The organism is Flagellimonas zhangzhouensis (genome assembly GCF_900102925.1).
Lineage (GTDB): Bacteria > Bacteroidota > Bacteroidia > Flavobacteriales > Flavobacteriaceae > Flagellimonas > Flagellimonas zhangzhouensis.
The window spans coordinates 288,357-403,699 of record NZ_FNKI01000002.1 but is presented as its reverse complement, the minus strand read 5'-3'; the positions used below and the strand labels follow the sequence as shown (position 1 = coordinate 403,699).

Genomic DNA, 115,343 nt, shown 5'->3' with positions numbered 1-115,343 from the left:
TGAATCTCCCATGTTCTTATAGGCATCTACAACACCTTGTGCAACACGATCACAACGTACAATACCTCCAAAGATATTGATCAAAATTGCTTTTACGTTTGGATCCTTTAGGATAATACGGAAAGCTTCCTCTACCCTTTTGGCATCTGCAGTACCTCCAACATCCAAGAAGTTTGCTGGCTCACCACCTGCCATCTTGATCAAGTCCATGGTAGCCATCGCCAAACCAGCTCCGTTTACCATACAACCGACGTTTCCATCCAAATCCACATAGTTCAAGCCTACCTCACGAGCTTCAACCTCAATTGGGTTCTCCTCACGCAAGTCACGCATTTCTGCATAAGCTTTTCTTCTATAAAGGGCATTATCGTCAATGGTCACCTTGGCATCAACAGCCATAATTTTATCATCGGACGTTTTCAACACTGGGTTGATTTCAAAAAGACTTGAATCACTTTCCACATATGCTTTGTACAAAGAGCTAACAAATTTTGTCATTTCCTTGAATGCGGTTCCGGACAAACCTAAATTAAAGGCAATTCGTCTCGCTTGGAATGGCAAAAGTCCCATTGCTGGGTCAATTTCCTCGGTAAAAATCAAATGAGGAGTCTTTTCAGCCACTTCCTCGATATCCATACCACCTTCGGTAGAATACATGATCATGTTTTTACCACTACCCCTGTTCAACAAAACCGACATGTAGAACTCGCTGGATTCGCTGTCACCTGGATAGTATACATCTTCAGCAACCAAAACCTGGTGTACTTTTTTACCTTCGGCAGATGTTTGCGGAGTCACAAGGTTCATCCCAATGATGCTTCCAGCCAACTCTTCCACTTCTTTCAAGTTTTTAGCAAGTTTTACACCGCCGCCCTTACCACGACCACCTGCGTGTACCTGAGCTTTTATTACGTGCCATCCGGTACCGGTTTCTTGTGTAAGTTGTTTTGCGGCATCAACCGCTTCCTTGGCATTGTGTGCAACAATTCCTCGCTGGATTCTAACACCAAAACTGGCAAGAATCTCTTTTCCTTGATATTCGTGAAGATTCATCTGTGAATTTACTTTTGTTTGATGACAAAAATAAAAAACCCCAAGGAGATATTGAAGTTGATAATTGATTAATTACCTATAAATATGTATTATTTGAAACGCTACAACTTAAAATCCTGAAAGTTCAGTGGGTCGAAGTTTTTAAAATGACCGTTCAATTCAATTACCGACTTGGTTCGGTTCACTTCGGTGAGCACTTGGGCAGTTGCCTCCAAATGTGTTTTAATAAAATTTAAGCGGTCGATTTCCTTCGTCATCAGTAACAATTCATACTCCTGCTGAAAAGACAATCCCATTTTATGGGCCAAGGTATAACTGTTGAATTGTTTTGGTGATATAGTGGTAAAAGGCACATCCATAATACCGTAAAGTTCCTCCACCTTTTGCATTACTTCCAATCGAAGATCTTCATCCGCCTTGTTTTCCATTTCCAAAAACTCCACTTCGCCCCCAGCATACAGTTTTCCATCCATAAATTCTTCAAAGCTCAATATCTTAAAAACTTGACGGGCCACACAGACTACATCCATTTCACCCGAATCATAGGTATTGACCACCTCCACGAGTTGCACTTCAGTACCGTATGAAATTTTGTTGTTGATGAAAACGGGAATACCAAAAGTCATGGCTTCCTTTCTGCAATCTTTAATAAGTTGTTTGTAGCGTTCCTCAAAAATGTGAAGTGGAACGGTTTCTCCTGGATAGAAAACAGATTGTAATGGAAATAAAGGAAGTTTCATGGTTGATGTTTGCCTAAAAATACAACCAAACCGCTAAAGCCACAACCATAGGGCCAAACCATATGAGTTATAAAACAAACAATGTGTTATATTTTTATAAAAATATTCAATTTTCTTGTGGGTAAGACCAACAAAGTCTAGTTTTGCTCAAATACCTATTTCACATGAATTCTAAGGACTTACTTCAACTGACAGAACAATTTGGCGCACCTCTTTATGTGTATGATGCCGACAAGATCACTTCGCAATACCAAAAGCTTACCAAAGCCTTTAAGAGTGTTCCAAGTCTTCGGTTGAACTACGCAGCCAAAGCATTGTCCAATGTTAGCATTCTTAGGCTGTTAAATAGTCTTGGAAGCGGATTGGATACCGTATCCATTCAAGAAGTAAAATTAGGACTTTTGGCTGGTTTTAAACCAGAGTCCATCATTTTTACCCCTAATGGCGTTTCCTTGGAAGAAATCGAGGAAGCTGCTGCACTTGGAGTTCAGGTGAACATTGACAACCTATCCATTTTGGAGCAATTTGGAAGCAAGCACCCAGATATTCCTGTGTGTATTCGAATTAATCCGCACGTAATGGCGGGTGGAAACTCCAAAATTTCAGTGGGCCATATCGATTCTAAATTTGGAATCAGCATCCATCAAATTCCGCATTTGTTGCGTATTGTGGAGTTGACCAACATGAATATCAACGGAATCCACATGCATACAGGAAGTGATATTTTGGATATCGATGTATTCCTTTATGCTTCTGAAATATTGTTCGATACCGCCAAAAACTTCAAAGATTTGGAGTTTATCGATTTTGGTAGTGGATTTAAAGTACCTTATAAAGAGGGCGACATCCAAACCAATATTGATGAATTGGGTAAAAAATTATCCTCTAGGTTCAACGAATTCTGTAAAGAATATGGCAGGGAGTTGACTTTGGCTTTTGAGCCAGGTAAATTCTTGGTGAGTGAAGCTGGCTATTTTTTGGCCAAAGTTAATGTGGTAAAACAAACTACTTCCACTGTTTTTGCAAGTGTTGATTCTGGTTTCAACCATTTGATTCGACCTATGTTGTATGGTTCCAGTCACGAAATCATCAATATTTCCAACCCAGAAGGTAGAGAGAGATACTATTCTGTGGTAGGTTATATCTGCGAAACGGATACATTTGGCAGTAACCGAAGAATCAATGAAATTTCTGAAGGCGATATTTTATGTTTTAGAAATGCTGGCGCTTATTGCTTTACCATGGCAAGTAACTACAACTCCAGATACCGTCCTGCGGAAGTACTATGGTACAATGGAAAAGCCCATTTGATCAGAAAAAGAGAAACCTTCGATGATATCTTAGCCAATCAAGTCGATGTAAAGGAACTGTTTGAAACCTCCAAAAAAGAAACTGTAAAGTAGTATGGATGTAATTTCCTTATTGCTTTCCATCATATTTATCTTTTTATCAGGGCTCCATTTTTATTGGGCCCTTTTTGGTGTAAAGGACCCCACGGCCGTATTGCCTTCTGGAACAGATGGCACCTTAAAGATGAAACCTGGAAAAGTGGGAACATCCATAATCGCATTGTTATTGGCGTTCTTCGCTGCAATTTACCTGAATCCTTTTTTGGAAATTATCAGCTTTTCAGAACTCCATTATATTTCTGTGGCAATTGGAATCCTATTTTTATTGAGAGCTGTTGGTGACTTTAAATATTTGGGATTTTTTAAAAGCATAAAGCAAACCAATTTCGCTGAAATGGATCGGAAATATTATGCCCCTTTAGCTTTGACGGTTTCCATTATGATATTCATTTTAGAACTCTGGCGCTGAATACTTTTTTGGCACAATTTTCGTTAGTTTTGTAGTGAAGCAACGACAATTACATCAAAAATTACAGACTATGCAAACTATATATACCCAAATCAGTATACTTTTTCTTCTTTTTATTGGGTTTCAAGCCCAAGCACAGGATATTAAATGGCTTTCATGGGAAGAAGCTGTTGAGCTAGCTCAAACCGATGCCCAACCTAAAAAAATGTTCATTGATGTTTATACGGATTGGTGTGGATGGTGTAAGAAAATGGACAAGGAAACTTTCCAAAATCCTGAAGTAGCGAAATATATGCAGGAGAATTTTTATATGGTAAAAATGGATGCCGAAGGGAAAGACCCTATTACCTATCAAGGAAAAACCTTCAAGTTTGTACCCTCTGGCAGAAAAGGGTATCACGAATTGGCCGCTGCTCTATTGCAAGGACAATTGAGTTATCCTACAGTTGTTTTCTTGGATGAAAAAATCAATATGTTGTCTCCAGTGCCAGGGTATCAAAAAGTGGAACCCTTTTTACAGATTGCCAAATATTTTGGTGACAACATCTACAAAGACAAAGATTGGGCTACTTACACTAGTAAATAACCCAATTTTACTTCTGTATTTTTTATCGACTATAGTTAGGACTTTCCTTTGTGATGGTCACATCGTGTGGATGGCTTTCGTGAATACCACTTGCTGTAATCTTAACAAAACGACCTGTTTCTTTTAGGGTAGCAATGTCTTTGGCACCACAATAGCCCATTCCAGCTCTAAGACCACCAATAAATTGGTGCATACTTTCGTACAGCTCTCCTTTGTAAGGCACACGACCCACAATACCTTCAGGAACCAATTTTTTAATGTCGTCTTCAACATCTTGAAAGTAACGGTCCTTACTACCTTGTTTCATGGCCTCCACGGAGCCCATTCCTCGGTACGATTTGAATTTTCTACCTTCATAAATGATGGTTTCCCCAGGAGATTCCTTGGTACCAGCCAACAATGAACCCAACATAACAGTATCTGCTCCAGCGGCAATTGCTTTAGGGATATCACCCGTATAACGGATTCCTCCATCTGCAATCACAGGCACACCAGTGCCCTTTAGGGCTGCAGATACCTCCAATACGGCAGAGAATTGCGGAAATCCAACACCAGCAACAACACGTGTGGTACAAATGGAACCTGGTCCAATACCCACTTTAACAGCATCAGCACCAGCTTCTACCAAATATTTAGCAGCCTCAGCTGTGGCAATGTTACCAACTACAACTTCCAATTCTGGAAATGATTTTTTCACTTCTTTCAAAATACCAACCACACCTTTGGTGTGTCCGTGGGCTGTATCAATAATAATGGCATCGACCCCTGCATGGACCAAAGCACCTGCACGATCCACGGCATCAGCTGTAACACCAATCGCAGCAGCTACACGCAAACGACCGTATTGATCTTTGTTCGCAATGGGTTTTTGGGTCAATTTGGTAATATCTCGGAAAGTGATCAAACCAACAAGCTCTTCCTTATCGTTTACGACAGGCAGTTTTTCGATTTTGTTTTCTTGAAGAATCACTTCGGCTTGTTGCAAAGAGGTACCCTCACCTACGGTCACCAAGTTTTCAGAGGTCATAACTTCTGAAATAGGTCTGTTTTCGTTTTTCTCGAAGCGAAGGTCACGATTGGTCACAATACCAATCAATTTTTTATCAGCATCAACAATGGGAATACCCCCAATGCTGTGTTCTTTCATACTGGCTTTGGCATCGCGCACCAAAGAATTCAATGGAAGTGTAACAGGATCTAGGATCATACCACTTTCGGCACGTTTTACTTTACGAACCTTGATGGCCTGTTCCTCCATCGTCATGTTTTTGTGCAATACCCCAATACCACCTTCTCTAGCCATGGCAATCGCCATTCTAGATTCGGTAACGGTATCCATCGCAGCCGAAACTATAGGCACATTGATGGTGATATTACGTGTAAACTTGGATTGAATGTTAACTTCTCGGGGGAGAACTTCGGAATATGCTGGCACAAGTAGAACGTCGTCGTATGTGAGTCCTTCACCAACAATTTTATTTAGATGAGCTTCCATTGCAATTACGGATTAATTGCGGGCAAATATACCACTATTTTAATTGATTACCTATCGTTGTCCTATTGCTTTTAAAATTAGAAAAGCCATTGTTTTTGAATTTATTTAGAATCATTTTAAATAATTAGTATCTTTAGGGTTCAAATCTTTACTATGTGCAAATCATTGAACATTATAAGCCGATCCAAAAACGGAACGGTAACCTTCTGCAACCACAGTAAATTGTTCCAGCTCATCTTCAACAACCTGTGTTTTGAATTGTATGAATGGGAGTTGGAAGCCCTTAAATCTTATATTGAAGAATTGGATCTTGCCTATTGGGAAAATCAATTGAAACATTGGAGCCAGCAACGAAAAATTCCAATTTCAGTGGGCAAAAAGCACTTTATTATCTTGGTAAACCGTGAAGAAATAAGCGAATTGCTTTCGCTACTTCAATTGCATCAACCTAAAATAGAATTCTTGAAGTATAAGGATATCGATTACCAGTTTATAGAGAACTAGGGACTTTGGGGCTTCAAACATTGCCAAAGTACCAAAGTTGCCGAAGCAATAAACGTTAGCGTCATTAAAATCCCTGAAAATATGACAACATATTTGAACCAACTTATTCCCGACCACATCAGGTAAATTCCACCAAAAGTGAATACAACGGATAGAAAAGGTTCAATAGTCAAAAAAAGCTTCCATTTTTTAGGTGCTTTTGTTATCCAAACCAAACCACCCAATAAAAAGAAAATAAAGGACATGGAAAGTACATGGGTGTGAACAATAGTAAGCATTTCCCTAGCTCCTTTTTTAAATTTCATTACCGTTGCATCTTCATCAGCCTCATTGCCCAGATAGTTTTCCTCAATTCCAGCAGGCGATGTGGAATCGGTCTGGTTGATAAAAAGTAAGCCCGTAAAATATCCTACGGAAAGAATCACCACAAAAACAGCAATAAAAATTTTTATCTCCTTGGGAAATTTTGTCAGTAAACCATCATAGGCCATCATAACAAGTTTTTATCTTGAAGCATACCGATTGTAACCAACAAATTGTCCATGGCTTTCGTCATAGAATTCACAGAAATTGTGGCCCCTGAAATAACGTCTATGTTGGAATTAACGCTAACCCGATCTCCTCCTGTTTTTCCTAAAAACTGCTTGAGCCATCTTTTGCTGCCAATTTCACCACCATATTCTTCTCGATAAACAAGCACTTTGGTATTTATCACTTTCAATTGAGCGTTAAAAACTACCAAATAATCAAATTTGGCAGTTTTGCTCGGTGCTTGGTCAAAAAAAGCATAGCCCAAAAGGTTATCTCCGCTTATTATTCGAAAGAAATTTTGACCAGTTAACTGTATAGACAGATTTACATTTTCTGAATCAGAGACAGAAATGGATTCAACAGTGAAACTTTCGGTTTCAAAAGTTTTGGCAACTTCTTTTAATGCTCTTTTATTGAGCTCATTCGGATTTTCAAACCCAAATAGCACTAATAGCGCTAAAAGAAACCCACATACCTGCATCCATTTCATGTTTCAAATATATTAATTTAGACTGAATAGTGATAATACTATTTGTTTAGAACCACACCCCGATTCCAAAATTCAATCGGTCTGTTACATCACTATCATCTGCTGTGTTGCTTCTAAATTGATAGTCTCCCTTAACAACCACTCCTGGAGCAATATGATAAGTAAGACCAGTGGTTATATCGGTTCTATTGTATGCTTCGTTTTCTAACAGATTACCTGCAGTGCTTGCATGGGTGTCGAAGTTTTCATAACGAACAAAGGCAAACAGCTTTTGTCTGTTGCCAAATGGAAGCACATTATAAGCCCCTTCCACGTACCAACCTTGAAGGGAGCTGCCTAAATTATTTCCAGTTAAATTGTTGTATGCCTCTGTATCAGATAAAGAAGCATGAACAAACTGTCCTCTTGCTGTAAACTTTTGAAAAGCATAACGAGCATCCAATCCAAACATGGCCAATCCCACATCCGCGCCTTCAAATTCTTGAACATCGTCTTCAGCTTGGGTACGGCCTAAATAAGTAGAAAAGCCCAGTCGAAGTCCTGGAATACCGTAATAATCCAGTTTGGTGGAAAGGTTAGGTTTATTAATAGTGGATTGGATTCCTTTTTGCCTACCACCTCTAAGACCGTTAGAACCTCGCAACATACCAGTAACTCCACCTTCACCATTGGCTTCTGTGGATTTAAATCCATTAAAAATGTAGGCTTGGTACCCTAAAGAAATGGAATTGAACCTACCAGTTACACCAACCCCCAATTCTCTCCAAGTAGTTGGCACAATGGCATTGTCCATTGCTGGACGTTCTGTTCCGTTGAATGTAGTTGGCTCGTGAAACTCATTGATGATTCCCATGGGTACCAACATTAAACCTCCCCTAATATTAAAGTTTGGGGCGGCCATATAGTTCACAAAAGCCTGCTCTACAAAAACTTCTTCTACATGCTCAAACTCAATTTCTGTTACAAATTGGGTACGATCATCAAATCTATAACCAAACAAAACCACCAAACGTTGTACATCCAACTCCCCGTTTTGTCCATTGGGTTGATTGTACAGCATTTCGCCATAAGCGCCAACGGTTACCGCCGAACCGTAATTTCCAGATAATAAGCGTTGCGCTGCATTGATTTGTTTTTGGGGATCTAACTGAATAGAGTCAGTGCTTGTTTGTGCGAATGCAAAAGTTGATACCAGTAATGCTAGAAAGATGATTGATTTTTTCATGTGTCATTTTTAAAATGCGCGGCAAATATATTTTTACCTCTTCCATCAACCAAATTTATTTAGACTTAATTTAAATAAATTTTAACAATTAACATTTAAGCTGGTTTTTGTTCAATAAAATCTAATGATAGACTGAAAAAAGCTCAGTGGCCTTGTTGAAAGCGGCTTCAAACACCATCCAATTCACCCCAGTATCAGCTTTTTGGGTTGTAAAATAGGACAACATTTTTTCGGTGGGCATATTCCCTGTGAGTTCATCCTTGGCCATGGGACAACCGCCAAATCCTTGCACAGCGCCATCAAAACGACGACACCCTGCCTTATAGGCGGCCTCCACTTTTTCGTGCCATTTGGTCGGTGTGGTATGCAAATGGGCACCAAATTCAATTTCGGGATATTTCGGTATCAAATTGGAAAACAAATAATCAATCACTTCTGGAGTTGAACTACCAATAGTATCGGACAGCGATAAAATATTCGTGCCCATGTCGGCCAATTTCTCGGTCCACTCCCCTACTATATCCACATCCCAAGGATCACCGTACGGATTTCCAAATCCCATGGAAATATAGGTGACCACTTTTTTATCGTGGGCATGTGCCAATTCCAAAATACCCTTCAAGGTTTCCACCGATTGATCAATAGTCTTGTGGGTGTTCCGCATTTGAAAGTTTTCGGAAATGGAGAAAGGAAAACCCAAATATTGAATGGCTTCGTGTTTACAAGCATCTTCCGCTCCGCGAATGTTTGCTACAATGGCCAAAAGTTTGCTTCGGGTTCGTGAAAGATCCAATTGCGCCAATACCTCTGCAGTATCCTGCATTTGTGGAATGGCCTTTGGCGACACAAAACTTCCAAAATCAATGGTATCGAAACCACAGCCCAACAACGACTGGATATACTTTACCTTTTCCTTGGTGGGAATAAAGGTTTTGATCCCCTGCATGGCATCTCTAGGACATTCTATGATTTTAACTTTTGGCATAGACATGGGTAAAAATAGCACTATTTATCCGATAGCAATAGATACAATGCAATACCCACAAAAACGATGATCTGCAGCCATTTTAGGTACAGCCCAGTGTTTTTATGTTGCTTCAAATAGGTGGAAATGCTCCCTGCCAAAACAGCAATAGAACCAAAAACCAGTGAAGCACTCAGGATAAAAATAAATCCCAATACGTAAAACTGAATCACAGTATTCAGCTCATCACTGAACAAAAAGCCTGGAAAAAAGGCCAAAAAGAAAATAGTCACCTTCGGATTCAGCACATTCATGGTGAATCCAATTCTAAAAAGCTTCATGGGTGAGCTTGCTTTTTCCTTTTTTGCATCCAACAAAATGGAAGCATCGCTTCGATAAACCATGTAGGCCAAATACAATAAATAAAGGGCACCAAAAAGTTTGATGGCAAAGAATAGCGTATCGCTTCTTTTAATGATTTCGGAAACCCCAAAGGCCAACAAAGTCGTGTGTACCAAACAACCAGACATAAGTCCCGCCACAGTGGCCAATCCTGATTTTGTACCGTTGCTAATACTTTGGGTGAGTACAAAAATGTTATCAGGCCCTGGAGAAATGGCCAAAGCCAAGGCGGAAATCACAAAACCAATTAAGATGGAATAATTAATGGGTTCCAGAGATAAAACAAGCAAAGAGTTCATAGCTAAGACATCATAGCTAAGATAGCTTTATTTATTTTTTTGATGAGCGCAGGGCCTTCGTAAATAAAGCCTGTGTACAATTGCACCAAGTCTGCTCCTGCATCCAATTTTTCAAGGGCATCTTCCGCAGAATGGATTCCTCCCACCCCAATGATGGGGAATGCTTTATTGCTTTTTTCGGACAAAAATCGGATTACTTCTGTGCTTCTTTTCGTCAACGGTTTTCCACTCAATCCTCCTTGTTCTTCGGTCAGCAATAAATGTGATTTAAGGTTTTTACGCTCAATGGTGGTGTTGGTCGCAATTACGCCGTCGATTTGAGTCGCTTTTACGATGTCGATGATGTCCAACAACTGATCATCTGTTAGATCTGGCGCAATTTTTAAAAGAATTGGTTTTTCCTTTTGCTCCAATTTCTTGCTCAACTTACTGTTCTCCTTTTTCAATTTATTGAGCAGGTCGGTCAGTGGTTTTTTATCCTGCAATTCGCGTAATCCAGGTGTGTTAGGTGAACTTACATTTACTACAAAATAATCTACATGCTCAAAAAGGGCATCGAATGAAATCAAGTAATCCTTTACGGCTTCGCTGTTCGGGGTTACTTTATTCTTCCCAATATTTCCGCCCACCAATACGCGGTGTTTTTTCTTTAATTGCTCCACGGCTTCAAACACACCATGATTGTTGAATCCCATTCGGTTGATGATGGCCTTATCATCCAACAATCGGAACAAACGCTTTTTAGGATTGCCAGGTTGTGCCTTGGGCGTTAAGGTTCCGATTTCAACAAATCCGAAACCAAAATCTGAAAACTCGTTGTAAAGTTTGGCATCCTTATCAAAACCTGCTGCCAGACCTACGGGATTTGGAAATTTAATTCCGAAAACCTCACGCTCCAATCGAGGGTCGTTTACTTTAAAAATACTTTTGAAAAGATGGTTCAAACCTAACTTGGAACAAACTCTTATCGCCCAAAATGAAAAGTGGTGTGCGGTTTCTGGATCAAACAAAAAGAGGATGGGGCGAATAAGGATTTTATACATTCAGCATGAAATTTGGACAAAAATAAAAACTCCTAAAACAGTATGCAGCAATTATTTCAATTTTCGTTGAGCAACCTATTTATATAGATGGGGCGCAAAGTCATCTGTTCGCACAATTTTAAATAGCGTTGATATTGTACCTCATTGAACAAATTCAGCAAACGTTTATCCATCATCCGAACATTTTGTTTCATGCTGTCCATAAGCGTACTGTACTGTATAGAAACGGTTACGAGAACCTCTGGAGAGCTTTCCTCATGCTTTTTCATCAAAAACCTGGCTTTGTCTTTCAGGATATCGTTGCGGACTTTAAGTTCTGCACTCCAGTTTCTCAAACTTTTTTGCTGCTCTTCGGTCAATTCAAAAACCTTGGCAATGGTTTCATCATCCTTTCCCCCAACACCAAGCATACATTCCATTTGGGAATAACCTAATTGAGCAGTTAAAAAAAGAAGAAAGAGAAATAGAGGTTTCAAAAGCAGTTCCTGTTTTGTTCTCGAAAGATACTTTTTTTAATGTGTTTCTTCTACAAATTTTGATTTGAATAAGCCTTATTTTTGGTAAAAAGCCAAACATGGAAAAACTACTGCCCCGATTTCTGGAATATGTGCAAATCGACACCCAAAGCGACCCATACTCCAAAACAACACCAAGTACTGAAAAGCAATGGGACTTGGCCAAAAAATTGGTCATGGAGTTACATCAAATAGGAATGGAAGAGGTTTCGATTGATGAAAACGCTTATATCATGGCTACGCTTCCGAGCAATGTGGACAAAAAAGTACCTACCATAGGTTTTGTTTCTCATTTTGACACGTCTCCTGATTTTTCTGGGCGGAATGTAAAGCCTCAGATTATAAAAGAGTATGATGGGAGTGATATTGTGCTGAACAAAAGCATGGACATTGTGCTCTCCCCCGATTATTTTGAAGATTTATTACTGTACAAAGGGCAAACTTTGATCACTACGGATGGCACTACCCTTTTGGGTGCTGATGATAAGGCTGGTATTGTGGAAATTATTACGGCCATGGAATACCTCATCAACCATCCAGAGATCAAACATGGTGAAATCCGAATTGGTTTTACCCCTGATGAAGAGATTGGTCGTGGCGCCCATAAATTTGATGTGGAAAAATTCGGTGCCGAATGGGCCTACACTATGGATGGTAGCCAGATTGGGGAGTTGGAATACGAAAATTTTAATGCGGCCAAGGCCAAAGTGACCATAAAGGGAAAAAGTGTGCACCCTGGTTATGCGAAGAACAAAATGGTGAATGCGATTGGCATTGCCAACGAATTTTTAAGCTTGATGCCACCACATGAAGTGCCAGAACACACTACAGGAATTGAAGGTTTTTTCCATGTTCACAAAATAAAGGGCGAAATTGAGCATGCAGAAATCGATATGATCATTCGGGATCATGATGCCACCCATTTTGCGGCCCGAAAAGAAATGCTGGATGACATCACGGCCAAACTCAATAAAAAATATGGGAATTACCTCAGCTTGAGCATTGAGGATCAATACAAAAACATGCGCGAAAAGGTGGAACCTGTTTTTCAAATTGTCGAAATTGCCAAAGAGGCCATGGAATCTTTAGGCATCACTCCCATCATCAAACCCATTAGAGGTGGAACAGATGGTTCCCAATTGAGTTTTATGGGATTGCCATGTCCCAATATTTTTGCTGGCGGACATAATTTTCATGGCAAATACGAGTACGTTCCTTTGGAAAGTATGGAAAAGGCGACCCTAACTATCGTGAAAATTTGCGAACTTACTGCATCGCAAATCAAGTGAGATGGACAAAACTGAAAAGCTGGAAGCCTATTATGAGCAGGAGCATCCCTTTAGGGATGGCATTTCGCATTTGCGCCAGTTGGCCTTAAAAACGGAAGCCGATGAAACCTTTAAATGGAGCTTTCCCGTGTACACCCTCAATGGCAAAAATGTTTTTGGTATTTGTAAGTTCAAATCTCATTTTGGGGTCTGGTTTTTTAACGGGGTGTTTTTAAAAGACCCTAAAAAGGTGTTGGAAAATGCCCAAGAAGGCAAAACCAAAGGGATGCGGCATTGGAAGTTCTCTTCAATGGATGAAGTGGATGATATGTCCGTTCTGGCCTACATGACCGAGTCTTTGGAAAACCAGAAAAAGGGTATGGAGATTCAACCCGAAAAAACGAAAAAAGTTGAGATTCCCGAGTTGCTGCACGCAGAGCTAATAAAGCACCCAACTTTACAAAAAGCTTTTGAAAAGTTCACCCCCTACAAACAAAAAGAGTTCTGCGAATACATTGCAGAGGCAAAACAAGAAAAAACCAAACTGCGCAGGTTGGAAAAAATACTTCCCATGATCAAGGATGAAGTTGGGTTGAATGATGGGTATCGATAACTATCTCCGATTAGCAAAATTTAATTAGCTATATGATTAATAACCAAATAAATATCTTTAAATTTGGTTAACCACTTAACTACAATAATAGATTCCAAAACAAATATCCCCCCATTGTTTTGCAAAGTTTTTTTGATAAACACTAATCCATTATATCATGAAAAATTTATTTATCGTAGTTGTAATTCTTGCCCTATTTTCATGTCAACCTAAAAGTAAAAATGACAAGGAGCAATCTATTAAAGAAGTAACAGCTGACACCTTCATTAGAGCTGAAACAGACAATATGTATACCCAAATGATCAAAAATGCGGGAGGTACAAACCAGTTTTTTCATTTTAGAACACCTACCCCTTTAGATAATCAAACCGTGATTCGCATGAATCGTGATGTGTTATATTCTGGTGGTGTATTTGATTCCAAAGATGGCCTTGAAATAACCTTCCCTGAAATGCCAGACTCCCGTTACGCATCCATTTACATATTGGATAATGATCATTATGTTCAGGATATTTTTTATAAATCGGGCAATTATATCGTTAAAGGCAATACAAGGTTTCTTTATATTATCGTGCGCATTCAGGTTTTCAACGCCAAAGATGCATCGGAGATTGAGATGGTGAACGACTTGCAAAACCAATTTATGGTTACTTCGATTTCAAACCAACCATTTCCCGATTTTGAATGGGATACTAATTCTTTAGATTCATTAAGAAATGTCTACAATAAAGAAAGTGCCAATTATGCCAGTTGGAAAGGAATGATGGGAAAACGTGGCACTGTGGATGAAGAAACAAGGCATATAGCCGCAGCTGCAGCGTGGGGCTTATTACCCGAAGAAGCTGCCACTTATTTAAATTACAAACCTCAAAAAAGCAGTAAGGACAAATGCTATACTGCAACATATTTGGTACCTGATAATGATGGCTTTTGGTCCATAACAGTTTATGGTGATGATGGTTATATTAAAACAGAAAATTGCTTATTAAATGGGTCCAATGTTGTTTTAAACAATGATAATACTTTCACTGTGCATTATGGTTCAGAAGAAGTATGTGGTGATGCACCTAACCGTTTGGACGCCCCTAATGGATGGAATATTCTCTTCCGCATTTATAGACCAGGAGAATCTGTACTTAATGGTTCATTCACTTTACCCGAAGTGGAATAGCTTAAATTAGGCTTTCCTATTGAGAACTGCAGGATTATTTAAATCACTGTGGGCTGTGCGTAACCAAAAATTAAAACAAATCATATCTTAAACGTTGCCTTTAATTTGAATGAACAGAGAACAAATAAAAAAAGAGTATCAAGAAAATTTCAGAGAATTAAGAAAAACACTTAACTCTTGGGAATTAATTCCTGGGGCACCAAAAGACGAATTTGATGGACTAAATCATCAAATTTTGAGCAATTTATACAATGGTGCTGACTTGGAAAAGATAACTCGTGTTCTGGAAAGTGAGTTATCTGTAACCTACGGACTTTATAACGATGAGTTTGGAGCTGATGAAATGACTTCTGAAATAATCGAATGGTGGAACTTAAAACTTGCTGAAAGAATTCAATGATTTCGGACACAATCGACATAAAGGCTAACCTAACTCTGTATCCGACTGAACAAGGTGGACGGAAAACAGGAATTAAAACTAATTACAGACCTAATCACGTTTTTGAATACAAAGAAAACTCGTCTGATTCTGTGACAACTTATATTGGACAAGTTGAGTTTGAAAAGGAATTGATTTTACCAAGTGAAACAGAGATTGTAAAAGTCCGATTTCTAAAACACCAAAACATTGCAGATTTGATTGAAAAAGGAAGAATTTGGTGTATTCACGAAGGACCGAATAAAATCGGAGAAGCGGAAATAACTGAAATATTAACCAAAAAAACTAATGGCAACAATGGCTATAAGTAATTGCCCGTTCTCGTCTACTTCTGAAAATCCTCGCGCATTTTCAGTTCGGTGTGTACTTGCAAAATCAATTGATAAACCACGCAACTACTCATAGCCAAGCCGATAAGTGCATTTCCAAAAATTCCCTAACCCATCTTTGGAAACGCCCAACCGTTGTGATATTCGTTCATCAATAAGGCATCTGCTTTGGCATCGTTAAACTTTTTGTTTTCGGCATCCCAGAACAAGCGCTCGCCTGTTTTGTAAGCAATATTGCCTAAATGGCTTACCATGGCAGCATCATACCCCACTTTTATTGGTGCTTTTAAGATAGAGGCGTCTCGAGTTTTAACCGCTTCCAAGAAGTTTTTGGTGTGAAATCCCAATCCTTGTCCCACACCTTTTTGCAAGGGCACAGCTTCTATTTTTGGGCCTAAATCTTGACTCCAATGTGGGCGGTCGTGCTCAGGAATCACTTCCCAACCCCCACGGTCGAGCACCAAAGTTCCGTTGTTGCCTATAAAGGCCACGCCATGGTTTCGGCCGTAGTTACCACCATCAATACCTGTTGCGTGTTCCCAAAGCAGGGAAAAATCGCCAAAATCGTAAATGGTCTGCAAGGTATCTGGGGTTTCGGCCGCATCGTTTGGATAAGCAAACTTACCACCCATCGCCATCACAGATTTCGGATTGGAGGCTTTCATACCATACAAAGCATAGTCGATCATGTGAACCCCCCAATCGGTCATTAAACCACCTGCGTAGTCCCAATACCATCTAAAGTTAAAATGAAATCGATTTTTATTGAAAGGTCGGCTTTGTGCAGGTCCTAACCACATTTCGTAATCCACTCCTGAGGGCACAGGACTATCGGGCAACACGGGAATGGATTGCATCCAACCTTGGTAGGCCCATGCCTTTACCAAACGGATTTGCCCCAATTTACCCGAATGCACATAATTAATGGCATCCACAAAATGGGGTTCACTGCGTTGCCACTGCCCTATTTGCACCATTCGGTCGCTTGAATTCACCTTGGTCAGCATAGCTTCACTTTCTGCAACGGAATTGGCAATGGGCTTTTCGCAATACACATCCTTTCCTGCATCAATGGCATCGGTGAGTTGTAGGCAGTGCCAATGGTCTGGCGTACCAATAATGGCTATGTCAATATCTTTATCTTCCAGTAGTTTTCTGTAATCGGTATACCATTTTGGTTTTTTAATGCCTCCTTTTTCCAGTTCGGCTGTTTTTTCACGCAGTACATTTTCATCCACATCGCAAAGGGCCACCACTTCCACTTCACTGTTTTGCAACATGGAGCTCAAATCGGAAAATCCCATGCCGTTACAGCCGATCAGCCCCACCTGAATTTTGTCGTTGGGACTAATGGTTCGCCGAACGGACGCCAAAACATCCATTGGCAGGGCAAAGGATGCCCCTAAACCAGCCATGCACAATGAACTCTTTTTTACGAATTGTCTACGTGTTGCCATAATTTCAAATTTGGAATAAGATACAAAAAAAACGTCCCCCCAATTGCTTGGGAGGACGTCTTAAAATTATGATTTTCGGAACCTTAGCTTTTCTCAGCTGGGGCAGTGTTCAGTTTTTTGCTCATTTCCATGGAGATGGCAGAGCGATCAAACTTTAATCTTCCAGCCATGGTCTCGATTACACAAGAAAAATCCTTGTCGTTCAATTCCACGATTTTTCCGTGAAGACCACTTTTGGTGATGATCTTATCACCTTTTTTCAATTCCGATGTAAATTTCTTCTCATCCTTCTGACGTTTGATTTGTGGGCGAATCATAAAGAAATACGCCACAGCGAAAATCAAGATCAGAGGTAAAAATTGTCCTAGGTTTTCCATTCAGGTCTTTAAAATTATTTTACAGGACCAGCTGGCATAGCCTCTGGAGCTTGCACAAATGCTTTAATTCTCAAAAGTTCGGAACCTTTAGCGGTATTTGCAGTTACAGTGATGGTTTTAGTAACCTGGTTTTGTCCAGAACCGTTGAATTTAACCAATAGCTCACCTGTTTCACCTGGAGCGATAGGCTCTTTTGGAGGATTTGGAACAGTACATCCACAGCTACTTTTAGCATCGGTAATAATCAATGGAGCGTTACCTGTGTTTGTAAAAGCGAATGAATACTCTTGAGGAGTTCCTCTTTGGATGGTTCCAAAATCGTGCTCTGCTTTTTCAAATGTCATTACGGGAAGCAACTTCTGTGCATCATCCCTTGTTTCAGCTGTCTGTAAGTTATCAGCAACTATTTTTTCAGAAGCTTTGTCCTTGCAAGAAAAACTTACCAAGGCCACAGCCATAAGCAAACTAAAAATTGTTGTTATTCTTTTCATGATAAAAATTTGTTTCTCCAAAATTAAACAATTATTGTTTTATTGTAAACCCCTTCCAATTTTTTGCAATTTTCCTGAGGTTTTATACTCCTTCGCCAACTTGTCCAACACCCCGTTGATAAAAATGCTGCTCTTGGGTGTTGAGTATTCCTTCGCAATTTCCAAATACTCGTTCAAAGTTACCTTTTCGGGTATCGAAGGGAAATTTAATAACTCACAAATAGCCATTTTTAGTATAATGGAATCTATTTCTGCAATTCGGTCATTGTCCCAATTTGGGGTTTTACCTTCAATTTCCTTTTCCCATTTGGCATCGTTGAGCAATGTTTTGGTCAGGAGGTCATTGGCAAACTCCATATCTTCTTGATCCTTCAACAAAGCTGGCAAAAAGAAACGTTCGGACACATCGGGCTTGGCCTTTTTCAATCGTTTTACCAAGAAGGTATTCACAATCGGGAAGTCGTCCACCCATGTAAGCTTGTCATCCTCAAAGTACTCGTAGATCTTTTCGTTGGGTGCGATAATTTCGCGGAACAGGTTCAATACCAATTCGCGGTCGTCCACATAAGAACTTTCGCTAGTGGACATATATTCCTTGTAAATAGCACTTGCCACAATTTCTTTGTAAATGATCTTTACGTACTCTTCATTCAAGTACCAGTTGTCCAACTTGCGATTGGAAAGCTCGTTTTTGAGCGCATCATTATTCACCAATTGCAACAACAATCGGTTTTTAATAAATTTTTCTGGGTCTGGGTAGTTGTCATCCTCCGTGGCCACATACTTTCTGGAAGCATGGCTCACATGCTTTTCCGCCAAGCGGTGCAATTCTGCCAATAAACTTAACATTAGGAGATAGAGCACATACATGTTCTCTATACTGACTCTTAGGAATTTTTCCTGCTTTTGCAGGGATTCATCCTTGGATTGGACCAAGGCGTAGATGCACTGCATCACTTTTACTCTAATGTGCCTTCGGGTAAGCATGTCTAAAGAACTTTTAAAGTCATTAATTGGCTTTCGCTCGGCAAAAGTAAGCTTATATTTCAATCTTACCTACCAAAGTTGTTTTCTTATCACTTTTATAACATTTACTTTATTCCCAAAGGTATATATTTGCTGGATTGTCTTACAACTGACTAAAACTGTCCTCCCCTTTTATGAAGGAACTGAAACACCTTAATAAATACTTCAAAAAATACTGGTTTAAGCTGCTACTGGGTATTTTGATTACCATTATAGCTCGGATTTTTTCTTTAATCATGCCTTCGTACGTGAACAAATCCATCCAAGCTGTTGAGGAATATATGGCGGATGTAATTACCCTTTCGGATGCCAAAGGATTGTTGTTGCAATACATTTTGATTATCATCGGGGCGGCTATTTTATCTGGACTTTTTACTTTTTTAATGCGTCAGACCATTATTAATGTGTCTCGCTACATTGAATATGACCTAAAAAATGAGGTTTTTGATCATTATCAATTGTTGAGCCTCAACTTTTATAAAAGCAATCGTATTGGTGACTTGATGAACCGCATTAGTGAAGATGTGAGTCAGGTTCGAATGTATGGAGGGCCTGCGATCATGTACGGTATTCAAACGTTGACACTTTTTGTGTGTTTGGTGCCACTCATGTTCATCAAGGCACCCACTTTAGCGACCTACACCCTGTTGCCACTGCCTATTTTATCGATTTTGATTTATAAAATCAGTAAAATTATTCATAAAAGAAGCACCAAAGTACAGGAGTATTTATCTACCCTTTCTACGTTTACACAAGAATCATTTTCAGGAATTTCGGTGATCAAAGCTTATAGCATTGAACCAAGGGTTAATGAAGAAATGAGAAATTTGGCCATTGAAGGCAAGGACACCAGCATGTCTTTGGCCAAAGTGAACGCCTGGTTCTTTCCTTTAATGATCCTGCTGATCGGAATCAGTAATATTTTCGTGATCTACATTGGCGGCCGCCAATACATTAACGGAGAAATTGAAACTGTTGGAATTATTGCTGAGTTTATTCTGTATGTGAATATGCTTACGTGGCCCGTAGCAGTTGTGGGTTGGCTGACTTCGATTGTGCAACGTGCGGAAGCTTCACAAAAACGTATCAATGAGTTCTTGCAAGAGGAACCTGCCATTAAAAATATAGTAGCTGAGCACAAAAGTATTCATGGCGATATCGAGTTCAAGAATGTTACGTTCACGTATGAGGACACCGAAATTACAGCCTTGAACAATGTTTCTTTCAAAGTAAAAGCAGGAGAAACGGTTGCTATTTTGGGTAAAACAGGTTCAGGAAAATCAACCATTTTGGATTTGGTGGCCCGACTTTACGATGTTTCATCTGGTGAAGTTTTGGTGGATGGTGTTCCTGTTCAACAACTTAATTTGGACAGCCTTAGAAAAGCTATTGGGGCAGTACCGCAGGATGCCTTTTTATTTTCGGATACAATTGAAAACAATATCCGATTTGGGAATGAGAATGCCACCCATGAAGACATTGTAGAAGTTGCCAAAAAGGCCGTGGTACATAAAAACATTCAAGGCTTCGCTAAAAAATACGACACCATTCTTGGGGAACGTGGCATCACTTTAAGTGGTGGACAAAAGCAACGTGTATCCATTGCACGGGCACTTTTAAAAGATCCAAAAATCTATTTGTTCGATGATTGCCTGTCCGCTGTGGATACGGAAACCGAAGAAGAAATATTAAATAATCTAAAGAAAGTTTCAGAAAGCAAAACCACCTTGATTGTAAGCCACAGGGTATCGTCTGCGAAAAATGCGGACAAGATCATTGTGTTGGATCAGGGTAAAATCATTCAAGAGGGCACCCATGAAGAATTGAACAATCAGGAGGGGTACTATAAGGATCTCTACATCAATCAACTCTCGGGCAAAGAATCTTAAAAAAGTTGCTGAATTAGCTTTTTTTTTACATTTTTGGTAACTAAATACAACTTAGATAAATAACACTAAACCACATGGGCGAGAAAGATTTAATGGATCAGGAAGAGATTTATTCAAAAGTCTTAAGAGCAGGTAGAAGAACATATTTCTTTGATGTTAGAAGCACAAAAGCTGGAGACTACTACCTCACCATTACCGAGAGCAAAAAGTTTACCCACGATGATGGTTCCTTCCATTACAAAAAGCACAAAATCTATCTCTACAAAGAAGATTTTACCGCTTTTAAAGAGATCATGGAGGAAATGATGGACTATATTATCGACGAAAAAGGGCAAGAAGTAATATCTGAACGTCACCAAAAAGATTTTAAAAAGGAAGAAGACACCTTTAGTCAAAACGGCTCTACCACGGAAAGTTTTACCGACGTGGATTTCGACGACATTTAAAAGAATTTACATTTTAAATAGATGCAACGACCTGTTTTTAGCAGGTCGTTTTTTATTTTTGTACTTCCTGTAAAAACATTGAACCATGGCCAGAACGCCAAGTAATATGCTTCCTTTAGGAACAAAAGCTCCTGATTTTACTTTGTTGGATACTGTTTCTGACAGCACTCTTTCTTTGGATGCTGTAAAAGGAGAAAAAGGAACTGTGATCATGTTTATTTGCAACCACTGCCCCTTTGTGATTCATGTGAACCCCGAAATCTCCAAATTGGCCAAGGAATATCAATCCAAAGGCGTTGGTTTTGTTGCCATTTCCAGCAACGATGTGGAAAATTATCCGCAAGACTCTCCAGATTTGATGAAAGAAAAGGCCACGGAAGCCGATTACACCTTCCCTTATTTGTATGATGAAAGTCAAGCAGTGGCCAAAGCCTACGATGCAGCTTGCACCCCTGATTTTTATCTGTTTGATGCTGATTTAAATTTGGTTTACCGAGGTCAATTGGATGATTCAAGACCTCAAAATGGAATTCCTTTGACGGGTTCCGATCTCAGAAATGCCTTGGATTCCCTTTTAGAAGGAAAATCCATTGCGGCAGACCAAAAGCCCAGCTTAGGTTGCAACATCAAATGGAAATAAGTAAAGTTTTTTCTTTTTCAACCTATGGATCTCAACTTTATTCCCGTAACGCTTGCTAACCTTGACACCTATTTAGAGGTTGGTGTAAAATCGTACCGAGAGCATTATTTACACTTGTGGACCAATGCCGACCCAACGCCCTATATTTCTTATGGGTTGACAAAATCGGTAGTGGAAAAGGAATTAAAGGACCCCAATGCCAGCCATTATCTCATCAATTGCAAAGGAGAAACAGTGGGAATTCTAAAGTTGGTCCTGCATTGCGGTATTGATGAAATCACCCCAGAAGAAGCTCTAAAGGCAGAGAAAATTTACTTTCTTAAAGAGCATTCAGGCAAAGGATTGGGCAAACAAACCCTACAATGGATAGAGACCAAAGCCAAATCCTTGAACAAAAAACTAGTCTGGCTGGATACCATGCAAAAGGGCAATCCCATTCATTTTTATCAGAAAAATGGGTATGTCATCAAAAGGGAAAGCGAAGTGATACTCCCAGGTGTTTTGGACACCGAAAAACCCATGTGGATTTTGACCAAAAAACTGTAATTACCAGCCTTCTCGTTCAATTAAATTGGCAATGTGGGCTAAATGGTGGTTACTGTGCCATGCATATCTGCCCACATTAACTTCCAAAGTCGATTCTTGGTTCCCATCGGGGTGAATGAATTTTCGTTGCAATTGATCCGCTGTCAATCCCTTGATCAAATACACCAATTTGGCGTGGATCACTTTTAAATGGTCCAATGACATTTGGATGGGCGCCGTTCGAGAATCAAAAAGCTCCGCCCAAGCTTTCTCATTGTAGGGCTTTATTACGGGATTTTCCTCGGTCAAGGCCCATTTAAATCGAAGGTAACTGTTGTGGTGACTATCGGAAATATGGTGTACCAATTGTCTTACGGTCCAGCCGCCAGGTCGGTATGGGGTTTCCAATTGCTTTTCAGACAATGGGCTTACCAAGGCCTCCAATTTTTCTGGCAATTGTTCCAAGACCAAGATCCAATCTTTCACATCTTGTTCAGTAATAGTAGTTGGTAATTGAATTTTCCCAATGGGATAACGTAGCTGTTCGAGTTCTTGATTTTCCATATTTAAAAATATTAAACTTTTAGTCGTAGCCTAACACCAAACCTTCAAATTCTGGTAAAAAAGTTTAATAGAGTTTTAACGCATTAAAACGGACAGGTCGAAATAATCCCCTAAATTTATAGGATTAACCAAATTATCAATTTAAATCAAAATATATGGCAACGCTAAGATTAGGTGATACCGCTCCAGACTTTACGGCGGTAACTTCTGAAGGAACCCTTAACTTTTACGAATACCTGGGTGATGGATGGGGCATTTTGTTCTCTCACCCTGCTGATTTCACACCTGTTTGTACTACTGAATTGGGTACTGCTGCCAAGTTTAAGGATGAGTTCGCCAAAAGAAATGTAAAAATGATGGCCTTGAGTGTGGATGGCGCCGAATCGCACAAAGAATGGATCAAGGACATCAACGAAACCCAACACACGGAAGTCAACTTCCCGATCATTGCGGATGTGGAAAGAAAGGTTTCTGACCTTTACGATATGATTCACCCCAATGCAGACGATACCCTTACCGTTCGTTCGGTATTTATTGTTGGACCAGACAAAAAAATCAAGCTTATTCTTACCTATCCAGCTTCCACAGGTCGTAATTTTTATGAATTGCTTCGTGTTATCGATTCACTGCAGTTGACTGCACACCATAAAGTAGCAACTCCAGCAAATTGGGAAAATGGGCAAAAGGTTGTAGTAAGTCCTTCGATTCCAACAGCAGAAGCGAAAATCATTTTCACCAAGGGTGTTGAAGAGATTAAACCCTATTTACGTTTAACTCCAGATCCTACTGCATAAATCTTTTTGAAAAAAAACGGTTTAAAAACTGATTCTCATTAAATTAAACGTACCTTCGCGGCAGATTTAATTTTTTCAATTTTTATTATGAGTAAAGGAACAGTAAAATTCTTCAACGATTCCAAAGGATACGGATTCATCACTGAAGAAGGTTCAAACACAGATCACTTTGTACACATTTCAGGTTTAATCGACGAAGTAAGAGAAGGTGATGTTGTAGAATTCGAACTACAACAAGGTAAAAAAGGATTGAACGCCGTTAACGTACAAGTTATAGACTAAGGTTACAGTACACTTTTTTATAGAGCAAGCCCGGGTTTTCCCCGGGCTTTTATTTTTTCTTCATTTTTCACGCAACCAATCAGACTTTTCCTATCTAATTAGCAAACACTGTTCCCCACAACCATTAATCAAAATAACCCATGAACACTTTTTTTGCTATTCTCAGCTTTCTTTTAATCGTAAATGCATTGCTATTGGTTTGGAGCGTAAATGGTTCCAAAAAATAAAATTGAATTTTTTTAATACAATAGGTAGGGTTTTTTATCGTTCAATTGTTACGTAATAAATAACTCTGACCATGAATCCATTTTTAAGTATTTTATTTTTATTACTAGCGATTAACTTTTGTCTTCTTTTGGTAAGTGTAAATCGTTCTACAAAATAAAAAAGCTCCCATTTCTGGAAGCTTTTCTTATTTATATTATGGGTTAAATTTTATTTGACACCCATTAATTCCACATCAAAAATCAAAGTTGCATTCGGAGGTATAACCCCACCAGCTCCTGCGCTTCCGTAAGCCAAATGCGAAGGAATTACAAAACGAGCCTTATCGCCCACTTTCAATAAGCCAATACCTTCATCCCATCCTGGAATTACTTGTCCTACACCCAAAGTAAAATCGATCGGCTGTTTTCTTTTGTATGAAGAATCAAAGATTTGACCATTAGTCAATGCACCTTCATAATGTACAGAAACAGTATTTCCCTTTTCTGCTTTTGCACCACTTCCTTTCTGAATGATCTTATAACGAAGTCCGCTATCCGTTTTATCAAAACCAGCGGCCAATTTTTCCATCTCGGCTTCGGCTTGGGCCTTAGCTTCTGCAATGCGTCTTTCACGAGCACCTTCAAAAACCCTAAAAGCTTCGATGGCATTCCAGTTTTCAGCTTCATCCCCTATTCTTACAATCTCTAAGCTCTCTATTTGATCTCCTTGAGCTATGGCATCCACTATATCCTGACCTTCCACAACATGCCCAAACACAGTGTGTTTGTTGTCTAACCAAGGGGTTGCTACGTGGGTAATAAAAAACTGGCTTCCATTGGTTCCAGGACCTGCATTGGCCATAGAAAGCACTCCAGGTTTGTCGTGTACCAACTCTGGGTGGAATTCATCATCAAATTTATATCCTGGATCACCTGTTCCAGTTCCTGAAGGACATCCTCCTTGGATCATAAAATCGGCAATTACCCTGTGGAATTTAAGCCCATCGTAATAAGGTGTACCTTGCGGTTTAGCACTGTTTTCCATATTACCCTCGGCCAATGCCACAAAGTTACCTACCGTTCCAGGTGTTTTATCGTGGGTTAGTTTTACCAAAATCTCCCCTTTGGAGGTATTAAATTTTGCGTAGATTCCGTCTTGCATTATATGTGATTAATAGATTATTAGCTTCAAATTTCCTTGGATTTTCCAAGGTTGCAAAGATACGGGTTTAATGTAAATAAGTATAGAGGAGGCAATAACTTAATCCTAGACATTCACTATTTCTTTAAAACTGTTATTTTAGATATACAACCAACGCATGTCATACGTAAATATGCATTATGCGCTAGAGAATTGGTAGTACTAAATGAAAAGCTCGATATCAATTTTATTTCTTCTTTTAATCCTAACGGGCTGTAGACATGAACCCGATTCAATTTTAATGGAACCCATTTTAGGAATGGAATTTATTAAAATAAAAAAGGGAAGTTTTCATATGGGAGATTATGAAAAATTAAAAGATTCAGAATTATTACATGAGGTAAACATTACAAATGATTATTGGCTCGGAAGAACGGAAGTAACCCAAGCTCAATGGCAAAAAATAATGGGAGACAAAACATTACATCCTGAAAAGCCTTCCCCTTTTCACAATGTGAATCCTGACTTTCCGATAATAAGTGTTTCGTTTTATGATATTGAATTATTTCTTACCCGATTAAATGATCTATCAACAGAATTCCAATTCCGTCTTCCTACGGAGGCCGAGTGGGAATATGCTTGTAGAGCTGGAACTAAAACACCATTTTCCTATGGAGCAGTACTTGATGATAGTTTAGCAAACTACAATGCTAATATAAATTCAAAATATACTAAGAAAGGCACTTTTCTTGGTAGTCCAACTCCTGTGGGTAGTTACCCTCCAAATCAATGGGGTCTTTTTGATATGCACGGCAATGTTTGGGAATGGGTCAGTGACTGGTATGCCCCATACACCACTAATAAAGTCACAAATCCAACTGGTCCCCTTGAAGGGCAAGAAAAAGTAATACGTGGCGGCAGCTGGTACTTTGGTGCAGCAAATGCGAAATCTTCAAATAGACGAACTCATGAACCTAATTTATGGGGGTTTTCAATTGGATTTAGATTAATTTGTGAAAGGAAAATTTAAGTACGCTTACAACATTTTTTAAAAGTTGATTGGATAAAAAATAAAGTCCTTATCTTTATTTTATGACACTTTCAAGAACACATATTATTCTTTTTTCAATAGCGACCTTGTTGTTGGTGCCTTTTATTGCAATGCAATTCAGTTCCGAAGTACAATGGTCTGCATTTGACTTTTTGGTAGCTGGAATTCTATTATCCTCTCTTGGTTTTTCCATCAACTTCATTCTAAAAAAATCCAAAGAAGCCCAAAAAAGGCTTTTATGGGTATCGGTTATTGTTGGTCTATTCTTATTGCTTTGGGCCGAAATTGCAGTGGGAGTTTTTGGTTCCCCGATTGCTGGATCCTAACTTTTAGGATTTCCTGCCATTATCAATTCTAAAAGTTACGTTAAATCGTACTTAAAGGAAGGTATTCCGACCTTTCCCTTCTTTCGCCTTTCATATATTTTAATGATCTTTAGCGTTTTCAACTTTCATGAATGGGCAAAAGGAAGAAGCAAGCCAAAGTATTACGCATTTTTAGAAAAGTACACCGAACCACAGGAGCTTTATTATTTATATTTTTCTTTATTATTTCCATTTCAGGACTCTTTTTAGGTTGGAAAAAGAACTCTAACGGTTACATTATTCCCAAAACCCAAAAGGGCACCACATCCGACCTTACTAAATGGTTGCCAGTAGACAGCCTACACACTATTGCCTGCACTACTTTGCGCGAAGAGGTCTCCCCTGATATGTCAATAGAAATAGATCGTATTGATATGCGAAAGGACAAAGGTTCCGTAAAATTTGTGTTTGTGGAGCAATATATGGAAGTACAATTGGACGGTGCTACTGGTGAGGTGCTATCGGTTGGAAAACGGCGTTCCGATTTCTTGGAAAATGTGCATGACGGCTCGATTCTAGATGATTATTTGGGTACAGGTAGTTTTGTAAAATTAACCTACACCTCTGTCATGGGAATTTCCCTATTAATTTTCACCATAACTGGTTTCTGGTTGTGGTACGGCCCCAAACAAATGAAAAAGGACAGTAGAAAGAAACTTCATTCAGCTACATAAAAAAACCGTCCTAAAATAGGACGGTCTTTTTAAGAGTAAGTTTCTAGAATTACCCCTTTATCTTTTTTACTGGCATGGTTCCATATTTATCAATGAGGTATACCAAACTGGCCATAGTGGCAGCTCCTAATTCCAATTCACGCTTGTTCACATGCTCAAAGGTATCGTTCTCAGCGTGGTGATGATCAAAATAACGCTGACTATCAGGACGAAGTCCAGCGAGCACCATTCCTTCTTCTTTTAGTGGTCCTATGTCGGCTCCACTCCCGCCTTTTACGAACATATGCACCAAATAAGGTTCAAATAGATCTCGCCATCCTTGGATTTGTTTGATGTTATCCTCCGAAGCATCAATGGAAAATCCACGTGGCGTAAATCCGCCTGAATCACTTTCCAAGGCGAACACGTGGTTTTCATTTTTGTTTCGAGCCACTTCAGCATATTTGTTTCCGCCGCGCATCCCATTTTCCTCATTCATAAAAAGTACCACACGTAAAGTTCTTTTAGGACGATATCCAGTTTCTTTCAACAATCGTAAAACATCCATGCTCTGTACACAACCCGCGCCATCATCATGCGAACCATCTCCCAAATCCCATGAATCCAAATGTCCACCAACAACCATAACTTCATTGGGGAACTCACTTCCAGTAATCTCACCAATCACATTATAAGATTGCACATCTTCGTATTGCTTACAATTTTGTTTGAAATAAAATTTAACATCAGGATTCAATTTTAGCGTAGTGCTCAATAACTCTGCTCCATTGGTGCTGATGGCCGCTGCTGGAATCCTTTCACTGACTGGTGTGTCGCCATATCGCATATTTCCAGTGTGTGGATAATCGTCCAATCTTAAATTCATGGAACGTACAATAACTCCAACCGCACCAAATTTGGCAGCTTCAACTGCACCTGTGCTTCTTTGGTCTACGCAACCTGAATATGCAGTGAACGTATTGATCAAAGTGGGCTCCATGGGACGGTTGTAGAAAACGATTTTGCCTTCAATTTTATCCCTGCCCAATTTTTCCAACTCTTCAATGCCTTGCACTTCCACAATATTGGCTTTTAAACCACCACTTGGAGTTGACACCGAACCTCCTAAAGCACAAATAGGCACATTGGTGGTCAGTCCTGGTTTGGTTTCAAAATAAGCGAACTCAGGAACCCCACGCACCCATTTGGGCACCATTACGGGTTGTAACCACACACGGTCCAATCCCAAAGAATCCAATTGGGCTTTGGTATAATCAACTGCCTCCTGCGCTTGCACGGATCCTGACAGCCTCCCTCCAATTTGGTTGGATAAATAGTTGAGCCAATCGTAAGCTTTACCATTGGTCAATGCTTTATCATAAATCGATTTGATTTGTTTTTCGTCTTCGGTTTGAGAAAAAAATGGGGTGCTGACCAATAGAAAGGCCATTAGTAGGGTTACTCTCATGTTGTTTCTTTATCCAATTCTTGTTTAAAGATTTCTAAATTAGCCTTTATTTCATCGTCCAACTCAGGCTCCTCTATATCTTTGTATTTTTTTAACGCTTCCAACATAATTGAAGCCACAATTACTCGTGCCGCTTCTTTATTGTCAGCGGGAATCACGAACCACGGAGCATATTCTTCGGATGTTTTGTTCAAGGCTTCTTGGTAGCAGGCTTGATATTTGCCCCACAGTTTTCGCTCCTCCAAATCCCCTGGAGAAAATTTCCAATTCTTTTGCTTTAATTCAATTCTTCGCAATAGACGTTGCCGTTGTTCTTCTTTGGAAAGGTTGAGAAAGAATTTGAATATGATTGTTCCGTTTTGTGCAACATGCTGTTCAAATTCACGAATCTGCTGATACCTTTTTTCCCAGAATGCCTCATCAATATCTCCAACTTCGTCAACCTTGGGCAGGTTTTCACCCAAAATATATTCTGGATGCACTTTAGTGACCAACACATTTTCATAATGTGTTCGGTTAAAAACAGAGAATTTACCACGCTCTGGCAAAGCAATATAATGCCGCCATAAGTAATCGTGTTTTTTCTCCAAAGTGGATGGCACTTTAAAACTATGCACTACAACGCCCCTTACATTAAAGTCTTTAAACACTTCTCTTATAAGGCTGTCCTTTCCAGCGGTATCCATGCCTTGTAGACACACTAAAACCCCATACTTTCCATGGGCGTATAAGGTATCTTGAAATTCTCCTAAATCTTTGCGAATCTTCTTCAATGCCTTTTTCAGTTCCTTTTCGGAGGCACCGAAATCCTCATAGGTGTTTTCCTTGGTCAAATCGAGCGTTCCCTGTACTCGATATGTGGTTGCTTCTATATTTTTCATTGCAATGAAGATAACCCTTTTTGTGCATTTGAACATACGTACAAGTTAGGGTGCATTTCATCGGACTTTTTACCTTTTATAGTCTAAGTTGGTGTTTTAAACGATTTATTTTCCTACAAAAATACACTACAACATAACTTTATGAATATCAATACGCAAAGTCCCAAATCTAAAGCGTTATGAAAAAGAAGAATATTATCCTACTTATAGTCTTCATCGTAGGCCTTGTTAGTCTATTGATCATGACTTCGGCATTTAAAACTCCACAAGCTTGCACCTACGCGAGTTCAAATCTTGATTTCATTAAAACTGAAATTGAAAAAGCTGTTTCCTCTAAGGACATCAACATTGCTAAATACCATGCGTATAAAGCTTTGAACAGCATCGAAAAAACAAGGAACAATTTTCTGGATTGTGGTTGTGATGGTACTATTGAAAGTTTGGAAAAAACACTTTCCCATTTAAAAATTGCTACCAAATCAGACAATTTAAGAAGTTCCAAAACAGATTTACACATAGCTTTGGAGAATGTTTTGATTGGGGAAAAAGTATTGCGCATTTTTGAAGAAGAGACCACTAGTAGTTATGGAACCAATATTTTGGTAATGAATACCAAACAAGCTTTGGAAACTGAAAACTCCATTCTATTAACCCAAGGAAATGCTATTGAGAAACAGGTTCACAATTGTTTATTGAGTTTTGAAACTTCTTTGGACAAAGTGGTTACCGATGTCGACTGCCCCGATGCACAGCGATTTATTACAAATATTTATGAGGAATCTCGTTTGATTTTGTTGAACACCGAACTTTCTCCCCATAAAAAAGAGTATCACCAACGTGTGAAAGAGTTATCGGAAAATGCTTTGAATCGACTTAAAAAATGTAATTGACTATTTGCTGGCAAATAGTTTCACATCTTCTTCTGAAACTTCCTTACCTCCCAAAATAATCAAGCGTTCCACAACATTGCGTAGTTCACGCACATTACCTGTCCAATCGTAACCTTTTAATAATTCCAACGCTTTTTTAGAAAAGCTTTTTTGTGCCGTTCCCTGCTCCGATGCAATTTTTTGGGAAAAGTGTTCAATCAAAAGCGGAATATCATCGCGTCTATCGTTCAAAGCTGGCACCTTGATCAAAATCACGGCCAATCGGTGGTAAAGGTCTTCACGGAATTTACCGTCTTCTATTTCTTTCTTTAAATCTTTGTTTGTCGCGGCCAGCACCCTAACATCCACCTTAATGTCCTTATCGGAACCGACACGGGAAATTTTATTTTCTTGCAAGGCACGCAACACTTTTGCTTGGGCAGAAAGGCTCATATCCCCAATTTCATCCAAAAATATAGTACCCTTGTTGGCAGCTTCAAACTTACCTGCACGATCTTTTACTGCAGATGTAAACGCCCCCTTTACATGCCCAAACAATTCACTTTCAATCAATTCGGAAGGTATTGCCGCACAGTTCACCTCGATAAAAGGTGCAGATGATCGCGGGCTTTTTTGATGCACCCAGTGGGCCACCAATTCCTTACCTGTACCATTGGATCCCGTAATGAGCACTCGGGCATCGGTTGGGGCCACTTTTTCGATCATATCCTTTATGGTGCCGATCTCATCACTCTCCCCGATCATTTCGTAGTTTTTGGAGACCTTCTTTTTAAGAATCTTGTTTTCGACTACCAATTCCTTTCGGTCCAAAGCATTTCGAACAGTGGTCAACAAACGATTTAAATCTGGTGGTTTGGAAATGTAATCGAATGCCCCAAGGCGCATGGTGTTTACCGCAGTATCCAAATCACCGTGACCAGAAATCATGATAAAAGGAATTTCAGGTTTAATCTTTTTGGCAGCTTCCAAGACCTCAACACCATCCATTTTGGGCATTTTAATATCGCAAAGCACGAGATCGAAATCCTCCTTTTTTACGGCTTCAATACCCTCAAGGCCATTTTCGGCCTCATGGACGCTATAGTTATCGTTCTCTTCTGCAAGAATCTTAACCAGCACTCTTCGAATGGCCGATTCATCTTCTATTACCAAAATTTTTGACATACCTAAAGTTTAAAAAATTCCTATTTTGAAACCAGTCCTTATATAAAAACTCGACTCATTATTCAATAAATATACTGATCCTTGATCATCATTCCGAAGTATCCCTTCTTGAATCACTGACCTTCCCAACGTAGCAAAAAGCGCCATTCTATTGGATATATTGTATTGATATCCTAAACTCCCTACCAATGCGGTCAACGATATTTTGGAGGCCACTTGACCATCATCCATGATCACATCATTCTGGAGATTGATATAATAACCATCCAAGAACAATGCCAACTCTACCAAATGCTTTTTATTTATGTGGTGCCTAAAGTTACTTCTAGGAATTCCCAAGGTATAGGACCAATTGGGGTGAAACCTTCTGTAATAATTGATCAAAGGTAATGGAACAGGCAAACCAGTGGTACTATTATAGGTTAAACCCAGCACCAATCGGTAAGGTTTATCGGCATTGGGACGCTCCTTCCAGATGGTTGCCGTGGCATTCATGAAAAAATCATCCGCCTCGGTGCCATCCAATAAGTTGGAGGCCAATCTGGGCGTTAAAATCGCAATGAAATTCCAATTTTCATTCAATTTGGTAATGATCCCAGCATTAAAATCAATCACATGAAAACGGATCAGTTCACTCTTATCAAATGGTAATTCCTTGGAATAATCCATATCAAACCGATTGTACTCAAACCCAGTAATCAAATAATCATTCTTCTCGTTTAGTTTTATGGGAAAATTGAAAAGTGCCTTATAACGTTGAGTTTTCATTCCCGCATCGTTTTCGGGAATGTTCAAATAATCGAACCGAAGAATATCTGTACTTTGTGCCCATCCAATCTGACTACAAAGCAATACAACAAAAGCCAACAGCTTCCAATTTGTACTATGGGGGTTTAAGGTTTTTATTTTATTCTATTGTTTAGGCTGAATAATGTGTATATCTCTCTGTGGAAACGGAATGGATACGTTGTTTTCCCTGAACTTGGCATCTATCTTGTAACGCATTTCACTTTTTATCCTGGGATCTCTAAACGTATCGTTTGTAAAAAAGAAAATGGAAAATATCAATGCAGAATCCCCAAAGTCTTCGAACAAAACGAAAGGCTTGGGATTTTTTAATACTTGTTTCTGTGTATGTGCTATTTCTTCCAAAATCTTGGTCACCAATTGTACATCGCTTCCATAGGCTACCCCCACACTCACCTTTTCACGAGTGGTCTTGTGGTTTTGGGTATAGTTATAAACGATGTCGCTGATGAATTTATGATTAGGCAAGATCAAAACTTTATCATCTCTGGTAATGGCCCTTGTGGTACGTAGTTTAATTTCGAAAACCTTTCCTACTTTTCCATCAACTTCGACCACATCACCCACTTGCAACGATTTGTCGATTATAATGAAAATACCTCCAAGAATATCCTTGAACAATTCTTGCAAAGCAAGACCCAAACCAACAAATAGAGCCGCCGATGCAGTAATCACCAATGTGATATCTACCCCTGCTGCACTTAGGGTAAAAACTACCGCAATTAAATAAATAACATAATTGAGAAATTTGAAAACACTGGAGAACTTTTGCTTGTCCTCCTGTTCCATTTTTCGAGTCAGCAAATGGCGCAACCACTTCAACACAAACTTAGTTGCTATAAGTGCAACCGTCAAGAGGAGCAATAAACCAATGGTTAAGTGAATGGATTTTTCACCTTCGCCCAGATGCACACCAAGATTTAAAAAATCCTTGATGGTGCCCCAAACATCTTCTTTGATGATTTCTTTTATGTCTTCTGCACCTTCTTGCATAATTTTTTAGTATTTCAACCATTTTACCAACTCTTTATAAGTTGGCTTTTTACCATACATTAAAATTCCTGTTCTGTATATTTTGGCTGCCAAGGTCACTATTCCCAAAAAGGTGACAATCAGCACGCCAACAGATGTTAAAAACTGCCATAGTGGTACACCTCCTTCTCCAATTCCACCAGGCAAACGCATGAGCATTACAATCGGCGATGTCAACGGGAACAATGAAAATGCCACGGCAATGGGTCCATGTGGGTTGCTGAATACTGAAAAGAAGCCCACATAGATGGCCAACATCAAAGGTAAAATAATAGGAAATATAAATTGTTGTGTATCGGTCTCATTATCCACGGCAGCACCGATAGCGGCATAAATAGAACTGTAGATCAAATAGCCCAGCACAAAATAAATAAAGAAGGAAACAATCAACAATCCCCACGGAATATCCAAAATCTCTTGGGCATACAGCAACATTTCACTGTCCATACCTTCAATCTGCGACATTCCAGCTCCCATTGGTCCAGCGGGCATGGGAGAATCTCCTGATAGTTGCGCCAAATCAATTCCAAAAAGCATTACCGCCAATGCTAAAAGTATGGAAGCCGATATGATCCAAATGGTAAATTGGGTCAACCCCGCCAGGGATGTTCCAATAATTTTCCCCAACATCAATTGAAAGGGTTTTACGGAAGAAATGATCACTTCGATAATGCGACTGGTTTTTTCCTCGATCACACTGCGCATTACAAATCCACCGTAAATAATAATGAACATCATAATGGCATAACCGAATCCACCACCGATCACGGCTTTTATTTCATTGATGCCCTTCATGCTCTTTTCGCCCTCAAAAGTGGCCAAGTTGATTTCAAATGGGGCCTCTACGGTTGAAAATTGCTCGGAACTCACCCCCAACTTTTGCAAACGGTCTTGTCGCAATTGTCTTTGAAAAATGTTTTCCAATTTTTGGGTGATGTTGGTATTGGGGTTGTCCTTTGTAAAAAGATACGAGGACTTTGCTGTCTTTTCAACATTTTGTTCATTCGGCAGATACAACAATCCATAATATTCCAAAGCGTTGGTAGAATCTTTGGCTTCCTCTAAACCAATCCCCTCAAATTGTACGAAGGACAGATTTTTAGTCGGCTGAAATTCTTCCATAAAAAAGCTGCTCTCGTTCAAAACCGCCACCACTCGGGTTTCATCATCGTTTACTTTTGCCAAATAAGCAATCAACACGATCATTCCCACAATCAAAAGTGGACTCAAAATGGTCATCACTACAAACGAACGGTTGCGTACCTTGGCCAAATATTCCCTTCTTATGATCAATCCGATTTTACTTGCCATTATCCTTGTTGTTTACGGTTTGAATAAAAATATCGTTGGCCGAAGGAATGGTTTCTTCAAAACGATTGATGTTGGCCATGCTCGAAAGTTCGGTCAAAACTCCCGCTGTATTTGAATTTGGCAGCTGTACCTTAAAATCCAATTGGTTTTCCGCCAAATCGATATGGGATGAAAGTATGTTGAACTTTTCTTCCAAAGTCTTCAATAGTGCATGCGCATCTTTCTCCGCTTGAAGTCCAATATTGAAAATGTTGTTTTTGTATGCTTTTTTGATGTCGGATAATTTTCCGTCCAAAATCTTTTCGGATTTATGAATCAATGCGATGTACTCACAAAGTTCCTCCACAGATTCCATTCGGTGCGTAGAAAAGATAATAGAGGTTCCGTTTTCTTTTAATTGTAGAATTTCATCTTTGATGAGATTGGCATTTATAGGGTCGAAACCACTAAATGGCTCATCAAAAATGAGCAGTTTAGGTTCGTGCAATACAGTAACAATAAATTGAATCTTCTGCGCCATCCCTTTGGAAAGTTCTTGCACTTTCTTGTTCCACCAATCCCCAATATCCAAACGGTCGAACCAATATTTTAATCGGGTTTTGGCTTCAGCTTTGGACAATCCCTTCAATTGGGCCAGATACAATGCTTGCTCCCCTACCTTCATACTTTTGTACAATCCGCGTTCTTCGGGCAAATAGCCGATCATGGCAATATGATGTGGTGCTAAAGGCTCGCCATTGAACAAAACCTCTCCAGTATCTTGATGCGTAATCTGGTTGATGATTCGAATAAATGAGGTCTTTCCAGCCCCATTTGGGCCCAAAAGTCCATAAATACAATTCGTTGGGATTTCTAGCGATATGTTGCGCAATGCAGTATAGTCTCCATAAGTTTTGGACACATTTTTGGCAACAAGGATATGATCCATGTAATCTATTTTTTCAAAGATATGTAATTGTTGAAAAACAAGGTTTCCCTTAAAAACAAAAACCCACCCTTAAAGCAAATTAAGGATGGGAAAAAAATTGCTATGAAAAAGAAAATTAGATATCGGTCACCCAACATCAGTTTCAAATATACGTTTTTTATTTAAACAGAAAGATTTTTATTCTTAAGAGAACATATCTTTTACCTTCTCAAAGAAGGATTTATCCGATTTTTCGGGCCTTGGCGTGAAATTTTCATCGCCTTGCATACGTTCAAAAAACTCTTTCTGCTCCTTATTTAGTGTCTTTGGTGTCCAAACGTTCACATGAACCAAAAGGTCACCACTTCCATATCCGTTTAAACTTGTGATTCCTTTTCCTCTCAATCTCAAAATCTTTCCAGATTGAATTCCTGGCTCCAATTTAATGCGCACTTTACCTCCAACGGCATCAATTTCTTTGGAACTGCCCAAAACTGCTTCGGAAATACTGATGTATAGATCATAGTGCAAGTTGTCTCCTTCACGCTTCAAGGTTTCATGTTCCAAAGTCTCAATGGCTACCAACAAATCTCCAGAAATACCATTGCCAGGAGCTGCGTTACCTTTTCCAGACACCTTCAACTGCATGCCATCTTCTACTCCAGGTGGAATTTTAATGGATACGGTTTCTTCCACTACTTTCATTCCTTGAGCATCTGCATCGGCAGGTTTTTTGTCAATTGTTTGACCAGAACCACCGCAAGTTGAACAAGTGGTCGCTGTTTGCATACGTCCCAAAATGGTATTGGTCACTTTCATGATTTGTCCAGTACCATTACACGTATGACAAGTTTTATAGGACACTCCATCTGCTTGAAGCTTACGGCGCACCTTTACTTTTTTCTCCACACCATTGGCTACTTCTTCCAAGGTAAGCTTTACGCGGATACGAAGGTTACTTCCTTTCATTCTGCGTTGACCACCTCCACCGAAGCCGCCAAAACCACTGAATCCACCTCCTCCAAAGGCTCCACCGAAAATATCCCCAAACTGACTGAAGATATCATCCATGTTCATACCTCCGCCACCAAAACCTTGACTTCCGTCGAAAGCAGCGTGTCCGAATTGGTCGTACTTGGCTTTTTTGTCTGGATCACCCAAAACTTCGTAGGCTTCTGCTGCTTTTTTGAACATTTCCTCAGCCTTTTCATCGCCTGGGTTCTTGTCGGGGTGAAATTCAATCGCCTTTTTTCTATAGGCTTTTTTGATTTCTGCAGCAGTAGCTCCTTTGGATACTCCTAATATGTCGTAATAATCCTCCTTCATAAATAATTAGTTTCCAACAACAACTTTAGGGTGTCTTATAATGCGATCTCCGAGTTTGAATCCTTTTTCGACCACATCGATAATTTTCCCTTTCAATTTTTTGTTCGGGGCGGGAATCTGGGTGATGGCATCGTGCACATCGGCATCGAAAGCATCTCCTTCACCAACTTCGATTTGCTCCAAGCCCTTGTTCTTTAAAGTTTCTTTGAATTTATTGCTGATGAGCTCCACTCCTTTGAACATTTCCTTATCCTCAGATTTGGCAAGTTCCTTAAGGGCACGGTCAAAATCGTCCATCACGGGCAACAATGCCACAATGACTTCTTGTCCTGCAGTTTTGAACAAATCCATACGTTCTTTGGAAGTTCTCTTTTTGAAGTTCTCAAACTCGGCAAACAATCTTAGGAATTTATCCTTTTCTTTAGCCAAATCTTCTTTCAATTGGTCTTCCACAGATACTTCTTCTTGTTGTTCTTCTGCTTGGTCGCTGTTTATATCTTCACCGTTCAGCTCAGTACTCCCGTCGGTTTGTCCTTTTTTGGACTCCTCTTCCATTTCCTCAACCTTACTTTTATCGCTCATGTCTATTAATTTTTTACCAATATGAAGTGGCAAAAGTACTGCCAATTGTCCAAAAATGTCAAAATGTCACAGCAAAACATAAAAAAATCCGCAAAAGCGGACTTTGAGTAGGTTAAACTATGGAGTAATATTATATCAATTCATTTTCAGCGGCTTCCAAGGCCTTTGTTTCCTCCCTATTTTCAACATAGATTTGATTCAAGGCCAAACAAATGTTGGAGTACTGAAAAGTGAATCCTTCTTCTTCAATTTTTTTACTGCTCACTCGTTGGCTTGCCAATAAGAGTGTGGACATTTTACCGAGAACTGCCTTCAAAAGAAATTCTGGCACATGGGGCAACCATAAAGGTCTGTCCAAAATTTCGGCTAGTTTTTGGGTAAGTTTTGTATTGGTCACTGGATTCGGTGCCACCCCATTGAATACTCCACTCAAGTTGTTTTCAATAATGAAGACGAACATTTGTGCCAAATCATCAATATGAATCCAAGATTGCCATTGGTTACCCGAACCTATTGGAGCTCCGACAAAATTTTTGATGGGCATGGCCATTTTTGGCAAGGCTCCACCTTCATCTGAAAGCACCAATCCGATTCTTACTTTGGCAACATCCAATCCCAATGCTTTAAAGGTATCTGCTTCTGCCTCCCATTTGGTCACCACTTCTCCCAAAAAACCATCATCAATGGCTTTAGTGTCCTCATTATAATAATTGGAAGTGGAATCTGGATAAATACCTATGGCCGAAGCAGAAACAAAACACTCTACTTCTTGGGCACCAGCTTTTTCAACGCCTTTTTTTAAAGTAGCTAAGCTATCGACCCTACTGGAAAGCATGTTCTTTTTATTGGAAGGTGTCCAGCGCTTGGCAATGCTCGATCCTGCCAAATTGATAATGGCCTGAACATCTTTAAAGCAATCCAAATCGATTTCACCTTTGGAAGGGTTCCAATAGTATCCTTGGAAATCTTCATCGGATGAAATTTTCTCTTTGCTGGTCGTTAAATAATTAATGGGGATACCTTTGCGTTGCAATACCTTAACAATGGCCTGCCCCACCAATCCTGTAGCCCCTGTAATCAATACCCTCATAGAATTATTTTGGACAAAATTACACGTTTATAGTGCTGTTTTTCAGACGTTAATTTAGGTTTAACACTATTGCGCGAATTTTATAACTTTTTATGATTTCGGAGGGTTAAAATATTAACATCTCCACTTAAAATCAACTTTTAGTGGCCCGTAACATTTCTCTTTTTCCTGGTGGACCTGGCAAACGTTCTACGGTAAAACCGACCGCTTGCATGGCGCGTCGCACACTTCCTTTTGCAGCATAGGTCACCAAGACCCCTCCTTGTTGAAGCGCGGTGTACATGATACCAAAAATTTCCTCCGTCCACAAATCGGGCTGCACTCTTGCCCCAAAAGCATCAAAATAAAGAAGGTGGTATTGATTTGAATCGGAAATCTCTTTAAAATCCCTTTTTTGTTTGTGCAATGCAAAGAAATCGGAAATAGGACTGGACTCTTCCCACAGGATTTGGTGCATTTTTTCAAATTCAAGTTCCAATTCCTCAGCACCCAATTGTTGGCAATAATCCAATTGCGCCACCTCATTCATTTCAACAGGATAGGCTTCAACACCTGTATAATTTATTTTGAGATTTTGTTTGGGAGCTTCCAAATAAGTGATCAGCGCATTCAAACCCGTTCCAAAACCAATTTCCAACAAATTGATTTCAGTATTGACAAATAATTGAAGACCGTGTTTGATAAATACGTGGTAAGCTTCTTGAACTGCACCGTGCTTGGAATGGTACTGTTCGTTCCAATCCTCTATTTGAATGGTTTTGGAACCATCGCCAGTAACTATAATTTTTCTTTTCAAGGCTGTTGGGCTATAAGCACCCCGTCAGCTTCAAATCGATATGTTTTTTTAGGGCTGGTTATCAATGCCAGTTCATCTTCGGATGCGCCTTCATCTTCGGCATAATGTCTTTGATCGTCCACAGACATTTCTTCAAAAAAGGCTGCTCCGTTCATTACTACGGTCTTACCCGCTGCATCCTTTGGAACAAAAAATCCGTAATCTTTAAATCGGACGAATACTTCTTCTTCGGAATCCAACTTCACTTTCATCCAACATCCTTTGGCTTGACATACTTCTGTAATTTCTCCCACTATTTGGGTTTGTACAGAATCTTTAGGCGTTATATTGGCATAAGCCAAAGCTGTTTTATCCACACTAGAGGAAATTTCGAACTCAGCTCCGAAATAATCTCCTTTAATAGTTTCTTTTTTACAGGATGAAACCGCCAAAACGGTTAAGAAAACAATAGTGATTTTGTTAAAAACCTTCATTTTTATGCAACTTTATGGTTAATGTGTTTGAAGTACGAAATTTAGATTTCGCAATACGTCAAAACTAACAATAAATAGCTAATTTTAACTTTGCAAATGTAAGAGATATGGAAACAATGGCGAACAATGTAGCTATCGAGAAGTCGAAAACATCGAAAATACAAGATGTTGATTTTGACAACCTTTCCTTTGGAAGTGTATATTCTGACCATATGTTGGTCTGTGATTATAAAAACGGTGAATGGTCCGCTCCGAAAGTGGTGCCTTACCAACCGATTACTTTGGATCCATCTGCCAAAATCTTTCATTATGGGCAATCCATTTTTGAAGGAATGAAAGCCTATAAGGATGAAGCTGGAAAAATTTGGTTGTTCCGTCCTTTGGAAAATTGGAAACGATTGAACAAATCGGCCAAGCGTTTGGCCATTCCAGAACTTCCTGAAGCTTATTTTATGGATGGTTTGAATGCCTTGTTACAAGTAGAAAGTGATTGGGTTCCTCAAAACCCAGGGAGTTCCTTATATATAAGACCATTTATTTTTGCTTCTGGAAACGGGTTCCACGCTTCACCAGCAGATGAATATAAATTCATTATCGCTTGTGCTCCTTCTGGTTCTTATTTTTCTGGAAAAGTTAAGGTGCTTATCGAAGAAACCTATTCCCGTGCTGCAAACGGTGGTGTTGGTTATGCCAAAGCTGGTGGTAACTACGCTGGACAGTTCTATCCAACACAATTGGCTGCGGAAAAAGGATACCAACAAGTAATCTGGACAGACGACAATACCCACGAATTTATTGAGGAAGCAGGTGCCATGAACGTTTTTGTTCGAATTGGCGACACTTTGCTTACTGCTCCTACCAACGATAGAATCCTTGATGGAATTACCCGTAAAAGCATTTTGGATATTGCCAATGATGAGGGAATCAAAACAGAAGTACGCAAAGTTTCTGTGCACGAATTGGTGGAAGCGGCCAAAAATGGCACGCTCAAAGAAATGTTCGGTGCTGGAACTGCTGCGGTAATTTCTCCAATCGCAGGATTCGGATACCACGGTGAGGATTATGACCTTCCCGAATTGGAAAACAGTTATGCCTCTTTATTGAAAAAACGTATTACGGATATTCAATATAATAGGGCCGAAGATAAATTTGGATGGCGATACGAAGTCGCCCAATAATAATAAAAAAAGCACCTTAAAAGGTGCTTTTTTTATTTATCCATTATGGTTTTAATATCTGGTTTAAAGTAATTCGGGCCTTTCAGTACTTTGCCATCTTCCCTATAAATAGGTTTACCATCCGCCCCTAACTTGCTCATGTTGCTTTTTTGAATTTCTTCAAAAACCTCTTCTATTTTATATTGCATGCCATGCTCTAAAATAGTTCCGCAAAGTATATAGAGCATATCTCCTAGGGCATCGGCCACCTCAACCATGTCGTTATTGTTGGCAGCTTCAAGGTATTCTTTGTTTTCCTCATCCATTAAATTAAAACGCAATAGGTTTTTGTCCTTACCCAAATCTGCTTTTGGATTTTGTTTCACTCCCAGCCCAAAAGAATTGTGGAACAACTCCACTGCTTTAATTTTACTTTCCATTACCCTATAATTGATTTAGTTTTGCATAAAAATATAAATATATGTTCAGTACAGGACAGTTGATATTTGCCATTCTATTTTTTATTGCCTTTGTTGTAATTGTTTCTCTTTCTTATAAAAAGGACAAGAAATTGCACAAGAAAAACTATAAAGGTGTAATTTGGATCCTGATTTCCTTTATAACTTTTATAATTATCTTGTTTGTAATCAAGTATTTTCTCAAAAATTGAGAAGATAATCCACCATCACCACAAAAATTCGAGTTTACACAACATTAAAGTTCCTTTAAAGTTGATGCTATAGGAAAAACCGTACTTTTGTTTAACATTAATTTGGCAAAAAAAATATGGTACTATTTTTTAGCATACTTCTTGGATTACTTGCGATTAATGCGATACTGTTGATTTTCAGTGTCAATGGGGCAAAAGACAGGTTTATAAAACCAATCCAACGCGTTTCGGAAACAGCAACAACCAAACTATGGCTGCGCGAGACTTCTGAAACTGAATACAAGGAAGCGGTATAGTTTGTACCTTTAGCCGATGAAACAGGCCTTTCTTGTTTTTATTGGTGGCGGATTGGGAAGCGTATTGCGCTACCTTATTTCAAAACCTTTGAATCCCCTTTTGCACAATTTTTTCCTCGGAACATTTTTGGTAAACATTGTAGGCTGTGTAATTATAGGTCTAGTTTTGGGCCTATCTGTAAAAGGTCAGTTCTTATCTCAAAACAGTACTTTATTTTTAGCGACTGGATTTTGTGGAGGCTTTACCACTTTCTCCGCCTTTGCGTATGAAAAGCATTACCTTATAAAGAATGGCGACCTCCTCAATTTTGCCATTTATATGATTTCCAGCATTGTGGTCGGAATTCTTGCAATTGTTTTAGGACTTTGGATTGCGAGATACTTAGAATAGTTACAAATTGCATTTTTATAGTTAAAATTTGTTAAAACCTAAACATTTTATTGGTTTTAAAGCCACTTAACTGACTTAATTTAAATTTAAAGGTTCAAATGTTAAGATAAAATCAACAAATAAATAACAAATCTTTATTTAAAATTAGATACCCCTAAAATATTTGGGGTATTTTTTTTATACCCGTAAAAATGACCCAATACCCCTCTCATTTTTAATAGTCTCGACCTAATTCCTCTATATTTGAGTGATCAATTAACTACTTAATTATGAAAAAAGTCGAGGCAATTATTAGAAAATCCAAATTTGATGAGGTGAAAAAAGCCCTCCATCAAATTGAGGTTAACTTCTTTAGTTACTGGGATGTAACTGGAGTTGGAAATGAAAAACAAGGACATGTGTATCGTGGTATTTCGTACAGTACCAGCGATATTCAGAGGAGGTATTTGGTTATCGTTGTTAGCGATGACTTTCTGGAAAAAACCGTAAACGTATTATTGGAAACTGCATCAACAGGCAATGTGGGAGACGGGAAGATCTTCGTTTCAGACGTTATTGAAGCCTATAGAATCAGGACCAAAGAAAGCGGTAGCGCAGGAATCAATTAACATTAATTAGCCAAAAACTCAAAAACTTAGATTATGATTGTACAAGAACAAGAAGCAATAGATAAAGCCGTAGAAGCCATCACTGGCGATATGGGCGCACTTTGGATTACCTTAGCTGCAATATTGGTATTCTTTATGCAAGCAGGATTCACCCTTGTTGAGGTTGGATTTACGCGTAGCAAGAACTCTGGGAACATTATCATGAAAAACGTAATGGACCTCGCTGTCGGATCGGTAATGTTCTGGGCAGTAGGTTATGCCATTATGTATGGTAGTGATTTAGTAGGTGGCGGATTCTTTAGATCCAGTCCATCAGATCAAGGTTACTTCTTTTTTAGTGCCGATGATTGGTATAACTTATTCTTCCAAACTGTATTCTGTGCAACAGCTGCCACTATTGTATCAGGAGCTATTGCTGGAAGAACAAAGTTTTCCACCTATCTTATTTTCTCAGCTATTCTAACCACACTAATTTATCCTATTTCTGGTAGCTGGTACTGGCCATTCGATGACGATGCTTGGTTGAACACTGCTGGATTCATCGATTTCGCCGGTTCTTCTGTAGTACACGCCGTTGGAGGTGCAGCTGCATTGGTTGCCGCTATCTTGGTAGGCCCTAGAATTGGAAAATATGTAGATGGAAAAGCTCAAGCAATTCCTGGTCACAACATGGCCTTTGGTGCCCTTGGGGTATTCATCCTTTGGTTGGGATGGTTCGGATTTAACGGAGGTTCCCAATTGGCTTGGGGTGGAGACGACACTATTGGTGCAACCAGTGTGATCATCAACACTAACCTTGCTGCTGCTATCGGTGCTATCGGAGCCCTATTCTTTACATGGGCACGTTACGGTAAAGCTGATATTTCCATGACCTTGAACGGTGCTTTAGCTGGATTGGTAGGTATTACCGCTGGTTGTGGTTCCGTAAGTGCATGGGGAGCATTGGCCATCGGTCTTATCTGTGGAATCCTAGTAGTGATATCTATTGAATTTATCGATAAGAAATTAAAGATTGACGACCCAGTTGGTGCCATCTCTGTTCACGGAACTTGTGGATTTGTTGGAACTGTATTGATAGGACTTTTCGCCTTGGATGGTGGACTATTGTACGGTGGAGGTGCCAAACTACTTTGGGTACAGACCTATGGCTCTTTGGCCTATATTGTTTGGGCTGCACTTGCATCTTTCGTGGTATTGTTCATTTTGAAGAAAACTATCGGACTAAGAGTATCCGAGAAAGAGGAAGTAGAAGGTTTGGATATCCACGAGCATGGAATCGAAGCTTATCCAGAGCACATTTCCCAAGACAAATAATCAAACTCACAACCCACACATATTGAAAAGAAAACGGAGCGTTCTGCCAAACGCTCCGTTACATAACCTTTTCAATCAAACTCACGATTAAACAACTAACTGTCCTAAGCCAAAAAAGGACAACTAAAACGATTATGATATGAAAACGATTATAAATACAAATTTCGGAAAAAATTTGGCCATTGCCATATTTTCAATGCTTTCAATTTCTGTTTTTGCACAGGAAGAAGAAGAAACTTCAAAATTCAGTTTCAGTGGCTCAGTTGATGCCTATTACAGAGCTAACCTTACTGCGCCAAATGATGAGGATGCGATTGCTCCAGGATCATCCTTTGCCAATTTACCTGGTTTCTCTTTGGGTATGGCCAACCTTGTTGCTGCCTATGAAGGAGAAAAAGTAGGTTTTGTAGCCGATTTGGTCTTCGGTCCAAGAGGTACAGATGCCGTTTTTGCTTCACCAATGTATTCGATGACTGGTGATATCATCAACCAATTGTACGTATATTGGAATGTAAGTGATGCCGTAACGTTGACCTTTGGTAACTTTAATACTTTCTTGGGTTATGAAGTTATTTCTCCAGTGGCCAATTTTAACTACAGTACTTCATACCTATTCTCATATGGTCCATTTAGCCATACAGGTTTAAAAGCTGATTTCGACCTTGGGAGTGATTGGTCTGCAATGTTGGCCGTTATGAACCCAACTGATTTGACAGAGTTCAATCCAACTGGTGATTACGCCGTGGGAGCCCAATTGGGATATTCTGGACAATTCTTGAACTTTGTGTATAGCCAAAGTAGCTACGAAATTGATTTTACTGGTGGTTTTGACCTTTCTGAAGATTTCTTCTTGGGTATCAACGCTGCTCATTTTAGTGCTGATGACAATGCAGGTAGCTTCTCAGGTGTTGCCCTATATCCTCAATATGCAGTTTCCGAAACCTTTAGTTTAGGTCTGCGTGGAGAGTACTTTATGGCAGGTGATTTCTTTGGATCAGAAATAACAGGAGTTGGTGCCGATGATTCTGGAGATGGAAGTGTACTTGCTTTAACCTTGACTGGTAGTGCTACGATTGGTGACTTGATTCTAAAACCAGAAATTCGTCTAGATAGCTCTTCCGAAGATTCGTTCATTGATAATGATTTGGCGCCTACAAAAAGCTTAGCTTCTGTTTTATTCGCTGCAATTTATTCTTTCTAGAAAAACATACCTCTATGAAAACAAAAAAGCCTTACTCCACTGGATTAAGGCTTTTTTTGTTCCTAGTCCTTATTACTGTTTTTTCACTCCTGCTCTCACCTTAGTTCTCAAATAATTTTGCCTTGGCACTAGAGGGCAGGAGTACTTTTTTACACTACCCCATATTCACTTGATTTACTTACACTTATATAACTTATTTTAAAAATATTGTTATAGTATTTTTCATAGTTTTAGGTCATACTTAACCTATAAATTTTATACTATGAAAAAACTATTTCTTATTTCTGTATCCTTCTTTTTAATACTTTCATGTACTAAAGAATCCCAAAATTTAGACGAATCTACCCAACAATTCTACGAATCTCAGATTATCTCCAATCTACTTGTTGAATATGAAATTCCAGCCAATGATATTAATTTGTTGCAAAAATTAGGATTTGGTGGTAGTATCGCAAAAGTATTTGAAAACCATAATACTTTAACTAATGAGAATTACATAAGTTATATTATGGAAGGTGATATTGAATTAAAGGCTAATGAACTTTCTAATCACCTACCCATACAAGCATTAGAAAAAACAGGTAGTTTAACAAGTCAATATAGGACAACCGTGATAGCAAATCCGAACAACTATACTGTAGCTATTTCTTCGTACCCTTTATTATATGGAACTATAAATACTGGTATTCAACGTGCAATTCAAAATTACAACAACCTAAATCTAGGAATAAACTTTACATTAATTACTGCCACAACAGCAGGTGCAAGAAAAAATTGCTCTAATGATCCAAATTGTATTTTGGTTTCAAACTTTTCTGGTGAAGGTGGACTTTCAGGTTATCCATATAACAATGGTAAACCATACAATCGCATACATTTAAATACTTACTTAGGTGACGACTTTGGGACTGATGTTGTTGAACATGTAATGACTCATGAACTTGGTCATTGTATAGGGCTAAGACATACAGATTACTTTAATAGAAGTATATCATGTGGGATTGGCGGAAATGAAGGACAGGGAAGTTATGGTGCAATACATATCCCAGGCACACCCCAAACCTTTAATATAGATATAAATTCAATTATGAAAGCCTGTTTCAACGATGATGAAACAGGAGAATTTACTAATTATGATATTATTGCACTATCTAATCTTTGGTAAAGTATTTTTCAGTTTCAATTAAAAACATTCATACCTACCACATTCAGGTCCACAAATTATTATGCTTTACTAGTAAAAGGTAGGAGAACACATTATTTCAACCTCTTTTCTTTGATTTCAACACAACTTATCTATTTGATTTGTTGCAGCAGTTCCTTTTTCAAAATCTAAACTTAACCCATAAATATTATACTATGAAAAAACTATTTCTATTATCAAGTATTGCCATTTGTGTTCTAACAAGCTGTTCAGAAGACCATCAAAATCTTGAACAGACACCCTCATCTATCAATTATCCAGAAGAGCTATCAAACTCAAACAAAAAAGTACCGGATTCTTTGCAGCATTTAAAGGAATATTTAATCAATGACCTAAAGTTTAAAGAGGATGACATAGCTTTTAAGAATAATGAATTCATCCTAGAAGATGATATGACCATTTCAATAGAGGGATTACTTTACACTATTGATTTCATTAAACAACAAGGAATTGACCTCACCGCTCATTATGCAAGTAATGGTTGTGGAGCCTTTTCACCCTCTCCTGTTCATGCAGAATTTTGTCCAGGAAAAAATTGCAGTCACGATGACGAAATTTATGAAATCGCGGTAGATATTAGTGGGTCTGTCCCTTTTGCGTGGAGGCAAGCAACTATAAACGCAATGAATAATTGGAACAACCTCCAGAACAATCGTTTCACCTTTATTTTAGAAGACCGAAATTGCGACATCCGGGCTTGGGATGGCATTGAGGTTTACTTATATAGTTCCAACAATTCAGCTACACTTGCCAGTGCCTCCTTACCTGCTCAAGTTCCTGGGTACGCTATAAAGATAAACACAAACTCCCTAAGTTATGCTTCTAACAACATCCCCCTTTTTACTAGAGTGATGATGCATGAATTCGGACATACAATAGGTTATCGACATACCGATAAAACTGACGGTTGTTTTATTCCAGGGTCAGCGAATAGTGATGGAGCATCACTAATGAATTCCTTATTAATCCCAAATTATATTGGTCAAGGATTTTCCAATGCCGACATTAACGCTCATAATTTACTCTATCCAAGTGCCAACAATTCGGCTAGGTTTGTGGAGTTTAAATGTAGAATTTAACACATGAACATCAATAAACCCCTTTATCTAATAAAGATAGAGGGGTTTATTTATTTTTAAATGCTCGAACACCTGCTCTCACCTTAGTTCTCAAATAATTTTGCCTTGGCACTAGAGGGCAGGAGTACTTTTTATTATAAACACAATACGGATTATAGGCTTTATTAAAATCAATTAGCAAGGCATCTCCCTCAGGAATGGTCAAATCAATATACCTTCCACCTCCATAGGTTTCCTCACCATTGGTCTCATCCAAAAAAGGTAAAAATAAATAATCTTCATATTCCTCATCATCCAATAAATCCAAACTTTGGTATACTTCCAATTGATGCTCCGCTCCATTTAAGGTAAAATACGCAATGCCATAAACCACTTCTTGGGTCTTTCTATCTGTGGTGGTAGGATTGAAAAAAGGAACAGCATTCGGGGTTCTTACAAATTTGGCTTTAACAACATAGGAAGTATCAGGAGCAAAAAAATCGAGCCCTTCAAAATCTTTACGGTACTTATCGGGCAAAGGTGATGATTCAGGGTCTTTAAAACTTTCGTTTTGTTCCTTTTGATAGGCCAAAATATCTGCCATTAATGTCGAAGAAGGTTTCACCTCCGATTTCTCCTCATCATGATATTTTTTACCCTGGCCACAAGCCATTAAAAGACAACCAAAAAGTAAGACTGCATATTTCATCTGGAAAAGCTTTGTGCAAAAATACGCTCTCCAATTAAAACTTGGGAATCCTAATTTTCTTTAGCCCCTTCATTTTGGTCAATATCGTATCTGGCGTCCTTCAAGTATTTTGAAACCAGTTCATTAAATTCAGGAGTTATTCGGAGTAAGGCCGTATGCTCTAATGCATAAAGTTTATCCGTGTCTTTGAAGCCTTTTTTCAACAATTCCTCCAAATAAAAAAGTGAAGTACCATAATCCTCGTTCTTGGCACTTAGTGATACCGTTTTCAGGTAGAATTCAAAATTATCAGGCTCAATTATGGTCTTCAACATATACAAAAATGCCAAGGCATTTTCATCCACTTGCTTTTCCGAAGAAATCATCTCAATGTTATCCTCGGCCAATGCATTCACATAGCCATACAAACGATTTCCCATTTGTTGCTCCAATCGATCAGTTCCATCAACAAACTTTTTGATCTCCCCCATTTGATGATTCCACCATCCCAAATTATTGAAATTATAGGTGTACACATCGTCATCCATATAATATTGATAATCTTCCTTCAATAAGGCCTCTTTTAAAAAAACTGCATTTTCCGTACGTTTCTGTACCCTATAATTTTTATCCCGCCTTACACTTTTTTGCACTGATCTAAGCGAGTCCAAATTTTTATGGGCTCCGTACATCGACATCATTTCGGTAAGATATTGCTCGGCCAATAACAGATCTCCTTTACTTCGGAGAGCGTTTACTTTGAAAATATCTTGTTGAAATGCATTCTCTATAAAAGCTGTATCCTTTGGAATTTTATTCTTGGCCATATCAGCTAGGGTAAACAACTCCATCCCTTTTTCAATATAACTGGTCCCAGGCCAAATATTTTCACCATCATACAATAAGGTCTGATTAGGCATTTTTAACCGATCTAATAATTTAGTGTCCATGAGCATTGCCGTATAGTTGAAATTATCCCTGCTCACAATCCCTACAAAATGAAACGGCTCCTTCAAATCCAAAAGTTCTCTATTTGCCAATGTTGCACTGATGCACAAAACCCCATTCACATTTCGCATTAAAATAGGAACCAAAGTTGCGAAACGTCCACCCGAGTCGGAACCCGCAGCATAAATTCGATTTGGTTGAACTGGGATTATTGTTGTAACCTCTTTCATCACCTTACCCGTAATCAACATATTATCGGTAAGTGATATAGAATCGTTCAATTTTGGAGCTGCCAAAACATAACCTTGGCTCTCTGCAGCAAATGCAAACATGGCCAAAGCTTCGTTATCGTTTGAATCTACATCAAAAACCATGAGCAGCGGCCACTCTTTATCCATACTAAAAGAAGTAGGCAGATAAAGCGAATAGGTATTCCCAATTGAGTCTTTGATTTTGAGGTCTTGGATGATTTCTCCTTTCTTTAAAACAAGCTGTTGAGAAGAAACAGCTGTTATCCAAAAAATGGAAAGGAATAGAATTAGGCTAGTGTTTTTCATAGTAATCTTCATATCAAAAATCTGGCCAAAACCAGTTGACAACTTTAAGGTACTAAACAAATCCTATATAGGTCTACTTTTTTTAATGGCCGATTGCGCTACCACATTGGACAATACAATGTGTGTTCTACACTCTCCATAAACGATAAGCTCGTCAATAAATTTTTCCAAATGGGCCTGATCTCTCAAAACTACTTCCATAATAATGTTTTCGTTTCCCGTAATTCGATAACAATTCACCACTTCTTGAAAGTTTTTCACCTTATCTAAAAAAGGCTTCAATTTTCCCATAAAGGCACGCAACATAATGATAGCCTTTAACTGATACCCCACCTTTCCGTACGAAATATTGGCACCATAACCCTCAATGATCCCAAGGTCCTCCATTTTCTTTACACGTTCCGCAACCGCTGGAGGAGTCAGGCCAACTTTTCGACCAATATGGGCAAAAGACTCCCTTGCATTTTGTTGCAACAGACCTAATATTTGCCAGTTAAGCTCATCTATCTTCATATAAAAGGAAAAAAATGATTAATTATTTATAATCGAAAGCAAAACCAAATTATTGCTTTAATAACAAAAGTAATAATTTTTGATTCGTCCGTAATTTTATACTACAAAATTGCTTTTGAAAAATGGAGAGAAGTTCTCTTAATTCCTTGGTCGTATACCGTAAATCTTTGGCACTTCGTGACTTGAGCGAAGCTGTGGCGGCGTACTTTGCCCAAAACCGTGAGATTTTATCCTTGCGTAAAATTGATTCGTTCCGTGACGACCTTTCAAAATCTTTATTGATTGATGCTGACTTGATCACCAAAGAATTGGAGCAAGCTGCTTTGAGCAATTGCCCTTCAGTTCGAATGAAAAGTTTGGCCTACATCAACATTATGACCCGAAACATTTTGGCCTATTGCAACGGGTTGGAAAGAGACGGAGTTAAAGAAAAGGAATATCTGAACCTGCTTCGCAAAGAGATCCGAATTTTCAGAATTTCTTTTAAGAAGTGGAGAAAGTCCTTGATCAACTAAAACAAAATTTTCCTTACATATTTCTTCGGTACTGCCCTCCTACTTGGAACAACGCCTCTGTGATTTGTCCTAACGAACAATGCTTGGCTACCTCCATCAATTTTTCAAAGATATTCTCATTGTTGATGGCAGTTTGCTGTAGCTCATTCAATTGCTTTTCGGCTTCATTCGCTTCCCTTTTATGAAGGTTTTGCAAGGTTTTAATTTGATTTTCCTTTTCAGTTTCCGTAGCGCGAATAACCTCTGCAGGTAAAATAGTCGGTGAACCTTTAGAACTTAAAAAGGTATTTACGCCAATAATTGGATATTCCCCAGAGTGCTTCAAGGTTTCATAATGCAAGCTCTCTTCCTGAATTTTGGAACGTTGATACATGGTTTCCATCGCCCCAAGTACACCGCCACGTTCTGTAATTCGGTCAAATTCCATTAAAACTGCCTCCTCTACCAAGTCGGTCAGTTCTTCAATAATAAATGAACCTTGAATTGGATTCTCATTTTTGGCCAAGCCCAGCTCTTTGTTGATAATCAACTGAATGGCCATCGCACGACGGACAGATTCTTCGGTAGGGGTGGTAATTGCCTCATCGTAAGCGTTGGTATGCAAGGAATTACAGTTGTCATAAATCGCATACAATGCTTGAAGCGTGGTACGGATATCGTTGAAATCAATTTCCTGCGCATGCAAACTTCTTCCTGAAGTTTGAATGTGGTACTTCAACATTTGCGCCCGTGAATTGGCTCCATATTTCTCTTTTAAAGCTTTGGACCAAATACGTCGGGCCACACGACCAATTACCGCGTATTCTGGATCTACTCCATTGGAAAAGAAAAATGAAAGGTTCGGGCCAAATTTATTGATGTCCATGCCACGGCTCAAATAATATTCCACATAAGTGAACCCATTGGATAGCGTAAACGCCAATTGCGTAATCGGATTGGCACCTGCCTCAGCAATATGATAGCCCGAAATGGAAACGGAATAGAAATTACGCACTTGTTGTTCAATAAAATATTCTTGAACGTCACCCATGAGTTTCAAGGCAAATTCAGTCGAAAAAATACAAGTGTTCTGCGCTTGGTCCTCTTTTAAGATATCGGCCTGAACCGTTCCGCGAACTTGGTTCAAGGTCTTAACCTTAATCTCTTGGTAAACTTCCTTTGGAAGCACTTGATCTCCCGTGACACCCAACAGCATCAAACCTAAGCCGTCATTTCCTTTAGGAAGTTCTCCATAATAACTTGGCTGCTCAGTTCCCTTCTCCTTAAAAATGGATTTGATTTTGTTTGAAACCTCTTGCTCTAGACCATTGTCTATGATGTATTTTTCGCAGTTTTGGTCAATCGCGGCATTCATAAAAAAGGCCAACAGCATGGGTGCAGGACCATTAATGGTCATACTCACCGAGGTCATAGGACTGCTTAGGTCAAACCCAGAATAGAGTTTTTTAGCATCATCCAAACAGCAAATGGAAACTCCTGCATTTCCGATTTTCCCGTAAATATCGGGGCGATGGTCGGGGTCGTTTCCATATAAGGTCACTGAATCGAAAGCGGTGGACAAGCGTTTTGCAGGCATATCCATACTTACATAATGGAATCGGCGATTGGTTCGCTCAGGACCACCTTCCCCTGCAAACATTCGAGTGGGGTCCTCCCCTTCTCTTTTAAAGGGATACAATCCAGCCGTAAATGGGAATTCTCCAGGAACATTCTCTTGCAAAATCCATTGCAAAATATCACCCCAAGCTTTGTATTTAGGCAACGATATTTTAGGGATTTGACTATGCGAGAGCGATTCGGTATGGGTTTTTATCTTGACTTCTTTGTCCCTCACCTTAAAGGAATAGATTTCCGCTTTGTAGCGGTTCACTTTTTCCCTCCATTTTAAAATGGCTTCCCAATTGTGCGGATTGAGGTGCATTTTCACACGATCAAATTCCTTGATGAGTAGTTTCACCAATGCTTTGGAATCTTCAGTTTTGATATGGGATTCAATTACCTCTTCGTTCAATCCTGATTTATCCAAAAACAGCTCCTCTGCTTTTTCTTGGTCCAGTTCCAAAGTAGATGTTAATGTCAAAAAGATACCGTATAATTTTTGGGCAACATTGGCCTCTTCTTTTGCTTTGGAATCGTATCCTCTATTAGTTTCTGCGATTTCGGATAAGTACCTAGTTCGTGCTGGTGGAATCACATAGATTTTCTCCGCCATCTCTTCGGTCACTTCCATGGTTGAGTGTAAGGTCGCCCCAGCTTTTTCCACCAAAGTATCCATCACCTTTTTATAAAGGTTGTTCATGCCTGGATCATTGAATTGGGAAGCGATAGTCCCAAAAATGGGCAGTTCATCTTCGTTGGTGTGCCATAAACCGTGGTTACGAGCGTACTGCTTTTTCACATCCCGTAGCGCATCCAATGCACCACGTTTGTCAAACTTGTTGATTGCAACGATATCGGCAAAATCCAGCATGTCGATTTTCTCCAATTGGGTTGCTGCACCAAATTCGGGCGTCATCACATAAAGGGAAACATCGCTGTGTTCCAAAATTTCGGTATCGGATTGACCAATTCCTGAGGTTTCCAGTACAATCAAATCGTATTTTGCCGCTTTCAGCACTTGAACCGCCTCTGCAACGTGCTTGGATAAAGCCAAATTAGACTGACGCGTGGCCAAAGAACGCATATATACCCTTTCGCTGTTGATAGCGTTCATTCGGATTCTATCTCCTAAAAGGGCTCCTCCCGTTTTTCGTTTGGACGGATCTACGGAAATAATTCCAATATTTTTTTCAGGGAAATCCATCAAAAATCGGCGCACCAACTCATCCACCAAACTTGATTTTCCTGCTCCACCAGTACCCGTGATTCCCAAAACTGGAACATTGCCTTGAGCCATTTCAATTTGAGATTGGTATTTTTCAAATTCCTCATGGCGATTTTCGGCCAATGAAATCAAACGCGCCAACGTATTGGGATGCTTTGCATTTAATTCTTCCTCCAAATTCTTCCCTTTGGGAAGCTCCAAATCGGGCACCGCAGTATCACATCGCTCTACCAAATCATTGATCATACCTTGCAATCCCATTTCCCGACCATCATCTGGGGAGTAAATACGTTCGATGCCATAAGCCATCAATTCTTTGATTTCTTCTGGAAGAATAACGCCACCACCACCGCCAAAAATCTTGATATGACTTGCTCCCCTTTCCTGCAGCAAATCAAACATGTACCTAAAATATTCGTTGTGTCCGCCTTGGTAGGAAGTCATCGCAATGGCATTCGCATCTTCTTGAATGGCGCAATCCACTACTTCGGCCACACTCCTATCGTGCCCTAAATGAATCACCTCAACACCAGTGGCCTGAATGATTCTTCTCATAATATTGATGGCCGCATCATGCCCATCGAACAAGGATGCTGCGGTTACAATTCTAATTTTATGTTTAGGCTGATAGGGTTTAATTTGTTCCATCTGCAATAAAAGGTCTCAATTTGCTTTGCAATTTAAAGAAAATGCAATTGATTTTTAATTTTGATTAGAATATTATAAAAAATAGCTTTCTCTTGGGCTTACTTTTTTGAATACCATAATTTTACCCTCTAATTTAAGGATATGAAGCTTACCGTTCTTATTCATTGCCCCGATCAATCGGGTATCATTCGCTCTGTGACTACCTATATTCACCAACAAACTGGGAATGTAGTGTATTTGGACCAGCATGTGGACAAACAGGCAGGGGTGTTTTTTATGCGCCTAAAATGTGAATTTGAACAAGAATTGGATTTGGTTGATTTCAAAAAAGGCTTTGCCACTGAACTGGCAGAACCCTTTGACATGGAATGGGATGCCTACACGGACGAATACCAGCCAAAAATGGCCATTTTTGTCTCTAAATACAATCACTGTCTTTATGATTTGCTAAGCCGATACAATTCGGGGGAGCTTTCAGTGGAAATCCCTTTTATTTTGAGCAATCATAAAGATTTGGAGTATGTAGCAGAGCAATTCAATATACCTTTCTTTCATATTCCCGTGACCAAGGAAACCAAAGCTGAAGCCGAGGATCAACAACTCGAGTTATTGAAAAAATACAAGGTTGATTTTATTGTTCTTGCACGATACATGCAAATTGTATCACCAAAGGTGATCGATCAGTTTCCGCAACGCATCATCAATATCCACCATTCCTTTTTACCTGCCTTTGCAGGCGCAAAACCCTACCATGCCGCTTTTGAAAGAGGGGTCAAGATTATTGGAGCCACCAGTCATTATGTTACCGAAGATTTAGATGCTGGTCCTATTATTGAGCAAGACGTGACCACCGTCTCACACACCCACTCGGTTAAGGATTTTATTGCCAAAGGACGAGATTTGGAGCGGATTGTGCTATCTCGTGCCGTGCAACTGCATGTAGCTCGAAAAACCATGGTGTACAATAACAAAACGGTTATTTTTTCATAGTACAGAAAAGAAATAGGGAGCAAAATGCCCCCTATCTTAACTAACTATAAAACTCAAAAGACCAACTTAAGAACTGGTCCTAAATTCAAATATCTCTGAGGTTGAACTATTCCCAGCACTGTCCGTGCTGATCACCTGCCAATAATAAATTGTATCGGCTTCCAAAGTTGCATCAATATTTGTAGATGCAGTTCCTCCCAATAAGGTTGTCGGTGGATTTGCTGTATCCAGATACACCGAATAACTTAAAGAATCACCATCCAAATCGGAACCTTCCCATTGGAGTGAAATATTTCCTGAAACAACTTCTATCCCCATTTCAGGATAGGGATCATAGGCTGGAAACGGAGCATAATTTTCAATGGCCGCTCCTGCATTGTAAAATCGCCAAGTTTCACTCGTCGCAGTTTCATTGGTACCATCGGCACTCGAAACAACAATCCACGAATAAGCAGTCCCCCTATTCAAAGTAACCTGCAATTCTGTATTGGATGTTGAAGATGATGTTTCTACACCAGTCTCCAAATTTTGGATGGTCAAGGTATAATCATCCGTATTTTCTGATGCTGCCCATTGAAAAGTAACTTGACTCTCCGTATCTGAAACAATCACCCCTTCGGTACATTCCTCATTATTATCAGGAAAAACCAAGGTTGCAGCTAAAGGCACAGGCACTTCTGGTTCTGGTTCAGGTGTTGGGTCATCTCCACTTCCCCCACAAGAAAACAGGGTCAACAATACCAAAGGAACTATGTATTTAGAAGCTATTTTCATTGTTTAATGATTTTAAATTCATGGGCGATTTCTTTTCCTGTCACTTTGATCAGGTAAAATCCGTTTGCGTATCCAGATAAATCCACATTCAGTTTTCCAAAGTTCGTTTGGACAACTTTTGAGGCATGCAATCTTCCATTCAAATCGAAAACCTGAACATTCAACTCTTCATTGGTATTGAAACCTAGGTCCACAGAAACTTGATTGTCCTGAATCATGGGATTTGGATATGCCATCGCCCTATCGGTAAGCAATAAAGTTTCTTCAAAAACACCTTGACAATCCATATCGGTTGAAATCTTTAAGGTGTTTACGGATTGATTCAGTTTTAAATCGAACGAATCACTGGCAGTAAGGTAGGTTTCGTCATTAATTTGAATGTTATAATATTCCCCACCCTTGAGCGCCAAGGAAAGTATATTGGTGTCTTTGTCAACTTCCGAATATACCTCCAAGGACTCGGGCTCTGTGATGGTCAATGTATAGCATTGCTGATAGTCTGATTCTCCAGAAACCGTGATACAAAGCTCATAGTTTCCCGCTGATAGATTTTCAAAGGTCGCAGTGGCGTCAAAATTGATGGATGCCCCTGCAGTTCCTGATAAGGTTGCGGTATAGGTTAGCACTTCCAAGGCGGTTATGGTGATGCTTCCATTATTGCTGCCTCTACAAGTTTCACTATTGGTAAGCACACTAAAGTTGTTTTCTGGCAGTGAAAATACTTCACAACCATCCACATTTACCACGGCATCTAAAGGTGTATCTGGGCAAAGGTCATTAGCGTCCAACACACCATCTGAATCGGCATCGGGTGGATTGTCGTTTGGAAAAAGGCTGGTCGGATTGTTTCCAAAAATGCGATATTCTCCTGGAGCCAGTGTTATGGTCTCATTCACATTGGTCACCACATACTTAAGGTTGTTGGCCAAAAACTCATACCAAACCCCTGTTTCTTGAAATTGTGGGTCGATTTCCTGTTCTACCACTCCAAAGTTTCCAATGATGGTCACGAATCCAATTTCATCTACTCCTGCGGAGGCATTGGTCAAATGAATGGTTTTTAATCCGTTTGAATTTGCCACATTCATTTCAAAATCCGAAGTTTCAAAAATGGGTTCTTCAACGGCCAAAAGGTTTAAATCTGACCAAGTATCGTAAACGGCTTTTCTATCGGGATTGTCGAAATAATCCCAACGGATAGGTTTATTCCCGATTCTACCATTGTAATCGATGGAATAATCGTATCCCAATTCACCAAATTGCCAGATCATTTTTGGTCCTGGAACGGTAAAAAAGAAAGCTCCTGCCAATTTTACCCTATCCAAAGCTGTTGCCAAATCTTGGGTATTGTAATCGCCAGATGCATTACCAAAATTGAGATTTCGATACATCATCCGTTCCTCATCATGACTTTCCATATAGGAAACATTTGATGGAACAGTCCAACCACGGTTGACATAAGAAATCCATGAAAAATCGGAATTGGTATTCCACCCCATAGCTGCCTCACTGTATGGGCCATTTAGGTTGCCCCAAAGCATGATGCCCTTGCCTTCATCCAAACGGTATTCGGCCCATTCGGTTTCTTCTTCATTGGTGCCCAAATGCTCGAAAATTACCAGAAAATCTTCATTCACTTCCCATTGGTAATCGGCATATTCTTTTAAAACCGCTACCCTATCCGCTTGATAGCTTCCTGTACATCCCTCATCATTTTCAGTACAGTTTTGGGTAAATCCTTTGGTCAAATCCCATCGGTAGCCATCAATTTTATATTCATCGATCCAATATTGGGCTACGCGTTTTACATAATCTTGGGTCGCTTGTTGACTGTGATTGAAATCGTTGAACACATTATACGAATGCGTTGGTGCAGCATTGAAGAAGGGGCTATCGTTGCTGGCAACTCCATTATAACCACCATTATCGGTATTCCAAAGTCGATAGTATGGGTTTTGACCTGTTGCATGGTTGAACACCACATCCAAAATCACGGCCATTCCCCTACCATGGCATTCATCCACCAATTGCTTGAAGGCATCGGCATTGCCATAATATTTATCCAAAGCCATGTGAAATGATGGGTTGTATCCCCAGCTTTCGTTTCCATCAAATTCGGAAACGGGCATGAGTTCGATGGCATTTACCCCTAATTCCTGAAGATAATCCAAACGGGCACGAACTGCATCGAAGCTGTGCAATTCATCAAAATCACGAATCAAAAGTTCATACACCACCAAATCGGTTTTGCTCGGCAAGGTATAGCTGTTATTTGCCCATGCATAATCAGGGTCTCCTGTTCGAAGTACGGTTACCGCATGTTCGGTTTGTCCACTTGGGTAAGCTGGCAAATTTGGATAGGTTGTATTGTTGATGTAAGGATCGTTATCCTCATCCAATATTAGGGTTGAATAAGGGTCGGCAATCGTAATTTCTCCATCCACTACATATTGGTACATGTGGTTGGTTTGAGGAGTTAACCCCGTCAATTGAATCCAAAAACGGTCTTGCGCGCTATCCTTTTTCAGTAAATATTCGTCTGAAAGTGTCCAATTATTGAAATCACCAATCAAATGAACGATTTCTTTTCCTGGAGCATACAAAACCAAGGTTGCGCTGGTATCGTCCAATGGATCTAGGTTTAAACCATCCAACATGCCCACAGGAACTGCTTCCTCCACCACATTTACAACCACCATAAAGTTTTGGGTTCGGGTTTCTCCACCACTCTCAGCCTCCAAAGTATATTGTGAATTCTCGGTGATATTGGAATGATCGTAGCTGTAGTCGGTTCCGCTAAACGTATCGACAATACTACCGTTGATGGCCAAGGTGAAATCTGCAGCTACCGAACTTGTAGCTTGAATGGACAAACTTTCTCCTGGGTTTAAAAGCGTCAAGTTTTCGGTTGGATTGTTCAACTGCAATTGAAAGCTTCCTACATCAAAAAAGAAATCGTTGCATCCATTATCCTTGAGTTCTTGGGTGCCTGCCGCATTTCGGAACACCATTCCCATTTGGGTGGCATTGTTGGCTTGATCAGCTGTTAGGCCATAATAGGTTTCGGGTACAAATGTGATACTCCAAGTGCCATCGCCGTTGTCGGTCATTTCACCTACCCCATCGTCTTGCCCCCAATTTCCGACAACGGTGGTCCATGGATCGACATCGGTTCCAATTCCAGAATGTAAATACACCTTACTTGGATTGGAAAGACCATTACAATCCGTTTCGTTACTATTGGCGTCGACGGTTATGGTGATTTCTTCATCCACAGCAAATGGAAAAGGCTCAATAGTAACTTGAGCCCATGATGCCATGGAAAAGATGAGAAAAGAAAAAAGTAAAAGTTTCTTCATACATTTTATTTAAAAATAAAGGGAAACGGCATGGTGCCATTCCCCTTTATCTTAGATTATATAAAAGGGCCTCTACTACCTTGCAATAAGGGAGTATGTTGGTGCTCCTTCGTCGGTAAAGTCCAAAGTAATTAGGTAAGTTCCTGCAGTCACAACGATATTATCGCCACCTGCATCCAAAATACCATCTACTCCAGTGTCTCCATAATTTACATCCCAAGCTTCGTTAACCCTGAACTTGATTTCGCCATCGATCAACTCTACATTTTCACCTACCCAAATTCCTGGGTTTACTTCGGTCAACATAAAGTCGTTAGTGGCACCCCAATCGTTGTATCCACTTCCTACTACACCATAAATATCAGCAGCTTCCATAGTGTAAGTTCCTGCATTGAAATCTAAAGTGATCATATAGTATCCTGCTGCAGAAACGATGTTATCACCTCCTGCATCCAAAGTACCATCAGCTCCTGAGTCACCAAAATCGGTTACCCATTCGTTGTTCATTCTGAATTTGATTTCTCCTTCGATCAATTCTACACCCACTTTGAAAGTATCTGTAGTGTAATCGTAGAAGAATTTGGCATCAGGTCCTGCGCCACCCCAATCATTATAACCAGAACCAACAACACCCCATGAGTACTCTTCCATGGTATAAGTGAAGTCATTAAGATTCATGGTGATTTTATAATCACCTGCTGTTACAACTATGTTGTCACCACCTGCATCCAAAGTACCATCTACATCGGTATCACCGTAGTTATTGGTCCAATCGTTGTTTTCACGGAATTTGATTTCACCATCCAACAAGTTTACGTAGGCAACATAAACACCATCGGTACCCGTAGTATAGAAAGGAGCATCGGCAAAGGCACCCCAATCGTTGTAACCAGAACCAACTATACCCCAACTGGAAATTTCAAATCCAGCACCGCTATCAGCAGTTTTTTCCACAACACTAATGGTCAAAGCTGCTACTTCCGATTCAGTGGTTACGGCATCAACGCCTTCGCCACTTCCTACGAAAGCAGTTACTTTAAAGTAAACGGTTCCTGAATTGTTAGGGTTTCCATCTTCATCTGTGGTTGATGGATCATCATCCAATCCAAGACCTTCGGCCATGGTCAACAATTGACTAACAGTAACACTGGCATTTAATGTGGTCAACGTTCCAGAATCGAACTGGTATGCTCCATCTGCATCAAAATTTTCTGAGATGGAACCTTCCAATTGGTAAGATACTTCTGTTGGCACTCCAAATTCCACTTCGTTCCAAACAAAGCGTTCTGCAATGTTATCTGGAGTTTCATCGGACAATAAATATTCTGCCAAAAATTCATTTTGGAAAGCAACATCCTCAGAAGCTGCTTGCAATGTGAATTCTGGAGTTAGGTCATCGTTTTCACATGCAGTGAAAAGCGCTAGGGCTGTTACCACCCCTAAAACTTGTGCTATAAATGATTTAATATTTTTCATGAGTGTTTAGTTAATTAGAATCCTGGATTTTGAGTTAGATTTTCATTGGCCTCCAAAGCGGTCAAAGGAATTGGGAACAGTTTGTAGGTTTCTGGAATGGATGTACCGTTCAAGGTGTTACCTTTCCAAGGCCATAGGTAGCTGTTACCTGTAAATCTTCCGAAGCGGATCAAGTCACTTCTTCGGTGTCCTTCCAAATTGAGCTCTCTTGCTCTTTCATCCAAAATGAAGTCCAAATTCAAAGATGATTGTGAAATGGAACTTGCATTGGAACGGTTTCTCACTGCATTCACGTAGCTTACTGCGGTTGCCATATCGGCACCTGAAGCGCCACGAACAGCCAACTCAGCATACATTAAGTAGGCATCGGCCAATCGGAATAATGGGAAATCTGTACTGGAGAAACTGGTTGGATTGGAATCGCTAAAGTAGAAGGTGTTTCTAAATTTAACCGCTGGATAACCATCTGTCCAAGCCCTGTAATCGGTCATTTCGTAATTATGACCTTCTGTCCAGAATAGGGCAGCCCTTGCATCGGTGCTGTTTTCCAAATCACCACTATTGAAAAGTCCGTACCACGCTTTGGTGGCCCTGTGTCCACTCCAACCTTCCTCTGCTCCAAAATCGCTAAGGGTCATGGTTTCGGTTCCTAAACTTCCATTTACAATGTAGGTGGTGTTTCCGTAACTCTGGCTAATATCCGCATCAGCGATCAAAGGGAAAATAATCTCGTTGGACAAATAATTGTCTCCTGAGAATATGCTCTCAAAGTTCTCATCCAAAGTATAACCGCCCTCGGTGATCACTTGGTTAATTACTGGAACTGCTTCGTCAAACATGGTAGTTCCAGTGTAAACACCAGCATTCATGTACAACTTGGCCAAAAGCATTCTTGCAACACTTTTATTGGCTCTACCGTATTCATTGCTAGCAGGCAACAAATCCACAACGGCTAACAACTCATTTTCCAAATAGGTGAACAATTCCAAACGGTCCACCTCTGGTAATGGGTCGGAAGTACCGTAGTTTTCTTCGGTAGCCAATACACCTTTACCAAAACAATCTACCAAGTAATAATAGGCCAATGCTCTAATGAATCGAACTTCACCTTCAATTTGATCTTGATTTTCAATATCTACGGCGCCCAACACCAAAAGTAAGTTGTTTGCTTGTGGAATGGTGTAATAGATCCTGTTGTATAGGTAACGGAAAAATTTGTTGTTTTCATCCCAATCGGAAGTCGTTGTCAACTGATCCAATCCATCATCACCCCAACGGTTTTTCATCGCGTCGGCAGTAAAGTCTTGAAGGTTTACAATTCCTCTTAAGAATGGAGATTCCCCTGCATCGTCATCAATGTCAGAACTTCCAGCTCCATCTGGGCCAGAAAGCGCGAACGAAGCATACAATCTTGATAAAATACCACTTACGGCATCTGGATCTTGACTCAAAAGCTCTTCCAAAGTAAGCTCCACTTGAGGTGCTGTATCCAAATCCTTGGTACAACCCTGAACCATCAGGGCCAATGGAATTACTAAAAATATTATTGCTGTTAATTTTTTCATGTCAGATATCTTAAAAATCCACATTTACCCCAAACGTGAAGGAACGAGGTCTTGGATAGAAATTATTGTCTATTGCATTAAAATTCTCTGGATCCTGCCCACTATACTTGGTAATGATGAATGGGTTGTTCAAAGCGCCATAAAAACGCATGGAGACATTCGGCAAAGCATCGTCCAAACGATAGCCCAGTACAATGTTCTCACATCTTAGGAATGTTGCATCTTCCAAATAGTAATCGGAGAATGGCACATTTCCACGAACATCAACAAAGTTGAAATCTGCAGCTCCATTGTAAAAATCGAGTACATTGGACAAGCTGTTCGAGTTGTTCGGAATAGCTCCTTCTACCCATCCAGAAGTCAATCTTCTTGAGTTGTATACTTGACCGCCGAACTGCCCTCTGAAACTAGAGCTCAAATCGAATTTGCCATAATTGAAGTTAAATCCGAAACCATAAGTCCAGTTAGGACGCATTGCTCTGTAGTATCTATCGTCGTTATCCACAACGCCATCACCATTAAAATCGGCAAATGCACCGTGTATTGGATTCCCTGCATCATCATATAACTGACGGAATACCCAAGCTGAATAAGGTTGGTATCCCACAGCGTGGTAAGCCAAATTCACACCAGTTCCTGTTGGTATTCCAGATTCACTTGCCGTGATACGGGAAACGTCTTCCAAATCGGTAACTTCTGCTCTGTTGTACGAAGTGTTTCCGTAAAATTCCAAGGCCATTTTACTGGTTTGCAAAGCTTTTACATTAAAGTTCACTTCAAAACCTTTACTCTCGGTTTCACCAACATTCTTCACAAAAGAAGAAGTCAATGCCTGACCTGGAGCAACAGGTACGGTAGCCAACAAATCAGTAGTGGTACGATAGAATACATCGAAGGAACCACTCAACACATTGTTAGGGAAGAAACCAAAATCAAGACCTGCGTTGAAGGTCTCCGCTTTTTCCCATGTTAAATCTGAGTTGTACGGTGTAGCAGAGTAAAGTGCGTATCCTGCCAAATATTGACTGGTTACAGAACCTGCTTGGAACAATGGAATTGATGGATAGAAACCAACAGCGCCAGTTATATCTTGCTGACCTGTTCTACCCCAACCCAATCTCAATTTCAGGTTGTTTACAAAGTTTACATTCTCCATAAAATCTTCTTCGTACACTTTCCATGCAAAGGCCGCAGCTGGGAAATAACCCCATCTGTTTTCTTTGGAGAAAAGAGAAGAAGCATCTGCTCTAAAAGATAATGTCAACAAATATTTATTGTACAAGTTGATGTTACCTCTACCAAAATAAGATTGTAAGTTCAACTCATTAAAATATCTATTGGTTGGGTTTTGTGGATCATACACCAAAAAACGCTCGCCAGTTGCGGTGTCGTAATTGTATTCTTCCTTGTTACCATCGTTTCTAAAGTTCTGGTAGGAGTAACCCGCCTGAACATCGAAATTGGTAATGGCACCATCCAAATCCTTTTCGTAGGCCAAATAACCTTCAAGGGTTTGGTTGATGATATCTTGATTTTCCCTGTAATTTACACCAGGGTTAAATCGGTAGTTTGGGTCTGGGTCTACCGCAGTATCATCTTGACGGTATGTTGCCAAAGAATTATCGGTATATACTTCTTTTACTTTAGCTTTTGAAGCTTCGATACCTACGTTCGCCACAGCTCTTAATTCTGGCAAAAAATGCATTTTGTAATCCACTTCCATGTTCGCCAAGATTTTACTAACACGCTCTGGTCGGTAACGTTGCATTAAAATGGCAACAGGGTTCCACTGACCGTCCAAGCTCAAGAATCCGCCATCATCAACGGTGTTTTGGTAATAACCACCAAAACGGTTATCGGCAGCAGTATCATAAATTGGCTTGGTAGGATCCATATTTACAGCTCCACCCAAGGCACCACCTTCATCGATAGCGTTCTTTTTGGACATGATTCCCTTAGCATTGAAATCAATTTTTAAGTGATCGTCCAAAAATCTTGGGGTTACTTTTAAGGAACTTGTTACACGTTCGTAGTCACTTGTTTTAACCAAACCTTGCGATTGTGTATAACCTAAAGACAAACGAATTGGCACTGTTTTAAAGATGCTACCGCGTGCACTGAAGTTATGATCGAAAGAAATGGCTGTGCGGAAAATAGCGTCTTGCCAGTCTGTATCGGAAAGGATTCTTCCTTCAATAACATCTGTAGTCGAAAGATCATCTTCTGCATTGGTAGAAGGATCGTCGATACCCAAAAAGTTGGTGTAGTCTGGATGATATTCTTGAATGAATCTGGTAAAAGTACCTGCATTCATCATATCAATCTTCTTCCCAACTGTACTTACCGTAGTATTGGAAGCAAAATTGAATTTGAATTCACCTGTCAAACCTTTTTTGGTGGTAATAATGATAACCCCATTGGAAGCCCTAGATCCATAAATGGCAGTTGCCGAAGCATCTTTCAAAATGGAAAAGCTTTCCACATCGTTAGGGTTAATCAAGGTAAGTGGGTTACTTACCCCTGCTGGATTGGTATTATCCACTGGAATTCCATCAATAACGATCAATGGATTGTTGTTGGCTGTTAACGAAGACCCACCACGAATACGGATATTCGGTGCAGAATCGGGCTGACCACCACTGTTTGTAATTCGAACACCTGCAGTTTTACCAGTAAGCAATTGATCGGTAGACACAATAGCTCCCTTGTTAAAATCCTCTGTGGTAACCGAAGAAACAGAACCTGTAGCGTCTTCTACCGTAGTGGTACCGTAACCGATTACAACAACCTCATCCAAGGCCGTAGTATCTTCATCAAGCGTTACATTAAGTGTACTGCCCGAAACCGTTACCTCTTTAGGTTGAAAACCGATGTAAGAAAACACCAAAATGTCACCCATATTGGCTTCCAAAATGTAATTTCCATCAAAATCGGTTGCTGTTCCCTGAGTGGTTCCTTTTATAATGATACTCACACCAGGTAAAGGATCCTGAGTAGCGGTATCCGTAACTACCCCTTGTACAGTTATTTGCGCGAACTGAACCAGAGGAACTAGAAACATGCACCATAAAAGGTACATCCGTTTAATTCTCATATTGAGTTTGTTTTAGTTAATTTTACGATTATGCTATATTTTACTTCCCAAAAGCGAAAATATGTAAATCGAAACCCTGTTTTATTGACATCTGTCATATTTGGTCACTTACAACGTTTTCTGGTTGACAAAAAGTTCCGATACCTCTTTTAATCAGAGTATATTTGGGGATGAATAGCATTTTTCGGTGCTTTCTATTAAAGAAGATGTAGGATGAAACCTAAAATGACGCTCAAAAAGATTGCCTCGGAGTTGGGGCTTTCTATTTCAACTGTTTCAAAAGCGCTAAAAGACAATAAGGACATAAGTAAGGAGAACCGTGAAAAGGTGCAGGCTTTTGCAAAGTTCTATAATTACCGACCTAACAGTGTTGCTCTTAGCCTTAAAAACAAGCGAACCAAGACCATTGGCGTCATAATTCCAGAAATCGTACACCATTACTTTGCAAAAGTCATTTCTGGGATTGAGGAAGTGGCCAATTCCAAAGAATACAACGTAATCATCGGGGTTACCAACGAATCTTACCGTAAAGAAATCATCAACATGGAAATGTTGATTGATGGCAGTATTGATGGGTTTATCATCTCCCTTTCTAAAGAAACGCTTCAAAAAGCTGACTACACCCATTTACAGGAAACTATCAATCAAAACATTCCAATTGTTATGTTTGACAGGGCAGTAAATGAGATTCCAAGCGATAAAATTGTTATTGATGATCGTGAATCTGGTCGAATGGCCGTTCAAAAACTGATTGATGAGGGGAGAAAGAAAATTTTGTTGCTGACCACCAAGGATTATTTAAATATTGGGCGATTGCGCACCGAAGGCTACAAAGATGCCTTGGCCGAAAACCGAATACCTTTTGATGAGGATTTAGTGGTTCGAATCGGTGAATTGGGAGATTCGGATGAAGACCAACGCATGCTGGAGGAGCGCATCAACAAAGTTTTTGAACTGCACCCTGATATTGATGGCATTTTCGGAGTAAACGAAATATATGCCGTTACCGCATTAAATGTGGCCCGCCTCCGCGGACTGGATGTTCCCGAAACCCTTTCGGTAATCGGTTTTTCTGATGGAATTCTTTCAAAATATGCGCGACCACACCTTACCACAGTGAGTCAGCATGGATTCCAAATGGGCGAAATTGCAGCGCAAACGCTTATCAACCGTTTGGAAGAAATTGATAGCGGAGAAGAAACTCCCTATACCACACAAGTGGTAAAAACAGAGCTTATAATTAGGGATTCTACACTAAATCAAGTGGTCCAGAAAAAATAAATTTAGGAGAGATATTTTAAAAACTCATATCTTTGTCCCTATCAACGCTTATATTTTACTTCCCAAGTAATTAAAATAGGAACAGATTTACTGTTTCAATTGTGAATCAAATACCAATCACAATGTTTCAAAAGCGTAGATTAAGCTTCTGGGAAATCTGGAACCTCAGTTTTGGATTTCTGGGAATTCAAATGGGCTTCGCCCTCCAAAATGCCAATGCCAGTAGAATACTTCAAAGTTTTGGTGCCGATGTGCACGAGCTTTCATGGTTCTGGATTGTTGCACCTCTCACTGGACTTATTATTCAACCCATTGTTGGCCATTACAGCGATAAAACATGGACCCGACTTGGACGTAGACGCCCCTTTTTCTTAACAGGCGCCCTACTTGCTTCTTTAGGTCTTGTTTTAATGCCCAATGCAGATATGTTTACTGCAATTATGCCGTCGCTTTGGGTAGGCGCTGGTATGCTCATGGTCATGGATGCCTCTTTTAATATTGCTATGGAGCCCTTTAGGGCTTTGATTGCCGATATGTTGCCATCCGACCAACGTACCTTGGGTTACAGTGTGCAAACCGTGCTTATAGGCATAGGTGCCGTAATCGGTTCTTGGTTGCCCTACGCTTTAACCAATTGGGTTGGAATCAATAATGTTGCCGCCGCAGGAGAAGTGCCCTTAAATCTTTTGCTCTCCTTTATTATTGGAGCATTAGTGCTTGTCATCAGTGTGGCCGTAACTGTGTTTACCACCAAGGAGTATTCTCCAGAAGAAATGGCGCAATTGAACGCCGCAGAAGATACCATAGAAGAAGAGGAATCGACAGGCGGGTTGATGGACATCTTTACCGATTTTGCTAAAATGCCATTGACCATGCGTCAATTGAGCTGGGTGCAGTTCTTTTCTTGGTTCGGGCTTTTCGGGCTTTGGGTATTTACTACTCCAGCCGTTGCAGAGCATATTTATGGATTGGATCCCAACAACAGTCAAAGTGCAGCCTATCAAGATGCAGGTGACTGGGTGGGCATTCTGTTTGGTGTTTACAATGGTGTTTCTGCCGTTTTTGCCTTTTTTCTACCTGCCATTGCGAAAAAAGTGGGAAGAAAAAAGACACATACCATTTCATTGGTAATTGGAGCCCTAGGATTTTTATCCATATACATCATGCCCGATGAAAATTGGTTGATTCTTTCTATGATCGGAATCGGTATCGCTTGGGCCAGTATTTTGGCCATGCCTTACGCCATCTTGGCGGGTGCCATTCCAGCTCGAAAAATGGGAGTTTACATGGGAATTTTCAACTTTTTTATTGTGATTCCACAAATCGTGAATGCCTTTATCGGCGGTCCCATGGTACAATATCTGTATGGTGGAAAACCTATTTATGCTTTAATGACAAGTGGTGTGGCCTTCATAATTGCCGCACTATTGGTATCGAGAGTACAAGATATTGACGACGAACCCGCTACAATTTAATTGAAATTCATACTTTCAAATATTGTAAGTCTCACAAAGACAAAACAATAAACAAACACACACTAAAGAACTAGTAACACATCAATCATCCCTACAATGAATCAAGACTACATACAACCGAATCCCTGGTGCATTATCGAAGAAGGTTTCGATAAGGATCGTGTTAAATCCTCCGAAAGTCTATTTAGCATTGGAAACGGAGCCATGGGCCAACGTGCCAATTTTGAAGAATCTTATTCTGGCCACACCTTTCAAGGAAGTTATATCGCAGGCGTTTACTATCCCGATAAAACCCGAGTGGGATGGTGGAAAAATGGATACCCTGAATATTTCGCCAAGGTTTTGAATGCTCCGAACTGGATTGGCATCGATGTGACCATTAATGGCGAATCGTTGGATTTGGCTACATGCACCAACATCAAAAATTTTAAACGGGAACTCAATATGAAAGAGGGATGGTACCAAAGAAGTTTTGTGGCCACCACTCCGAATAATATTGAAATTGAAGTGGTTTCAACCCGATTTTTAAGTTTGTCCCATGATGAAGTTGGAGCCATCAAATTTGAAATCACTCCATTGAATGCAGATGCTGAAATCGAATTCAGTCCCTATTTAGATGCTGGAATCACCAATGAAGACAGCAACTGGGACGATAAATTTTGGAACACCACTGAAATTTCATCTGACAAAAACAGGGCATTTATTGAGTCACACACCATGAAAACCCATTTTAAGGTGTGCACGTTTATGCTGGCTCATTTGATTTACGGTGATACCCAAAAGGACACCCCTGATTCTACTTCTAAAGAAGAACTTTCCATTAAATCAACGTATTCACAACAAGTCGCCAAAGGCGAAAAAGTGAGTCTGATAAAATTTGGCGGATATACGGTTGACCGAAATCATGATGAAAACAAACTTACCGAAGCTGCAAACCAAATATTAAATGAAGTTTCTGCACTTGGATTTGATGCCCTACTTGAAAAACAAAAGAAAGCATGGGCACAGGTTTGGGAAATGAGCGACATTACCATCGAAGGCGATGTAAAGGCACAACAGGGAATTCGTTTCAATATTTTCCAGTTGAACCAAACCTATACAGGTACAGATTCCAGATTAAATATTGGACCTAAAGGTTTTACGGGTGAAAAATATGGCGGTAGCACCTATTGGGACACCGAAGCCTATTGTATTCCATTCTATATGGCCACCAAAAACCAAGAAGTGGCCCGTAAACTTCTAAAATATCGCTACAACCATTTGGATAAAGCGATTGAAAATGCTGCAAAACTGGGATTTACCAATGGCGCTGCACTATATCCAATGGTAACCATGAACGGGGAAGAGTGCCATAACGAATGGGAAATCACCTTTGAGGAAATCCATAGAAATGGTGCGATTGCCTTTGCCATTTTCAACTATACACGTTTTACCCAAGACTTCACCTACATCCCAGAAATGGGCTTGGAGGTATTGATTGGAATCGCACGTTTTTGGCAGCAACGGGTTAACTGGTCAACCCATCGCAACAAATACGTAATGTTAGGAGTAACCGGACCGAACGAATACGAAAATAACATCAATAACAACTGGTACACCAACTATTTGGCCAAATGGTGTTTGGAATATGCCTTGGAGCAAATGGATTTCGTAAAAGAAAACCATGCTGCCGATTTTGATAGAATTTATAAAAAAGTTGCGCTGAGTGAAGCGGAAACAACACTTTGGAAGAAAGTGGCGGATAATATGTATTTCCCCTACTCCGAAGAATTGGGTATTTACTTGCAACAAGACGGTTTTTTAGACAAGGATTTGGTTCGCGTAGCCGATTTGGACAAAAAGGAACGCCCCATCAACCAACATTGGAGTTGGGACAGAATTTTACGTTCGCCCTACATTAAACAAGCCGACACCTTACAAGGATTCTACTTTTTTGAAGACCATTTTACCCAAGAAGAACTTGAGAAGCATTTTGATTTCTACGAATCTTTCACGGTTCATGAATCTTCACTTTCACCTTGTGTGCATTCTGTACAAGCAGCCAAATTAGGTCGCATGGAACAAGCATACACTTTCTATCTGCGTACTTCTCGATTGGATTTGGACGACTACAACAAAGAAGTAGAGGAAGGTTTGCACATTACCTCCATGGCTGGAACTTGGATGAGCATTGTGGAAGGTTTTGGCGGTATGCGCGTAGTGGACAATCAACTGAGTTTTCAACCGCAGATTCCTGAGCAATGGGACAGCTATTCCTTTAAAATTAATTTCAGAAATCGAATTGTAAAGGTTACGGTATCGCAAGAAGGCCCTACGTTCAGCATCGACGAAGGTGCGCCATTGGAAATTTTGGTAGATGGCACGAAAGTGACCCTTCAATAAAATAAATTAGCATGAAACAGTTCATAAAATCCATTTCAATTCTAAGTTTTCTTTTGCTTTTGAGCACTTGGGTTGCTGCCCAAGAATTGAATTCCCCAGACGGGAATTTCACCATGGATTTCCTACTTTTAGAAGATGGAACGCCAACCTATCAATTGAATTTCAAGGACAAGGCCATCATCAAATCCAGTAAACTTGGTTTTGAATTAAAGGATGATGCTCAATCACTCTTGGATGGATTTACAGTTTTGGAGTCCAAAATTTCAGCTTTTGATGAGACTTGGAAGCCTGTTTGGGGAGAAGAATCTGAAATTAGAAACCATTATAACGAACTGGCCATTACCTTAAAACAAAATGAAACGGAACGCATCATGGTTATTCGGTTTCGTTTGTTTAATGATGGTCTAGGTTTTAGATATGAATTTCCGCAACAAAAGAATTTGGTGTACTTCGTGATTAAGGAAGAGCGTACAGAGTTCGCCATGACAGGTGACCATACCGCATTTTGGATTCCTGGGGATTACGACACCCAAGAATACGATTATACGGAATCAAGGTTATCTGAAATCCGTGGATTATTTGAAGGTGCTGTTACGCCAAATGCCTCTCAACAGCAATTTTCAAAAACGGGAGTGCAGACTGCCTTGATGCTAAAAACCGATGAAAGCATTTACATCAATTTACACGAAGCAGCTTTGGTGAACTACGCTTGCATGCACCTTGATTTGGATGATACAAACTTTGTTTTCACCTCTTGGTTAACTCCAGATGCAGTTGGTGACAAAGGGCAAATGCAGGCACCTCGTCACACCCCTTGGCGTACCATTATCGCCAGTGACGATGCAACAGATATTTTGGCTTCCAGAATGACCTACAACCTGAACGAACCCAATAAAATTGAAGATACGTCTTGGATTCACCCCGTAAAATATATTGGTATTTGGTGGGAAATGATCACAGGAAGTGGCAGTTGGGCTTACACGGATGAATTTCCGTCGGTTCAATTGGGCAAAACAGATTATTCCAAAGCAAAACCCAATGGAAGGCATTCAGCCAACACCCAACACGTAATGGATTACATTGATTTTGCCTCCGAAAATGGCATGGACGCTGTTTTGGTGGAAGGTTGGAATGTGGGTTGGGAAGATTGGTTCGGTCACCATAAAGATGATGTATTCGATTTTGTAACCCCTTACCCCGATTTTGATGTGGCTGAACTGCGGGATTATGCAAAATCAAAAGATGTAAAATTGGTGATGCACCATGAAACCTCAGGAGCGGTTCGAAATTATGAGCGACACTTGGACCAAGCATACACCTTTATGAACGACAATGGGTATGATGCCGTTAAAAGTGGATATGTTGGGGATATTTTGCCTAAAGGCCAAAATCATTACAATCAATGGGCGGTGAACCACTATCAATTTGCCATTGAAAAAGCAGCAGATTACCAGATTATGGTAAACGCCCACGAAGCGGTTCGCCCAACAGGTTTGGCAAGAACGTGGCCCAATCTCATTGGAAACGAATCTGCACGAGGCACGGAATACCAAGCTTTTGGAGGTTCAAAACCCAATCATGTTACTGTATTGCCATTTACCAGATTGATTGGTGGTCCCATGGATTACACACCTGGCATTTTTGAAATGGACGTGAGCAAATTGAATCCTGACAATCAAAGCCATGTGAATTCTACCTTGGCCAATCAATTGGCCCTTTATGTGACCATGTACAGCCCGCTGCAAATGGCCGCCGATGTGATTGAAAACTACAAACGATTTCCAGATGCCTTTCAATTTATCAGAGATGTACCTGTAGATTGGCAACAAAGCCAATATTTGGAAGCTGAGCCTGGACACTACATCACCGTGGCTCGTCAAGATAAAAATAGTGGTGATTGGTTTGTAGGCAATGTGAATGGAACAACGGAACGTACAACGACAGTTTCATTGGGTTTCTTGGAAAAGGGCAAAAAATACGAGGCCACTATTTATAGGGATGGTGAAAATGCACATTACAACACTAACCCACAATCGTATAAAATTGATTCAAAAAGGGTCACCGCAAAATCAAAATTAAAGGTGAGATCAGCACCAGGTGGCGGATTCGCCATCAGCATAAAAGAACTCTAAACAAACACACATGAGAAGTATCTTAACACTACTGTGCCTTGTCATAGTCAACATTTCTTTGGCCCAAGTTGAACGCGTAGAACCGCCTTTCTGGTGGACTGACATGAAGAAAACCGATTTGGAACTTTTGGTGTATGGCGACAACATCAACCAACTGGAACCTGAATTTTCCAATGGCATCACCATCAAAAAAGTGGTGAAGGTTGCCAATCCAAATTACTTGTTCATAACTGTTGATACCAAAGGTATTTCGTCAGGAGTTGCACAACTTTCCTTTAAAAAAGGACGCAAAACGGTCAGTACTTTTGATTATGAGTTCAAAAAAAGAAAAGAAGGTTCGGCTGAACGCAAAGGATTCGATTCTTCGGATGTGATCTATTTGATCATGCCCGACCGATTTGCCAATGGTGACCCATCCAACGATTCAACCCCAAATACCATTGAAAAAGCAAACCGTGAACATCAAGGCGGTCGTCACGGTGGTGATATTCAAGGGGTAATCGAACATTTGGATTACATTCACGAATTGGGTGCCACTACACTTTGGAGCACTCCATTGACCTTGGATAATGAAAAGGTGTATTCTTATCATGGCTATGCCAGTAGCGATTTGTACAAAGTAGACCCACGTTATGGCACTAATGCAGATTTTGCAAAATTGTCGGCAGAACTTCATCAGCGTGACATGAAACACATTATGGATTTTGTGCCCAACCATTGGGGTATAAGCCATTGGTTGATTCAAGATCCACCAGACCAAAACTGGGTGCATTATTGGGAAGGTGGCGAAAATGGTTTCAAGAGAAGCAACTACATTCAGACCAGTCAATTTGATCCCTATGCTTCCGAAGCAGATTCAAAAGGCAATATGGACGGGTGGTTCGATACCACCATGCCCGATATGAACGAAAGCAATCCCATGGTGATCGATTATTTGGTTCAAAATGCCATTTGGTGGATTGAAAGTGGAGATTTGGATGGTTTGCGTGTGGACACCTACCCCTACAACGACAAAAAGGGGATCACCGAATGGGTGACCCGAGTGATGGCCGAGTACCCCAATTTCAATATTGTTGGGGAAGTTTTCATGCACGAAACCGCCCACATTGCGTATTGGCAAAAGGATAGTAAAATTGGTGCAATTCAAGGGTTCAATTCCAATTTACCCAGTGTGATGGATTTTCCATTGCACGATATTTTACCTCAAGTATTTCACCAAGACGAGCAAAATTGGGGAGACGGGGTTTTCAAAGTATATGATCACTTGACCAAGGATTTCCTGTATCCGAACATCAATAATGTTTTGATTAAAATGGGAAATCATGATGTGAACCGTATCAACCAAGAATTTGATGGCGATGTTGAAAAATACAAATTGGCCCTCACCTTGATCATGACCCTTCGCGGTATTCCACAAATCTACTACGGTGATGAAATTGGAATGTTGGGAGACAAAGGAAAGGGTGATGGCGATATTAGACGGGATTTTCCTGGTGGATGGGAAGGCGATGTGCAAAACGCCTTTGTTTCCTCTGGACGAACCAACCTTCAGAACGAATATTTCGATTATTCCAAAAAACTGTTGAACTGGCGAAAAGGCAGCAAGGCAATTCACAAAGGAAAAACTCTCCACTTTGCTCCTCACGACAATGTCTATGTGTATTTCAGGTATTTGCCCGAAGAAACGGTAATGGTGGTACTGAACAACTCTTCAAAAGACCAAAGCATAGATTTAGGTCGTTTTGCCGAGGGAATTAAAAATCACACAAAAGGTTTAAACATTATCAACGGAAAAGCATACAATTTGGAGCAACCTTTAGAAATTGATGCAAAAACAGGCTGGGTTTTTGAACTAAAATAGAGGCCAGTAACTATTCAGAAACCCTAATTAACGGACAAAAAACTTGGGTTTCACCTAATTCTTTTGAGAAGTTGGGCATAATTTATGTAGTTTACCCAAAGATTATATACCCAAATACGATTTAACCATGAAAAGATTATTGCTATGCATTTTGGCATTCCAACTAGTGGGATGTGCAGAACTACAACAAGTTGTAAACCAATTACCGCAAGGAACAACTGGAATCGGAAACGACCAAATTGCCCAGGGATTACGAGAAGCTTTGAACCTTGGTATTGAAAAACAAGTTAACAAACTCACTAGCGAAAATGGATTTTATAGAAATGAGTTGGTGAAAATTCTTTTACCTGAAGAATTGCAAAAAGTAGACAAGACCTTACGCGATATTGGTTTGTCTAGCTTGGCAGATGAAGGTTTGAAAATCCTGAACCGTGCTGCCGAAGATGCTGTGGGCGAAGCCACTCCGATTTTTGTTGACGCGGTAAAGGGAATTACTTTTAATGATGCCAAACAAATTTTATTGGGAGCTGATAACGCAGCCACCCAATATTTGGAGCGTTCCACACAGTCCCAACTGTACAATAAATTTAATCCGATTATAAAAAACTCATTTCAAAAAGTAGGTGCTGACCAAATTTGGAGCAGTATCATTACCAAGTACAATAGCTTGCCTTTGACAAACGATGTAAACCCCGATTTAACTGACTACACCACCAATGAAGCCTTGAAAGGTGTTTATACTATGATAGCGGTTGAAGAGAAGGAAATTAGGACAAAAGTTTCGTCCCGATCAACAGAATTGTTAAAAAAAGTGTTTGCTTTGCAAGATTAATCATAATTTTTTCAAAAAAATGCAATAACTTTAGGGTTAATGCGTTATAAAATCAATAAATTAGAGTAATTATAACAAATTCCTAAAGTTTAATTAACCTAAATCAGGTCCTTAAACTTGAATTTTGTATAAGTTATCTGAGTTAGCATTTTTTTGAGTTAGTTAGTTAAAAAGCCGGTTAGTTACCGGCTTTTTTCATTTTTGTTCTTTTGTATAAGCCATCAAAAGCTACTACATTTTCTTCACCTTCTTGCAATACTTCCCAAAGTTGCCGCACTGTTCCATCATCGTTTTTGGTCCATGTAATTCGGTTTCTAAATGTATTGCCATCCTTTTTAAAAGGCTCTGAGGTCAAAATCATTTGATTATCCACTCGGTTTCCTTTTAGTTTTAAAGCAGCTCCTGTATTGTCTACCCACAATTGTTCCCATTCTTGGGTCTGGGAATTATAATAATTTACACTTGTCCCTGTGTATCCAGCAGTGGCTATGCTCGTCCAATTTTCACGGATCACACACCCATCCTCTTCTCTTTTAATAATGCTTGTTCCTGCAGGTGTTCCATTATTTGAATTGACCACATTCCATTCCCCTATCCAAAAATCAAAGGCCCTGTGGTTTTCAGAGCAACAATTACAATTTATGTTTTGCGCAACAAGGTTTATACAACCCATAAGCGATAAAATCCAAATCAAATTTCTCATGTATTCCGTTTTTGGTAGGTTGCCTTTATATTAAAGGTAAGTTAAATTATTTCTAAAAAAATGCCTTATAAATGGTGAATACGCAGTCAACACGTTAATTTTTAGATAAATTACCCGATTTATAGACGTACACCCACATAAGCCGTAGTCCAGCTTCTCCTTTTGAACGTATCTTTGTTATAACAAATCTTGAGAGCTATGAAAAATCAATATTGTAAAGTAGGTGCCGTTACTCCAATCACCAACATCAGTCAGCCAGCCATTGTTTTGGAAGTGATGTACAACAACTTTTTGGAAAAAGCCGCCAATGTATCTGGTGTGGATTCCAAATTGGGTGAATTTTTTAATAGAAAAGCACAGAGCCTTAAGAAAACGCTTGAAAGTTTAGCGTAAGGCAATTACAACTTTGCAAGTTCCGCAGCCATTTGCTGCTGGATTTCTTTTGCCTTATTCCCAGCAACTTCTGCAAAATCCATATCCGTAGAGGCATACAAAATACCACGGGAAGAATTTACCAACAAACCTACATCTTTGGTAATTCCGTATTTGCAAACCTCCTCAAGACTACCGCCTTGTGCGCCTACCCCTGGAACCAATAAAAAGCTTTCGGGAATTAATTCACGAATATCTTTTAAGTAAGTAGCTTTTGTAGCTCCCACTACATACATTAACCTTTCGGAGCCTTTATAGGTTTTGGATACGCTTAGCACTTCTTTGTACAACTCATGCCCTTCAATCTTTTTGGTCTGAAAATCGAAAGCGCCCTGATTGGATGTCAGTGCCAATAAAATGGTATGCTTATCCTCAAATTCCAAAAAAGGCTCTACAGAATCCTTGCCCATATATGGTGCAATGGTGATGGAATCAAAATTCAAGGTTTCGAAAAATGCCTTCGCATATCGCGTAGAGGTATTCCCAATATCTCCGCGTTTAGCATCTGCAATGGTAAAAATCTCTGGATGATTTTCATTCAAGTACGCCATTGTACGTTCCAAAGACTTCCATCCATCCAAACCATAAGCCTCGTAAAACGCAATGTTGGGTTTGTAAGCCACACAATACTCATGGGTAGCATCAATTATAGCCTTGTTGAAAGCAAATATGGGGTCTTCTTCTTGTAATAAATGTGAAGGAATCTTCTCCAAATCCGTATCCAATCCTACACAGAGAAAGGACTTTTTTTTATGAATCTGGGAAATTAAATATTCGTTTTTCATTATATGGGTTCTCGACTGCGCTCGAACTGACTATTGACTACATTAAATTAAAAAATTTCAGAAGCTTCTTTCAGTTTTTCGGTGTTCTCCACCAACATAAGTTCGTCGATTATTTTTTGGATATCCCCATTCATAATATTCTGCAAATCGTAAAGGGTCAAACCAATTCGGTGATCGGTAACCCTACCTTGGGGATAGTTATAGGTTCTAATTTTGGCGGAACGGTCACCACTACTTACCTGAGAATTTCGCTTAGCGGCATCTTCGGCTTGCTTTTTAGCCAACTCCATATCGTATAAACGGGCACGAAGTACTTTAAAAGCCTTATCCTTGTTTTTGTGCTGTGATTTTTCGTCTTGACACTGTGCCACCAATCCTGTTGGAACGTGCGTTAAACGAACAGCGGAATATGTTGTGTTCACCGACTGACCTCCTGGCCCAGAGGAACAGAAATAATCGATTCGCACATCCTTTGGATCTATCTGCACATCGAACTCCTCCGCTTCTGGAATTACCATAACAGTTGCTGCACTGGTATGTACCCTACCTTGGGTTTCGGTTTGTGGTACGCGTTGCACACGATGCACTCCTGCTTCAAACTTAAGGGTACCATACACATCTTCACCTGATACCTCAAAATGGATTTCTTTATAACCACCGCTGGTTCCATCGCTCAAATCGATGACATTGGTTCTCCAACCTTTGGATTCGCAATACTTGGTGTACATACGGAAAAGATCACCAGCAAAAATACTAGCTTCGTCCCCACCCGTCCCTGCGCGGATTTCCATTACCACATCTTTGGCATCTTCGGGATCTTTTGGAATCAGCAAAAATTTGATTTCATCTTCCAATTTGGGCAGGGCACTTTTGGCCTCGTCCAATTGCATTTTGGCCATTTCGAGCATTTCGGCATCACTGCCATCGGCAATAATTTCCTCGGCCTCCTCAATATTATTGGTTAATTCTATATACTCATCACGTTTGTCGGAAAGTACCTTTAGGTCCTTGTATTCCTTGTTCAACTGAACATAACGCTTTTGGTCTGCAATTATATCAGGCTGAATGATAAGGTCCGAAACCTCATCAAAACGTTGTTTTACGATATTGAGTTTATCTAGCATAAATCTATCCTCCTTAAGAATGCGAATTTACGATTAATTTGTACATTTAGTAAATACCATGGCTCCATTATTCCGTTTAAAAACCTACTTGTTGGTTTTTCATTTTTATAAAATCATTCTATTGACCTCCACTTTGATAGCAATCATTTTGTTGTTTTTCAAAGCCCAATTTTTTACTGTTGTTTTAATTAAACTCGGGTTTGTCCTTTTCTTTCTATTGAAATTTCATGGGTCGAGAAATTCAAAAGATCTAATTCTATTTCAAAATTTCGGAATTTCAAAAACTTGTCTGTTATCTCTTGCATTCACTATTGATTTAACCATCTCTTCCATCATCTATTTAATATTTTTTTCTTGATACTTGAAATTGACAACATAGAACTTTCATTTGACCAAAAGAGGGTTTTGAGAGGAGTCTTTTTAAAAGCGGAAAGTGGCAAGGTCACTGGTGTTTTAGGAAGAAATGGATCGGGCAAAACCTCTTTACTTAATATTTTGTTTGGCAATCTCACACCCAAATACAAATCTATACGGATTGATGGTAAAATGATTAAGCGCCCCTTATATCTTCAAAATCAAATAGCATATCTACCACAACACAAATTACTTTCCGAAAACTTAAAAATCATTACCTACTTTAAGTTATTCAATGTTGATTGGGATGAATTCATTTTATACTTCAACCACTTCAAATCATTGAAAACTCATTTAACTTTTGAACTTTCAGGGGGAGAACGAAGACTACTTGAAACCTATTTAATATTAAATAGTGATAAAAAAATTATTCTACTAGATGAACCTTTTTCAGGAATAGCACCTATCTACATTTCAAGAATCAAAGAACTCTTAAATATTTTAAAGGCTCATAAAATCATCTTGATCACTGACCATTTGTACGAAGAAATAGTAGACCTAAGCGATGAACTTTATTTCCTCAAAAGTGGTTGTTCCAATTTAATAAATGGTCGTGAAGACCTAATCAATGAAGGGTATTTAACATCTAATTCCCCACAAAAGTAGTTCCAAGCGTCACAATAAAAGCATTGAGTCCATCGCTTCTATCATATTGGCTAAATCGTAGGTCAATGGTTTTTAAGCCAAAACTGAGAATCTTGGCTTGGGTGAAAATATCCTTGTACTGCACGCCAAGTCCATATTGGTGCGCATTGAATTGGGATAAATCGTGGTCTGAAGTATAAAATTCGTAGTTGGACTGCACCTGCCCTTTTTCATAAAAATAATCAGCAGCAGTTTGCGTATAATAGCGATAGGTAGGATAAACCAAAAACTTGTCGGATACTTTTACTGGCACCTCAATATTGGCAGTATGGGAAGTAATGCCCCAATCATCCCAATAAAACCTGTAATACGTTCGCAGAGCCATCAAATCATTGAGGTAGTAGTTTAAACGCCCACCAAATGGAATTTTAAATCTACTATCTGGTAGTTGCTCCACATTATCCGCCAGCTGAAAATCGTCAATGAAAAAATCTTCGGTATCTGAAAAATATATCCTTTGAAAAGGGGTGCTCAACAATCCATTCTGCGAAACCACATCCACAAAAAGTGCGCCTTGTAATTTTCTACTTAAAATTTGGGAAAAACTCAAAGAAACGGAATAGGAGTTTCTTGTTTCTTTATCAAACTCGGTAAACATGGGATTGTAGGTGCCATTACCAGTAATGCGATCATCAAAAAAGCCATCCCGAAGTTCAATAGGATAAATGGCATTCCATTTGTCCATAAACACATTTCCACTTAGGGTAATTTCTGTGTTTCTTTCGTTGAACAATCGGGTGTAACTGCCACCGATACCCACCGAAAAATAATCGTACTCGGACGACACATAGGCATTGGCACTCCAGATTTTATTTCTATCCTCGGAATTGTGTTGGTATTTTGGATTGAAATACACCAACATATCTTTTCTGGATTCTCCCGAAGAAGCATCAAAAGGAGTCACATTTAAACCACCATCCAAAGGATTTATGTTACTGGATGAAGCGGAAGTATATGCGGAAAGACCAACATCAACCGTTAAAATATCATTGGCATTTAACGGGGTTCGCAATACAATGGTGGAGGTAACATCCGTTAATTCCTCTGTCCCCTCACCTCCTGTTACTGCTGCATTATTTCCATCTTGGGAATAATAACTGAACAACATATCCAATTCACTGGTCTCCAAGACCCTTTTTGTATAGGAATTGTCCTGAGCTTGCCCCACTGATACCATCATTAAAAAGATAACGGTGAGTAAGCCATAAAGTTTAGTTGGTTGCAGCATTATATTGAAGTTATTCGAAGTCTTAATTGCATCCACAACCACCTCCTGTTTTACCACCATTGGCACCTGAAGATCCTTCGCGGTACAAATGGAAGTTGGTTTCAAAACGCTCACATGGCCTTGCACTTAATTGCATTTCCTCATCGTTCAAGTATACCTTATCGTATTCCCGAACAGCAACGCAAGAACTCGAAGCAATCAACAATAACAATAATAAAAGAGGTTTTTGCATGATTAAATTTACTGATTTGACTCGAACATTATCCCTGAACTTTTGTGAATTTTGTTTTCACCATCCACAATTACAGCTTCTACCCCATCCATCTGATTGATCATATGTAGACCAACATCCTTTCCCATGATAAAAACGGCAGTTGCCAAAGCATCGCAAAGCTCTGCTTGATTGGCAAATATGGAAACGCTACTGATTCCTGTTGTTGGAAATCCTGTTCTTGGATCTATAATGTGGGAGTATTTTTTCTTATTTAAGATGATATACTTTTCGTAGTTCCCTGATGTAGCCACTGAAGATTCTACCACGGGCAGCCAACTGAATACCTTATCCTTACTTAATGGATTGGCAATTCCCACCAACCATTTTTCACCTGTGGCTTTAGTTCCCCAAGTGGTCAAATCGCCCGATGCATTGATGATTCCTCCTGGTACACCTTTAGAAATTAAAAGGGATTTGGCCCTGTCGGCCGCGTAACCTTTTCCAATGGCTCCAAAACCAATGCACATACCCGCTTCGGGCAAATAAACGGTTTGCTCCTCGGCATTCAACACAATTTTTTGAAACCCAATCTTCGCCACTGAATTCTTGATTTCAGCATCAGTGGGCATTTTATCCATACTTCCATCAAACTTCCAAATGTTGTCCATGGATGCATAGGTAATATCGAATGCCCCATCCGTAGATTTGGATATCATAATGGCCCGTTCGATCAATTGAAACAATTCTGGACTCACCTTAACGGGCTCGATACCCGCCTTTGCATTGATCAAAGAAGTTTCGGACTCCTTATCCCAAGAGGAAATAATCTTTTCTATACGTGTGATTTCAGAAACAGCCAAATCAATATTGATATATCCAATTTCTTCGGTTTGGGCCACCACAGTAATCTCGAAACGAGTACCCATTAATTTTAGGGTACGTTTTACGGTAACATAATCCTCTCTGGATTGCCCAAATGATAGCAGACAAAACAGGCTGAAGAATAGGGCAATTTGAGGTTTCATTTTAAAAATCCGTTGAGCTTTTCTATATATTTTTCTGGAGAGGTTCGAGCTACAAATCCTGTTTCCCCTAATACATTTTCGTCTTTATCCAACACTACCACCAATGGGAAATAGCCTTTTTGGTTATATTTTGCAGCCAATGTTTTATTGATTCCCATTTGTTCTTCGGGAAGCTGGTTTGCTTTTTTTCTTGGGAAATCGGCCACATACATCACGTAATGCTCTTTAGCGTAGGTTTTGAATTCCTCACTATCAAAAATGTGCTTTTTAAGTTTGATACAGGGAGCGCACCAATCAGAGCCTGAAAAAATAAGAACAATAGGTTTGCCCTCAGCATTCGCTTTGGCCAAAGCCACTTTAAAAGTTCCTTGGGATTCTTGCGCTTGGGTTACTCCCAAACAAAGAATAAAAATTAGAGTAAGTAGATGCTTCATTAAAATTGAAATCTAGGGCTATTCAAAAACTCTCAAAATATTACCATTGAGTTCGGTATTGTAAACTTTTAACGCTTTTGCAGCGGTACTATCCACTTGATTTAAAGGTGTACCATCCTGATCAAAACGGGAACCATGCACATCGCAATAAAAAATACCTCCACTCTGATCTACAAAACGCACTTGATCATAGGATTGATGACTGCACACTTGACTGGCAGCAACAAAATTACCTTCCAAGTTTTTAGCAATAACCACTAAGTTTTTCAGAATAAATCCGCCATTGTTAGCAAGATTCGAAGCTTCATTTGAAGTAAGGTCAACAGTGAAATCAACACCAGTCGGTTCTTCCACTAAATTTCCAGCGGGGTCGTCTTTGGAGCATCCTTGTAAACAGGGAAATGTGAGGGCAAAAGCAGCACCAGCGCCCAAGCTCCTCAAAAATTCCTTTCTTTCCATAGCGTAAGGTTTATAATATAAAACGCTATTTTGGAACAAATCGTATGCTAATATTCAAACTTACCGTACTCGCTGGTAATAGTCAGTTTTTTAGTTTCTGAGGCCTCTACACGCCCTACAATCTGGGCATCCACGTTAAAGCTTTTGGAAATAGAAATAATATCCTCTGCAACTTCCTCATTTACATACAACTCCAAGCGATGTCCACAGTTGAAGACCTGGTACATCTCTTTCCAATCGGTACCTGATTGCTCTTGAATTAATTTGAACAAAGGCGGAACGGCAAACATATTGTCTTTGATGATGTGCAAGGCATCTACAAAGTGCAAAATCTTGGTTTGTGCCCCTCCACTACAATGCACCATCCCGTGAATGTTTTCTGATGTATATTTTTCCAGAATCTTTTTAATGATCGGCGCATAAGTTCTTGTTGGGGACAACACCAATTTTCCTGCATCCAAAGGAGATTCAGGTACAGCATCGGTTAATTTTGTGTTCCCAGAATACACCAAATCACTTGGTACGGAAGCATCAAAACTTTCAGGGTATTTTTCAGCCAAATATTTGCTGAATACATCATGTCGGGCAGAAGTCAAACCATTACTCCCCATACCTCCATTGTATTCGGTTTCGTAGGTAGCTTGACCAAATGAGGCCAATCCCACTATTACATCTCCCGCTTTAATATTGGCATTGTCAATTACATTTTTGCGTTCCATTCTGGCCGTAACCGTTGAATCCACAATAATGGTACGGACCAAATCACCCACATCGGCAGTTTCTCCACCTGTAGAACGAATACTGATGCCGTGGTCCGCCAAATCGGAAATCAATTCTTCCGTTCCGTTGATGATGGCAGAAATCACTTCCCCAGGAATCAGGTTTTTGTTTCGCCCAATAGTGGAAGATAGCATGATGTTATCCGTTGCTCCTACACAGATAAGGTCGTCCACATTCATGATCAAGGCATCTTGCGCAATACCCTTCCAAACGGAAATATCGCCAGTTTCTTTCCAATACATATAGGCCAAGGAGGATTTTGTGCCTGCTCCATCGGCATGCATCACCAAGCAATGATCTTCGCTGCCTGTTAAATAATCGGGCACAATTTTACAGAACGCTTTTGGGAAAAGTCCTTTGTCTATATTCTTGATGGCGTTGTGCACATCTTCTTTGGAAGCTGAAACACCTCTTTGGGCATATCTTTTACTGGTATCCGACGACATATGAAATGTTTGCGCAAAAATAACGGAAAGCTATCAAATTATTGACATGCTTTCCGTGTTTTAGAAAAGGGAGGCCTTTCTATTTTGAAAAAAGTATTTCCCTGTATTTGGTCAATGGCCAAATTTCGTCTGCAATTAATTTTTCCAAAGCATCGGAATGTTCCCTGATCTTATCGAAAAAGGGTTTTACATTATTGCAGTAGGCCTGTGCTTTTTTGTTGCTCAATTGCATACCATTGGCACGTTTACGAGCATCGGCCATTTCATCGGTCAGTTTTTTGATATCAAATATATGCTCACCTACTTGTTCCAAAATATTCAACTGGCTTTCCGCTACTTTTTTATGAGCAGCGCCATAGACATCTTTTAATCCTTGAATGTTTTCCAATAACAAGTTTTGATATTTTATGGCTGCTGGAATGATATGGTTATAGACCATTTCGCCTAAAATTCGTCCTTCGATTTGAATATGGAAAATATAAGCCCCCAACTCCACTTCTTGGTGAGCCTTAAGCTCTACTTCGCTCATTACATCCATCTCTTTAAAAAGCGCCACACTTTCCTTGGATGTAATTACTTGGAGTGCCTCAGGTGTATTTTTATTGAAACTCAACTTACGTCTTCGAGCTTCTTCTTGCCATTCTATGCCATATCCGTCTCCTTCAAATCGGATACGCTTGGAGGTTTTGATATATTCGCGAAGCACATTGAAAACGGCTTCGTCCTTCTTCAACTTTTTCTTGTCGATTAAGACATCAACTTCCTTTTTAAAATCGGTAAGTTGTTTCGCCATAATGGTGTTGAGCATGGTCATGGGCTTGGCGCAATTCATTTTTGCTCCAACGCCACGCATCTCAAATTTATTCCCTGTAAAGGCAAAAGGTGAAGTTCTGTTTCTATCGGTATTGTCGAGCAAAATCTCAGGAATTTTACCAACAACGTTCAATTTTAATTCTGTTTTTTCCTCTGGTGATAGTTTTCCTTTGGAAACTCCTTCCAACTCATCCAAAACATCATTCAATTGTTCGCCAATAAATATGGAAATAATCGGCGGAGGTGCTTCATTTGCTCCCAATCTATGATCGTTACTTGCTGATGCGATAGACGCACGAAGTAGTTCTTCATAGGTGTCAACAGCCTTTATTGTATTGACGAAAAATGTCAAAAACTGAAGATTCTTCATGGGAGTTGATCCTGGACTAAGCAAATTCACCCCAGTATCTGTTGCCAAGGACCAGTTGTTATGTTTTCCCGAACCATTGATTCCTGCAAAAGGTTTTTCGTGGAACAGCACTGCAAAATTGTGACGGTCTGCAATCTCTTCCATCACATCCATTAATAATAGGTTATGATCTACGGAAAGATTGGCTTCTTCAAAAACGGGTGCCAACTCAAACTGGTTGGGAGCTACCTCATTATGACGCGTTTTTACAGGAATTCCCAATTGGGTACATTCTTTTTCCAATTCACTCATAAAAGCGAGCACCCTGGGAGGAATCACCCCAAAATAATGGTCGTCCAATTGTTGCCCCTTTGCGGAAAAACTTCCGACCAAGGTTCGCCCCGTAACTGAAATATCCAAACGGGAATTTATCAATGCTTTGTCTACCAAAAAGTACTCCTGCTCCCATCCCAAGGTTGCATGTACCTTTCGTACGTTTTTATCAAAATATTGGGCCACCGCAGTGGCTGCTTGATCCACCGCATGCAGTGCTCTTAACAATGGGGCTTTATTGTCCAAAGCTTCACCTGTGTAGGCCACAAATATGGTGGGAATACAGAGTGTTGTTTTATACACGAATGCAGGTGAAGTTGGGTCCCATGCCGTATATCCACGAGCTTCAAAAGTGTTTCTGATTCCACCACTCGGGAAACTGGAAGCATCGGGTTCTTGTTGCACCAATTGGGCGCCACCAAACTTTTCCATTGCCTTTCCATTGGGCAAAATATCGAAAAAAGCATCGTGTTTTTCGGCAGTTGCTCCCGTTAATGGTTGAAACCAGTGTGTATAGTGCGTAGCTCCCATGGACAATGCCCACGCTTTCATGCCCTCAGCCACTTGGTCAGCTATTTTACGGTCGATCTTAGTACCTTGGAAAATGGCAGATTTTACTTTGTCGAATGCTTCATTTGTCAAGAATTGAAGCATCTTCTCTTCATTAAAAACATGCTTACCGAACAAGTCCGATCTACGACCGGATTCATTGATACTTTTGTGATCTCTATTGCGACTTTCTGCCAAAGCCTGAAATCTATTTTTAGGCATTTACATTGAATTTAAAAAATCAAATCTACAATTAACAATTTAATAATATAACCTGCAAAATTTACTTTTTTTTCACTCATCCCCTACAAAAACAGGGGTAATATAAATAATAAGAGTGAGTTTGTGATTTTACCCCGTCAAAACATTGATAATTAAATGAAAAACCTATTTTTGTTAATCACAAAATTGAGAACGATTAACTACCAGAATTATGAGCAAATCTAAATTAGAGTATCTATGGTTGGATGGTTATGAGCCAACAGCCAACATTAGAAGTAAAACCAGAATTGAAGAAGATTTTAGCGGTAAATTGGAAGATTGCCCAACTTGGTCCTTTGATGGTTCATCCACAAAGCAGGCTGAAGGTGGTTCTTCTGACTGTTTATTGAAACCTGTAGCCATCTATCCTGACCCCGCAAGAAGAAATGGTTATTTGGTAATGACTGAGGTATTGAATCCTGATGGAACTCCACACGAGAGCAATTCAAGAGCTACCATTGATGACGAAGATGATGACTTTTGGTTTGGATTTGAGCAAGAATACTTTATTATGGACACTGCCACTCAGTTGCCACTTGGTTTCCCTGTTGGTGGTTATCCAGGACCTCAAGGTCTATACTACTGCTCCGTAGGTGGAAGAAACACTTGGGGTAGAGATTTGGTTGAAGAGCACGCTGATTTGTGTTTGGATGCTGGTCTTCAATTTGAAGGTATTAACCAAGAGGTTGCTGCTGGACAGTGGGAATTCCAATTGTTCGCCAAAGGAGCTAAAAAAGCTGGTGACGAAATTTGGGTTGCCCGTTATATGCTACAAAGATTGACTGAAAGCTACGGATACTATATCGAGTACCATCCAAAACCTATTAAAGGGGATTGGAACGGTTCTGGTATGCACGCCAACTTCTCCAATACTATTTTGAGAACTTGTGGTTCTAAAGAGACTTACGAGAAAATTTGTGAAGCTTTCCGTCCAGTTACTGCTGAGCACATTGCTGTTTACGGTGAGTACAACGACCAACGTTTGACAGGTAAGCACGAAACTGCTTCTATCTCTGACTTCAGCTACGGAGTTTCCGATAGAGGTGCTTCTATCCGTATTCCAATTATGACCGTGGAAAAAGGATGGAAAGGATGGTTGGAAGACAGAAGACCTGCTTCTAATGCTGATCCATACAAAGTTGCGGCTCGTATCGTAAAAACGGTTAAATCCGCAAAAGTATAAGCACGTATATAAATTAGTTGTTGATTATAGATGGAAACCGTCCCGCTTTTATGGGGCGGTTTTTATTTTATAGTCATATAGACAAAAACAACATAAACGGCCAAAAGCACTAGACCATCCCTCCAACCCAATCGCAAACCCTTTGGAAAGAATACCAAGGGTAAGATCAAGAACGATATACCCAACATCCAAAAGATATCGCTGGTCAACAAACCTTGATCTACTACCGAAATTGGTGTTATGATAGAGGTAATTCCCAATACGGCCAACAGGTTGAAAATATTGGACCCTATTAAGTTCCCTAACGAGATTGCTTTTTCCTTTTTTATGACAGCAATCACAGATGCAGCCAATTCTGGTATGCTTGTCCCTACGGATACCACTGTGATTCCGATTACGCGATCACTTACACCAAATGAAGATGCCATTCCCACTGCTCCATTAATAAGCAATTCTGAACCACCCCATAGGGCCGTACCACCAATTCCCAAATACAATACTATTTTATATAAAGGTAAAGGCACATCATCTTCGGGCATTTCATCCTCTACAGCTGTTTTTTGAAAACGTAATAAGTAAATTAAGAAAGCGAACAACATGGCCACCAAAATAATGCCTTCATATTGTTGTAGCACTCCATCAAAATAAATGAAGCCACAAAACACCAGGGAAGCCAACATCATTACAGGCCAATCAGTGGTATAAAAGCTTTTACGGACATCAATGCTTCCCAAAATAACGGTAATGGCAAGAACTAAAGCCAAATTGGCAATATTGGAACCTACAACATTCCCTAAGGCCAGATCAGGAAATCCATCTAAAGCGGCTTTTATACTAACAATGAGTTCTGGAGCAGAGGTAGCAAATGAAACCACCGTCATCCCAATCACAATTTTTGGAATATATAAACGAAGGGACATGGCTACAGCGGATTTCAACAACCAATTTCCACCAACAATCAACAAAACAAGCCCTAAAACAATAAAGAGTAGATTTCCCAAAAAGTAAATTTTGGTGTAAAGATAAAGGAAGATTTACTCCTTTGCGCATGGATGTCGAAAAATAAAAACTATAAAAATAGTTAACAAACTATAAAAATAGTTGTTTAACTATATTATTAGTATTATGTTTGGTTCCATATTTAATTCATCATGCAAAAATTGACCAATAAGGAAGAGGAAATCATGAAAATCCTCTGGAAACTGAACAAGGCTTTTGTAAAAGAAATTTTAGAGGAGATAGAGGGCGAAAAACCCCACTACAATACCTTATCCACTATCGTAAGAAATTTACAGGAAAAAGGTTTTGTGGATCACGAAGCTTTTGGGAACACCCACCGCTACTTTCCAACCGTAAGCAAAGAACAGTATAGAAAAAAGTATGTGAACACTGCTATTGCGGATTATTATAATGACTCTTTTAAAAGTTTGGTGTCGCACTTTGCCCAAGAGGAAAAAATTTCGATTAGTGAATTAAAAGAGATCATAGATCTAATTGAAAAGAAAAAGTAATGGAAGCTATACTTATATATCTATTAAAATCGGCAGCAATCCTTGGTGGCTTTTTGGCAGTGTACTTTTTATTTTTAAAACGTGATACCCTTTTTGCCCAAAACCGATTGTTCTTACTTTCTGGTCTTATCCTATCCTTATTATTTCCTTTGATTAAGATCAGAAGAACCGTGGTGAGGGAAAAACCAGAATTTTTGGAAGCTGTGAACATGGGTACAATTACCACTACCGAACCATTGAACAGTATTTGGTCTACCGAAAATATTCTTTTAGGCATATACCTTATTATAACAACATTCTTATTGGTTCGATTTATTTTCCGATTGAGTCAACTTAAGTCGATGGCAAATGACGCTGTTGTTTGGAAGGAAACACCTTTTTTGCATATTGAGACCGAAAAGAAAATCAACCCATTTTCCTTTTTCAACTACATATTTTACAACCCACGCATTTTTGCATCGGATGAGCTTAAAACCATTTTGGACCACGAAAAGGTACATGCCCGACAATTGCACTCGTTGGACATCTTATTCTTGGAGGTTTTAAAAATTGTTTTCTGGTTCAACCCCCTATTATGGTTGTACAAAATTACCGTTAAGCAAAACCTGGAGTATTTGGCGGATCATTTTGCTATGCAAAGTGCCCCCGATAAAAAAGCGTATCAATACCTAATGCTTAAGCAAGCTGTGGAGCAACCCGAATTTCAATTAACTAATTCATTCTATAATTCATTAATCAAAAAACGAATAGTCATGTTAAATCAAAATCAATCGAAAAAAAGTAATGCCTTCAAAACCTTGTTGATACTCCCCCTATTGGGTCTCTTCTTGGTAAGTTTTGCAACGGAGACGGTCTACACCTATTCCGAACCTAATGTGGACGATATGCTTTTTGCAGACAAAACTGTTGAACTCATCATCGACAAGAACACTACGGATGAGCAACTGGATAAAATGAAAAAGGACCTAGCTGCCGACGACATTGATTTCAGTTATACCACCGTGCGTAATGAGGCTAAAGAAATTATTGAAGTAAGCATTCAAATTAGTGGTAAGAGCTCAAAAGGAGAAAGCTTTAGCAGCAATTACAACAGCAACTCTGATGGCCCTATCGATCCTATCAATGTATTTTACGACGATGCTGCCAATATGGTTTCCATAGGAAGTGGCAAAAAACATCAAGTTCGTATTCATAAATTGGACGGGGATGCTACTTGGACTTCTTCTGATGAGAAAGAAATTGTCATCAAAAAAGTGGATGGCAGCAAGAGAGTTATTGTAAAAACTGAAGACGGGGAAGAGAAAGAAATCGATATCAATGTAAAAGTAAGTGATGATGGTGCCGTTTTCATTTCAGATGATGGAGAAAAAGAACATGTTATTGTAAAAAAGATTCACACAAAAGGTGATGATGGCAATGTTGTGGTGATTCGTGAAGCCGATGCAAAAAGTACAGTAACTAAAAGTGGACAGGTTTTCATCATGAAAGATTCCGATGACGTAGAGGATATTGAAGTAATCGGAGGTAGTGGCAACTTTTTCTTTATCGACACTGATGGTAAAGACGAGCCACTATATTATATAGATGGCAAAAAAGCAAAATCGGAAGACGTAAAAGCCCTTGACCCATCCAATATTAAAAGCATGAATGTTTTTAAAGGTGATAAAGCTATCGATAAGTATGGCAAAAAAGCAAAGGATGGAGTAATTGAAATTACCACGAAAAAGAACTAAACTTATATATCAAAATTACAGAAAGCCGTTCCCTTGTGAGCGGCTTTTTTATTTGTAGCTACTAAACGAAAAGTGCCAAAACACCCAATTTTTAAACGAAACGCCCCTTGGTTTTCGAAAACACGCCTAAAAACCCCCTACAATTATTACTATTCAAAATGTAAAATTGATTTTTAGATTACGTTTTAAAACTTTTTACAAGGGAAACTATTTCTGTTATAGAAGTATTTCGTTTTTAAAACTACAATTTCATATGCAATTACATAGATTTTCATTCAAAAGCTTGGAACAATGATTTTCCTCATTATATATTGAAAATCATAATCAAAAAATCATAGTCTTTTAACCAATAAATCAAGCAGAAAAATGATAACCCTAGTCAAAATATTCGTGACGCTTTTGGTACAATTAATCACTTTTGTTTTTATGTTGGCGTAGGCGTATTAAACCAATATCCCGTCCCAAATAATTTACTTAAGGCTGAACCTCTTATATTTGTCTCGCACAATAGACAAACATGTTTTATAAAATTCTGGCGAAAATCAACAAAGTTGTACTTCCCTCCTACACTAAAAAAGGTTTGGATTTATCCAAAGCAAGTAAATTACAGCTAGCCATTATTGGATGGCGTTACTTTGTGACCACCAAAGCCTTGGATTAATATTGTAAGAGCGCTCGAATAGGATACCCATTGAGCTTTTCTGAGCCACCTAAAAAGGTGAGTTCAATTAAAAAGTTGCATTGTACCACTTCGCCTCCCAACTTTTCGACCAATTTGCAAACGGCCTGGGCAGTTCCACCAGTGGCCAATACATCATCGTGTACCAAAACTTTTTCTCCAGGCTGTATGGCATCGGCATGGATTTCCAATTCTCCTTCGCCATATTCGAGCACATAGGATTCTGCAACAGTCTTAAAGGGTAATTTACCTTTCTTACGCACAGGAACAAATCCAGCCTCAAGCTTTTCGGCCAGCATAGGAGCAAAAATAAAGCCCCTGCTATCCACTCCGACCACCTTGTCAATTTGCATATTGGACGTAAATCCCAACAAAGCCTCGCCTGTTTTTCTGAGTGCAATTGGGTCGTTGAGCAATGGGGTTATGTCTTTAAAAACCACTCCAGGCTTGGGATAGTCCTTAATATCTCGAATGTAGCTGCCGAAATCCATTTTTTTATTTGCTAAGGTTTTGTCGTAAAGTTAAAAAGAAATATATTTGCAGCCCTTAAATAAGGCCGCGTGGCGCAACTGAATAGCGCATCTGATTACGGCTCAGAAGGTTGCAGGTTTGAATCCTGCCGCGGTCACTAGGTAGCAATACCAAAATAATGGAAAACCTTACAGAACTTATAACTGTAAGGTTTTCAGCGTTTTTAGGGATACATTTAATTTGTTTTGATTTCATATCAATCGGTAACAAATCGGTCAACAAAATCCAATCGTCAACAGTGTTGACCGAATACTTTCCTAAAGCACTGATACATAGTTGATTTGACTTTCATCTTAACATTTAAACCTAAGATGACAACTATGAAAACATCACACACCTTTTCAATCCTATTCTGGATTAACAAATCACGAGCTATTAATAATAAAGCGGAAATCTTTGTAAGAATAACCGTTAATGGGAAAAGAGCCAATATTGGTATTAAAAGAAAGATCAATATTGATCTATGGGACAACCTTAATAAAAAAGTCAAAGGAAAAACAAAAGAATCTCAAGATATCAATCGGTACTTAGATCTTGTTCAAGCCAGATTATTGAATATTTACCAAGATTTAAAATATAAGGGCGATCTAATAACTCCCCAATTGGTCAAATCACTTTACAACGGAGAAAATATCAACTCCAAAACTCTATTGGATTTACTGGAATACCATAATAGAAAAATCGAAAACACGCTAGCCCCAGGTACCATTAGAAATTTTGGAATAACCGAGAATTACATAAATAGATTTCTTAAAAATAATCTCAAAACATCAGATGTTCATCTACGTCAACTTAATTACAAGTTCATTTCAGACCTTGAAATGTTTTTGGTTAATTATTATCCAAAGGGTCATCCCAAGGCCATGAGTCATAATACAGTAATGAAGCATCTGCAAAGGCTTAGAAAAATCATTAATCTTGCTTATCAATTGGAATGGATTGATAGAGATCCTTTTTTACGCTGGAAACCAACATTCGAACATAAACAAAGAGAATTCTTAAGCGCGAACGAACTAAGCAATTTAGAAACCTACAAGTTTTTAATTGATCGATTAGATCGGGTTAGGGACCTTTTCGTCTTCAGCTGTTATACTGGTATCAGTTATTCTGACATTATGGAATTGACAAATAACAATCTAATAGTTGGCCCCGACGATAATATTTGGATCGCAACAAAAAGACTCAAGACCAAAACTTCTGTTCGAGTACCCTTGTTGGTACCTGCTAAGAAAATATTGGATAAATATAAAAATCATCCTGTCACTATTTGCTCTAAAACACTACTACCAAAAATCACCAATGAAAAAACCAATTTATATTTAAAGGAGATTGCAGATGCAGTAGGTATAAATAAGAATTTAACCTTTCATATGGCTCGCCACACATTCGCGACAACAGTTACTTTATCAAATGGAGTACCAATAGAAACAGTTTCAAAAATGCTGGGCCATACCAAATTGGCCACAACTCAAATTTATGCTCGTGTGTTAGATAAAAAGCTATCTGAAGATATGATAGCCTTGCAAAAAAAGCTTGAACTCAAGAATTAACTTCTTCGTATTTAATTGATCCATACAAAGAAGGCGGGTAAATAAATTCCTAGGTTAGAATTTACATTGGAAAAAATTCTTCGACCCCTTTTTTGCCATCAATTAAATCCAATATCGTTGTGCTTTCAAGTACATTAATGAACTTAGACTTATTCCCTCCTACAAGTTTATGTAGAACACAAGGATTGTCCATATCACAATTACGGATACCCATAACGCATGAATTCAGTCTATTCTCTCCATCTATAACCTTTACAATTTCCAATAACGTGTGCTTTCTATCTTCATCACTCAAATAAAATCCTCCTTTTGGTCCTCTAGTTGAAGAGATAATACCATGCCTTGAGAGTTCTTGTAATAGCTTGGCCAAGTAAGCCTCTGGCACATGAATGGTATCATAAATATCTCTTACCAAGACCTTATGGTCAGCATTGGAGTTCAATGCTAAATAAAGTACCCCTTTGATGGCATATTTGGAAGAATTGGAAAGCATGACATAAAATGTACAACAAAGATTAAAAGATATTTTTATCTTTTTTATGACATATATCATGTTATAGGTTACATAGCCTATATACTTTTGGTTCGAAATTCTAAAGTTTAATCCTATGAAAACAATACTAAAAGGAACAATACTGCTCTTTTCCCTTATCATGTTAAGCTGTGGAGGAAAAGACAAAGAAAAAAGAGAGGATGGTTTTAGTGTACAACGAAAAAAAGCTGAAACCGAACAGCCCGTTGCAACCAATGCTGCCAATGAAGTAAAAGCATCTGAACGTATTGATTTGACCACAAAAGGAATCGGTCCAATAAAATCCATTGAAATTCCTGCCGAAATTGATCAAGCCATGGCGGCAAAGGGTAAAGAAGTTTATGAGCAAATGTGTTTGGCCTGTCACAGGGTTGGTAAAAAATTTATTGGACCTGCCCCAAACGGTGTACTCGACAGAAGAACTCCTGAGTGGGTAATGAACATGATTCTAAATCCTCAGGAAATGGTGCAACAAGACCCTTTGGCCAAAGACTTGCTTCAGGAATTCAATGGATCTCCCATGTCCAACCAAGGACTTACCGAAGAACAGGCCCGGGCTATTGTTGAATACTTTAGAACCTTAAAATAAACCCTATGAAATCAACCATTAAACTTAGTATAATGGGGCTGTTTTCACTACTGACAATATTTAGTAGCTGTAAAAATGGGCCTCAAAACGAAACGAAGGACTTAGGTCAAAGTGAATCCACTATTACCTCAGAATACACCAAAGGCCAAGCCTTTATCGAAGATGATGGGTCCACACCCAACGTTTTACAGATAGCTTTGAAATCCGAAGACCACACTACACTGGTTGCCGCTGTACAAGCTGCACAATTGGAAAATGTTTTGGTCAACGCAGGACCTCTAATGGTTTTTGCACCAACAAATACGGCTTTTGATGCGCTTCCCGAGGAAACCCTGAACGACCTTTTAAAAGCAGAAAACAAAGATGCTTTGTCCAATATTCTCAAGTATCATGTAACTCCTGGTAACTACTCAAAGGACTTTTTGAAGAATTTTAAAAAATTAGGGCAGGCCAACAACCAAGATGTCTTTGTTGAAGTCAAGGGTGATGATGTCTATGTCGGGGGTGCCAAAATTATCGGCAGCATATCGGCAGGAAATGGTATCGTCCACATCGTGGATAAAGTAATCCTACCCCCTAGCCAATAAACACAACAAAAAAAACAGATAAATCCTAACACAATGAAAATTAACAACCATTTACTAACGACCTTTGGGGCCTTCTTAATGCTGGTTTCCTGCGGTCAGCAGAATCAAAGCTCAAACGGGGCCCTGTCTTCCAGTGCCGCCGAAAAAGTATATGTCGCTCCAGGGGAACAAGATGAGTTTTACGCTTTTTTGTCCGGGGGATACAGTGGAAACTTAACCGTATATGGATTGCCATCAGGTAGAATGTTCAAAGAGATTCCTGTATTCTCCCAATTCCCAACTTCGGGTTATGGTTATTCAGAAGAAACCAAACCTATGCTCAATACATCCCATGGATTTGTGCCCTGGGACGATGCCCACCACCCAGACATATCCCAAACCAATGGGGAGTTGGACGGTCGTTGGATATTCATCAACGGAAACAATACACCAAGAATTGCACGTATTAATTTAAGCACTTTTGAAACTGAAGAAATTATAGAGGTACCCAACAGTGCAGGTAACCACAGTTCTTCCTTTATTACGGAAAACACGGAATATGTCGTTGCCGGCACACGTTTCTCTGTTCCAATTCCCCAAAGGGACATTCCCATAAATGAATACAAGAGCAACTTTAAGGGATCCTTGTCCTTCATTAGCGTGGATCCAGAGCATGGTCACATGGATTTAAAATTCCAATTGTTGATGCCTGGATTCAACTATGATTTATCACATCCCGGTAGAGGTAAATCCCATGGCTGGTTCTTTTTTACTACCTACAATACAGAGGAGGCCTACACGCTCCAAGAAGTCAATGCTTCGCAAAACGACAAGGACTTTATTGCCGCTGTCAATTGGAAGAAAATTGAAGAATACGTTAACAATGGAGGTGGCACAAAAATGCCTGCCAATTATGCACACAATGTTTATGATGAAGGCACACATACGGCTACAACCACTATGAATAAGGAAGTATTAACAGTAGATCCATTAAAAGTTCCAGGAGCTGTATACTTTTTACCTACACCAAAATCACCTCATGGATGTGATGTAGACCCTACTGGTCAATACATCATTGGAAATGGTAAACTTTCCGCCGACTTGACCGTACACTCTTTTGATAAAATGATCGCTGCCATTGAGGGTGAAAAATTTGATGGAGAAGCCTATGGAATTCCAATCCTTAAGTTTGAGGATGTATTGGCCGGACAAGTAAAAAGTGGTGGACTCGGCCCATTGCATACCGAATTTGATGGAAATGGTAATGCATATACCACTTTTTTCATCTCATCTGAAGTGGTCAAATGGAAGTTGGGTACATGGGAGGTCATCGACAGAAAACCAACCTATTACTCCGTAGGGCACTTAATGATTCCCGGAGGCAACTCCAGAAAACCATTTGGCAAATATGTAGTGGCCATGAACAAGATTACCAAGGACCGATATTTGCCCACTGGTCCTGAAATGGAACACTCTGCTCAGATTTATGATATCTCAGGAGATAAAATGGAACTGATATATGATTTCCCTACGCATGGTGAACCTCATTATGCAGCTGGAATACCCGCTGATATTTTGGCTCCTAAGTCTCAGAAAATATACAGATTGGATGAAAACGAACATCCTTATGCCGTAAAAACTCCAACAGATGCCAAAGTAGTTAGGGACGGGAACGAGGTTCATATTTATATGTCCACTATCAGGAGTCACTTTACCCCAGACAACATTGAGGGAATCAAAGTTGGTGACAAGGTATTCTTTCACATTACCAATCACGAACAGGATTTCGATGTGCCGCACGGTTTTGCCATAATTGGTCAGAACACTTCAGAGCTTCTTATTATGCCCGGACAAACCAAAACCTCTGTTTGGGAGCCTAAGCAAGTTGGGGTATGGCCATTCTATTGTACCGATTTTTGTTCTGCTTTGCACCAAGAAATGCAAGGATATGTAAGGGTTTCCCCCGCCAATTCAAATATAGAATTGAAATGGTCACTTGGTGAGTAGTTCGGATTGATTCACCAATGAACAAAGCGGGCTGTGTCTAAGACCTGCCCGCTTTTTTTACAAATTGAAATACAACCATCGACCAAAAAACCGCACTCAATTTGTAACCTCTAAATAGAAAAAAATGAAAAAGGCTAGTTTACTTATGATCATTGGCCCGCTCTTCTTGTTGGGATTATATGTTTTCCCACTTTGGAATATTATGTTGGGCGCACCGCAATATCCAGATCCCTTGGGTTTACATATTCATATAAGTGGGCTACAGGGTGCCAATGAATTTGATATTCAAAATATTGATGGCTTGAACCATTATATTGGAATGCAAACATTGCCCAAACCTGAGGACATGTGGGAGTTCGGCACCTTTCCCCTAATTATAGGAATCATGGTGGCCATAGGCGTATCAATAGGTATTTTGGGATACTTTGACAAAGTTAGTTATAAATGGTTTATCGGTTGGTTTGCATTGATGTCCATAATGGGTGTTTTGGGCATGTACGATTTCAACGAATGGTTAGTGGATTATGGTACCAACTTAGATCCCAACGCCATAATGAAATTGACCAACCTCGATGGAACTCCTATGACATATAAACCACCATTATTAGGACATGTAAAAATGTTGAATTTTGATGTGACTTCCTTGCCTTCCATTGGAGCCTGGTTAATGTTCTTAGGCATGATGCTTACCCTGACAGCGGGCATTTTGGGTTGGAAAAACGCTATAAAACAATAATCCCTTTATTATGAAACCATCTATTATCCTTTTTCTTGTAATCCTAGCGGGTAACATAGGTTGCTCCGTTAGTCCAAAACCCATTGATTACGGTCATGTGGGTTGCCATTACTGCAGTATGACGATTGTTGACAAGCAACATGCCGCACAATTGGTTACCAAGAAAGGTAAGGTCTTTAATTTTGATGCCATTGAATGTATGATGAACCAATTAGAGGATGAAGACAAATCTACCATGGCAATGTTCATGGTCAATGATTTTGACCAGCCCGGCACTCTTATTGATGGTACCAAGGCCACCTATTTGATCAGTGAAAACATTCCAAGCCCTATGGGAGCTTTCCTTAGTGCCTTCTCCGAAGAGCAAGCTGCCCAACATGTTTTGAATGAAAATGGCGGGAAGGTTTACACATGGTCGGAAATTAAAAAAAGGTTTAAATTTTAACACGAGTACAATGATAGATTTGGAGCCCTTAAAATGCGAACATCTCTTGATTGACAATTATGTCGGTCGCTTGGCCTATATCGCCGAAAACGAACCGTATGTGGTTCCATCGACCTACTATTTTCTTAAGGAGGAAAGGAGTATTCTATGTTTTGCCTCCAATGGACATCGGATCAATTCCCTAAGAAAACACGACAAAGTCACATTTCAAGTCGATAGAATCGAGTCTTTTCGTCATTGGGAGTCGGTACAAGTACATGGAAGATTCGAAGAGCTTACGGGAGATTCTGCCAAGCAATATCTAAAACAATTTGCAGAAGGCGTGCAGCGAACCATAGACCATAAAAATGCGGAGCGTCCTCATTTTTTAAGTCATTTTTCCGGAAGGTTGCAAGAAGTGGAAATGCCTGTGGTATATCGTATTGCAGTGACCCTAATCACAGGAAAGTCAGTTCATGATTTAAACGCAAATTAGGGAAGTAAAGACCCTTTGAATTTCAAACACTTATGTTTCTCTTCCATCCAAATAGCAAATACATTTTATGGTTCCTCTTGTTCTTAATAGGGGTACCTATGCGGGCAAGTATATGGAAGGTCTGCAATACCTGTGAAAACAGTTCTATTAAAGAAACAATTGCACGAGCCCATGCGTACGATACCCTTTTGGTTCAAAAGGGCAGGTATCGAGAATTTGAAATATTGGTGGATAAACCCTTAGTTATAAGAGGAATTGGTTATCCTATCGTGGATGGTGAAAAAAAAGGGGAGATTTTTAGGGTTACATCGGACCATGTCACTTTAGATGGACTTTTCATCGTCAATGTAGGGGTAAGTTATACCAAGGACAATGCGGCGATACGCGTGATACAGAGCAAAAATTTTCAGATTAAGAACATGGTGTTGGAGCAATTGTTCTTTGGCATCTATTTGGAGAAATCCTCCCATGGCAAAGTGTACCACAATAGAATTATTGGAGAGGCCGTGGACGAATATAATTCGGGTAATGGAATACAACTTTGGTATTCTTCGGACATAGAAGTATTAAAAAACCATGTACAGGGCACTCGTGACGGTATCTATTTGGAGTTTTCAGACCGGGTTACCATTAGTGAGAATGTAAGTATGGACAACCTCCGATATGGCCTCCATTTTATGTTTTCGAACAACGATATTTACACGAACAACACTTTTGAAAACAATGGCGCGGGGGTGGCCGTAATGTTCTCCAAGTTCATTACCATGAAGAATAATACTTTTCGGAAGAATTGGGGTACAGCTGCCTATGGGATGCTTCTAAAGGAAATCAACGATGCAGAGATCAAAGGAAACATTTTTGAGGAGAACACCATCGGTATCAACATAGAAGGATCCAACCGAATCAAGTACACCGACAACGATTTTATTGGTAATGGTTGGGCCATACGTGTCATCGGGGCTTGCTATACCAATAGCTTCAAAGGCAATAATTTCTTGTACAATTCCTTTGATATCTCCTACAACAGTAAACTCAACGATAATGTCTTTGAGGGTAATTTTTGGAGTAGTTATACGGGCTATGATCTGGATAAGGACGGCATCGGGGATGTCCCATATCGTCCAGTAAAACTATTTTCTTATGTTGTCAACCGTACCCCGGAGACCATTGTGCTATTGCGGAGTCTGTTCATGGATATTATTGATTTTTCCGAAAGGGTGTCCCCAGTTTTTACGCCCGATAATTTAAAAGATGCCCAACCTTTAATGAAAGTACGATCATGACCATTGAAATAAACAATCTTCATAAGCAGTTTGGTAAAAACGAAGTTTTGAAAGGGGTCGACCTCACCATTGACAAGGGTAACATTTATGCCGTCCTTGGCCCGAACGGTTCTGGTAAAACCACTTTGATCAAGAGTATTTTAGGCATGGTAATTCCCGATAAAGGCAAAATATCAGTATTGAATGAATCCATCAAAAAAAACTGGAAGTATCGCAAAAAAATCGATTACCTACCCCAAATTGCCAATTTTCCGCCCAATATTAAGGTCAAGGAATTGATTGGCATGATCAAAGATCTCAGAAATAGCTCAAGTGAAGAAGAAGAACTCATCGACCTCTTTGGCCTAGAACCGTTTTTGAACAAAAAACTATCCACTCTATCTGGTGGTACCAAACAAAAAGTGAACATTGTTTTGACCTTTATGTTTGATAGTCCATTGATTATTTTGGATGAACCTACCACAGGTTTGGATCCCAAGGCATTGATTAGTTTAAAGGAATTGATCCAAAAAGAAAAAACCAATGGAAAAACCGTTTTGATCACTTCGCACATAATGCAGTTTGTGGAAGAAGTGGCGGATGAGATTGTATACCTACTGGAAGGAGAAATTTATTTTAAAGGAAGCATTGAAAAACTATTGGAACAGACCGAACAAGCCAATTTTGAACACGCCATTGCGGCCATAACAACAGGTAGCCATGCTTAAAATATTGAAGTACAGTTTTTATGATCTTATACGAAGCCGTTGGAGCTATGTTTACTTTTTGTTCTACCTCGCCCTGGGTTTTGTATTGTTGTTCTTGAACAACGATGTATCCAAGGCTGTGATTACCCTAATGAACGTAATCATTGTACTGATTCCCTTGATCGGAACCATATTCGGAGTAATGTACTATTACAATTCCCGGGAATTTACTGAACTCTTGTTGGCACAGCCCATAAAGCGTAGTTCCATTTTTATGGGACAGTATTTTGGCGTGGCCGGGTCACTGACCCTAAGCTTGGTTTTGGGGTTGGGGATTCCATTTGTATTGTACGGGCTTATGCAGAGCAATGCCATTTTTGATTTTTCCCTGTTACTGGTCACTGGGGCATTTTTGACCTTTATTTTTGTGGGATTGTCCTTTGTAATCGCCATATCCAATGAAAACAAGATAAAAGGCTTTGGCTATGCTGTTTTACTCTGGCTTTTTTTGGCCGTTATCTACGATGGGCTTTTCTTGATGTCGCTCATTGTTTTTGAAGAATATCCTTTGGACAAATTCTCCTTGGTGGCCACTATACTCAACCCTATTGATCTTTCCAGAATATTGATATTGCTAAAATTGGATATTTCTGCACTATTGGGTTACACAGGAGCCATTTTCAAAAAGTTCTTTGGTACCAATCTAGGTTTTCTAATTTCATTGGCCATTCTTTTATTGTGGAGCATACTGCCTATATTAGGGTTACGTTACAAAGCTGGCAAAAAAGATTTTTAATCTTGATTAAGACATTTTTTCAAATTATTTAAAGTGAAGGATAAATCATATCGATCGCATCTTCATGTTGCCATGGTATATTTTCTCGTGGCAGCCATTCTTGGCTTATTGTTGCGCTTTTACGCTATTCTTGGCTTCAATTTCAATTATAAGTTTGTTGTCCATGGGCATTCGCACATAGCCCTATTGGGTTGGGTATATGTTGCTTTGACCACTTTGTTACATTTTTGCTTTTTGGAAAAAAAGAAATCCAACCGAACCTACAAACGTATTTTTTGGTGCACCCAAGCCACATTGGTCGGTATGTTGTTTAGCTTCCCATTTCAAGGGTATGCCCTATTTTCCATTGTTTTTTCTACGCTGTTCTTGATTGTATCTTATGTATACGTTCATCATTTTTGGAAAAACATCGACCCAAAATACAAACATAGCAAGGGGCTGAAATGTGTAAAAGCCGCTCTAATCTATATGGTGATTTCCAGTTTGGGGCCTTGGACCTTGGGAGCTATTATGAACAGCATAGGGCCTAACTCCATCTGGTATCGACTGGCCATTTATTTTTACCTGCATTTTCAGTACAATGGGTGGATGATCCTTGCCCTGCTAGGATTATTCCTTTTTGTTTGGGAACAATATGGGTTGAAAATTTCCAAAAAAACCTTCGTCCGCCTTTTCTTGAGCCTCAACGTAGGCATTACCTTCACATTTTTCTTATCAACTTTATGGACAAATCCCTCTTTTTGGTATTACACTCTTGCTGGCATCGGAGCAATTGCACAACTATATGCATTTGCTTGTTTATGGCGAATAATAAAGCATCGACTCTCTGAATTATCCATGTCAAAAATGCAATCCTCGCTATTGATGTCGGTGATCATATTAGTGTCAATAAAAATAGTTTTACAGCTATTGACCGTACTCCCCTATTTCTCCAATATGGCGGCCACCATTCTTGATTTGACCATTGGTTATTTGCACTTGACCTTTTTGGGAGTTATTAGCATAGGCCTATTCTTTCTTATGGATTATTTAAAGTTGTTTCGAATTTCCCAAAAATCATATCTGTGGTATATGTTAGGATTTATCTTAACAGAAATTCTAATATTCTACAAGGGTTTGGCTGCTTGGCAGCATTGGAGCCTAATTAAAGGGCAAACAATAGCATTGGCTGTTTTCAGTCTTTTAATTATCGTGGGGCTATCCTTTATGCTGGTTCAAAATTGGAGGAAATCTTGGCCATTACATAATGATCCCGCATGAAATTGAGGTGAGAATTTATCTTAGATTGGTAGGTTTCTCCCCAATAAAAATAATAAAAGACAATTTTATCCTATTTCAACAAAAAGATTATCTTTGTACTAAGATTAGTTACTAATGATGTTTTCTAAAGCTTGCGAATATGGTATACGTGCTGCTGTTTATATTGCGCTGCAATCCTTGGATGGAAGACGTGTAAGTGTTACCGAAATCGCTGAGGAAATTGATTCCCCCATTGCCTTTACGGCCAAAATCCTGCAGCAACTAACCAGGAACAATATTGTGAATTCGGTAAAAGGACCCACTGGCGGTTTTGAAATTGATAGAGAGGAAATGGACAATGTAAAATTGAACATGATCGTCAAGGCAATCGATGGGGATAAAATCTATAAGGGTTGCGGGCTTGGACTAAAAGAATGTGATGCACAAAAACCCTGTCCTTTACACGACAAATTCGTAGACATTAGAACTGACCTAAGCCGTATGCTTAAAAGTACCAGTCTTTTTGAGCTCGCTACTGGACTAGAGATTGGAATGACCTTTTTAAAACGTTAAAAAAAATTTATATTAATAAAGGACAATTTTATCCTTTTTTAATGGATAAATATTAAAAATCGAAATATTATGAATCATATCATCGAGAAAACAATCGGACAAATGGTAGCACAAGACTATCGTACTGCCCAAGTCTTTAAAAATCATAAAATTGATTTTTGTTGTAAAGGCAATCGCACGCTTCAGGAAGTTGCCGATAAAAAGGGTCTGGATTTGGAAACCCTGACCCAAGAACTTGATTCGGTGCAAAATCAAGACCAGGGTGACCAACCCAATTTCAAAACGTGGCCATTAGATCTATTAATTGATTATATCGAAAAGAAGCACCATCGATATGTAGAGCAACAAATTCCGATTCTAAAACAGTACCTGAACAAACTTTGCAGGGTTCATGGAGAGCGGCATCCTGAATTACTTGATATTTTGGAGCATTTTAATGCTTCTGCAGGAGAATTGTCAATGCACATGAAAAAGGAAGAATTGGTCCTATTCCCTTGGATTCGTAAAATGTCAAGTGGCACTTTAAACAATTCAAAGGTGGAGCCACCTCATTTCGGAACCGTAAAGAATCCTATTAGAATGATGATGGACGAACATGACAATGAGGGAGAGCGATTTCGAAAAATCGCCCAATTGAGCAATGACTACAAACCACCGTCCGATGCCTGCAATACCTATAGAGTAACCTTTTCGCTACTTCAAGAATTTGAAGACGACCTCCATCGACATATTCATTTGGAAAACAATATCCTTTTCCCGAAGTCGGAAATATTGGAAAATAAGGTGTTAACCAACTGATTTTAATAAAGCAGGAAGACCATTGGGTTATTAATGCCCTTTAAAAAGTAAATAGAAAGCTATATAAACTATAATCATGGAAAATTCAACAACAATTTCAATGAGACATTCGAGGTCTGAACATAAAGCAAATGGGTGGAATAGCATATACAAATTGGCATTCCGTGAATTTAAAAATAAGCAACTTGGTTATTCTACCATTGCCATTATCGCACAAAGTTGCCTTGGTTCTGCAGCGGCCATGCTATTGTTGATGGGAGACCTAGATATGACCTTAAAAATGGTACTTCTCTTTTTCATCACCATTTTCTGCATGGTCTTTAACGGAGCCGTATTGGCTCAATTAAAACCGTTGTACACATTCAATCTTTTGATATTAAGTGTTATTTTCAGTTCGTTGGTTATTATTGCCCACATTATTTAATAGCAAAGACGTAAAGAATTGGGGGGGGAAAAAGAAATCTTGAGCCTGGTTGAAATAAAACAGTTGGTCGACCAATTTTATGAAAAGGTTAGAAAGGATCCATTATTGGCCGATATATTCAATAGCATCATAAAAGATAATTGGCCTGCTCATTTGGAAAAGATGTATCGTTTTTGGCAAACGGTTCTTTTGAAAGAACACACCTATAAAGGTAGTCCCTTTGCTCCCCATGCACAGCTTCCTGTGAATGCCAAACACTTTGATAGATGGAAACATTTGTTCTTTGAAACTGTTGACGAAAACTTCTCTGGAAAGAAAGCTGAAGAAGCTAAATTCAGAGCCACAAAAATGGCAGAAATGTTCCAATTAAAAATTGATTTTATACAGCAAAGAGAATGAAACTTGAAATTCAACCATAAGCGAACGCAACGAAGTGGAGTGCTGCAAGCCCCAAATCTTACAAAAACTAATACTACTGAGCGAGGTAAAATTTGACCTGTTAGACTTCTTGAAAACCATTTTTTCATCAAAAATTCATTGATTTTACTGGGCTGAGCGCATTTTTTCATCAAAAATGGGAAAACTGCTGCTAAAATAAATTTCCCATTGGGATACTGTTATTGATACTGTTGACTAAACCTCAGAAAACCATTTTTTAGTAAAAAACACGTTGATTTTACTGCGCTGAGCGGCTTTTTTAGTAAAAAACACTTAAACCGTTATTACTAGATTTATTCAAAATCCCCTTATTATATAGGCTTTTCCGAAGGAAAATGAATCAATAGCGCTGCGCCAGCACGCTATCCTCTTGCTCTTCATTTTTTCTTTGCAAACAAAGAAAACCTGAATAGCCATAGTTAATGAGATGGATTAATGAAATCTGTAGATATAGTAAATAGGCCATTGCACCCTATTTCAATTTTACTTCACGCTTATCTTCCCGAACGCTATAAAATTGAAACAGGAACCCGATGCAAAAGTTGCGGGTAAGGATTTGGGACTCAAAAATTGATAGTTCTTGTATAAAGTGATTTCAACCATTTGAAATTACTATATTTACATTGAAAGTTGAATCAACGATAATTATTGCCAAATTAAAAGACAGTAATTCGGTCAACAGTTTTAGTAAGGTCTTGAAATCCTTTAAATATGGGGCATGCGGTAACAGGTTTGAATCCTGCCGCGGTCACGAATAAATAGTTCGATAAGAAAAACGCCAAGCTTGCTTGAGCGTTTTTTTGTTTGAAGTATTTTCAAAGCGGAGCTTTTTCAGGAAAGCAGTGTCAATCCTGCCGCAGTCACATAAAAAAAGGAGCTATTTTAAAATAGCTCCTTTTTTATTTTATAGTTGTATCTACACTTTCAACACTAGATTAATACTACATCATATACCAATTGCAAACAACTTTAACTCATGAAATTACACAAAATGGTATTTGTATCCAGAATTACCAAATCATTGTTTATTTGAATTTTTAACAGCCGTGTAAAATCACAAAAATATATAAGTTGATTATTTACAAGCTTCTGTTTTTCACAGCAACAGCCTGTAACCCCAATGATACTAACACGATTAAAAGGATAATAAAAAATATGCTTGTCGATACACTTTTTATTAAAGTAAATGTATTTGTCAAGACAACAGATGTTTCCAATAACTCTGGATAATTTTTCAAAAGTGAAATTATTCCAAAATTTTCAGCGTAATCTGCTATTCCCGCAACCACTGGAACAAAACATAAATAGGAATAAGGGGGCTTTAATTTCTGTAGTTTTTTAAAAAAAAATGCCATTAACAAACTGTAGGTGGAACCAAAAAGAAAAGGGTAAACCATGTCCACAGGTATTTGTTTGGTAAGGTAAGTTTTACGGCCATTTTCACCGAGTGATTTAAATAGTTCATTCACATAATTAAAGTCGTACCCACTTGGTTTCATGTCCAACAACTGCATTCCATTTGAGAAATTCATTGTTAAAGGAATGGTAACCATTATCATGTAAAGATAAATTGCGTTGGTTAAGATGAAAAGAGTGAGAACTATCTTTCCAAAGTTTTTACCCTCAATTAAGTTAATCATTTGACTCATCGTTTATTTGAACTCTATTGTAAATAGTTACAAAATGAATTATGGCCATTTTTGTGTGCCGTTTTTATTTGATTTTACTCGTTGATAGGTCTTATTCCAAAAATTAATAAATAACCTATCATCCAAAATTCTCCAATGGTCGCGGGCAGCGTAAGAAATCTATTAAAGCTAAAATCAATTCCTGCGTAGCGGATAACGGTGCTAATGAGATAGCCAATACCTCCTAAAACAATAATTCTTCCTAACCATACAGGCATTCTTTTAGATTTGATGACTATATATCCCATAGGAAATAGCCAAAGCCCAAAGAAAAGACCACCAATACCCCAAGCATTTGAAATTATATGTTGAAAAACCTGAATTAGCAAAACTTTGTCTTCCAAAGCACTTATATCAGAATTGGCAACACCTATAGCAGAGGCGATTGAAATTGCACTTATCATAATGGCTAAAGCATTCACCATTCCCCAGATACCTAGAGTCCAAGCTTCCCATTCATAATTATCTTTAAATAATTTGAAGAACCAAACTGCGGTAAGTGCTTGTGATATTACTATAGCAAACTCTAATAGCAACCTAATTCTTGCAGTAGATTTTAGTTCCACTAAATTCGTTAGCGTTTGTTCAGGGTTGCCAGAAACAAATATTTCGGAGTGAAAGACCAAAAACCCTAAAATCCCTGAAATAGCCATCATTAAATACCATAGGCCTGTTATTCTTGCAGTTTTAATCGATTGCTTTAGTTCTTTATTTAAACCCATAGATTATTTGCTATTAGTGTTCTTAATAAATTTGACGATATATCAAGATTATTGTTACAGTTTTGCTTTAATGGGCATACAACTTGAGATAAGCATAAAATAGCTACACACCCCAAATGGAATATAATCGATGTTTCTGATCATCGTTTATTGGAATCATTTACATAAATCCCAATTGCTTCATCACTGTTTTCCTATCAAAGATTTGGGTATGGCCGCTGATCAAATTATCCTTAAAATGATAAACGGTCATTCCTTTTGTCTCGATTTTTTTGTTCGTGGCAGGTATTTCACCCATATCGCCAAGATTTGTTCCTGTCAATATCCAGTTGGCGGCCACATAATGATCATCTTCAATAGTAGTCGTAATTTCAAAGCTCATATCGGGGAACGGACCAAAGGAACCGACTTGCATTCGCTGGATAAATTCCGAACGAGATAATGTTTTCCCCTCCCAAGGATCCATCGGATCAAGGTGTATGGTATATTCGGCATGAATGTACTGATCCACTTTTTCAAACCTCTTTTTGTTCCAGATTTCCTCCATAAACGCTCGGAGAAATACATCTTTGTTCATTCTTGCTTATTTTTTGTGCTTTCAAATTCAGCTGTCCTTTTAATTTGTTCTTCAAGATTCCATTCCAAAGGAACTCTTCTATCTTTTAAAAATTGGGCCATGGGTTCCAATCCAATTTCCGCACGTCTTTTATCCACATTTTCTGGGTCAACTATGGGCCAAACATCAAAAGTTTCCGTTTCGGGATAATATTTAATCTGTCCACCATACACTTGAAGCTCTCCACAATCCGTGGCAATCCTGTCCTCCGTCCTTGCCAACAACCAAGGGCTCAATTGCTCATTTTTTGTAGCTTTTCTCATTAAAGGAAGGTATTTTACACGTATTTCGGGACTACTATGTTGAAGTACATTACAGATGGTCAAATTACCTTGTTCACCAATTTCATTAAAATCAGGCCATCCATCTTTTAAGATCTCTGCTATTTTTTGTTCGTTTAGTTGATGGTTCTTTTTATAAAGGGCTTGATACTTTTTGTATTCTTCGGATTCATCTCCATACGCATGAAAAGCTGAATCCCTTTTACTGATAGGCATCTGTTCGTTTTCCCAAATTGTGTCCAACAAAGCTGCTAAATCCAAAGAGGTTGATTTTTTTGATTGTTTCTGTTCTTTGGTTTCGATTTTTCTACCACAGGCCATCAGTATCAAAATAGATAGTAAAATGCCTGTTTTAACTTTGTTCATCATGTTTTTGATTAATTCAGTATTTGGAAAAGATACTTATTCCTATTGGTTCTTATTGCTATTCCCTTTTTATGGGAATTTCAACATATCCATCCCCATACCATTTTATGATTAAAGGCTCTTGCGCATCTTGAATGGTTTCTTCGCTGATATCCTTTCCCGTTCCATAATTCAATTCCGTAAAGGGTTCTTTGTTTCCATTGATGACCACCACCAATCGACTGCCCTTGCTTATCTTTTTGCTGGTCATACGTACTATGCCAAAAGGGATTTTTGTTTTCTTATTGGGGGTCAACAATTGTCTTTCTTCAAGGCTATGCGCAAAACTTGCCCTGGCTTTGTAAGGCAAAGTCAACGCAAAGAATTTACCATCTGGGGTCTGCTCAAACAAAACGACCGTATAATCAAAATCCTTTTTGTTGATAGACACCGAGATTTCCCCTCCAAACGAACCGTTCAATTCAAAATCAGATTCAAAAGGTTCGGTGACAAATGAAAAACCACCACCTACCATAAGGCTATCCGCAACAATGCTTCTCCAACCACTCGAATTCCAAGTCAAATTGCTTCGGTCTGTAAAATCTATGACCTGCTCTAAATATTCATTGGAGTCCAAAGGTTCCTCTGTGAACGTAAAATGTTCATCTTTTCCATTGTTTCCTGTTCCAAACAAAGATGCAAAAGTCACCCCCGAACGCTTGTTGCCCAAATAAAACTTTAAAGTATCATCTGCCATTTCCTGCAGAGAGGGTGCGTGTCCCCATTTGTTGGCCCCCATGATTTGATAATTGATTTTATCCTGCAACAATGCTGGTTTGGCTTTTCCTTTTAAAATATGATCAAACCACTCAAAAATGAGCTCAGTGATATCAATTTGGGCCACAGGATCAATATCATATCCTAAAACATGATTGTCAGGTTTTTCTTGAGCCCCAAAATGAGTGTAGGGTCCAATCACCAGATAATGCGCTGCATTGGTATTGTATTTGGTATGCTCTTTCAAATAATACTGTGTTCCCACTTGCCCCCCATCATAATATCCAGTGGTGGCCAAAACAGGAATATTGATATGGGTAAACTCCTCCTTGTAAGGCATCATATTTTGCCAATAGCTATCATAGGTCGGGTGCAATAAGCGCTCCCGAAATTGCGGATTGGGCAATCCATCCAAACTATCCATTGCCTTATAGGCGGCCCCAGTTTCAAACCATTTCATGTTCAAATTGTTCCAACGTTGCCAATTGTTATACAAAGTGGTGTCCAAATACTTATTGTTCGACACATAATGGTGCCAGGAGTAATGAAAGTTCCAATGAATGCCATTTTCCATAGGTTCGGCAATCCCCGGGGCAGCCGAAACGGAGGGCACTATGGTTTTGAGTGCAGGATGCACCTTGTTTTTCACCGCAGCCCATTGGGTAAAACCGACATAGCTTCCGCCGTACATCCCTACTTTTTGATTGCTCCATTCTTGTTTACTGATCCAGTCGATTACCTCATAGGTATCTGTCGCCTCATATTTGTAGGGCACAATCGAATCGGGACTCAGCCCTTTGCCCCGAGTGTACGAAACTACACCCACATAGCCATGTTCGGCTGCCTTTTTCGCCCTATCCAAGTCGTTTTTTCGTGCGTAGATGGTATGAAACAATACTGTAGGGCTTGGTTCCTCCAATTCAGAATTTCGAACTACTATGGCATGGATTTTAGCCCCATCAGCCGTTGGAATCAAGATACTATCCTGAACCAGATAAGTTTTGCCATTTTCGGTAAGGGTTCTAGGAGCCTGAACTGGAGTTTGCTCCTTACACGAAGTTAAATGTAGAAGTAATAAGGCTAGACCAAAGGTAATTATACTGAATGACTTGTTCATTTTGATTGATTTGATTGATGAAACATTAAGGACTTAAGTATCCTATAACTTTATGTTTTAATTGTTCTTTTTTGATGTGATTGATCGCAAATAGCTACAAACTGTTTCGTTTTTTGAAGGTTACGGATTGCCTGCTTGATAGATCGACGATTTCACCTGTGGTCAATATTAGCCGAAGTTTGTTATTAAAATAAGGCTGTATCTCTTTGATGTATTCCGTATTGATGATCTGACTTCGATTCGCTCTAAAAAATATTTTCGGGTCCAATCTTTCCTCCAATTGGTTCAACGAGCGTTTGATCATGGGTTTGTCATCACCAAAATAAAGACGGGCATAGTTATCCATGGACTCGATCAAACGCACCTCAGCCAATACAATAAAATACACCTTTTCACCATCCTTGATAAAGATTTTTTGATGGCTTGCCAAGGGAACTTTCAGCTCTTCTTCCTGCTTTTTAAATTCGAGCTTTACCTTTTCGATGGTTTTGGAGAAACGTTCTTCCCGAAGCGGTTTTACCAAATAATCCAAGGCATTTACCTCAAAGGCCTGAACGGCATATTGATCATAGGCGGTTGTGAACACTACTTCTGGAACAGTGCCCAACTCTTCCAATAAATCAAAACCTGATTTTCCTGGCATATGGATATCCAAAAAAATGATGTCAGGCTGCTCTTTTTCTATCAATGTTTTGGCAACTTCCGCATTGTTCGCCTCCCCCACAATGGTAAATTCTGGATGATTTTCCAATGCTCGGCGAACCTCTTCGCGCGCCAAACGCTCATCATCTATGATCAAAGTTGTATAGTTGCCCATCATTTTTCAATTGGAATTTGCAAGGTGGCAAGTACCACATTTTCCGAAGGTGTCTCAATTTCAAACTTCGCCTCTCCATCATATTGCAACAAAAGACGTTCCCTCAGGTTTTTAAGCCCTACCCCTGCATCTTCTCCTTTGGAGAAAATCCCTGGATTCTTCACTTGAACCATGACATAATCCTCCTGTTTTTGAACTGAAATATCCACAGTACCTCCTTGCAATTGTTTATCCACCCCATGCTTTATGGCATTCTCTACCAAAAGCTGGATGCTCAAAGGTGGAATCTTTACGTTGTCAAGGGACTTATCAAGGTTCATTTTAATGGTCAATCGCTCCTCAAACCGAAGTTTTTCCAACTCCACATAATCTTTCACCAATGCCATTTCTTCAGCAATGGATATGGTCAAATGTTCCTTTTCATAAAGCGAATTTCGCAATAGATCGGACAGCAAATCGATGGCCCTTCGTGCACCTTTGGGATTCTCAAGAACCAATGCCTTAATGGAATTCAATGAATTGAATAAAAAATGAGGGTTGAGCTGCGCCGATAAATTATCCAACTGACTTTGTTTTGCAATTACGGAAAGTTGTGCATTCATTTTGGTTGTATTTACCTCTCTCATGTAAAAATGATAAGCATGATAGGCCAACACCCAAATGGCCATATGCCGCAAACCTGTGATCAATACTGGGTTCCACACCAAGATATTTTCCTCGAAAACATTTACATTATTTACCAAATAGATGTAAGCCGATGTTTTTAGGTTCATAAATTGCATAAACAAAACGGACAAAATCAAAATGGATGGTATCAACCTTTTTATCAAAGGTTTTATGCCCAATTGGTTCCATTTCAACTGCAATGCAATGGCCCTGTATGCGTGAGTTAATCCAATACAAATAGAAACGTCGAGCACATAGTTGATCAAGGCATGGGACATGGTAAAATGATCCCTGTACAAGGCAATGTAGAGCCACAATAACGAAACTACACCCCAGCCAATAATTTGACATTTCCAATAAAGAGATAGGCTAGTATTTGTGTTTTTTGTTTCCAATGTTCTAATTTGAAATGTACTGGATTTGGGCAAAGGTCAATTTACTCGGCTTTTGAATAATTGGTCAATTCGTTGGTATACAAACCAAACCCATCGTCATTTACGTGTTTTATGTATGTTTTCAGTTCGGGGGCATACCACCAAATATCGGTCATCTCGCCCTTAAATCCTCTTGAATTGGTTACAATTCCCTTGTATTCAATTTTATAGGCCTTGAATTTTCCAGCTTCCACATTCAATTCCTCAAAAGAAACAATTTCAACATCCTGGCTGGTTTTTCCTGTAGTGCCTTCGTTATTTTCCCATTGGGATTCATATTTCCATTTTTTTCCTACATGCAACGGCCAGTTTCGAAAGGGCATACTACTCGGATTTTTATTTGCCGCAATTGGAATTTCAAGGGTATCCAACCCGTTCCAAAGTCCTAAAGTGCCATTGTATTTGACCACTTCTTGTATATCCTCTCCTTCCGCCTTTACTTCTCCTTCTACCTTCCGCTCCCATTTCCAAGTCCATTTTTCTCCAAATTGGTAATCCTTTACAATGGGTTCACTGGTTTTTGTTGTTGTACAGCTGGCACAAATAAATACCAGTAGAAGTTTTGCAATTGTTACTTTTCTCATGTGTTCGTTTTTTGATTGATGAATATTTTTTGGATTCCATCCCTATGATGAATAACCTGACACAAAGCAATACAAATCCTCCAGAGGTAGAAAGTAAAAGTACAGGAACGTAGATTTAGGGGGTTAAATGAAAAAGGAGCTATTTTAAACAGCTCCTTTTTCATGTAGTATGGTAATCTTTTTTAATTTCCCCAATTTTGAAGACGGTCGAGATACAAATAGCTCTCTACGAATTTTCTATGTTCTGGACTGGTCATTTTTTCCAATAAATTCAAAGCCGAAATGTAGCTGGCCAAATTTCCATTGGATGATATGAATTTCCCATCCTCTACATAGGTCACCAAATTATCATCTTGTACTTTAAGATTGGGGTAATCTTTTTGTAATTGTTCACCTCCACCGATCCATGTCACAATTTTATGGCCGTCTGCTATACCAGATTTACCTATCAATTGAGCTCCTGCGCAATTACTCACCGTAAAGGTTGTTTCGTTATTCTTTTCTTTAATAAACTCTACAATTTCATCATTGTGAACTTGTGCATACATATCATAAGCACTTGGAACAAATAAGGCGGTTAACTTTGGGCAGTTTTTAAAGGTGTAATCTGGAACAAAATGCATTCCTTCTTCAGTTGTAATAGGGTTTTCAGTCTCAGCAATTGTTACAATATTAAAAAGTTGCTCTCCATCTTCGGTTGGTTTTGCAAATACATCTGAAGTTGCAATTACCTCACTTTGCAAAACCCCATTGTACATCAACAGACCTATGGTTGGCAATTCTGGATTAAACGGCTTTAAGTGTTTGGTTAGCGTATCCGATTTCTGTTCGGTTGTGGTTACATCGGATTGCGAAACATCAGTTTTTGAATTTTCAGTTTTACAGCTGGCCATAAATACCGCAAAAACCAATGTTAATGTTCCAAATTTTCTCTTCATGCGTGATTGTGATTTCTAATTATAATTTAATTATTGATTTTACTTTTTTAAAATGAACGCTTGGCCTCATCTTCATTGAGTTTTTCTATGAAATAGGAAGGCAGTATTCCCAAACGTTTTTTAAATGCCGAATAAAATGTGTTTAGATTATTGAATCCACTTGTGGTGGCGATATAGGCAAGTTTGCTGTTTCTATACTCTTTATCTTCCAACAATCGGTTCAATAAATAATTGATTCTAAGGTCGTTTATATAATTACTGAAATTGGCATTTTTTTCGTGGTTGATTACCTGAGACAAGTACTTTTGATTGGTTTGCAAAACCTCCGCCAAACTATGTAAACTGCATTTGGAATTCAGAAAAAAGGCCTCGTCTTCCAACCTGTTGAGCTTGGTGAGAATTATTTCCTTCACATCTTCATCCAAATAACTTTTGGTGGTACTTGCTTTCGCCACAGAAGTTTTGACCTCTTTCACTTCGCCAATTTCAACCCTTTTCTTTTGATTGAGTTTTTCCACGGCCAATTCCTTAGTTCTGTAAAAAAGAAGTTTGTTTTTCCTTTTAACTTTGAAGTAAGAGAGCGTTGCAAAAAATCCCGAAATCAAGGTAATGGCGAAAATGATGAACAATAAACGATAGCGTTCTTCTTGTGATTTGG

General features: G+C 39.3%; 119 protein-coding genes and 1 tRNA gene (2 of these 120 cut by a window edge). 58 read left to right on the top strand and 62 right to left on the bottom strand.

Annotated features, from left to right (window positions below):
• Both sucC and BLQ18_RS08630 read right to left on the bottom strand, forming a co-directional pair.
• Window positions 1-1,053 carry the 5' portion of an ADP-forming succinate--CoA ligase subunit beta gene (sucC, locus tag BLQ18_RS08635; RefSeq protein ID WP_090294381.1) on the bottom strand. The gene continues 141 nt to the left of window position 1, outside the view, so 1,053 of the gene's 1,194 nt are visible here — the first part of the coding sequence; it begins with the start codon at window positions 1,051-1,053; the stop codon falls past the left edge of the window.
• A gap of 101 nt (window positions 1,054-1,154) precedes the next feature.
• A complete protein-coding gene (locus BLQ18_RS08630) occupies window positions 1,155-1,793 on the bottom strand; it encodes an LON peptidase substrate-binding domain-containing protein (RefSeq protein WP_090294378.1) in 639 nt (212 codons plus the stop codon).
• A 164-nt stretch (window positions 1,794-1,957) separates the two neighbouring features.
• On the opposite strand from BLQ18_RS08630, the gene lysA reads away from it, so the two are divergent.
• From lysA to BLQ18_RS08615, 3 genes are all read left to right on the top strand, one after another.
• A complete protein-coding gene (gene lysA, locus BLQ18_RS08625) occupies window positions 1,958-3,196 on the top strand; it encodes a diaminopimelate decarboxylase (RefSeq protein WP_090294376.1) in 1,239 nt (412 codons plus the stop codon).
• A 1-nt stretch (window position 3,197) separates the two neighbouring features.
• On the top strand, window positions 3,198-3,611 hold the full coding sequence (locus BLQ18_RS08620) for a DUF3995 domain-containing protein (protein ID WP_090294374.1): 414 nt from the start codon (window positions 3,198-3,200) through the stop codon (window positions 3,609-3,611).
• Window positions 3,612-3,681: 70 nt separating this feature from the next.
• On the top strand, window positions 3,682-4,197 hold the full coding sequence (locus BLQ18_RS08615; RefSeq protein ID WP_090294371.1) for a thioredoxin family protein: 516 nt from the start codon (window positions 3,682-3,684) through the stop codon (window positions 4,195-4,197).
• A gap of 22 nt (window positions 4,198-4,219) precedes the next feature.
• Here the strand turns inward: BLQ18_RS08615 and guaB are convergent, their stop codons facing one another.
• Complete coding sequence (gene guaB / locus BLQ18_RS08610; protein ID WP_090294369.1) at window positions 4,220-5,692, bottom strand: IMP dehydrogenase; 1,473 nt, start codon at window positions 5,690-5,692, stop codon at window positions 4,220-4,222.
• A 153-nt stretch (window positions 5,693-5,845) separates the two neighbouring features.
• Here guaB and BLQ18_RS08605 point away from each other — a divergent pair, with 153 nt between their 5' ends.
• Window positions 5,846-6,196, top strand: coding sequence for a DUF6686 family protein (locus BLQ18_RS08605; RefSeq protein WP_090294367.1), 351 nt, complete (start codon window positions 5,846-5,848; stop codon window positions 6,194-6,196).
• Here BLQ18_RS08605 and BLQ18_RS08600 read toward each other — a convergent pair.
• From BLQ18_RS08600 to BLQ18_RS08570, 7 genes are all read right to left on the bottom strand, one after another.
• Window positions 6,193-6,687, bottom strand: coding sequence for a hypothetical protein (locus tag BLQ18_RS08600; protein WP_090297463.1), 495 nt, complete (start codon window positions 6,685-6,687; stop codon window positions 6,193-6,195). The genes BLQ18_RS08605 and BLQ18_RS08600 overlap by 4 nt on opposite strands.
• Window positions 6,687-7,217 carry an FMN-binding protein gene (locus BLQ18_RS08595; protein ID WP_245668096.1) on the bottom strand — a complete coding sequence of 177 codons (531 nt, stop codon included), beginning with the start codon at window positions 7,215-7,217 and terminating at the stop codon, window positions 6,687-6,689. Before BLQ18_RS08595 ends, BLQ18_RS08600 begins: the two co-directional genes overlap by 1 nt.
• Window positions 7,218-7,263: 46 nt before the next feature.
• Window positions 7,264-8,442 (bottom strand): porin, encoded by a 1,179-nt coding sequence (locus BLQ18_RS08590; protein WP_090294365.1) that lies wholly within the window; start codon window positions 8,440-8,442, stop codon window positions 7,264-7,266.
• Between the two features lie 121 nt (window positions 8,443-8,563).
• Window positions 8,564-9,427 (bottom strand): hydroxymethylglutaryl-CoA lyase, encoded by an 864-nt coding sequence (locus tag BLQ18_RS08585; protein WP_090294363.1) that lies wholly within the window; start codon window positions 9,425-9,427, stop codon window positions 8,564-8,566.
• A gap of 20 nt (window positions 9,428-9,447) precedes the next feature.
• Complete coding sequence (locus tag BLQ18_RS08580) at window positions 9,448-10,107, bottom strand: LysE family translocator (RefSeq protein ID WP_090294361.1); 660 nt, start codon at window positions 10,105-10,107, stop codon at window positions 9,448-9,450.
• Window positions 10,108-10,109: 2 nt separating this feature from the next.
• Window positions 10,110-11,150, bottom strand: coding sequence for a quinone-dependent dihydroorotate dehydrogenase (locus tag BLQ18_RS08575; RefSeq protein ID WP_090294359.1), 1,041 nt, complete (start codon window positions 11,148-11,150; stop codon window positions 10,110-10,112).
• Between the two features lie 56 nt (window positions 11,151-11,206).
• Window positions 11,207-11,569, bottom strand: a complete 363-nt coding sequence (locus BLQ18_RS08570) for a hypothetical protein (RefSeq protein WP_139150380.1) — start codon at window positions 11,567-11,569, stop codon at window positions 11,207-11,209.
• A 155-nt stretch (window positions 11,570-11,724) separates the two neighbouring features.
• Here BLQ18_RS08570 and pepT point away from each other — a divergent pair, with 155 nt between their 5' ends.
• The 5 genes from pepT to BLQ18_RS16995 all read left to right on the top strand — a co-directional run bounded on the left by pepT (window position 11,725) and on the right by BLQ18_RS16995 (window position 15,467).
• Window positions 11,725-12,954 carry a peptidase T gene (gene pepT / locus BLQ18_RS08565; protein WP_090294354.1) on the top strand — a complete coding sequence of 410 codons (1,230 nt, stop codon included), beginning with the start codon at window positions 11,725-11,727 and terminating at the stop codon, window positions 12,952-12,954.
• A gap of 1 nt (window position 12,955) precedes the next feature.
• On the top strand, window positions 12,956-13,546 hold the full coding sequence (locus BLQ18_RS08560) for a YdeI/OmpD-associated family protein (RefSeq protein WP_090294352.1): 591 nt from the start codon (window positions 12,956-12,958) through the stop codon (window positions 13,544-13,546).
• Between the two features lie 157 nt (window positions 13,547-13,703).
• Window positions 13,704-14,717 (top strand): DUF1254 domain-containing protein, encoded by a 1,014-nt coding sequence (locus BLQ18_RS08555; RefSeq protein ID WP_090294349.1) that lies wholly within the window; start codon window positions 13,704-13,706, stop codon window positions 14,715-14,717.
• Window positions 14,718-14,826: 109 nt separating this feature from the next.
• The gene (locus BLQ18_RS08550; RefSeq protein ID WP_090294347.1) at window positions 14,827-15,117 is read left to right on the top strand and encodes a hypothetical protein; all 291 of its coding nucleotides are present in this window, start codon (window positions 14,827-14,829) and stop codon (window positions 15,115-15,117) included.
• Window positions 15,114-15,467, top strand: coding sequence for a hypothetical protein (locus BLQ18_RS16995; protein WP_090294303.1), 354 nt, complete (start codon window positions 15,114-15,116; stop codon window positions 15,465-15,467). Before BLQ18_RS08550 ends, BLQ18_RS16995 begins: the two co-directional genes overlap by 4 nt.
• Window positions 15,468-15,592: 125 nt before the next feature.
• On the opposite strand, the gene BLQ18_RS08540 is transcribed toward BLQ18_RS16995, so the two are convergent.
• The 4 genes from BLQ18_RS08540 to nusB form a co-directional block, all read right to left on the bottom strand.
• Window positions 15,593-16,942, bottom strand: a complete 1,350-nt coding sequence (locus BLQ18_RS08540) for a Gfo/Idh/MocA family protein (RefSeq protein ID WP_090294300.1) — start codon at window positions 16,940-16,942, stop codon at window positions 15,593-15,595.
• An 83-nt stretch (window positions 16,943-17,025) separates the two neighbouring features.
• Window positions 17,026-17,319, bottom strand: coding sequence for a preprotein translocase subunit YajC (yajC, locus tag BLQ18_RS08535; protein WP_090294297.1), 294 nt, complete (start codon window positions 17,317-17,319; stop codon window positions 17,026-17,028).
• Between the two features lie 14 nt (window positions 17,320-17,333).
• On the bottom strand, window positions 17,334-17,810 hold the full coding sequence (locus BLQ18_RS08530; RefSeq protein WP_090294294.1) for a DUF1573 domain-containing protein: 477 nt from the start codon (window positions 17,808-17,810) through the stop codon (window positions 17,334-17,336).
• Between the two features lie 39 nt (window positions 17,811-17,849).
• Complete coding sequence (nusB, locus tag BLQ18_RS08525; protein ID WP_090297457.1) at window positions 17,850-18,797, bottom strand: transcription antitermination factor NusB; 948 nt, start codon at window positions 18,795-18,797, stop codon at window positions 17,850-17,852.
• Window positions 18,798-18,970: 173 nt separating this feature from the next.
• Between nusB and BLQ18_RS08520 the strand changes: the two genes are divergently transcribed.
• The 4 genes from BLQ18_RS08520 to BLQ18_RS08505 all read left to right on the top strand — a co-directional run bounded on the left by BLQ18_RS08520 (window position 18,971) and on the right by BLQ18_RS08505 (window position 22,357).
• Window positions 18,971-20,725, top strand: coding sequence for an ABC transporter ATP-binding protein (locus BLQ18_RS08520; protein WP_090294292.1), 1,755 nt, complete (start codon window positions 18,971-18,973; stop codon window positions 20,723-20,725).
• Between the two features lie 74 nt (window positions 20,726-20,799).
• Window positions 20,800-21,171 carry a PUR family DNA/RNA-binding protein gene (locus BLQ18_RS08515; protein ID WP_090294290.1) on the top strand — a complete coding sequence of 124 codons (372 nt, stop codon included), beginning with the start codon at window positions 20,800-20,802 and terminating at the stop codon, window positions 21,169-21,171.
• A gap of 85 nt (window positions 21,172-21,256) precedes the next feature.
• Window positions 21,257-21,811, top strand: coding sequence for a thioredoxin family protein (locus BLQ18_RS08510; protein WP_090294287.1), 555 nt, complete (start codon window positions 21,257-21,259; stop codon window positions 21,809-21,811).
• A gap of 24 nt (window positions 21,812-21,835) precedes the next feature.
• Window positions 21,836-22,357: a GNAT family N-acetyltransferase gene (locus BLQ18_RS08505; protein ID WP_090294284.1), complete on the top strand. Its 522-nt coding sequence runs from the start codon at window positions 21,836-21,838 to the stop codon at window positions 22,355-22,357.
• Here BLQ18_RS08505 and BLQ18_RS08500 read toward each other — a convergent pair whose 3' ends face one another.
• A complete protein-coding gene (locus BLQ18_RS08500; RefSeq protein ID WP_090294280.1) occupies window positions 22,358-22,900 on the bottom strand; it encodes a YfiT family bacillithiol transferase in 543 nt (180 codons plus the stop codon). It lies immediately after the preceding gene.
• A 155-nt stretch (window positions 22,901-23,055) separates the two neighbouring features.
• Between BLQ18_RS08500 and BLQ18_RS08495 the strand changes: the two genes are divergently transcribed.
• Window positions 23,056-23,694 (top strand): peroxiredoxin, encoded by a 639-nt coding sequence (locus BLQ18_RS08495; RefSeq protein ID WP_090294277.1) that lies wholly within the window; start codon window positions 23,056-23,058, stop codon window positions 23,692-23,694.
• 87 nt (window positions 23,695-23,781) lie between these two features.
• Window positions 23,782-23,976 (top strand): cold-shock protein, encoded by a 195-nt coding sequence (locus BLQ18_RS08490; RefSeq protein WP_090294275.1) that lies wholly within the window; start codon window positions 23,782-23,784, stop codon window positions 23,974-23,976.
• Window positions 23,977-24,411: 435 nt separating this feature from the next.
• On the opposite strand, the gene BLQ18_RS08485 is transcribed toward BLQ18_RS08490, so the two are convergent.
• The gene (locus tag BLQ18_RS08485) at window positions 24,412-25,344 is read right to left on the bottom strand and encodes a peptidylprolyl isomerase (protein ID WP_090294272.1); all 933 of its coding nucleotides are present in this window, start codon (window positions 25,342-25,344) and stop codon (window positions 24,412-24,414) included.
• A 280-nt stretch (window positions 25,345-25,624) separates the two neighbouring features.
• Between BLQ18_RS08485 and BLQ18_RS08480 the strand changes: the two genes are divergently transcribed.
• The 3 genes from BLQ18_RS08480 to BLQ18_RS08470 all read left to right on the top strand — a co-directional run bounded on the left by BLQ18_RS08480 (window position 25,625) and on the right by BLQ18_RS08470 (window position 27,413).
• Entirely contained in the window at window positions 25,625-26,353 is a 729-nt protein-coding gene (locus BLQ18_RS08480; protein ID WP_175443740.1) for a formylglycine-generating enzyme family protein, read from the top strand.
• A gap of 62 nt (window positions 26,354-26,415) precedes the next feature.
• Complete coding sequence (locus tag BLQ18_RS08475) at window positions 26,416-26,700, top strand: hypothetical protein (RefSeq protein WP_090294266.1); 285 nt, start codon at window positions 26,416-26,418, stop codon at window positions 26,698-26,700.
• A gap of 131 nt (window positions 26,701-26,831) precedes the next feature.
• On the top strand, window positions 26,832-27,413 hold the full coding sequence (locus BLQ18_RS08470; protein WP_090294263.1) for a PepSY domain-containing protein: 582 nt from the start codon (window positions 26,832-26,834) through the stop codon (window positions 27,411-27,413).
• A gap of 49 nt (window positions 27,414-27,462) precedes the next feature.
• Here BLQ18_RS08470 and BLQ18_RS08465 read toward each other — a convergent pair whose 3' ends face one another.
• Window positions 27,463-28,860, bottom strand: a complete 1,398-nt coding sequence (locus BLQ18_RS08465) for a M20/M25/M40 family metallo-hydrolase (protein ID WP_090294261.1) — start codon at window positions 28,858-28,860, stop codon at window positions 27,463-27,465.
• A complete protein-coding gene (locus BLQ18_RS08460) occupies window positions 28,857-29,741 on the bottom strand; it encodes a PPK2 family polyphosphate kinase (protein WP_090294259.1) in 885 nt (294 codons plus the stop codon). The genes BLQ18_RS08465 and BLQ18_RS08460 overlap by 4 nt, the downstream gene beginning before the upstream one ends.
• 179 nt (window positions 29,742-29,920) lie before the next feature.
• Here BLQ18_RS08460 and BLQ18_RS08455 point away from each other — a divergent pair, with 179 nt between their 5' ends.
• Complete coding sequence (locus BLQ18_RS08455; protein ID WP_139150379.1) at window positions 29,921-30,631, top strand: hypothetical protein; 711 nt, start codon at window positions 29,921-29,923, stop codon at window positions 30,629-30,631.
• On the opposite strand, the gene BLQ18_RS08450 is transcribed toward BLQ18_RS08455, so the two are convergent.
• From BLQ18_RS08450 to BLQ18_RS08405, 10 genes are all read right to left on the bottom strand, one after another.
• A complete protein-coding gene (locus tag BLQ18_RS08450) occupies window positions 30,632-31,795 on the bottom strand; it encodes a sigma-54-dependent transcriptional regulator (RefSeq protein WP_090294254.1) in 1,164 nt (387 codons plus the stop codon).
• A gap of 9 nt (window positions 31,796-31,804) precedes the next feature.
• On the bottom strand, window positions 31,805-32,662 hold the full coding sequence (locus tag BLQ18_RS08445) for a DUF6268 family outer membrane beta-barrel protein (protein ID WP_245668095.1): 858 nt from the start codon (window positions 32,660-32,662) through the stop codon (window positions 31,805-31,807).
• 45 nt (window positions 32,663-32,707) lie between these two features.
• Window positions 32,708-33,595: a mechanosensitive ion channel family protein gene (locus BLQ18_RS08440; RefSeq protein ID WP_090294250.1), complete on the bottom strand. Its 888-nt coding sequence runs from the start codon at window positions 33,593-33,595 to the stop codon at window positions 32,708-32,710.
• A gap of 6 nt (window positions 33,596-33,601) precedes the next feature.
• Window positions 33,602-34,945: an ABC transporter permease gene (locus tag BLQ18_RS08435; protein ID WP_090294247.1), complete on the bottom strand. Its 1,344-nt coding sequence runs from the start codon at window positions 34,943-34,945 to the stop codon at window positions 33,602-33,604.
• The gene (locus BLQ18_RS08430) at window positions 34,935-35,873 is read right to left on the bottom strand and encodes an ABC transporter ATP-binding protein (protein ID WP_090294245.1); all 939 of its coding nucleotides are present in this window, start codon (window positions 35,871-35,873) and stop codon (window positions 34,935-34,937) included. The genes BLQ18_RS08435 and BLQ18_RS08430 overlap by 11 nt, the downstream gene beginning before the upstream one ends.
• Window positions 35,874-36,056: 183 nt before the next feature.
• Window positions 36,057-37,178, bottom strand: coding sequence for a molecular chaperone DnaJ (dnaJ, locus tag BLQ18_RS08425; protein ID WP_090294242.1), 1,122 nt, complete (start codon window positions 37,176-37,178; stop codon window positions 36,057-36,059).
• A 6-nt stretch (window positions 37,179-37,184) separates the two neighbouring features.
• Window positions 37,185-37,760 carry a nucleotide exchange factor GrpE gene (locus BLQ18_RS08420; protein ID WP_090294240.1) on the bottom strand — a complete coding sequence of 192 codons (576 nt, stop codon included), beginning with the start codon at window positions 37,758-37,760 and terminating at the stop codon, window positions 37,185-37,187.
• Between the two features lie 130 nt (window positions 37,761-37,890).
• Complete coding sequence (locus tag BLQ18_RS08415; protein ID WP_090294237.1) at window positions 37,891-38,850, bottom strand: TIGR01777 family oxidoreductase; 960 nt, start codon at window positions 38,848-38,850, stop codon at window positions 37,891-37,893.
• Window positions 38,851-38,983: 133 nt separating this feature from the next.
• On the bottom strand, window positions 38,984-39,646 hold the full coding sequence (gene mnmC2 / locus BLQ18_RS08410; protein ID WP_090294235.1) for a tRNA (5-methylaminomethyl-2-thiouridine)(34)-methyltransferase MnmC2: 663 nt from the start codon (window positions 39,644-39,646) through the stop codon (window positions 38,984-38,986).
• Window positions 39,643-40,119: a DUF4920 domain-containing protein gene (locus BLQ18_RS08405; protein ID WP_090294232.1), complete on the bottom strand. Its 477-nt coding sequence runs from the start codon at window positions 40,117-40,119 to the stop codon at window positions 39,643-39,645. The genes mnmC2 and BLQ18_RS08405 overlap by 4 nt, the downstream gene beginning before the upstream one ends.
• 107 nt (window positions 40,120-40,226) lie before the next feature.
• On the opposite strand from BLQ18_RS08405, the gene BLQ18_RS08400 reads away from it, so the two are divergent.
• Window positions 40,227-41,297: a branched-chain amino acid aminotransferase gene (locus BLQ18_RS08400; protein WP_245668094.1), complete on the top strand. Its 1,071-nt coding sequence runs from the start codon at window positions 40,227-40,229 to the stop codon at window positions 41,295-41,297.
• A gap of 32 nt (window positions 41,298-41,329) precedes the next feature.
• Here BLQ18_RS08400 and BLQ18_RS08395 read toward each other — a convergent pair whose 3' ends face one another.
• Window positions 41,330-41,716 carry a pyrophosphohydrolase domain-containing protein gene (locus BLQ18_RS08395; protein WP_090294230.1) on the bottom strand — a complete coding sequence of 129 codons (387 nt, stop codon included), beginning with the start codon at window positions 41,714-41,716 and terminating at the stop codon, window positions 41,330-41,332.
• A gap of 41 nt (window positions 41,717-41,757) precedes the next feature.
• Here BLQ18_RS08395 and BLQ18_RS17090 point away from each other — a divergent pair, with 41 nt between their 5' ends.
• The 6 genes from BLQ18_RS17090 to BLQ18_RS08365 all read left to right on the top strand — a co-directional run bounded on the left by BLQ18_RS17090 (window position 41,758) and on the right by BLQ18_RS08365 (window position 45,756).
• Window positions 41,758-41,946 (top strand): hypothetical protein, encoded by a 189-nt coding sequence (locus tag BLQ18_RS17090; protein WP_090294227.1) that lies wholly within the window; start codon window positions 41,758-41,760, stop codon window positions 41,944-41,946.
• A 116-nt stretch (window positions 41,947-42,062) separates the two neighbouring features.
• Window positions 42,063-42,242, top strand: coding sequence for a hypothetical protein (locus tag BLQ18_RS08385; protein WP_090294224.1), 180 nt, complete (start codon window positions 42,063-42,065; stop codon window positions 42,240-42,242).
• Between the two features lie 16 nt (window positions 42,243-42,258).
• Window positions 42,259-42,633: a fluoride efflux transporter CrcB gene (gene crcB, locus BLQ18_RS08380; RefSeq protein WP_090294222.1), complete on the top strand. Its 375-nt coding sequence runs from the start codon at window positions 42,259-42,261 to the stop codon at window positions 42,631-42,633.
• 269 nt (window positions 42,634-42,902) lie between these two features.
• Entirely contained in the window at window positions 42,903-43,241 is a 339-nt protein-coding gene (locus BLQ18_RS08375; RefSeq protein WP_090294219.1) for a P-II family nitrogen regulator, read from the top strand.
• Between the two features lie 33 nt (window positions 43,242-43,274).
• Window positions 43,275-44,555 carry an ammonium transporter gene (locus BLQ18_RS08370; protein ID WP_090294216.1) on the top strand — a complete coding sequence of 427 codons (1,281 nt, stop codon included), beginning with the start codon at window positions 43,275-43,277 and terminating at the stop codon, window positions 44,553-44,555.
• Between the two features lie 139 nt (window positions 44,556-44,694).
• Window positions 44,695-45,756 (top strand): porin, encoded by a 1,062-nt coding sequence (locus tag BLQ18_RS08365; RefSeq protein WP_090294214.1) that lies wholly within the window; start codon window positions 44,695-44,697, stop codon window positions 45,754-45,756.
• 72 nt (window positions 45,757-45,828) lie between these two features.
• Here BLQ18_RS08365 and BLQ18_RS17210 read toward each other — a convergent pair whose 3' ends face one another.
• On the bottom strand, window positions 45,829-45,885 hold the full coding sequence (locus BLQ18_RS17210; RefSeq protein ID WP_417935111.1) for a hypothetical protein: 57 nt from the start codon (window positions 45,883-45,885) through the stop codon (window positions 45,829-45,831).
• Window positions 45,886-46,018: 133 nt separating this feature from the next.
• On the opposite strand from BLQ18_RS17210, the gene BLQ18_RS08360 reads away from it, so the two are divergent.
• Together BLQ18_RS08360 and BLQ18_RS08355 are read left to right on the top strand one after the other, a co-directional pair.
• Window positions 46,019-46,921, top strand: a complete 903-nt coding sequence (locus BLQ18_RS08360; RefSeq protein WP_090294212.1) for a M57 family metalloprotease — start codon at window positions 46,019-46,021, stop codon at window positions 46,919-46,921.
• A 194-nt stretch (window positions 46,922-47,115) separates the two neighbouring features.
• Window positions 47,116-48,039 (top strand): M57 family metalloprotease, encoded by a 924-nt coding sequence (locus tag BLQ18_RS08355; protein ID WP_090294209.1) that lies wholly within the window; start codon window positions 47,116-47,118, stop codon window positions 48,037-48,039.
• A gap of 46 nt (window positions 48,040-48,085) precedes the next feature.
• Here the strand turns inward: BLQ18_RS08355 and BLQ18_RS08350 are convergent, their stop codons facing one another.
• Genes BLQ18_RS08350 through BLQ18_RS08340 form a run of 3 tightly spaced genes read right to left on the bottom strand, consistent with a single transcriptional unit; the run spans window position 48,086 to window position 50,724 of the window.
• Complete coding sequence (locus BLQ18_RS08350; protein ID WP_090294207.1) at window positions 48,086-48,727, bottom strand: DUF1684 domain-containing protein; 642 nt, start codon at window positions 48,725-48,727, stop codon at window positions 48,086-48,088.
• 50 nt (window positions 48,728-48,777) lie between these two features.
• On the bottom strand, window positions 48,778-50,223 hold the full coding sequence (locus tag BLQ18_RS08345) for an alpha/beta hydrolase (RefSeq protein WP_245668093.1): 1,446 nt from the start codon (window positions 50,221-50,223) through the stop codon (window positions 48,778-48,780).
• Window positions 50,224-50,274: 51 nt separating this feature from the next.
• Window positions 50,275-50,724 (bottom strand): Lrp/AsnC family transcriptional regulator, encoded by a 450-nt coding sequence (locus BLQ18_RS08340; protein WP_090294203.1) that lies wholly within the window; start codon window positions 50,722-50,724, stop codon window positions 50,275-50,277.
• A gap of 122 nt (window positions 50,725-50,846) precedes the next feature.
• Between BLQ18_RS08340 and BLQ18_RS08335 the strand changes: the two genes are divergently transcribed.
• Window positions 50,847-51,239, top strand: coding sequence for a hypothetical protein (locus tag BLQ18_RS08335; protein WP_090294201.1), 393 nt, complete (start codon window positions 50,847-50,849; stop codon window positions 51,237-51,239).
• Between the two features lie 13 nt (window positions 51,240-51,252).
• Here BLQ18_RS08335 and BLQ18_RS08330 read toward each other — a convergent pair whose 3' ends face one another.
• Complete coding sequence (locus tag BLQ18_RS08330) at window positions 51,253-54,711, bottom strand: methylmalonyl-CoA mutase family protein (RefSeq protein ID WP_090294200.1); 3,459 nt, start codon at window positions 54,709-54,711, stop codon at window positions 51,253-51,255.
• Between the two features lie 141 nt (window positions 54,712-54,852).
• On the opposite strand from BLQ18_RS08330, the gene purU reads away from it, so the two are divergent.
• The gene (gene purU, locus BLQ18_RS08325) at window positions 54,853-55,701 is read left to right on the top strand and encodes a formyltetrahydrofolate deformylase (RefSeq protein ID WP_090294198.1); all 849 of its coding nucleotides are present in this window, start codon (window positions 54,853-54,855) and stop codon (window positions 55,699-55,701) included.
• Window positions 55,702-55,767: 66 nt separating this feature from the next.
• Here purU and BLQ18_RS08320 read toward each other — a convergent pair whose 3' ends face one another.
• From BLQ18_RS08320 to BLQ18_RS08300, 5 genes are all read right to left on the bottom strand, one after another.
• On the bottom strand, window positions 55,768-56,475 hold the full coding sequence (locus tag BLQ18_RS08320) for a hypothetical protein (RefSeq protein ID WP_090294196.1): 708 nt from the start codon (window positions 56,473-56,475) through the stop codon (window positions 55,768-55,770).
• Window positions 56,472-59,834, bottom strand: a complete 3,363-nt coding sequence (locus BLQ18_RS08315) for an alpha-amylase family glycosyl hydrolase (RefSeq protein WP_090294194.1) — start codon at window positions 59,832-59,834, stop codon at window positions 56,472-56,474. Before BLQ18_RS08315 ends, BLQ18_RS08320 begins: the two co-directional genes overlap by 4 nt.
• 75 nt (window positions 59,835-59,909) lie before the next feature.
• Window positions 59,910-61,310, bottom strand: a complete 1,401-nt coding sequence (locus tag BLQ18_RS08310; RefSeq protein ID WP_090294192.1) for a SusF/SusE family carbohydrate-binding protein — start codon at window positions 61,308-61,310, stop codon at window positions 59,910-59,912.
• A gap of 14 nt (window positions 61,311-61,324) precedes the next feature.
• The gene (locus BLQ18_RS08305) at window positions 61,325-62,875 is read right to left on the bottom strand and encodes a RagB/SusD family nutrient uptake outer membrane protein (RefSeq protein ID WP_090297451.1); all 1,551 of its coding nucleotides are present in this window, start codon (window positions 62,873-62,875) and stop codon (window positions 61,325-61,327) included.
• Between the two features lie 10 nt (window positions 62,876-62,885).
• Window positions 62,886-65,969 (bottom strand): SusC/RagA family TonB-linked outer membrane protein, encoded by a 3,084-nt coding sequence (locus tag BLQ18_RS08300; protein WP_090294190.1) that lies wholly within the window; start codon window positions 65,967-65,969, stop codon window positions 62,886-62,888.
• Window positions 65,970-66,182: 213 nt separating this feature from the next.
• On the opposite strand from BLQ18_RS08300, the gene BLQ18_RS08295 reads away from it, so the two are divergent.
• The 6 genes from BLQ18_RS08295 to BLQ18_RS08270 all read left to right on the top strand — a co-directional run bounded on the left by BLQ18_RS08295 (window position 66,183) and on the right by BLQ18_RS08270 (window position 75,932).
• Entirely contained in the window at window positions 66,183-67,250 is a 1,068-nt protein-coding gene (locus BLQ18_RS08295; protein WP_090294188.1) for a LacI family DNA-binding transcriptional regulator, read from the top strand.
• Window positions 67,251-67,372: 122 nt separating this feature from the next.
• Window positions 67,373-68,725: an MFS transporter gene (locus BLQ18_RS08290; protein WP_090294185.1), complete on the top strand. Its 1,353-nt coding sequence runs from the start codon at window positions 67,373-67,375 to the stop codon at window positions 68,723-68,725.
• 96 nt (window positions 68,726-68,821) lie between these two features.
• Window positions 68,822-71,107 (top strand): glycoside hydrolase family 65 protein, encoded by a 2,286-nt coding sequence (locus BLQ18_RS08285; protein WP_090294182.1) that lies wholly within the window; start codon window positions 68,822-68,824, stop codon window positions 71,105-71,107.
• Window positions 71,108-71,118: 11 nt separating this feature from the next.
• Window positions 71,119-73,239, top strand: a complete 2,121-nt coding sequence (locus BLQ18_RS08280; protein ID WP_090294180.1) for a glycoside hydrolase family 97 protein — start codon at window positions 71,119-71,121, stop codon at window positions 73,237-73,239.
• Between the two features lie 10 nt (window positions 73,240-73,249).
• Complete coding sequence (locus BLQ18_RS08275; protein ID WP_090294178.1) at window positions 73,250-75,100, top strand: glycoside hydrolase family 13 protein; 1,851 nt, start codon at window positions 73,250-73,252, stop codon at window positions 75,098-75,100.
• 127 nt (window positions 75,101-75,227) lie between these two features.
• A complete protein-coding gene (locus BLQ18_RS08270; protein ID WP_090294176.1) occupies window positions 75,228-75,932 on the top strand; it encodes a DUF4197 domain-containing protein in 705 nt (234 codons plus the stop codon).
• 178 nt (window positions 75,933-76,110) lie between these two features.
• Here BLQ18_RS08270 and BLQ18_RS08265 read toward each other — a convergent pair whose 3' ends face one another.
• Complete coding sequence (locus BLQ18_RS08265) at window positions 76,111-76,635, bottom strand: hypothetical protein (protein WP_090294172.1); 525 nt, start codon at window positions 76,633-76,635, stop codon at window positions 76,111-76,113.
• Window positions 76,636-76,833: 198 nt separating this feature from the next.
• Between BLQ18_RS08265 and BLQ18_RS08260 the strand changes: the two genes are divergently transcribed.
• Window positions 76,834-77,028 (top strand): hypothetical protein, encoded by a 195-nt coding sequence (locus BLQ18_RS08260; protein WP_090294169.1) that lies wholly within the window; start codon window positions 76,834-76,836, stop codon window positions 77,026-77,028.
• Between the two features lie 5 nt (window positions 77,029-77,033).
• Here the strand turns inward: BLQ18_RS08260 and pyrF are convergent, their stop codons facing one another.
• Together pyrF and prfA are read right to left on the bottom strand one after the other, a co-directional pair.
• A complete protein-coding gene (pyrF, locus tag BLQ18_RS08255; protein ID WP_090294167.1) occupies window positions 77,034-77,852 on the bottom strand; it encodes an orotidine-5'-phosphate decarboxylase in 819 nt (272 codons plus the stop codon).
• A 47-nt stretch (window positions 77,853-77,899) separates the two neighbouring features.
• The gene (gene prfA / locus BLQ18_RS08250; protein ID WP_090294164.1) at window positions 77,900-78,976 is read right to left on the bottom strand and encodes a peptide chain release factor 1; all 1,077 of its coding nucleotides are present in this window, start codon (window positions 78,974-78,976) and stop codon (window positions 77,900-77,902) included.
• A gap of 354 nt (window positions 78,977-79,330) precedes the next feature.
• On the opposite strand from prfA, the gene BLQ18_RS08240 reads away from it, so the two are divergent.
• Window positions 79,331-79,996: an ATP-binding cassette domain-containing protein gene (locus BLQ18_RS08240; RefSeq protein WP_090294158.1), complete on the top strand. Its 666-nt coding sequence runs from the start codon at window positions 79,331-79,333 to the stop codon at window positions 79,994-79,996.
• Here the strand turns inward: BLQ18_RS08240 and BLQ18_RS08235 are convergent.
• The 7 genes from BLQ18_RS08235 to BLQ18_RS08205 all read right to left on the bottom strand — a co-directional run bounded on the left by BLQ18_RS08235 (window position 79,977) and on the right by BLQ18_RS08205 (window position 86,887).
• A complete protein-coding gene (locus BLQ18_RS08235; protein ID WP_090297449.1) occupies window positions 79,977-81,263 on the bottom strand; it encodes a DUF3570 domain-containing protein in 1,287 nt (428 codons plus the stop codon). The genes BLQ18_RS08240 and BLQ18_RS08235 overlap by 20 nt on opposite strands.
• A gap of 22 nt (window positions 81,264-81,285) precedes the next feature.
• Entirely contained in the window at window positions 81,286-81,495 is a 210-nt protein-coding gene (locus tag BLQ18_RS08230) for a DUF4266 domain-containing protein (RefSeq protein WP_090294157.1), read from the bottom strand.
• Window positions 81,496-81,503: 8 nt separating this feature from the next.
• On the bottom strand, window positions 81,504-82,502 hold the full coding sequence (locus tag BLQ18_RS08225) for an FAD:protein FMN transferase (RefSeq protein ID WP_090294154.1): 999 nt from the start codon (window positions 82,500-82,502) through the stop codon (window positions 81,504-81,506).
• On the bottom strand, window positions 82,499-82,936 hold the full coding sequence (locus BLQ18_RS08220; protein ID WP_090294151.1) for a thioredoxin family protein: 438 nt from the start codon (window positions 82,934-82,936) through the stop codon (window positions 82,499-82,501). The genes BLQ18_RS08225 and BLQ18_RS08220 overlap by 4 nt, the downstream gene beginning before the upstream one ends.
• 18 nt (window positions 82,937-82,954) lie before the next feature.
• The gene (locus BLQ18_RS08215; protein WP_090294148.1) at window positions 82,955-83,395 is read right to left on the bottom strand and encodes a QcrA and Rieske domain-containing protein; all 441 of its coding nucleotides are present in this window, start codon (window positions 83,393-83,395) and stop codon (window positions 82,955-82,957) included.
• A 47-nt stretch (window positions 83,396-83,442) separates the two neighbouring features.
• On the bottom strand, window positions 83,443-84,621 hold the full coding sequence (locus BLQ18_RS08210) for an AIR synthase related protein (protein WP_090294146.1): 1,179 nt from the start codon (window positions 84,619-84,621) through the stop codon (window positions 83,443-83,445).
• Between the two features lie 79 nt (window positions 84,622-84,700).
• Window positions 84,701-86,887: a glutamine synthetase III family protein gene (locus BLQ18_RS08205; protein ID WP_090294144.1), complete on the bottom strand. Its 2,187-nt coding sequence runs from the start codon at window positions 86,885-86,887 to the stop codon at window positions 84,701-84,703.
• A 211-nt stretch (window positions 86,888-87,098) separates the two neighbouring features.
• Here BLQ18_RS08205 and BLQ18_RS08200 point away from each other — a divergent pair, with 211 nt between their 5' ends.
• Complete coding sequence (locus BLQ18_RS08200) at window positions 87,099-88,109, top strand: glutamine synthetase beta-grasp domain-containing protein (RefSeq protein ID WP_090294141.1); 1,011 nt, start codon at window positions 87,099-87,101, stop codon at window positions 88,107-88,109.
• Between the two features lie 62 nt (window positions 88,110-88,171).
• Here BLQ18_RS08200 and BLQ18_RS08195 read toward each other — a convergent pair whose 3' ends face one another.
• Window positions 88,172-89,110: a calcium/sodium antiporter gene (locus tag BLQ18_RS08195; RefSeq protein ID WP_090294140.1), complete on the bottom strand. Its 939-nt coding sequence runs from the start codon at window positions 89,108-89,110 to the stop codon at window positions 88,172-88,174.
• 150 nt (window positions 89,111-89,260) lie between these two features.
• On the opposite strand from BLQ18_RS08195, the gene BLQ18_RS08190 reads away from it, so the two are divergent.
• From BLQ18_RS08190 to BLQ18_RS08180, 3 genes are all read left to right on the top strand, one after another.
• Window positions 89,261-89,620 carry a BlaI/MecI/CopY family transcriptional regulator gene (locus BLQ18_RS08190; protein WP_090294136.1) on the top strand — a complete coding sequence of 120 codons (360 nt, stop codon included), beginning with the start codon at window positions 89,261-89,263 and terminating at the stop codon, window positions 89,618-89,620.
• Window positions 89,620-91,353, top strand: a complete 1,734-nt coding sequence (locus tag BLQ18_RS08185) for a M56 family metallopeptidase (RefSeq protein ID WP_090294134.1) — start codon at window positions 89,620-89,622, stop codon at window positions 91,351-91,353. The genes BLQ18_RS08190 and BLQ18_RS08185 overlap by 1 nt, the downstream gene beginning before the upstream one ends.
• Before the next feature lie 517 nt (window positions 91,354-91,870).
• On the top strand, window positions 91,871-92,014 hold the full coding sequence (locus tag BLQ18_RS08180) for an SsrA-binding protein (RefSeq protein WP_090294131.1): 144 nt from the start codon (window positions 91,871-91,873) through the stop codon (window positions 92,012-92,014).
• Here the strand turns inward: BLQ18_RS08180 and BLQ18_RS08175 are convergent.
• Window positions 92,011-92,523: an adenine phosphoribosyltransferase gene (locus tag BLQ18_RS08175; protein WP_090294128.1), complete on the bottom strand. Its 513-nt coding sequence runs from the start codon at window positions 92,521-92,523 to the stop codon at window positions 92,011-92,013. The genes BLQ18_RS08180 and BLQ18_RS08175 overlap by 4 nt on opposite strands.
• 63 nt (window positions 92,524-92,586) lie before the next feature.
• On the opposite strand from BLQ18_RS08175, the gene BLQ18_RS08170 reads away from it, so the two are divergent.
• Together BLQ18_RS08170 and BLQ18_RS08165 are read left to right on the top strand one after the other, a co-directional pair.
• Window positions 92,587-92,660 (top strand) — tRNA-Arg (locus tag BLQ18_RS08170).
• Window positions 92,661-92,883: 223 nt separating this feature from the next.
• On the top strand, window positions 92,884-94,113 hold the full coding sequence (locus BLQ18_RS08165; RefSeq protein WP_090297446.1) for a site-specific integrase: 1,230 nt from the start codon (window positions 92,884-92,886) through the stop codon (window positions 94,111-94,113).
• Window positions 94,114-94,174: 61 nt separating this feature from the next.
• Here BLQ18_RS08165 and BLQ18_RS08160 read toward each other — a convergent pair whose 3' ends face one another.
• Window positions 94,175-94,606 carry an RrF2 family transcriptional regulator gene (locus BLQ18_RS08160; RefSeq protein WP_090294126.1) on the bottom strand — a complete coding sequence of 144 codons (432 nt, stop codon included), beginning with the start codon at window positions 94,604-94,606 and terminating at the stop codon, window positions 94,175-94,177.
• 115 nt (window positions 94,607-94,721) lie between these two features.
• Here BLQ18_RS08160 and BLQ18_RS08155 point away from each other — a divergent pair, with 115 nt between their 5' ends.
• The 14 genes from BLQ18_RS08155 to BLQ18_RS08090 all read left to right on the top strand — a co-directional run bounded on the left by BLQ18_RS08155 (window position 94,722) and on the right by BLQ18_RS08090 (window position 105,661).
• On the top strand, window positions 94,722-95,234 hold the full coding sequence (locus tag BLQ18_RS08155; RefSeq protein ID WP_090294124.1) for a c-type cytochrome: 513 nt from the start codon (window positions 94,722-94,724) through the stop codon (window positions 95,232-95,234).
• A 5-nt stretch (window positions 95,235-95,239) separates the two neighbouring features.
• Window positions 95,240-95,821, top strand: a complete 582-nt coding sequence (locus BLQ18_RS08150; RefSeq protein WP_090294122.1) for a fasciclin domain-containing protein — start codon at window positions 95,240-95,242, stop codon at window positions 95,819-95,821.
• 33 nt (window positions 95,822-95,854) lie between these two features.
• Entirely contained in the window at window positions 95,855-97,807 is a 1,953-nt protein-coding gene (gene nosZ / locus BLQ18_RS08145) for a Sec-dependent nitrous-oxide reductase (RefSeq protein WP_090294119.1), read from the top strand.
• Window positions 97,808-97,931: 124 nt separating this feature from the next.
• A complete protein-coding gene (locus tag BLQ18_RS08140) occupies window positions 97,932-98,543 on the top strand; it encodes a hypothetical protein (RefSeq protein WP_090294116.1) in 612 nt (203 codons plus the stop codon).
• A gap of 10 nt (window positions 98,544-98,553) precedes the next feature.
• On the top strand, window positions 98,554-98,988 hold the full coding sequence (locus BLQ18_RS08135) for a nitrous oxide reductase accessory protein NosL (RefSeq protein ID WP_090294114.1): 435 nt from the start codon (window positions 98,554-98,556) through the stop codon (window positions 98,986-98,988).
• A gap of 10 nt (window positions 98,989-98,998) precedes the next feature.
• The gene (locus BLQ18_RS08130) at window positions 98,999-99,463 is read left to right on the top strand and encodes a pyridoxamine 5'-phosphate oxidase family protein (RefSeq protein WP_175443739.1); all 465 of its coding nucleotides are present in this window, start codon (window positions 98,999-99,001) and stop codon (window positions 99,461-99,463) included.
• A gap of 98 nt (window positions 99,464-99,561) precedes the next feature.
• Window positions 99,562-100,746 carry a nitrous oxide reductase family maturation protein NosD gene (locus tag BLQ18_RS08125; RefSeq protein ID WP_090294109.1) on the top strand — a complete coding sequence of 395 codons (1,185 nt, stop codon included), beginning with the start codon at window positions 99,562-99,564 and terminating at the stop codon, window positions 100,744-100,746.
• Window positions 100,743-101,453: an ABC transporter ATP-binding protein gene (locus tag BLQ18_RS08120; RefSeq protein ID WP_090294107.1), complete on the top strand. Its 711-nt coding sequence runs from the start codon at window positions 100,743-100,745 to the stop codon at window positions 101,451-101,453. The genes BLQ18_RS08125 and BLQ18_RS08120 overlap by 4 nt, the downstream gene beginning before the upstream one ends.
• Complete coding sequence (locus BLQ18_RS08115) at window positions 101,446-102,228, top strand: ABC transporter permease (RefSeq protein ID WP_090294104.1); 783 nt, start codon at window positions 101,446-101,448, stop codon at window positions 102,226-102,228. Before BLQ18_RS08120 ends, BLQ18_RS08115 begins: the two co-directional genes overlap by 8 nt.
• Before the next feature lie 33 nt (window positions 102,229-102,261).
• A complete protein-coding gene (locus tag BLQ18_RS08110; protein ID WP_090294102.1) occupies window positions 102,262-103,488 on the top strand; it encodes a hypothetical protein in 1,227 nt (408 codons plus the stop codon).
• Window positions 103,489-103,605: 117 nt separating this feature from the next.
• Window positions 103,606-104,040: an RrF2 family transcriptional regulator gene (locus BLQ18_RS08105; protein WP_090294100.1), complete on the top strand. Its 435-nt coding sequence runs from the start codon at window positions 103,606-103,608 to the stop codon at window positions 104,038-104,040.
• A gap of 69 nt (window positions 104,041-104,109) precedes the next feature.
• The gene (ric, locus tag BLQ18_RS08100) at window positions 104,110-104,838 is read left to right on the top strand and encodes an iron-sulfur cluster repair di-iron protein (RefSeq protein ID WP_175443737.1); all 729 of its coding nucleotides are present in this window, start codon (window positions 104,110-104,112) and stop codon (window positions 104,836-104,838) included.
• A 100-nt stretch (window positions 104,839-104,938) separates the two neighbouring features.
• Window positions 104,939-105,262: a hypothetical protein gene (locus BLQ18_RS08095; protein ID WP_245668092.1), complete on the top strand. Its 324-nt coding sequence runs from the start codon at window positions 104,939-104,941 to the stop codon at window positions 105,260-105,262.
• A gap of 39 nt (window positions 105,263-105,301) precedes the next feature.
• Window positions 105,302-105,661, top strand: coding sequence for a group III truncated hemoglobin (locus tag BLQ18_RS08090; RefSeq protein ID WP_245668091.1), 360 nt, complete (start codon window positions 105,302-105,304; stop codon window positions 105,659-105,661).
• 1,118 nt (window positions 105,662-106,779) lie between these two features.
• On the opposite strand, the gene BLQ18_RS08085 is transcribed toward BLQ18_RS08090, so the two are convergent.
• The 10 genes from BLQ18_RS08085 to BLQ18_RS08040 all read right to left on the bottom strand — a co-directional run.
• Window positions 106,780-107,340, bottom strand: coding sequence for a hypothetical protein (locus tag BLQ18_RS08085; protein WP_245668090.1), 561 nt, complete (start codon window positions 107,338-107,340; stop codon window positions 106,780-106,782).
• Between the two features lie 83 nt (window positions 107,341-107,423).
• Window positions 107,424-108,110 (bottom strand): DUF4386 domain-containing protein, encoded by a 687-nt coding sequence (locus BLQ18_RS08080; RefSeq protein ID WP_090294090.1) that lies wholly within the window; start codon window positions 108,108-108,110, stop codon window positions 107,424-107,426.
• 160 nt (window positions 108,111-108,270) lie between these two features.
• A complete protein-coding gene (locus BLQ18_RS08075) occupies window positions 108,271-108,687 on the bottom strand; it encodes an ester cyclase (protein ID WP_090294088.1) in 417 nt (138 codons plus the stop codon).
• Complete coding sequence (locus tag BLQ18_RS08070) at window positions 108,684-109,376, bottom strand: DUF6624 domain-containing protein (protein WP_245668089.1); 693 nt, start codon at window positions 109,374-109,376, stop codon at window positions 108,684-108,686. Before BLQ18_RS08070 ends, BLQ18_RS08075 begins: the two co-directional genes overlap by 4 nt.
• Before the next feature lie 55 nt (window positions 109,377-109,431).
• A complete protein-coding gene (locus BLQ18_RS08065; RefSeq protein ID WP_090294086.1) occupies window positions 109,432-111,246 on the bottom strand; it encodes a CocE/NonD family hydrolase in 1,815 nt (604 codons plus the stop codon).
• A 94-nt stretch (window positions 111,247-111,340) separates the two neighbouring features.
• Window positions 111,341-112,063 carry a LytR/AlgR family response regulator transcription factor gene (locus tag BLQ18_RS08060; protein WP_175443736.1) on the bottom strand — a complete coding sequence of 241 codons (723 nt, stop codon included), beginning with the start codon at window positions 112,061-112,063 and terminating at the stop codon, window positions 111,341-111,343.
• Window positions 112,063-113,124 (bottom strand): sensor histidine kinase, encoded by a 1,062-nt coding sequence (locus BLQ18_RS08055; RefSeq protein WP_090297437.1) that lies wholly within the window; start codon window positions 113,122-113,124, stop codon window positions 112,063-112,065. Before BLQ18_RS08055 ends, BLQ18_RS08060 begins: the two co-directional genes overlap by 1 nt.
• Window positions 113,125-113,165: 41 nt before the next feature.
• The gene (locus tag BLQ18_RS08050) at window positions 113,166-113,747 is read right to left on the bottom strand and encodes a hypothetical protein (protein ID WP_090294078.1); all 582 of its coding nucleotides are present in this window, start codon (window positions 113,745-113,747) and stop codon (window positions 113,166-113,168) included.
• A 182-nt stretch (window positions 113,748-113,929) separates the two neighbouring features.
• A complete protein-coding gene (locus BLQ18_RS08045) occupies window positions 113,930-114,685 on the bottom strand; it encodes a DJ-1/PfpI family protein (RefSeq protein ID WP_175443735.1) in 756 nt (251 codons plus the stop codon).
• 47 nt (window positions 114,686-114,732) lie between these two features.
• Window positions 114,733-115,343, bottom strand: the end of a protein-coding gene (locus tag BLQ18_RS08040) for a helix-turn-helix domain-containing protein (RefSeq protein WP_090294076.1). It continues 1,225 nt past the right edge of the window; only the last 611 of its 1,836 coding nucleotides appear in the window; its start codon lies beyond the right edge, outside the window; the stop codon is at window positions 114,733-114,735.

Excerpts from the sequence above, each read along its gene's own strand:
- BLQ18_RS08630 (WP_090294378.1), bottom strand. The coding sequence starts at position 1,793 with ATGAAACTTCCTTTATTTCCATTACAATCTGTTTTCTATCCAGGAGAA.
- lysA (WP_090294376.1), top strand. The coding sequence starts at position 1,958 with ATGAATTCTAAGGACTTACTTCAACTGACAGAACAATTTGGCGCACCT.
- BLQ18_RS08620 (WP_090294374.1), top strand. The coding sequence starts at position 3,198 with ATGGATGTAATTTCCTTATTGCTTTCCATCATATTTATCTTTTTATCA.
- BLQ18_RS08615 (WP_090294371.1), top strand. The coding sequence starts at position 3,682 with ATGCAAACTATATATACCCAAATCAGTATACTTTTTCTTCTTTTTATT.
- guaB (WP_090294369.1), bottom strand. The coding sequence starts at position 5,692 with ATGGAAGCTCATCTAAATAAAATTGTTGGTGAAGGACTCACATACGAC.
- BLQ18_RS08605 (WP_090294367.1), top strand. The coding sequence starts at position 5,846 with ATGTGCAAATCATTGAACATTATAAGCCGATCCAAAAACGGAACGGTA.
- BLQ18_RS08600 (WP_090297463.1), bottom strand. The coding sequence starts at position 6,687 with ATGGCCTATGATGGTTTACTGACAAAATTTCCCAAGGAGATAAAAATT.
- BLQ18_RS08595 (WP_245668096.1), bottom strand. The coding sequence starts at position 7,217 with ATGAAATGGATGCAGGTATGTGGGTTTCTTTTAGCGCTATTAGTGCTA.
- BLQ18_RS08590 (WP_090294365.1), bottom strand. The coding sequence starts at position 8,442 with ATGAAAAAATCAATCATCTTTCTAGCATTACTGGTATCAACTTTTGCA.
- BLQ18_RS08585 (WP_090294363.1), bottom strand. The coding sequence starts at position 9,427 with ATGCCAAAAGTTAAAATCATAGAATGTCCTAGAGATGCCATGCAGGGG.
- BLQ18_RS08580 (WP_090294361.1), bottom strand. The coding sequence starts at position 10,107 with ATGAACTCTTTGCTTGTTTTATCTCTGGAACCCATTAATTATTCCATC.
- BLQ18_RS08575 (WP_090294359.1), bottom strand. The coding sequence starts at position 11,150 with ATGTATAAAATCCTTATTCGCCCCATCCTCTTTTTGTTTGATCCAGAA.
- BLQ18_RS08570 (WP_139150380.1), bottom strand. The coding sequence starts at position 11,569 with ATGGAATGTATGCTTGGTGTTGGGGGAAAGGATGATGAAACCATTGCC.
- pepT (WP_090294354.1), top strand. The coding sequence starts at position 11,725 with ATGGAAAAACTACTGCCCCGATTTCTGGAATATGTGCAAATCGACACC.
- BLQ18_RS08560 (WP_090294352.1), top strand. The coding sequence starts at position 12,956 with ATGGACAAAACTGAAAAGCTGGAAGCCTATTATGAGCAGGAGCATCCC.
- BLQ18_RS08555 (WP_090294349.1), top strand. The coding sequence starts at position 13,704 with ATGAAAAATTTATTTATCGTAGTTGTAATTCTTGCCCTATTTTCATGT.
- BLQ18_RS08550 (WP_090294347.1), top strand. The coding sequence starts at position 14,827 with ATGAACAGAGAACAAATAAAAAAAGAGTATCAAGAAAATTTCAGAGAA.
- BLQ18_RS16995 (WP_090294303.1), top strand. The coding sequence starts at position 15,114 with ATGATTTCGGACACAATCGACATAAAGGCTAACCTAACTCTGTATCCG.
- BLQ18_RS08540 (WP_090294300.1), bottom strand. The coding sequence starts at position 16,942 with ATGGCAACACGTAGACAATTCGTAAAAAAGAGTTCATTGTGCATGGCT.
- yajC (WP_090294297.1), bottom strand. The coding sequence starts at position 17,319 with ATGGAAAACCTAGGACAATTTTTACCTCTGATCTTGATTTTCGCTGTG.
- BLQ18_RS08530 (WP_090294294.1), bottom strand. The coding sequence starts at position 17,810 with ATGAAAAGAATAACAACAATTTTTAGTTTGCTTATGGCTGTGGCCTTG.
- nusB (WP_090297457.1), bottom strand. The coding sequence starts at position 18,797 with ATGCTTACCCGAAGGCACATTAGAGTAAAAGTGATGCAGTGCATCTAC.
- BLQ18_RS08520 (WP_090294292.1), top strand. The coding sequence starts at position 18,971 with ATGAAGGAACTGAAACACCTTAATAAATACTTCAAAAAATACTGGTTT.
- BLQ18_RS08515 (WP_090294290.1), top strand. The coding sequence starts at position 20,800 with ATGGGCGAGAAAGATTTAATGGATCAGGAAGAGATTTATTCAAAAGTC.
- BLQ18_RS08510 (WP_090294287.1), top strand. The coding sequence starts at position 21,257 with ATGGCCAGAACGCCAAGTAATATGCTTCCTTTAGGAACAAAAGCTCCT.
- BLQ18_RS08505 (WP_090294284.1), top strand. The coding sequence starts at position 21,836 with ATGGATCTCAACTTTATTCCCGTAACGCTTGCTAACCTTGACACCTAT.
- BLQ18_RS08500 (WP_090294280.1), bottom strand. The coding sequence starts at position 22,900 with ATGGAAAATCAAGAACTCGAACAGCTACGTTATCCCATTGGGAAAATT.
- BLQ18_RS08495 (WP_090294277.1), top strand. The coding sequence starts at position 23,056 with ATGGCAACGCTAAGATTAGGTGATACCGCTCCAGACTTTACGGCGGTA.
- BLQ18_RS08490 (WP_090294275.1), top strand. The coding sequence starts at position 23,782 with ATGAGTAAAGGAACAGTAAAATTCTTCAACGATTCCAAAGGATACGGA.
- BLQ18_RS08485 (WP_090294272.1), bottom strand. The coding sequence starts at position 25,344 with ATGCAAGACGGAATCTACGCAAAATTTAATACCTCCAAAGGGGAGATT.
- BLQ18_RS08480 (WP_175443740.1), top strand. The coding sequence starts at position 25,625 with ATGGAACCCATTTTAGGAATGGAATTTATTAAAATAAAAAAGGGAAGT.
- BLQ18_RS08475 (WP_090294266.1), top strand. The coding sequence starts at position 26,416 with ATGACACTTTCAAGAACACATATTATTCTTTTTTCAATAGCGACCTTG.
- BLQ18_RS08470 (WP_090294263.1), top strand. The coding sequence starts at position 26,832 with ATGGGCAAAAGGAAGAAGCAAGCCAAAGTATTACGCATTTTTAGAAAA.
- BLQ18_RS08465 (WP_090294261.1), bottom strand. The coding sequence starts at position 28,860 with ATGAGAGTAACCCTACTAATGGCCTTTCTATTGGTCAGCACCCCATTT.
- BLQ18_RS08460 (WP_090294259.1), bottom strand. The coding sequence starts at position 29,741 with ATGAAAAATATAGAAGCAACCACATATCGAGTACAGGGAACGCTCGAT.
- BLQ18_RS08455 (WP_139150379.1), top strand. The coding sequence starts at position 29,921 with ATGAAAAAGAAGAATATTATCCTACTTATAGTCTTCATCGTAGGCCTT.
- BLQ18_RS08450 (WP_090294254.1), bottom strand. The coding sequence starts at position 31,795 with ATGTCAAAAATTTTGGTAATAGAAGATGAATCGGCCATTCGAAGAGTG.
- BLQ18_RS08440 (WP_090294250.1), bottom strand. The coding sequence starts at position 33,595 with ATGCAAGAAGGTGCAGAAGACATAAAAGAAATCATCAAAGAAGATGTT.
- BLQ18_RS08435 (WP_090294247.1), bottom strand. The coding sequence starts at position 34,945 with ATGGCAAGTAAAATCGGATTGATCATAAGAAGGGAATATTTGGCCAAG.
- BLQ18_RS08430 (WP_090294245.1), bottom strand. The coding sequence starts at position 35,873 with ATGGATCATATCCTTGTTGCCAAAAATGTGTCCAAAACTTATGGAGAC.
- dnaJ (WP_090294242.1), bottom strand. The coding sequence starts at position 37,178 with ATGAAGGAGGATTATTACGACATATTAGGAGTATCCAAAGGAGCTACT.
- BLQ18_RS08420 (WP_090294240.1), bottom strand. The coding sequence starts at position 37,760 with ATGAGCGATAAAAGTAAGGTTGAGGAAATGGAAGAGGAGTCCAAAAAA.
- BLQ18_RS08415 (WP_090294237.1), bottom strand. The coding sequence starts at position 38,850 with ATGAGGGTATTGATTACAGGGGCTACAGGATTGGTGGGGCAGGCCATT.
- BLQ18_RS08405 (WP_090294232.1), bottom strand. The coding sequence starts at position 40,119 with ATGAAGGTTTTTAACAAAATCACTATTGTTTTCTTAACCGTTTTGGCG.
- BLQ18_RS08400 (WP_245668094.1), top strand. The coding sequence starts at position 40,227 with ATGGAAACAATGGCGAACAATGTAGCTATCGAGAAGTCGAAAACATCG.
- BLQ18_RS08395 (WP_090294230.1), bottom strand. The coding sequence starts at position 41,716 with ATGGAAAGTAAAATTAAAGCAGTGGAGTTGTTCCACAATTCTTTTGGG.
- BLQ18_RS17090 (WP_090294227.1), top strand. The coding sequence starts at position 41,758 with ATGTTCAGTACAGGACAGTTGATATTTGCCATTCTATTTTTTATTGCC.
- BLQ18_RS08385 (WP_090294224.1), top strand. The coding sequence starts at position 42,063 with ATGGTACTATTTTTTAGCATACTTCTTGGATTACTTGCGATTAATGCG.
- crcB (WP_090294222.1), top strand. The coding sequence starts at position 42,259 with ATGAAACAGGCCTTTCTTGTTTTTATTGGTGGCGGATTGGGAAGCGTA.
- BLQ18_RS08375 (WP_090294219.1), top strand. The coding sequence starts at position 42,903 with ATGAAAAAAGTCGAGGCAATTATTAGAAAATCCAAATTTGATGAGGTG.
- BLQ18_RS08370 (WP_090294216.1), top strand. The coding sequence starts at position 43,275 with ATGATTGTACAAGAACAAGAAGCAATAGATAAAGCCGTAGAAGCCATC.
- BLQ18_RS08365 (WP_090294214.1), top strand. The coding sequence starts at position 44,695 with ATGAAAACGATTATAAATACAAATTTCGGAAAAAATTTGGCCATTGCC.
- BLQ18_RS08360 (WP_090294212.1), top strand. The coding sequence starts at position 46,019 with ATGAAAAAACTATTTCTTATTTCTGTATCCTTCTTTTTAATACTTTCA.
- BLQ18_RS08355 (WP_090294209.1), top strand. The coding sequence starts at position 47,116 with ATGAAAAAACTATTTCTATTATCAAGTATTGCCATTTGTGTTCTAACA.
- BLQ18_RS08350 (WP_090294207.1), bottom strand. The coding sequence starts at position 48,727 with ATGAAATATGCAGTCTTACTTTTTGGTTGTCTTTTAATGGCTTGTGGC.
- BLQ18_RS08345 (WP_245668093.1), bottom strand. The coding sequence starts at position 50,223 with ATGAAGATTACTATGAAAAACACTAGCCTAATTCTATTCCTTTCCATT.
- BLQ18_RS08340 (WP_090294203.1), bottom strand. The coding sequence starts at position 50,724 with ATGAAGATAGATGAGCTTAACTGGCAAATATTAGGTCTGTTGCAACAA.
- BLQ18_RS08335 (WP_090294201.1), top strand. The coding sequence starts at position 50,847 with ATGGAGAGAAGTTCTCTTAATTCCTTGGTCGTATACCGTAAATCTTTG.
- BLQ18_RS08330 (WP_090294200.1), bottom strand. The coding sequence starts at position 54,711 with ATGGAACAAATTAAACCCTATCAGCCTAAACATAAAATTAGAATTGTA.
- purU (WP_090294198.1), top strand. The coding sequence starts at position 54,853 with ATGAAGCTTACCGTTCTTATTCATTGCCCCGATCAATCGGGTATCATT.
- BLQ18_RS08320 (WP_090294196.1), bottom strand. The coding sequence starts at position 56,475 with ATGAAAATAGCTTCTAAATACATAGTTCCTTTGGTATTGTTGACCCTG.
- BLQ18_RS08315 (WP_090294194.1), bottom strand. The coding sequence starts at position 59,834 with ATGAAGAAACTTTTACTTTTTTCTTTTCTCATCTTTTCCATGGCATCA.
- BLQ18_RS08310 (WP_090294192.1), bottom strand. The coding sequence starts at position 61,310 with ATGAAAAATATTAAATCATTTATAGCACAAGTTTTAGGGGTGGTAACA.
- BLQ18_RS08305 (WP_090297451.1), bottom strand. The coding sequence starts at position 62,875 with ATGAAAAAATTAACAGCAATAATATTTTTAGTAATTCCATTGGCCCTG.
- BLQ18_RS08300 (WP_090294190.1), bottom strand. The coding sequence starts at position 65,969 with ATGAGAATTAAACGGATGTACCTTTTATGGTGCATGTTTCTAGTTCCT.
- BLQ18_RS08295 (WP_090294188.1), top strand. The coding sequence starts at position 66,183 with ATGAAACCTAAAATGACGCTCAAAAAGATTGCCTCGGAGTTGGGGCTT.
- BLQ18_RS08290 (WP_090294185.1), top strand. The coding sequence starts at position 67,373 with ATGTTTCAAAAGCGTAGATTAAGCTTCTGGGAAATCTGGAACCTCAGT.
- BLQ18_RS08285 (WP_090294182.1), top strand. The coding sequence starts at position 68,822 with ATGAATCAAGACTACATACAACCGAATCCCTGGTGCATTATCGAAGAA.
- BLQ18_RS08280 (WP_090294180.1), top strand. The coding sequence starts at position 71,119 with ATGAAACAGTTCATAAAATCCATTTCAATTCTAAGTTTTCTTTTGCTT.
- BLQ18_RS08275 (WP_090294178.1), top strand. The coding sequence starts at position 73,250 with ATGAGAAGTATCTTAACACTACTGTGCCTTGTCATAGTCAACATTTCT.
- BLQ18_RS08270 (WP_090294176.1), top strand. The coding sequence starts at position 75,228 with ATGAAAAGATTATTGCTATGCATTTTGGCATTCCAACTAGTGGGATGT.
- BLQ18_RS08265 (WP_090294172.1), bottom strand. The coding sequence starts at position 76,635 with ATGAGAAATTTGATTTGGATTTTATCGCTTATGGGTTGTATAAACCTT.
- BLQ18_RS08260 (WP_090294169.1), top strand. The coding sequence starts at position 76,834 with ATGAAAAATCAATATTGTAAAGTAGGTGCCGTTACTCCAATCACCAAC.
- pyrF (WP_090294167.1), bottom strand. The coding sequence starts at position 77,852 with ATGAAAAACGAATATTTAATTTCCCAGATTCATAAAAAAAAGTCCTTT.
- prfA (WP_090294164.1), bottom strand. The coding sequence starts at position 78,976 with ATGCTAGATAAACTCAATATCGTAAAACAACGTTTTGATGAGGTTTCG.
- BLQ18_RS08235 (WP_090297449.1), bottom strand. The coding sequence starts at position 81,263 with ATGCTGCAACCAACTAAACTTTATGGCTTACTCACCGTTATCTTTTTA.
- BLQ18_RS08230 (WP_090294157.1), bottom strand. The coding sequence starts at position 81,495 with ATGCAAAAACCTCTTTTATTATTGTTATTGTTGATTGCTTCGAGTTCT.
- BLQ18_RS08225 (WP_090294154.1), bottom strand. The coding sequence starts at position 82,502 with ATGAAACCTCAAATTGCCCTATTCTTCAGCCTGTTTTGTCTGCTATCA.
- BLQ18_RS08220 (WP_090294151.1), bottom strand. The coding sequence starts at position 82,936 with ATGAAGCATCTACTTACTCTAATTTTTATTCTTTGTTTGGGAGTAACC.
- BLQ18_RS08215 (WP_090294148.1), bottom strand. The coding sequence starts at position 83,395 with ATGGAAAGAAAGGAATTTTTGAGGAGCTTGGGCGCTGGTGCTGCTTTT.
- BLQ18_RS08210 (WP_090294146.1), bottom strand. The coding sequence starts at position 84,621 with ATGTCGTCGGATACCAGTAAAAGATATGCCCAAAGAGGTGTTTCAGCT.
- BLQ18_RS08205 (WP_090294144.1), bottom strand. The coding sequence starts at position 86,887 with ATGCCTAAAAATAGATTTCAGGCTTTGGCAGAAAGTCGCAATAGAGAT.
- BLQ18_RS08200 (WP_090294141.1), top strand. The coding sequence starts at position 87,099 with ATGAGCAAATCTAAATTAGAGTATCTATGGTTGGATGGTTATGAGCCA.
- BLQ18_RS08190 (WP_090294136.1), top strand. The coding sequence starts at position 89,261 with ATGCAAAAATTGACCAATAAGGAAGAGGAAATCATGAAAATCCTCTGG.
- BLQ18_RS08185 (WP_090294134.1), top strand. The coding sequence starts at position 89,620 with ATGGAAGCTATACTTATATATCTATTAAAATCGGCAGCAATCCTTGGT.
- BLQ18_RS08180 (WP_090294131.1), top strand. The coding sequence starts at position 91,871 with ATGTTTTATAAAATTCTGGCGAAAATCAACAAAGTTGTACTTCCCTCC.
- BLQ18_RS08175 (WP_090294128.1), bottom strand. The coding sequence starts at position 92,523 with ATGGATTTCGGCAGCTACATTCGAGATATTAAGGACTATCCCAAGCCT.
- BLQ18_RS08165 (WP_090297446.1), top strand. The coding sequence starts at position 92,884 with ATGAAAACATCACACACCTTTTCAATCCTATTCTGGATTAACAAATCA.
- BLQ18_RS08160 (WP_090294126.1), bottom strand. The coding sequence starts at position 94,606 with ATGCTTTCCAATTCTTCCAAATATGCCATCAAAGGGGTACTTTATTTA.
- BLQ18_RS08155 (WP_090294124.1), top strand. The coding sequence starts at position 94,722 with ATGAAAACAATACTAAAAGGAACAATACTGCTCTTTTCCCTTATCATG.
- BLQ18_RS08150 (WP_090294122.1), top strand. The coding sequence starts at position 95,240 with ATGAAATCAACCATTAAACTTAGTATAATGGGGCTGTTTTCACTACTG.
- nosZ (WP_090294119.1), top strand. The coding sequence starts at position 95,855 with ATGAAAATTAACAACCATTTACTAACGACCTTTGGGGCCTTCTTAATG.
- BLQ18_RS08140 (WP_090294116.1), top strand. The coding sequence starts at position 97,932 with ATGAAAAAGGCTAGTTTACTTATGATCATTGGCCCGCTCTTCTTGTTG.
- BLQ18_RS08135 (WP_090294114.1), top strand. The coding sequence starts at position 98,554 with ATGAAACCATCTATTATCCTTTTTCTTGTAATCCTAGCGGGTAACATA.
- BLQ18_RS08130 (WP_175443739.1), top strand. The coding sequence starts at position 98,999 with ATGATAGATTTGGAGCCCTTAAAATGCGAACATCTCTTGATTGACAAT.
- BLQ18_RS08125 (WP_090294109.1), top strand. The coding sequence starts at position 99,562 with ATGCGGGCAAGTATATGGAAGGTCTGCAATACCTGTGAAAACAGTTCT.
- BLQ18_RS08120 (WP_090294107.1), top strand. The coding sequence starts at position 100,743 with ATGACCATTGAAATAAACAATCTTCATAAGCAGTTTGGTAAAAACGAA.
- BLQ18_RS08115 (WP_090294104.1), top strand. The coding sequence starts at position 101,446 with ATGCTTAAAATATTGAAGTACAGTTTTTATGATCTTATACGAAGCCGT.
- BLQ18_RS08105 (WP_090294100.1), top strand. The coding sequence starts at position 103,606 with ATGTTTTCTAAAGCTTGCGAATATGGTATACGTGCTGCTGTTTATATT.
- ric (WP_175443737.1), top strand. The coding sequence starts at position 104,110 with ATGAATCATATCATCGAGAAAACAATCGGACAAATGGTAGCACAAGAC.
- BLQ18_RS08095 (WP_245668092.1), top strand. The coding sequence starts at position 104,939 with ATGAGACATTCGAGGTCTGAACATAAAGCAAATGGGTGGAATAGCATA.
- BLQ18_RS08085 (WP_245668090.1), bottom strand. The coding sequence starts at position 107,340 with ATGATTAACTTAATTGAGGGTAAAAACTTTGGAAAGATAGTTCTCACT.
- BLQ18_RS08080 (WP_090294090.1), bottom strand. The coding sequence starts at position 108,110 with ATGGGTTTAAATAAAGAACTAAAGCAATCGATTAAAACTGCAAGAATA.
- BLQ18_RS08075 (WP_090294088.1), bottom strand. The coding sequence starts at position 108,687 with ATGAACAAAGATGTATTTCTCCGAGCGTTTATGGAGGAAATCTGGAAC.
- BLQ18_RS08070 (WP_245668089.1), bottom strand. The coding sequence starts at position 109,376 with ATGATGAACAAAGTTAAAACAGGCATTTTACTATCTATTTTGATACTG.
- BLQ18_RS08065 (WP_090294086.1), bottom strand. The coding sequence starts at position 111,246 with ATGAACAAGTCATTCAGTATAATTACCTTTGGTCTAGCCTTATTACTT.
- BLQ18_RS08060 (WP_175443736.1), bottom strand. The coding sequence starts at position 112,063 with ATGGGCAACTATACAACTTTGATCATAGATGATGAGCGTTTGGCGCGC.
- BLQ18_RS08050 (WP_090294078.1), bottom strand. The coding sequence starts at position 113,747 with ATGAGAAAAGTAACAATTGCAAAACTTCTACTGGTATTTATTTGTGCC.
- BLQ18_RS08045 (WP_175443735.1), bottom strand. The coding sequence starts at position 114,685 with ATGAAGAGAAAATTTGGAACATTAACATTGGTTTTTGCGGTATTTATG.